General features: G+C 65.4%; 102 protein-coding genes and 1 tRNA gene. 51 read left to right on the top strand and 52 right to left on the bottom strand.

From position 1 onward, the window contains the following. Positions 1 to 30: 30 nt before the first annotated feature. The 7 genes from RBB46_RS18070 to RBB46_RS18040 form a co-directional block, all read right to left on the bottom strand. Entirely contained in the window at positions 31 to 1035 is a 1005-nt protein-coding gene (locus RBB46_RS18070) for a BMP family protein (protein WP_306030414.1), read from the bottom strand. 339 nt (positions 1036 to 1374) lie between these two features. Further along, on the bottom strand, positions 1375 to 2973 hold the full coding sequence (gene murJ / locus RBB46_RS18065) for a murein biosynthesis integral membrane protein MurJ (protein WP_306030413.1): 1599 nt from the start codon (positions 2971 to 2973) through the stop codon (positions 1375 to 1377). 55 nt (positions 2974 to 3028) lie between these two features. Continuing rightward, positions 3029 to 5860 carry a [protein-PII] uridylyltransferase gene (locus RBB46_RS18060; RefSeq protein WP_306030412.1) on the bottom strand — a complete coding sequence of 944 codons (2832 nt, stop codon included), beginning with the start codon at positions 5858 to 5860 and terminating at the stop codon, positions 3029 to 3031. Positions 5861 to 6048: 188 nt separating this feature from the next. Continuing rightward, positions 6049 to 6420: a helix-turn-helix domain-containing protein gene (locus RBB46_RS18055; protein WP_306030411.1), complete on the bottom strand. Its 372-nt coding sequence runs from the start codon at positions 6418 to 6420 to the stop codon at positions 6049 to 6051. Continuing rightward, positions 6417 to 7007: a Smr/MutS family protein gene (locus RBB46_RS18050; protein WP_306030410.1), complete on the bottom strand. Its 591-nt coding sequence runs from the start codon at positions 7005 to 7007 to the stop codon at positions 6417 to 6419. The genes RBB46_RS18055 and RBB46_RS18050 overlap by 4 nt, the downstream gene beginning before the upstream one ends. Beyond that, entirely contained in the window at positions 7004 to 8104 is a 1101-nt protein-coding gene (locus RBB46_RS18045; RefSeq protein ID WP_306030409.1) for a murein transglycosylase A, read from the bottom strand. Before RBB46_RS18045 ends, RBB46_RS18050 begins: the two co-directional genes overlap by 4 nt. Before the next feature lie 85 nt (positions 8105 to 8189). Beyond that, positions 8190 to 8906, bottom strand: a complete 717-nt coding sequence (locus RBB46_RS18040; RefSeq protein ID WP_306030408.1) for a Tim44/TimA family putative adaptor protein — start codon at positions 8904 to 8906, stop codon at positions 8190 to 8192. 325 nt (positions 8907 to 9231) lie between these two features. Between RBB46_RS18040 and RBB46_RS18035 the strand changes: the two genes are divergently transcribed. From RBB46_RS18035 to polA, 3 genes are all read left to right on the top strand, one after another. Beyond that, positions 9232 to 9786 carry an FxsA family protein gene (locus tag RBB46_RS18035; RefSeq protein WP_306030407.1) on the top strand — a complete coding sequence of 185 codons (555 nt, stop codon included), beginning with the start codon at positions 9232 to 9234 and terminating at the stop codon, positions 9784 to 9786. A 160-nt stretch (positions 9787 to 9946) separates the two neighbouring features. Further along, positions 9947 to 11005 (top strand): acyltransferase family protein, encoded by a 1059-nt coding sequence (locus tag RBB46_RS18030; protein WP_306030422.1) that lies wholly within the window; start codon positions 9947 to 9949, stop codon positions 11003 to 11005. A gap of 85 nt (positions 11006 to 11090) precedes the next feature. Then, positions 11091 to 14108 (top strand): DNA polymerase I, encoded by a 3018-nt coding sequence (gene polA / locus RBB46_RS18025; RefSeq protein ID WP_306030406.1) that lies wholly within the window; start codon positions 11091 to 11093, stop codon positions 14106 to 14108. A 30-nt stretch (positions 14109 to 14138) separates the two neighbouring features. On the opposite strand, the gene RBB46_RS18020 is transcribed toward polA, so the two are convergent. Beyond that, the gene (locus RBB46_RS18020; protein WP_306030405.1) at positions 14139 to 14597 is read right to left on the bottom strand and encodes a MarR family winged helix-turn-helix transcriptional regulator; all 459 of its coding nucleotides are present in this window, start codon (positions 14595 to 14597) and stop codon (positions 14139 to 14141) included. 108 nt (positions 14598 to 14705) lie between these two features. Here RBB46_RS18020 and hmgA point away from each other — a divergent pair, with 108 nt between their 5' ends. From hmgA to RBB46_RS17985, 7 genes are all read left to right on the top strand, one after another. After that, on the top strand, positions 14706 to 16019 hold the full coding sequence (hmgA, locus tag RBB46_RS18015; protein WP_306030404.1) for a homogentisate 1,2-dioxygenase: 1314 nt from the start codon (positions 14706 to 14708) through the stop codon (positions 16017 to 16019). A gap of 5 nt (positions 16020 to 16024) precedes the next feature. Further along, the gene (locus RBB46_RS18010; protein ID WP_306030403.1) at positions 16025 to 17035 is read left to right on the top strand and encodes a fumarylacetoacetate hydrolase family protein; all 1011 of its coding nucleotides are present in this window, start codon (positions 16025 to 16027) and stop codon (positions 17033 to 17035) included. Further along, positions 17028 to 17570 (top strand): hypothetical protein, encoded by a 543-nt coding sequence (locus RBB46_RS18005; protein WP_306030402.1) that lies wholly within the window; start codon positions 17028 to 17030, stop codon positions 17568 to 17570. Before RBB46_RS18010 ends, RBB46_RS18005 begins: the two co-directional genes overlap by 8 nt. Before the next feature lie 74 nt (positions 17571 to 17644). After that, positions 17645 to 18604, top strand: a complete 960-nt coding sequence (locus RBB46_RS18000; RefSeq protein WP_306030401.1) for an MBL fold metallo-hydrolase — start codon at positions 17645 to 17647, stop codon at positions 18602 to 18604. Between the two features lie 61 nt (positions 18605 to 18665). Then, on the top strand, positions 18666 to 20294 hold the full coding sequence (locus tag RBB46_RS17995; RefSeq protein WP_306030400.1) for an FAD-dependent oxidoreductase: 1629 nt from the start codon (positions 18666 to 18668) through the stop codon (positions 20292 to 20294). A gap of 34 nt (positions 20295 to 20328) precedes the next feature. Further along, positions 20329 to 20553 carry a DUF2783 domain-containing protein gene (locus RBB46_RS17990; protein WP_306030399.1) on the top strand — a complete coding sequence of 75 codons (225 nt, stop codon included), beginning with the start codon at positions 20329 to 20331 and terminating at the stop codon, positions 20551 to 20553. Between the two features lie 121 nt (positions 20554 to 20674). Continuing rightward, positions 20675 to 21217, top strand: a complete 543-nt coding sequence (locus tag RBB46_RS17985; protein ID WP_306030421.1) for a VOC family protein — start codon at positions 20675 to 20677, stop codon at positions 21215 to 21217. A gap of 81 nt (positions 21218 to 21298) precedes the next feature. Here the strand turns inward: RBB46_RS17985 and RBB46_RS17980 are convergent, their stop codons facing one another. Continuing rightward, the gene (locus RBB46_RS17980) at positions 21299 to 24046 is read right to left on the bottom strand and encodes a M10 family metallopeptidase C-terminal domain-containing protein (RefSeq protein ID WP_306030398.1); all 2748 of its coding nucleotides are present in this window, start codon (positions 24044 to 24046) and stop codon (positions 21299 to 21301) included. 54 nt (positions 24047 to 24100) lie between these two features. Then, positions 24101 to 24589, bottom strand: coding sequence for a hypothetical protein (locus tag RBB46_RS17975; protein ID WP_306030397.1), 489 nt, complete (start codon positions 24587 to 24589; stop codon positions 24101 to 24103). A 335-nt stretch (positions 24590 to 24924) separates the two neighbouring features. Between RBB46_RS17975 and RBB46_RS17970 the strand changes: the two genes are divergently transcribed. Together RBB46_RS17970 and RBB46_RS17965 are read left to right on the top strand one after the other, a co-directional pair. Continuing rightward, complete coding sequence (locus RBB46_RS17970) at positions 24925 to 25299, top strand: DUF6152 family protein (protein WP_306030396.1); 375 nt, start codon at positions 24925 to 24927, stop codon at positions 25297 to 25299. 27 nt (positions 25300 to 25326) lie between these two features. Then, entirely contained in the window at positions 25327 to 25830 is a 504-nt protein-coding gene (locus RBB46_RS17965; protein WP_306030395.1) for a DUF2214 domain-containing protein, read from the top strand. Between the two features lie 40 nt (positions 25831 to 25870). On the opposite strand, the gene RBB46_RS17960 is transcribed toward RBB46_RS17965, so the two are convergent. Together RBB46_RS17960 and RBB46_RS17955 are read right to left on the bottom strand one after the other, a co-directional pair. After that, on the bottom strand, positions 25871 to 26896 hold the full coding sequence (locus RBB46_RS17960; RefSeq protein ID WP_306030393.1) for an amino acid ABC transporter substrate-binding protein: 1026 nt from the start codon (positions 26894 to 26896) through the stop codon (positions 25871 to 25873). A 77-nt stretch (positions 26897 to 26973) separates the two neighbouring features. Continuing rightward, positions 26974 to 27954: a N(4)-(beta-N-acetylglucosaminyl)-L-asparaginase gene (locus tag RBB46_RS17955; RefSeq protein ID WP_306030392.1), complete on the bottom strand. Its 981-nt coding sequence runs from the start codon at positions 27952 to 27954 to the stop codon at positions 26974 to 26976. A gap of 249 nt (positions 27955 to 28203) precedes the next feature. Between RBB46_RS17955 and RBB46_RS17950 the strand changes: the two genes are divergently transcribed. Beyond that, the gene (locus RBB46_RS17950) at positions 28204 to 28905 is read left to right on the top strand and encodes a GntR family transcriptional regulator (RefSeq protein WP_306030391.1); all 702 of its coding nucleotides are present in this window, start codon (positions 28204 to 28206) and stop codon (positions 28903 to 28905) included. 37 nt (positions 28906 to 28942) lie between these two features. On the opposite strand, the gene RBB46_RS17945 is transcribed toward RBB46_RS17950, so the two are convergent. The 3 genes from RBB46_RS17945 to RBB46_RS17935 all read right to left on the bottom strand — a co-directional run bounded on the left by RBB46_RS17945 (position 28943) and on the right by RBB46_RS17935 (position 31257). Beyond that, positions 28943 to 29941 carry an SRPBCC family protein gene (locus RBB46_RS17945; protein WP_306030390.1) on the bottom strand — a complete coding sequence of 333 codons (999 nt, stop codon included), beginning with the start codon at positions 29939 to 29941 and terminating at the stop codon, positions 28943 to 28945. Positions 29942 to 30134: 193 nt separating this feature from the next. Further along, positions 30135 to 30464, bottom strand: a complete 330-nt coding sequence (locus tag RBB46_RS17940) for a multidrug efflux SMR transporter (protein ID WP_306030389.1) — start codon at positions 30462 to 30464, stop codon at positions 30135 to 30137. Between the two features lie 10 nt (positions 30465 to 30474). Next, complete coding sequence (locus RBB46_RS17935; RefSeq protein WP_306030388.1) at positions 30475 to 31257, bottom strand: glutathione S-transferase family protein; 783 nt, start codon at positions 31255 to 31257, stop codon at positions 30475 to 30477. A 131-nt stretch (positions 31258 to 31388) separates the two neighbouring features. Here RBB46_RS17935 and RBB46_RS17930 point away from each other — a divergent pair, with 131 nt between their 5' ends. After that, a complete protein-coding gene (locus tag RBB46_RS17930) occupies positions 31389 to 32303 on the top strand; it encodes a LysR family transcriptional regulator (protein WP_306030386.1) in 915 nt (304 codons plus the stop codon). 104 nt (positions 32304 to 32407) lie between these two features. Here RBB46_RS17930 and RBB46_RS17925 read toward each other — a convergent pair whose 3' ends face one another. Next, positions 32408 to 32830 carry a DUF6194 family protein gene (locus RBB46_RS17925; RefSeq protein ID WP_306030385.1) on the bottom strand — a complete coding sequence of 141 codons (423 nt, stop codon included), beginning with the start codon at positions 32828 to 32830 and terminating at the stop codon, positions 32408 to 32410. Between the two features lie 84 nt (positions 32831 to 32914). Between RBB46_RS17925 and RBB46_RS17920 the strand changes: the two genes are divergently transcribed. Beyond that, positions 32915 to 33433, top strand: coding sequence for a PadR family transcriptional regulator (locus tag RBB46_RS17920; protein WP_306030384.1), 519 nt, complete (start codon positions 32915 to 32917; stop codon positions 33431 to 33433). Positions 33434 to 33590: 157 nt separating this feature from the next. On the opposite strand, the gene RBB46_RS17915 is transcribed toward RBB46_RS17920, so the two are convergent. From RBB46_RS17915 to RBB46_RS17900, 4 genes are all read right to left on the bottom strand, one after another. After that, positions 33591 to 33667, bottom strand: a tRNA-Arg gene (locus RBB46_RS17915). 218 nt (positions 33668 to 33885) lie between these two features. Next, positions 33886 to 35100, bottom strand: a complete 1215-nt coding sequence (trpB, locus tag RBB46_RS17910; protein WP_306030383.1) for a tryptophan synthase subunit beta — start codon at positions 35098 to 35100, stop codon at positions 33886 to 33888. Beyond that, positions 35097 to 35789 (bottom strand): phosphoribosylanthranilate isomerase, encoded by a 693-nt coding sequence (locus RBB46_RS17905; RefSeq protein ID WP_306030382.1) that lies wholly within the window; start codon positions 35787 to 35789, stop codon positions 35097 to 35099. Before RBB46_RS17905 ends, trpB begins: the two co-directional genes overlap by 4 nt. Before the next feature lie 14 nt (positions 35790 to 35803). After that, on the bottom strand, positions 35804 to 38086 hold the full coding sequence (locus tag RBB46_RS17900; RefSeq protein ID WP_306030381.1) for an NADP-dependent malic enzyme: 2283 nt from the start codon (positions 38084 to 38086) through the stop codon (positions 35804 to 35806). 275 nt (positions 38087 to 38361) lie between these two features. On the opposite strand from RBB46_RS17900, the gene mutS reads away from it, so the two are divergent. Then, positions 38362 to 41025 (top strand): DNA mismatch repair protein MutS, encoded by a 2664-nt coding sequence (gene mutS, locus RBB46_RS17895; protein ID WP_306030420.1) that lies wholly within the window; start codon positions 38362 to 38364, stop codon positions 41023 to 41025. A 42-nt stretch (positions 41026 to 41067) separates the two neighbouring features. Here the strand turns inward: mutS and RBB46_RS17890 are convergent, their stop codons facing one another. Continuing rightward, the gene (locus tag RBB46_RS17890) at positions 41068 to 41952 is read right to left on the bottom strand and encodes a bifunctional helix-turn-helix domain-containing protein/methylated-DNA--[protein]-cysteine S-methyltransferase (RefSeq protein ID WP_306030419.1); all 885 of its coding nucleotides are present in this window, start codon (positions 41950 to 41952) and stop codon (positions 41068 to 41070) included. A gap of 221 nt (positions 41953 to 42173) precedes the next feature. Between RBB46_RS17890 and RBB46_RS17885 the strand changes: the two genes are divergently transcribed. Next, positions 42174 to 44258, top strand: a complete 2085-nt coding sequence (locus RBB46_RS17885) for a hypothetical protein (protein WP_306030380.1) — start codon at positions 42174 to 42176, stop codon at positions 44256 to 44258. Positions 44259 to 44292: 34 nt separating this feature from the next. Here the strand turns inward: RBB46_RS17885 and RBB46_RS17880 are convergent, their stop codons facing one another. Further along, the gene (locus RBB46_RS17880; protein WP_306030379.1) at positions 44293 to 44814 is read right to left on the bottom strand and encodes a DUF2244 domain-containing protein; all 522 of its coding nucleotides are present in this window, start codon (positions 44812 to 44814) and stop codon (positions 44293 to 44295) included. Between the two features lie 52 nt (positions 44815 to 44866). Between RBB46_RS17880 and nth the strand changes: the two genes are divergently transcribed. Further along, a complete protein-coding gene (gene nth / locus RBB46_RS17875) occupies positions 44867 to 45610 on the top strand; it encodes an endonuclease III (RefSeq protein ID WP_306030378.1) in 744 nt (247 codons plus the stop codon). Positions 45611 to 45648: 38 nt separating this feature from the next. Here the strand turns inward: nth and irrA are convergent, their stop codons facing one another. After that, positions 45649 to 46059: an iron response transcriptional regulator IrrA gene (irrA, locus tag RBB46_RS17870; protein ID WP_336623176.1), complete on the bottom strand. Its 411-nt coding sequence runs from the start codon at positions 46057 to 46059 to the stop codon at positions 45649 to 45651. Between the two features lie 433 nt (positions 46060 to 46492). Here irrA and fabA point away from each other — a divergent pair, with 433 nt between their 5' ends. From fabA to fabI, 3 genes are all read left to right on the top strand, one after another. After that, entirely contained in the window at positions 46493 to 46993 is a 501-nt protein-coding gene (fabA, locus tag RBB46_RS17865) for a 3-hydroxyacyl-[acyl-carrier-protein] dehydratase FabA (protein WP_306030377.1), read from the top strand. Positions 46994 to 47178: 185 nt separating this feature from the next. Continuing rightward, positions 47179 to 48402 carry a beta-ketoacyl-ACP synthase I gene (gene fabB / locus RBB46_RS17860; protein WP_306030376.1) on the top strand — a complete coding sequence of 408 codons (1224 nt, stop codon included), beginning with the start codon at positions 47179 to 47181 and terminating at the stop codon, positions 48400 to 48402. Between the two features lie 10 nt (positions 48403 to 48412). Continuing rightward, on the top strand, positions 48413 to 49243 hold the full coding sequence (gene fabI / locus RBB46_RS17855; protein WP_306030375.1) for an enoyl-ACP reductase FabI: 831 nt from the start codon (positions 48413 to 48415) through the stop codon (positions 49241 to 49243). Between the two features lie 70 nt (positions 49244 to 49313). Here fabI and RBB46_RS17850 read toward each other — a convergent pair whose 3' ends face one another. After that, positions 49314 to 49748 carry an SH3 domain-containing protein gene (locus RBB46_RS17850; protein WP_306030417.1) on the bottom strand — a complete coding sequence of 145 codons (435 nt, stop codon included), beginning with the start codon at positions 49746 to 49748 and terminating at the stop codon, positions 49314 to 49316. Positions 49749 to 49872: 124 nt separating this feature from the next. Between RBB46_RS17850 and RBB46_RS17845 the strand changes: the two genes are divergently transcribed. Both RBB46_RS17845 and RBB46_RS17840 read left to right on the top strand, forming a co-directional pair. Continuing rightward, the gene (locus RBB46_RS17845) at positions 49873 to 50115 is read left to right on the top strand and encodes a hypothetical protein (RefSeq protein ID WP_306030374.1); all 243 of its coding nucleotides are present in this window, start codon (positions 49873 to 49875) and stop codon (positions 50113 to 50115) included. 112 nt (positions 50116 to 50227) lie between these two features. Continuing rightward, a complete protein-coding gene (locus RBB46_RS17840; RefSeq protein WP_306030373.1) occupies positions 50228 to 51214 on the top strand; it encodes a D-glycerate dehydrogenase in 987 nt (328 codons plus the stop codon). A gap of 22 nt (positions 51215 to 51236) precedes the next feature. Here the strand turns inward: RBB46_RS17840 and dnaQ are convergent, their stop codons facing one another. The 5 genes from dnaQ to RBB46_RS17815 form a co-directional block, all read right to left on the bottom strand. After that, positions 51237 to 51962, bottom strand: a complete 726-nt coding sequence (dnaQ, locus tag RBB46_RS17835; RefSeq protein WP_306030372.1) for a DNA polymerase III subunit epsilon — start codon at positions 51960 to 51962, stop codon at positions 51237 to 51239. A gap of 165 nt (positions 51963 to 52127) precedes the next feature. Further along, complete coding sequence (gene coaE / locus RBB46_RS17830) at positions 52128 to 52715, bottom strand: dephospho-CoA kinase (RefSeq protein WP_306030371.1); 588 nt, start codon at positions 52713 to 52715, stop codon at positions 52128 to 52130. Continuing rightward, positions 52712 to 53551 (bottom strand): shikimate dehydrogenase, encoded by an 840-nt coding sequence (locus RBB46_RS17825; RefSeq protein WP_306030370.1) that lies wholly within the window; start codon positions 53549 to 53551, stop codon positions 52712 to 52714. Before RBB46_RS17825 ends, coaE begins: the two co-directional genes overlap by 4 nt. Next, positions 53548 to 54144, bottom strand: a complete 597-nt coding sequence (locus RBB46_RS17820) for a Maf-like protein (RefSeq protein WP_306030369.1) — start codon at positions 54142 to 54144, stop codon at positions 53548 to 53550. The genes RBB46_RS17825 and RBB46_RS17820 overlap by 4 nt, the downstream gene beginning before the upstream one ends. Before the next feature lie 90 nt (positions 54145 to 54234). Further along, positions 54235 to 55083, bottom strand: a complete 849-nt coding sequence (locus RBB46_RS17815) for a pyruvate, water dikinase regulatory protein (protein WP_306030368.1) — start codon at positions 55081 to 55083, stop codon at positions 54235 to 54237. A 456-nt stretch (positions 55084 to 55539) separates the two neighbouring features. Between RBB46_RS17815 and hemE the strand changes: the two genes are divergently transcribed. The 4 genes from hemE to RBB46_RS17795 all read left to right on the top strand — a co-directional run bounded on the left by hemE (position 55540) and on the right by RBB46_RS17795 (position 59344). Continuing rightward, positions 55540 to 56559, top strand: a complete 1020-nt coding sequence (gene hemE / locus RBB46_RS17810) for a uroporphyrinogen decarboxylase (RefSeq protein WP_306030367.1) — start codon at positions 55540 to 55542, stop codon at positions 56557 to 56559. Positions 56560 to 56566: 7 nt separating this feature from the next. Continuing rightward, positions 56567 to 56992 (top strand): protoporphyrinogen oxidase HemJ, encoded by a 426-nt coding sequence (gene hemJ, locus RBB46_RS17805; RefSeq protein WP_306030366.1) that lies wholly within the window; start codon positions 56567 to 56569, stop codon positions 56990 to 56992. 336 nt (positions 56993 to 57328) lie between these two features. Beyond that, positions 57329 to 58594 carry a transcription termination factor Rho gene (gene rho, locus RBB46_RS17800; RefSeq protein ID WP_306030416.1) on the top strand — a complete coding sequence of 422 codons (1266 nt, stop codon included), beginning with the start codon at positions 57329 to 57331 and terminating at the stop codon, positions 58592 to 58594. A gap of 180 nt (positions 58595 to 58774) precedes the next feature. Next, positions 58775 to 59344 (top strand): GNAT family N-acetyltransferase, encoded by a 570-nt coding sequence (locus tag RBB46_RS17795; protein ID WP_306030365.1) that lies wholly within the window; start codon positions 58775 to 58777, stop codon positions 59342 to 59344. A gap of 54 nt (positions 59345 to 59398) precedes the next feature. Here the strand turns inward: RBB46_RS17795 and RBB46_RS17790 are convergent, their stop codons facing one another. Beyond that, positions 59399 to 61462: a thioredoxin domain-containing protein gene (locus RBB46_RS17790; RefSeq protein WP_306030364.1), complete on the bottom strand. Its 2064-nt coding sequence runs from the start codon at positions 61460 to 61462 to the stop codon at positions 59399 to 59401. Between the two features lie 154 nt (positions 61463 to 61616). Here RBB46_RS17790 and mnmE point away from each other — a divergent pair, with 154 nt between their 5' ends. From mnmE to RBB46_RS17765, 5 genes are all read left to right on the top strand, one after another. Then, complete coding sequence (gene mnmE / locus RBB46_RS17785) at positions 61617 to 62978, top strand: tRNA uridine-5-carboxymethylaminomethyl(34) synthesis GTPase MnmE (protein WP_306030363.1); 1362 nt, start codon at positions 61617 to 61619, stop codon at positions 62976 to 62978. A 429-nt stretch (positions 62979 to 63407) separates the two neighbouring features. Continuing rightward, the gene (gene mnmG / locus RBB46_RS17780; RefSeq protein ID WP_306030415.1) at positions 63408 to 65339 is read left to right on the top strand and encodes a tRNA uridine-5-carboxymethylaminomethyl(34) synthesis enzyme MnmG; all 1932 of its coding nucleotides are present in this window, start codon (positions 63408 to 63410) and stop codon (positions 65337 to 65339) included. Beyond that, entirely contained in the window at positions 65336 to 66013 is a 678-nt protein-coding gene (rsmG, locus tag RBB46_RS17775) for a 16S rRNA (guanine(527)-N(7))-methyltransferase RsmG (protein ID WP_306030362.1), read from the top strand. The genes mnmG and rsmG overlap by 4 nt, the downstream gene beginning before the upstream one ends. Positions 66014 to 66019: 6 nt before the next feature. After that, positions 66020 to 66847 carry a ParA family protein gene (locus RBB46_RS17770; RefSeq protein WP_306030361.1) on the top strand — a complete coding sequence of 276 codons (828 nt, stop codon included), beginning with the start codon at positions 66020 to 66022 and terminating at the stop codon, positions 66845 to 66847. Between the two features lie 120 nt (positions 66848 to 66967). Continuing rightward, positions 66968 to 67864 carry a ParB/RepB/Spo0J family partition protein gene (locus tag RBB46_RS17765; protein WP_306030360.1) on the top strand — a complete coding sequence of 299 codons (897 nt, stop codon included), beginning with the start codon at positions 66968 to 66970 and terminating at the stop codon, positions 67862 to 67864. A 158-nt stretch (positions 67865 to 68022) separates the two neighbouring features. Here RBB46_RS17765 and RBB46_RS17760 read toward each other — a convergent pair whose 3' ends face one another. After that, positions 68023 to 68595, bottom strand: a complete 573-nt coding sequence (locus tag RBB46_RS17760; RefSeq protein ID WP_306030358.1) for a sigma-70 family RNA polymerase sigma factor — start codon at positions 68593 to 68595, stop codon at positions 68023 to 68025. Between the two features lie 422 nt (positions 68596 to 69017). Between RBB46_RS17760 and RBB46_RS17755 the strand changes: the two genes are divergently transcribed. The 3 genes from RBB46_RS17755 (at position 69018) to RBB46_RS17745 (ending at position 71475) form a co-directional block, all read left to right on the top strand. Beyond that, the gene (locus RBB46_RS17755) at positions 69018 to 69524 is read left to right on the top strand and encodes an invasion associated locus B family protein (protein ID WP_336623175.1); all 507 of its coding nucleotides are present in this window, start codon (positions 69018 to 69020) and stop codon (positions 69522 to 69524) included. A 252-nt stretch (positions 69525 to 69776) separates the two neighbouring features. Next, on the top strand, positions 69777 to 71000 hold the full coding sequence (rlmN, locus tag RBB46_RS17750; protein ID WP_306030356.1) for a 23S rRNA (adenine(2503)-C(2))-methyltransferase RlmN: 1224 nt from the start codon (positions 69777 to 69779) through the stop codon (positions 70998 to 71000). Continuing rightward, the gene (locus tag RBB46_RS17745) at positions 70993 to 71475 is read left to right on the top strand and encodes a translation initiation factor IF-3 (protein WP_306030355.1); all 483 of its coding nucleotides are present in this window, start codon (positions 70993 to 70995) and stop codon (positions 71473 to 71475) included. The genes rlmN and RBB46_RS17745 overlap by 8 nt, the downstream gene beginning before the upstream one ends. A 40-nt stretch (positions 71476 to 71515) precedes the next feature. Here the strand turns inward: RBB46_RS17745 and RBB46_RS17740 are convergent, their stop codons facing one another. From RBB46_RS17740 to RBB46_RS17730, 3 genes are all read right to left on the bottom strand, one after another. Beyond that, complete coding sequence (locus tag RBB46_RS17740; RefSeq protein WP_306030354.1) at positions 71516 to 72298, bottom strand: 1-acyl-sn-glycerol-3-phosphate acyltransferase; 783 nt, start codon at positions 72296 to 72298, stop codon at positions 71516 to 71518. A gap of 103 nt (positions 72299 to 72401) precedes the next feature. Then, complete coding sequence (locus RBB46_RS17735) at positions 72402 to 73103, bottom strand: YdcF family protein (protein ID WP_306030353.1); 702 nt, start codon at positions 73101 to 73103, stop codon at positions 72402 to 72404. Positions 73104 to 73329: 226 nt separating this feature from the next. Then, positions 73330 to 74187: a phosphatase PAP2 family protein gene (locus RBB46_RS17730; RefSeq protein ID WP_306030352.1), complete on the bottom strand. Its 858-nt coding sequence runs from the start codon at positions 74185 to 74187 to the stop codon at positions 73330 to 73332. A gap of 110 nt (positions 74188 to 74297) precedes the next feature. On the opposite strand from RBB46_RS17730, the gene RBB46_RS17725 reads away from it, so the two are divergent. From RBB46_RS17725 to RBB46_RS17700, 6 genes are all read left to right on the top strand, one after another. Continuing rightward, positions 74298 to 74912: a 2-hydroxychromene-2-carboxylate isomerase gene (locus RBB46_RS17725; RefSeq protein ID WP_306030351.1), complete on the top strand. Its 615-nt coding sequence runs from the start codon at positions 74298 to 74300 to the stop codon at positions 74910 to 74912. A gap of 55 nt (positions 74913 to 74967) precedes the next feature. Further along, a complete protein-coding gene (locus RBB46_RS17720; RefSeq protein ID WP_306030350.1) occupies positions 74968 to 75612 on the top strand; it encodes a LysE family translocator in 645 nt (214 codons plus the stop codon). 39 nt (positions 75613 to 75651) lie between these two features. After that, complete coding sequence (locus RBB46_RS17715; protein ID WP_306030349.1) at positions 75652 to 76977, top strand: aspartate aminotransferase family protein; 1326 nt, start codon at positions 75652 to 75654, stop codon at positions 76975 to 76977. Between the two features lie 45 nt (positions 76978 to 77022). Next, the gene (locus RBB46_RS17710) at positions 77023 to 77895 is read left to right on the top strand and encodes a hypothetical protein (RefSeq protein ID WP_306030348.1); all 873 of its coding nucleotides are present in this window, start codon (positions 77023 to 77025) and stop codon (positions 77893 to 77895) included. A 59-nt stretch (positions 77896 to 77954) separates the two neighbouring features. Continuing rightward, positions 77955 to 79391 carry a M48 family metalloprotease gene (locus tag RBB46_RS17705; protein ID WP_306030347.1) on the top strand — a complete coding sequence of 479 codons (1437 nt, stop codon included), beginning with the start codon at positions 77955 to 77957 and terminating at the stop codon, positions 79389 to 79391. A gap of 87 nt (positions 79392 to 79478) precedes the next feature. Next, entirely contained in the window at positions 79479 to 79871 is a 393-nt protein-coding gene (locus RBB46_RS17700; protein ID WP_306030346.1) for a GFA family protein, read from the top strand. A 44-nt stretch (positions 79872 to 79915) separates the two neighbouring features. Here the strand turns inward: RBB46_RS17700 and RBB46_RS17695 are convergent, their stop codons facing one another. Both RBB46_RS17695 and RBB46_RS17690 read right to left on the bottom strand, forming a co-directional pair. Beyond that, on the bottom strand, positions 79916 to 80866 hold the full coding sequence (locus tag RBB46_RS17695) for a glycosyltransferase family 2 protein (protein WP_306030345.1): 951 nt from the start codon (positions 80864 to 80866) through the stop codon (positions 79916 to 79918). 49 nt (positions 80867 to 80915) lie between these two features. Beyond that, on the bottom strand, positions 80916 to 81803 hold the full coding sequence (locus RBB46_RS17690) for an alpha-1,2-fucosyltransferase (protein ID WP_306030344.1): 888 nt from the start codon (positions 81801 to 81803) through the stop codon (positions 80916 to 80918). Positions 81804 to 81964: 161 nt separating this feature from the next. Here RBB46_RS17690 and RBB46_RS17685 point away from each other — a divergent pair, with 161 nt between their 5' ends. Then, on the top strand, positions 81965 to 83125 hold the full coding sequence (locus RBB46_RS17685; protein WP_306030343.1) for a YeeE/YedE family protein: 1161 nt from the start codon (positions 81965 to 81967) through the stop codon (positions 83123 to 83125). 36 nt (positions 83126 to 83161) lie between these two features. On the opposite strand, the gene RBB46_RS17680 is transcribed toward RBB46_RS17685, so the two are convergent. Next, positions 83162 to 83857: an SDR family oxidoreductase gene (locus RBB46_RS17680; RefSeq protein ID WP_306030342.1), complete on the bottom strand. Its 696-nt coding sequence runs from the start codon at positions 83855 to 83857 to the stop codon at positions 83162 to 83164. A 185-nt stretch (positions 83858 to 84042) separates the two neighbouring features. Between RBB46_RS17680 and RBB46_RS17675 the strand changes: the two genes are divergently transcribed. Beyond that, positions 84043 to 84462, top strand: a complete 420-nt coding sequence (locus RBB46_RS17675; RefSeq protein WP_306030341.1) for a hypothetical protein — start codon at positions 84043 to 84045, stop codon at positions 84460 to 84462. 38 nt (positions 84463 to 84500) lie between these two features. Here the strand turns inward: RBB46_RS17675 and RBB46_RS17670 are convergent, their stop codons facing one another. Next, on the bottom strand, positions 84501 to 84989 hold the full coding sequence (locus RBB46_RS17670; RefSeq protein WP_306030340.1) for a hypothetical protein: 489 nt from the start codon (positions 84987 to 84989) through the stop codon (positions 84501 to 84503). A 201-nt stretch (positions 84990 to 85190) separates the two neighbouring features. On the opposite strand from RBB46_RS17670, the gene RBB46_RS17665 reads away from it, so the two are divergent. Both RBB46_RS17665 and RBB46_RS17660 read left to right on the top strand, forming a co-directional pair. Beyond that, complete coding sequence (locus RBB46_RS17665) at positions 85191 to 85787, top strand: GNAT family N-acetyltransferase (RefSeq protein ID WP_306030338.1); 597 nt, start codon at positions 85191 to 85193, stop codon at positions 85785 to 85787. Next, positions 85784 to 87043: an MFS transporter gene (locus RBB46_RS17660; protein WP_306030337.1), complete on the top strand. Its 1260-nt coding sequence runs from the start codon at positions 85784 to 85786 to the stop codon at positions 87041 to 87043. The genes RBB46_RS17665 and RBB46_RS17660 overlap by 4 nt, the downstream gene beginning before the upstream one ends. A gap of 47 nt (positions 87044 to 87090) precedes the next feature. Here the strand turns inward: RBB46_RS17660 and ggt are convergent, their stop codons facing one another. The 6 genes from ggt to RBB46_RS17630 form a co-directional block, all read right to left on the bottom strand. Continuing rightward, a complete protein-coding gene (gene ggt / locus RBB46_RS17655; protein ID WP_306030336.1) occupies positions 87091 to 88854 on the bottom strand; it encodes a gamma-glutamyltransferase in 1764 nt (587 codons plus the stop codon). Positions 88855 to 89038: 184 nt separating this feature from the next. Next, positions 89039 to 90073 carry an aspartate-semialdehyde dehydrogenase gene (locus tag RBB46_RS17650; RefSeq protein WP_306030335.1) on the bottom strand — a complete coding sequence of 345 codons (1035 nt, stop codon included), beginning with the start codon at positions 90071 to 90073 and terminating at the stop codon, positions 89039 to 89041. Between the two features lie 333 nt (positions 90074 to 90406). Continuing rightward, positions 90407 to 91492: an esterase-like activity of phytase family protein gene (locus tag RBB46_RS17645; protein WP_306030334.1), complete on the bottom strand. Its 1086-nt coding sequence runs from the start codon at positions 91490 to 91492 to the stop codon at positions 90407 to 90409. A gap of 4 nt (positions 91493 to 91496) precedes the next feature. Continuing rightward, positions 91497 to 93386, bottom strand: coding sequence for a cobaltochelatase subunit CobT (gene cobT, locus RBB46_RS17640; RefSeq protein ID WP_306030333.1), 1890 nt, complete (start codon positions 93384 to 93386; stop codon positions 91497 to 91499). A gap of 10 nt (positions 93387 to 93396) precedes the next feature. Further along, the gene (gene cobS / locus RBB46_RS17635; RefSeq protein ID WP_306030332.1) at positions 93397 to 94383 is read right to left on the bottom strand and encodes a cobaltochelatase subunit CobS; all 987 of its coding nucleotides are present in this window, start codon (positions 94381 to 94383) and stop codon (positions 93397 to 93399) included. A gap of 296 nt (positions 94384 to 94679) precedes the next feature. Next, positions 94680 to 95294, bottom strand: a complete 615-nt coding sequence (locus RBB46_RS17630) for a J domain-containing protein (RefSeq protein WP_306030331.1) — start codon at positions 95292 to 95294, stop codon at positions 94680 to 94682. 134 nt (positions 95295 to 95428) lie between these two features. Here RBB46_RS17630 and RBB46_RS17625 point away from each other — a divergent pair, with 134 nt between their 5' ends. Then, positions 95429 to 95731 carry a BolA family transcriptional regulator gene (locus tag RBB46_RS17625; RefSeq protein ID WP_306030330.1) on the top strand — a complete coding sequence of 101 codons (303 nt, stop codon included), beginning with the start codon at positions 95429 to 95431 and terminating at the stop codon, positions 95729 to 95731. A gap of 34 nt (positions 95732 to 95765) precedes the next feature. On the opposite strand, the gene RBB46_RS17620 is transcribed toward RBB46_RS17625, so the two are convergent. The 3 genes from RBB46_RS17620 to RBB46_RS17610 form a co-directional block, all read right to left on the bottom strand. Next, positions 95766 to 97121, bottom strand: coding sequence for an HlyC/CorC family transporter (locus tag RBB46_RS17620; protein ID WP_306030329.1), 1356 nt, complete (start codon positions 97119 to 97121; stop codon positions 95766 to 95768). 140 nt (positions 97122 to 97261) lie between these two features. After that, positions 97262 to 98431, bottom strand: coding sequence for a 3-dehydroquinate synthase (aroB, locus tag RBB46_RS17615; RefSeq protein ID WP_306030328.1), 1170 nt, complete (start codon positions 98429 to 98431; stop codon positions 97262 to 97264). Then, entirely contained in the window at positions 98428 to 99048 is a 621-nt protein-coding gene (locus RBB46_RS17610) for a shikimate kinase (RefSeq protein WP_306030327.1), read from the bottom strand. Before RBB46_RS17610 ends, aroB begins: the two co-directional genes overlap by 4 nt. A gap of 184 nt (positions 99049 to 99232) precedes the next feature. On the opposite strand from RBB46_RS17610, the gene RBB46_RS17605 reads away from it, so the two are divergent. Both RBB46_RS17605 and xerD read left to right on the top strand, forming a co-directional pair. Beyond that, on the top strand, positions 99233 to 99376 hold the full coding sequence (locus RBB46_RS17605) for a hypothetical protein (protein ID WP_306030326.1): 144 nt from the start codon (positions 99233 to 99235) through the stop codon (positions 99374 to 99376). Between the two features lie 30 nt (positions 99377 to 99406). Continuing rightward, on the top strand, positions 99407 to 100351 hold the full coding sequence (xerD, locus tag RBB46_RS17600) for a site-specific tyrosine recombinase XerD (RefSeq protein WP_306030325.1): 945 nt from the start codon (positions 99407 to 99409) through the stop codon (positions 100349 to 100351). A 16-nt stretch (positions 100352 to 100367) separates the two neighbouring features. Here the strand turns inward: xerD and RBB46_RS17595 are convergent, their stop codons facing one another. Next, entirely contained in the window at positions 100368 to 101420 is a 1053-nt protein-coding gene (locus tag RBB46_RS17595) for a MaoC family dehydratase (RefSeq protein WP_306030324.1), read from the bottom strand. 267 nt (positions 101421 to 101687) lie between these two features. Between RBB46_RS17595 and RBB46_RS17590 the strand changes: the two genes are divergently transcribed. From RBB46_RS17590 to RBB46_RS17580, 3 genes are all read left to right on the top strand, one after another. Then, positions 101688 to 102377 carry a carbonic anhydrase gene (locus RBB46_RS17590; protein WP_306030323.1) on the top strand — a complete coding sequence of 230 codons (690 nt, stop codon included), beginning with the start codon at positions 101688 to 101690 and terminating at the stop codon, positions 102375 to 102377. Between the two features lie 139 nt (positions 102378 to 102516). Further along, positions 102517 to 103503: a sodium-dependent bicarbonate transport family permease gene (locus tag RBB46_RS17585; RefSeq protein WP_306030322.1), complete on the top strand. Its 987-nt coding sequence runs from the start codon at positions 102517 to 102519 to the stop codon at positions 103501 to 103503. A 13-nt stretch (positions 103504 to 103516) separates the two neighbouring features. Further along, positions 103517 to 103828, top strand: a complete 312-nt coding sequence (locus tag RBB46_RS17580; protein WP_306030321.1) for a DUF190 domain-containing protein — start codon at positions 103517 to 103519, stop codon at positions 103826 to 103828. 28 nt (positions 103829 to 103856) lie between these two features. On the opposite strand, the gene RBB46_RS17575 is transcribed toward RBB46_RS17580, so the two are convergent. The 4 genes from RBB46_RS17575 to RBB46_RS17560 form a co-directional block, all read right to left on the bottom strand. Then, on the bottom strand, positions 103857 to 104405 hold the full coding sequence (locus RBB46_RS17575; protein WP_306030320.1) for a methyltransferase domain-containing protein: 549 nt from the start codon (positions 104403 to 104405) through the stop codon (positions 103857 to 103859). Then, complete coding sequence (locus tag RBB46_RS17570) at positions 104402 to 105394, bottom strand: GDP-L-fucose synthase (RefSeq protein ID WP_306030319.1); 993 nt, start codon at positions 105392 to 105394, stop codon at positions 104402 to 104404. Before RBB46_RS17570 ends, RBB46_RS17575 begins: the two co-directional genes overlap by 4 nt. After that, positions 105391 to 106473, bottom strand: coding sequence for a GDP-mannose 4,6-dehydratase (gmd, locus tag RBB46_RS17565; RefSeq protein ID WP_306030318.1), 1083 nt, complete (start codon positions 106471 to 106473; stop codon positions 105391 to 105393). The genes RBB46_RS17570 and gmd overlap by 4 nt, the downstream gene beginning before the upstream one ends. Positions 106474 to 106635: 162 nt before the next feature. Next, positions 106636 to 107505: an RNA polymerase factor sigma-32 gene (locus tag RBB46_RS17560; RefSeq protein WP_306030317.1), complete on the bottom strand. Its 870-nt coding sequence runs from the start codon at positions 107503 to 107505 to the stop codon at positions 106636 to 106638. Positions 107506 to 107825 lie beyond the last annotated feature (320 nt).

The raw sequence follows: 107825 nt of genomic DNA, 5'->3' as shown, positions 1-107825 counted from the left end.
AGACCGGCGCGCGGGGACGTCAACCGGAAATCACATGGTCGACTTGGGCTCGGCGTCGTTGACGTTGACGCGGAAGAGGCCGTCGAGGATTTCCTTCTCCTTCTCGCGCGCAGCCTTGAGCACCTCCGGATCCGCGAGCGTCTCGTCGACGACGAAGCTGCCGCCGCCATAGGACATGAAGGAGAACTGGCCGTAATCGGACGGTTCGAAACTGTCGCTCGCGACCGCCTCGATCACCCGGTCGATGGTCGGCTCCATGTGCCACAGGGCGCTGGCCAGGATGGTGCCGGGATAGTCGCCGGACGTGTCGATGACGTTGCCGATCGCCAGGATGCCCTTCTCCTTGGCCGCGTCGGAGACACCGAAGCGCTCGGCGTAGAGAATGTCGGCGCCCTTGTCGATCATGGCGAAGGCGGATTCCTTGGCCTTGGGCGGGTCGTACCAGGAATTGATGAAGGTCACGAGGAACTTGACGTCCGGGTTGACCGACAGCGCGCCCTCCATGAAGGCGTTCATCAGGCGGTTGACCTCGGGAATGGCGTAGCCGCCGACCATGCCGATGACGTTGGACTTGGTCGCCTTGCCGGCGATCATGCCGGTCAGGTAGCTCGGCTCGTGAATCCAGTTGTCGAAGACGGCGAAATTCGGCTTGGCCGGGCCGAAGGAGGAGCCCATCAGGAAGGCGGTGTCGGGATATTCGGCCGCCACGTTGCGCGCCGCCCGCTCGACCGCGAAAGCCTCGCCGACGACCAGGTCCATGCCGGCTTCCGCGTATTCGCGCATGACGCGCTCATAGTCGGTGTTGGCGACATTTTCCGAATAGGTATAGGTGACGTCGCCCCGCGCCTCGGCCGTCTTGAGCGCCTGGTGAAGGCGGCCGACCCATTGCTGCTCGACCGGAACCGTGTAGATCGCCGCCACTTTCAGAGGCTTGTCCTTGGCCGCAGCCGGCAAACCGCCGGCAACCAGCGCGAGCGACGCGGCAAGGCCGAGAACGGCGCGGCGCGTCCAGGCAAAATGCTCATTGAATGTCATGTGACTCCCCCTGGCAGGTCTGGTACCGCGCTACTCATCTTGCCGCGACGGATTGCTGCCGCCTGTGCGGCAGGCGCGTTGCGGGCGCGAACCGGTTGAACTGCGCATCCCGGCGGTTCGGATCCAGCCGTCCGCCCTCATCGATGCAGGCGAAATTGGACCACAAACCGGGCACGCCCACAATGGAGGCAGGCCGGCCCAGGCGAAGATTTTTGAACAAATGGACAAAGTTTGATCGTCTGGTCAAAAATTAAGCCGACAAAACGAGCAGACAACCGCATCCCGCGATTGCAGGTTCGGCAAGATGCAGCCTGAAGGCCGTCGCCGCTCGCCGAGAGGTCAGTCCTGCGGCGCGTCGGGCGGCAGGGGGACGCGGCGCGCCCGGGAAGCGCGGGCGCGGGCGAGGTAGCCCTTGAGATCGACGGCCCCGGTGACCTGAACGAAAAAGGCGAACAGCGCCATGCCGGCGGCAACCAGCAGTCCGAGAGCGGCGAACCGCAGCAGGATGGAGGCGCCAAGGAGCAGCGGCTCGAGCATGAGCGCGCCGCCGTAAAGACCCGCGCCCATCAGCACGCTGGCGAGCGCCAACAGCGGCAGGCGGCGGCGGGCACCGGCATCGATGCGGAAATGACCGCGCCGCCAGAGGACGATGCCGAGCAGTCCGGTGTTGACCCAGCCGGCAAGCGAGGTGGCGAGCGCGATGCCGACATGACCGAGGAAGGGCGCCAATGCCAGCGCTCCCGCCACGTTGACCAGCATGCCGATGCCCGCGAACCACATCGGCGTTGCCGTGTCCTCACGGGCGAAGAAGCCCGGCGAGAAAACCTTGTTGAGCACGAAGGCCGGCAGGCCGACGGCGAAGGCGACAAGCGCGGCCGTGGTGGCCGCCGTCGCTTCCGCGCCGAACTCGCCGCGCTGGAAGAGCACCGAGACGATCGGCTGCGGCACCACCATCAGCGCCACTGTCGCCGGCAGGGTGAGGGCGAGCGCGAATTCCATCGCCCGGTTGAGCGTGCGGTTGGCCTCGCCGTCCGCGCCGCTTCTCAGCGAGCGGGCGAGGTCCGGCAGCAGCACCACGCCGATGGCGATGCCGACAACACCGAGCGGCAACTGGTAGATGCGGTCGGCATAATAGAGATAGGCGACCGCGCCGGCCTGGGCCGAGGCGATCACCGTACCGACGACGATGTTGATCTGGGTGATGCCGCCGGCAAGGATGCCGGGCACGCCGAGCCGCCACAGGCGGCGCACGCCGGCGGTCAGGCGCGGACGGGGCAGCGAGAGCGAGAAGCCCATGCGGCGCACCGCGACAAGCAACAGGGCGAGCTGCGCCACGCCGGCAACCGCCACGCCGCAGGCAAGCGCGACGCCAAGGGTTGTTCCCGGTTCCAGGCCCGAGACCCAGATGCCGGCAAGCACCGCAATCATCACCAGATTGAGCACCACCGGCGCGAAGGCGGCGGCGGCAAAGCGGCGATAGGTGTTGAGGATGCCGGACAGGAAGGCGACCAGCGACATGCACATGAGGTAGGGAAAGGTGATGCGCGACAACAGGACGGCGAGGTCGAATTTCTCCGGATCGGCGGAAAAGCCCGGCGCCAGCACATAGACGAGGCCGGCCATGCCGACCATGGCAACCGCGCTCAACAGCAGCAGCGCGGACAAGAGGGCGGCCAGGATCTCGCCGGCAAAGCGCCGCGCGCCTGCATCGCCGTTCTCTTCCAGCGCCTTGGCAAAAAGCGGCACGAAGGCGGAGTTGAAGGCACCTTCGGCAAAGAGCCGGCGGAACAGGTTGGGCAGGCGAAAGGCAACCACGAAGGCTTCCGCCACCGGTCCGGCACCGACAAAGGCGGCGATCATCACGTCTCGGCAGAAGCCGAGAACGCGGCTCATCATGGTGGCGCCGCCGACGGTGGCAAAGTTGCGCAGAAGGCTCATGGCGCCATCCAGAAAAGGGGAGAAGGGAGGCACCGGCCGCGGCCGGCGGGCCGGCTCATGCGGCGCCGGCCCGGCGCGGGCGCCGGCGGGCCGGCTCGTCGGCCGGATCGCCCTCGACAGCCTCGCTCAGGCGATCGCGGATCGCCCTCTGACGACCGATATTGCCGATCTTCTGCCCGGTCAGGTCGGTCACGTAGAAGACATCGACGGCCCTCTCTCCGAAGGTGGCGACATGGGCGGAATTGATGTTCAGGTTGAGCGCCGAGATCGCCCGGGTCAGGTCGTAGAGGAGGCCGGGCCGGTCGAGCCCGGAAATCTCGAGGACCGTGTAGCGGTTCGACCAGGAATTGTTGACCAGAACCTCGGCTTCGACGCGGAACGCCTTGACCCGCCCGCGCGAGGCGGCCTTGCGGGCGACGCTGTCGGGCAGCTGTTCCTGACCGCGCAGGGCCTTCTCGATCAACCGGCAGACGCGCTCGCCGCGGCGGATCTCGTCCTCGTCACCCGGCAATTCGCGGGAGATGAAGATCGTGTCGAGGGCAAAGCCGTCCGTCGTCGTGTCGATCTGCGCATCGACAATGTTGGCGCCGGCGACGAAACAGGCGCCGGCGATGGTGGAGAGCAGGCGCGGGTGGTCGGCGGCCAGCACGGTGATCTCCGTCACCTCCTCGAAGGCATGAGTGACGACGCGCGACGAAAAGCCGGTTCCGGCGACATCCGCGGCACGGATCATTTCCGCGTCTGCGATCTTGCGGTCGAGCGGCACACGCAGCCAGTAGGCGGGATAGTGTCGCTCCAGATAGGCCGTGCGAGTGGCCGGATCCCAGGAGACGAGCGCCTCGCCCAGCTCCGTCTTGGCGGCCTCCACCCGCAGATTGTGCGGCAACAGAGAATGGCCGCCGGTCAGCACCGGTTCGCACTCGTAGTAGAGCGTGCGCAGCAGCTGCCCCTTCCAGCCGTTGAAGACATTGGGGCCGACGGCGCGGATATCCGCCACGGTGAGGATCAGGAGAAGCTTCAGCCGCTCCAGGCTCTGCACCTTGCGGGCGAAATCCTCGATCGTCTTGCGGTCGGCAAGGTCGCGCGACTGGGCGATCGTGCTCATCTCGAGATGATGTTCGACCAGCCAGGCGACCGTGTCGGTCTCCGACGCGGTCAGGCCGAAACGCGGACACAGGCGCCGGGCGATGCGCGCGCCGGCAATGGAATGGTCCTCCGGCCGACCCTTGGCGATGTCGTGCAGGAACATGGCGACGAAGAGGACCCGGCGGTTCTGGATCGTCTTGACGATGTCGGTCGACAGCGGATGGTCCTCTCCCGCCTCCCCACGCTCGATCTCGCCGAGCACGCCGACGGAGCGGATCAGGTGCTCGTCGACCGTGTAGTGGTGGTACATGGAGAACTGCATCATCGCCACGACCTTGCCGAAATCCGGCACGAAACGGCCGAGAACCCCGGTCTCGTTCATCTTGCGAAGCACCGTTTCCGGATCGTTTCGCGATGTCAGGACCTGCAGGAACAGCCGGTTCGCCTCCGCATCCTCGCGCAGCGAGGCGGTGATCAGCTTGAGAGACCGGCGCACCAGTTTCAGCATTTCGGGATGCAGCATGACCGCGTCACGGTCGGCGATGACGAAGAGGCGGATCAGATTGACCGGATCCTTCTCGAAAACCGTGTCCGAAGCCGTGTTGAGGCGGCCACGGTCAATGACGAAGTCGGCCGTCCCGGTCGAGACCTTCCGCTTGCGGGCACGCGCCGCGATGCGGTCAATCAGCTTGGAAAGCGGCTGCGGCGCCTTTGCATGCTGTTCCTCGAGCGCCGCGCAGAAGATGCGCGTCAGGTCGCCGACATCCTTGGCGACAAGGAAGTAGTGCTTCATGAAGCGCTCGACATCCTTCATCCCGGGATGCTGGGTGTAGCCAAGCCGGATGGCGATCTCCCGCTGCACGTCGAAGGACAGGCGCTCCTCGGCGCGTCCGGTGAGGAAATGCAGATGGCAACGCACCGCCCAGAGAAAATCCTCTCCCTTGCGAAACCGCTGGATGTCGGCACGGCTGAAGACGCCCGCCTTGACGAGACCGCTGGTCGAACGCACGCGATAGAAGTACTTCGAGATCCAGAACAGCGTGTTGAGGTCGCGCAGCCCTCCCTTGCCTTCCTTGACGTTCGGCTCGACCAGATAGCGCGAAGTGCCCTGCCTGGTGTGACGGGCGTCGCGCTCGGCAAGCTTGGCGGCGATGAATTCCGGCCCGCTGCCGGCCGCCACGCTCTGGTCGAAGCGCTCGATCAGTTCCTCGGTGAGCGCGGCCTCGCCCCAGACGTGGCGCGCCTCGAGAATGGCTGTGCGAATGGTCATGTCGGACCGCGACAGACGCAGGCACTCGTCGATGTTGCGGGTGGCGTGGCCGACCTTGAGGCCCAGATCCCAGAGCATGTAGAGCATGTATTCGACGATCTGCTCGCCCCAGGGCGTCTGCTTGTAGGGAAGCAGGAAGAGAAGGTCGACATCCGATCCCGGCGCCAGCGTGCCGCGGCCGTAGCCGCCCACGGCGACGATCGACATGCGTTCGCCGGCGGACGGGTTCTTCACCCTGTAGACATGATGGATGGCGAAGTCGAAGATGACGCGCAGGATCTCGTCCTGCACGTGGCTGAGACGCTGGGCGCAGAGCATGCCGCCGCCATCGGCGAAGAGCTGCTCCTCGACACGCGTACGCGCCTCCTGCATGACGGACTTCAGCTCGGCAAGCACCTGGCCGCGGGTCGCCAGGTCGGAGCCGTCGCCGTCGCTGCCCGCGGTCAGCGCGGTCAGCCGGTGTCGCAGCGCGTCCGCATCGATCAGGCCGGCGAAAGGATCCGATGGCCGGGATGCGTTCCTCGGGGTCATGATACGCGCGCTGTCCTTCTCGCTTCCCGGCCCATCGCCGGCCCATCGCCGGTACGTCGCCAGTCCGCCGGCGCGGATCGCAGCGGGTCCGCAACCGGTTCTTCAAGCCGCCGCCCGCGGACCCTACGCCCGCCACCCGCTCCGCTCAAGAGGCAGATCGAGCGGAATGCCGCAGCGGCGCCGGCCGGCTAGACGCCGTCGCGGGCCGCCGCCGCACGGACCTGAAGCAAGAGGTGCGCCAGGCTCTCGCGAGACAGTCCGGAAATCTTGACCGCCAGCACATTGGCAAGCTCCGTCGCCTCCGGATCGAGGCCGCCCGTGTCGATCGAGACCTTCGGATCGGAATATTCGGCAAGCCGCTGCAACTCCTCCGCCTCGTCCCAGATGACGTTGAAAAAGGCGATGATGCGCTGGACCATGAACCATGTCGGCCGGCCACGGCGACCGTGTTCGAGGGCCGAAAGATAGGCTGCCGACACCGACAGGGCCTCCGCCATCTGCGACAGGGTCACTCCGCGTTTCTTGCGCAGCTCCCGGATCTTCGCGCCAAAGGGCGTCATGGCGTCCCCCATCTCCCCGCCCTGCGAACCCTTACATAGAGCGCGCCGTCGCCGCCATGTGTCGCATGGGCCTGCTCATAGCCGACAACAAGCGTGCGAAACTCGGGAAATGACAGCCATTGCGGCACGACGCGCCGCAAGATGCCGCGCCCCTCGGCCGCGGGACTGCCACCTGCCCCGCCCTTGCCGGTGATGACAAGCACCAGCGTCGCGCCCTGCGCCTGCGCGCGCGCCAGAAACCCGCGCAGGCGCACATGTGCCTCCGCCTGGGTCAGTCCATGCAGGTCGATCCGCGCGTCGATGGCGCGAATGCCGCGCGCCACCTTGCGGCGCTGGCGCGGCTCCAGGGGGGAAAGCGGCGGCGCAGAGGGCTTGCGCAATGCGGTAACGGTGGGAGGAGGCACGGCCAAAACCGTAGCGGGGCGCGGCGCGTCGCTCTCCTGCGCCTGGCCGGCCTCCGGCAGGGTCTCGGGTTCGGCGGAGGTCCGGCGCGGCCGGACCAGCGGTTCCACATCGGCCGTTACCTGCGCCCACAGGCGCCGCTCGTCGGGAAAGGGCTGGCGCCCCTTGCGCCGGCCGCTGCTCATCGCGGCGCTCCCGTGCCGGCATCGCGCGGCACCAGGATCACCATGTCTGCCCGGTGCTGGACGCCGCCGGCCTGCGCCCCTGCCTGCGGGCCCGAGCCGAAGAAGATGTCGCCGCGCGCCGGCCCGACAATCGCCGAGCCGGTGTCCTCGGCAACCATCAGCCGGCGAAACGGGGTCTCGGACCGGCCATCCCCGGCCGGCAGGTCGGCACTGACGAAGACGGGCGTTCCATAGGCATGAAAGGCCGCGTCGACGGCAAGACTGCGGCCGGCGACGAGCGGCAGGCCGGCGGCCCCGACAGGGCCTTCGTCGGGACCCGCCTCACTCACCTCGCGAAAGAAGATGTAGGACCGATTTCGACGCAGGACGCCGTCGATCTCCTCCGGATTCCGGGCGAGCCAGCCGCGCAGCACGTCCATGGTGACGGTGCCGGGTTCGGCGAGACCGCGCTCGATCATCACCCGGCCGATGGGCGAGTAGAGGTGGCCGGTCTTGCCGGCATAGCCGACCCGCATGACGCCGCCTTCCTTCAGGCGGATGCGGGCCGAACCCTGCACATGAACGTAGAAGGCATCGACCGGATCGGCGAGCCAGACAAGCTCGAGCCCGCGGCCGGACAGCGCGCCGTCCATGATCTCGCCCCGGTCGGGCGGCAGGGCGAGAGCGCCATCCGGGCCGCGCAGGGCAAAGGGCGCACTGGACGGCAGATGTGCAGGGCGGTTGGCGTCGCCCAGCGCGACGAGATTTTCCGGCCGGCGCAGCAACGGCGTTGCGTATAGCGCATCACGGTGCAGGGCACCGGGATATTCCGGCTCGAAATAGCCGGTGACGAAGCCTTCGGTGAGGACGCGGCGCGGCTCGAAGGCGGTCTCGAAGAAACGGCGCGCGGCCTCGCCGGATCCTTCCTTCGCGGCAGCCTCGCCCGCCTGGCAGGCACGCCGGAGCGCCTGTGCGGAAACGCCGAGGCGAACGGCAGGCTCGCCGCCCCGTGAGGCCGCTTCACCCCCGCAATGGCGCAGGAACGCGGCAAGCGCGGCGCGATGATCGTCCTGCGCCCAGCCGGGAAGATCGGAAAAGCTCAGCGGTGGCGACAGCATGGCGTTCCCCGCCGAAGCGAAAGCCCCGCCGGGAAGGCTTGCCGCGAGCACCGCGGCAAGGACTGCTCGGCGCAGGCCACCCAAGTCACTCGACCGATTCGGTCGCGACCAATCGCCAGTTGGGATCGCGCGAGGTGGTGTCGCGCGCGAAGGTCCAGATGTCGGTGACGTCGCTGACCGCATTGGGATCGCCGTCAACAATGGCGCCGTCACGATCGCGGGTCGCGGAGATCAGCTCGGACCGGAACCTGACGGTCACCTGGGCCGTCGAGCCTTTCAGCGCCGCCTCGACGATGTCCGCCTTGTCGATGCCCACGAAGGTGGACTCGATGGTCTCGCCGCGCGACTCCCGGTCGGAAATGGCTGCGACGAAGCCTTCGTAGACATCCTTGGACAACAGGTTCTTGAGCGTCTTGCGGTCGCCGGCGGCGAAGGCGCTGACAATCATCTCATAGGCACCGCGCGCACCCTGCAGGAAGCCCTGCGGGTCGAAGGAGCGGTCCACGGAAAGGATCTGGCGCAAGGCGTCGTTGAGGGCGCTCCCCTCCGGAGCGACCTTGTCGAGCGTCGCGGAACTGGTCGCCGGAGCGGGCCCGGCTTGCGGCGTCCCCTGTCCGGGCAGCGGGATCACATTGTCATCGCCGGGCGTCGCGGGACCGGCACCATTCTCGCGCTCCTGCGAGGAGTACGGATCGAACGGCGGCCGTTCGTGCCCGGTGCGCCGCCCGAGGACGCTGCGCAGGCGCAGGAACACCACGACCGCCAGGACCAGAAATATGATTGTGATGACGTCGTCGAACATATGACTCGTTTCGCATCCGGCCGGTTAAGTAGTGGGCAGTCCGCTCGGACCGCATGGCGATGCCGTGCCACGGCGCGGCTGGCCGATCCGCGTCCACAGCACTGCCACGGAACTGCCCATGGTAGCTTTATGTAAGCCCCCTTGAACCAACATCCAGCCTTGAGCACAAGTGTCCGGCGTGGTTTTCGCCTCCCGATCACACATATTGCTCGCATTCGGGTCAATTGTTTCCTACCTGAAGGGTCGCAACCGCACGGTTTTCGGCTCCTTCAGGGCCGGACCGGCGCGACATGTCAATCGCCAGACCCGGTTCCGAACACACGCCATGCCCCTAGGACTGATCCTCCTCCTCACCCTGATCGGCCTGCCGCTGATCGAGATCGCCGTCTTCGTCGAGGTCGGCTCCGAAATCGGCGCCGTGCCGACGATCCTGCTGACGGTGCTGACAGCGCTCGCCGGCACCGTCATGTTGCGGATGCAGGGCCTGTCGCTGCTGACCCGCATGCGCACCGAGATGGACCGCGGCGAGGTGCCAGGCGAGGACATCGTCCAGGGCGCGCTGATCGTCGTCGCGAGCTTCTTGCTGCTCGTCCCCGGTTTCGTCACGGATGCTGTCGGCATCGCGCTCTTCATTCCGCCGCTGCGCGCCGTGATCGCCCGGGCCGTGGTGCGCAACGCGCGCGTCACCGTGGTCCGTCCCGGCGGACAGGGACCACGGCGCGGCGATGGCGTCGTCGACCTGGACCCGGAGGCCTGGTCCGACGTCGCACCGGGCGAGCGCGGCGGCAATGGCGAGACGCCCTGGAACAATGGCGGCCGCCTGACCGACGGGCGCGGCTCGAACGACGGACCCGGACGCCCCGGAGAGACCGGCCGTTAGGCAACCGCAACGGCGGTGATTTGTTTCACACATTCCCGTGTTCGGGCAGCCGGTTAACACCAATTACACCCTCCGGCTGCATGCTACCGCCTTCCGACGCGGGAAGGGAGCACGGAAGATGGGCACGGCTGGCGCGCAGGCGAGGGATCCCCGGCAGGGCATGACGGCCGACGGCACGGCAACGCCACGGCCGGGGCGGGTCGACTGGGTCGACGCGGCCAAGGGCCTTTGCATCATCTTCGTGGTGATGATGCATTCCACGCTCGGCGTGCAGAACGCAGCCGGTGAAGAGGGATGGCTCGGTCTTGTGGTCGAATTCGCCCGGCCGTTCCGCATGCCCGACTTCTTCATGATCTCCGGCCTCTTCCTGGCACTTGTGATCGACCGGCCGTGGCGGACCTATCTCGATCGCAAGCTGGTCCACTTTGCCTATTTCTACGTGCTCTGGCTGACCATCCAGTTCGCGGTCAAGGCGCCGTCGATGGCTGGCGAGATCGGCTGGGCCGGGGTCGCGGGCCAGTACCTGCTTGCCTATGTGCAGCCGTTCGGCACGCTGTGGTTCATCTACATGCTGCCGGTGATGTTCGTGATCACCAAGTTCCTGCATGATCGCGGCGTGCCGTGGCAGGCGGTGCTTGCCGGCGCTGCGCTGCTGCAGATCCTGCCCGTCTCGACCGGTTCGGTGCTGATCGACGAGTTCTGCTCGCGCTACGTCTATTTCCACGCCGGCTACGTGTTCGCGACGCGCGCCTTCGCCATCGCCGCCTGGGCGCGGGCTCATGCGATGATCGGCGTTCTCGGCCTTGCCGCCTGGGCCGCGGTCAACGGGGTCCTGGTTTTTTCCGGGTTCGCCGACCTGCCGGTCGTCAGCCTGATGCTCGGCACAGCCGGCGCGCTGGCCGTCATCATCGTCTCCGCGCTGCTGACCCGGGCCGGGATCGCCGGGTGGCTGGCCTATTGCGGGACGCATTCGATCGTCATCTATCTGGCTTTTTTCTTCCCGATGGCGGCGACCCGCATCATCCTGCTGAAGACCGGCGTGATCGGCGATGTGGGAACGGTCTCGGCGATCGTCACCGCGGCCGGCGTCATCACCCCGCTGGTGCTGCTCTGGCTGATCACCCGCTTCGATGTCGGCTGGTTCCTGTTCCGGCGGCCCGCCTGGGCACGGCTGGAAGCGGAGACACCGCGCCGACCGGTGCCGCAGGCGGCGGAGTAAGACGAAACCCCAGGAAGCCTACAAAGGGGTCCATAAAGCGGTCCGGAAGCGACAAGCGGGCTTTTCTCGCACGCGCATCGCGGGCATGATCCGCGCCATGTCGAACGATGCTCCCTCCGCCGCCCTCGCCGCCGACGATCATCTCATCCTGGTCGACGGTTCCACCTTCATCTTCCGCGCCTATCACGCGCTGCCACCGCTCACGCGCAAGTCGGACGGGCTGCCGGTCGGCGCCGTGTCGGGCTTCTGCAACATGCTGTGGAAGCTGCTGCAGGAGGGGCTGACGCCGGAAAAGGGCGACGAACCGACCCACATGGCGGTGATCTTCGACCATTCGGCGAAGACGTTCCGAAACGAGATCTATCCCGAATACAAGGCCCAGCGCCCCGAGCCGCCGGAGGACCTGATCCCGCAATTCGGCCTGATCCGCGAGGCTACGCGGGCCTTTTGCGTGCATTGCATCGAGCAGGAAGGCTTCGAGGCCGACGACCTGATCGCCACCTATGCGAGATCAGCTGCGGCGGACGGCGCAAGGGTCACCATCGTGTCCGGCGACAAGGACCTGATGCAGCTGATCGGGCCGCGCGTCGGCATGATCGACACGATGAAGAACAAGGTCTTCGGCGTGGACGAGGTGTTCGAGAAATTCGGCGTCGGTCCGGACAAGGTGATCGAGGTGCAGTCACTGGCCGGCGACAGCGTCGACAACGTTCCCGGCGTGCCGGGCATCGGCCTGAAGACAGCAGCGCTCCTGATCAACGAATTCGGCGACCTGGAGGCCCTGCTTGCCAAGGCCGACACGATCAAGCAGACCAAGCGCCGGGAGAACCTCATCGCCTTCGCCGACCAGGCGCGCGTTTCCAGGAAACTGGTGACGCTGAAGGACGACGTGCCGGTCGAACTGCCGGCGCAGGCGCTGGCCGTCACCGAGCTGGACGGATCGCGGACGCTTGCCTTCCTCAAGGCGATGGAATTCACGACACTGACCCGGCGCATCGCGGAGACGACCGGAACCGATGCGGACACCGTCGAACCGGCGGCGCTCACCATTCGCGGATGGCACGAACCGGACGGCAAGGGCCGGATGATGGCGGGCGCGCCGACGGCAGGCGGTGCAGCAACTGGTGCAAGCGGCGCGACAACAGCCACCCCGGCCTCGTCTCCCGCCACAACGGCAACACCGGCGGGCAGCGGCGGGTGGACGGCGGAGGCCGTTGCAGCCGCAGCAGCGACGACCGCTACAGCCGTGCCAATCGATGCCTCGACCTATGAAACCGTGCGCGATGTCGAGCGGCTGAAGGCCTGGGTGGCGGAGGCTCGGGAAGCCGGCCACGTGGCGGTCGACACGGAGACGACCTCGCTCGATGCGATGCAGGCCGAACTGGTCGGCGTGTCGCTGGCGACCGCCCCCGGCAAGGCCTGCTACATCCCGCTCGCCCATGTGGACGGCGAGGGCGATCTGCTTGGCGGCGGCGATCTCGTCGAGGGGCAGATCCCGCGCGCCGAGGCGATGGCCATCCTGAAGCCACTGCTGGAGGATCCCGGCGTCCTCAAGATCGCGCAGAACCTCAAATACGACTGGCTGGTGCTGAAACGCCACGACATCGAGGTCGCCCCGTTCGACGACACGATGCTGCTGTCCTACACGCTCGACGCCGGCAAGGGCGGCAACGGCATGGACGCGCTTGCCGAGCGCTGGCTCGGCCACACGCCGATCCCCTTCAAGGAGGTGGCCGGGTCCGGCAAGTCGATGATCACCTTCGACAAGGTGCCGATCGACAAGGCCAGTGCCTATGCGGCGGAGGACGCGGATGTGACGCTGCGCCTGTGGCAGGTGCTCAAGCCCCGGCTCGCGGCGGAGCGCAAGGCCACCGTCTACGAGCGGCTGGAACGGCCGATGGTGCCGGTGCTGGCGCGCATGGAAATGCGCGGCATCTCCATCGACCGGCAGATGCTGTCGCGGCTTTCAGGCGACTTCGCGCAGGGCATGGCGGCACTGGAAAGCGAGATCCACGAACTGGCCGGCGAGAGCTTCAACATCGGCTCGCCGAAACAGCTCGGCGACATCCTGTTCGGCAAGATGGGCCTGCCCGGCGGCAAGAAGACCAAGACCGGCGCCTGGTCGACCTCGGTCTCGGTGCTCGACGACCTCGCCGCCGAAGGCCACGACCTGCCGGCGCGGATCGTCGACTGGCGCCAGCTCGCCAAGCTGAAGTCCACTTATTCCGACGCGCTGCCGGGCTATGTGAACCCTGAGACGAAGCGGGTGCACACGTCCTATGCGCTGGCGGCGACGACGACCGGGCGGCTGTCCTCGTCCGAGCCGAACCTGCAGAACATTCCCGTGCGCACCGAGGCGGGCCGCAAGATCCGCAAGGCCTTCATCGCCGAGAAGGGCCACAAGCTGGTGTCGGCCGACTACAGCCAGATCGAGCTCAGGGTGCTGGCCCACATGGCCGATATCGGCCAGCTGAAGCAGGCTTTCGCCGAGGGGCTCGACATTCACGCGATGACCGCGTCCGAAATGTTCGGCGTGCCGATCGAAGGCATGGACCCGATGGTGCGGCGGCGCGCCAAGGCGATCAATTTCGGCATCATCTACGGCATCTCGGCCTTCGGCCTGGCGGCTCAGCTGAGCATTCCGCGCGGCGAGGCGGCCGAATATATCTCCACCTATTTCAAGCGCTTCCCGGGCATTCGCGACTACATGGAAGAGACGAAGAAATTCGTCCATGCCAATGGTTACGTGACGACGATCTTCGGCCGGCACGCCCATTACCCGGAAGTCAACACGTCGAACCCGAACCACCGCGCCTTCTACGAGCGGGCCGCGATCAACGCGCCGATCCAGGGTTCGGCCGCCGACATCCTGCGCCGGGCGATGATCCGCATGGAAGACCGGCTCAACGCCTCGAAGCTTGCCGCGCGTATGCTGCTGCAGGTGCATGACGAGTTGATCTTCGAGGTGCCGGAGGGCGAGATCGATGCAACGATCGCCCTGGTGCGCGAGGTGATGGAAGGCGCGGCGGAACCGGCGGTGCAGCTTACGGTGCCCCTCCATGTGGACGCGCGCGCCGCCGACAACTGGGACGAGGCGCATTGAGGACAGGGTGAACCGGCCCGTTCCGGCAGGTCAGTCCTCCTCGGGCGCCTCGCAGGAGGTGTAGCGCGCCTCCACCGCGGCCAGGCCGGCCTCCAGGGCGGCGGCGGCCACCTCGCCGATCTCCTCGCGCAGGGCCGCCTGGAAATCGCGCGCCATGGCGGCAAGCTCCGCATAGACCGCGGCTCCCGACGCCGTCAGCTCCAGATGTTCGATGCGCCGGTCGGCGGCATCCGCCCGGCGTGACAGCCAGCCGCGCTTTTCCAGCGCCGCCACCGCCCGGCTCACCTTGGTCTTGTGCATGGTCGAACGGCGGCCGATCTCCGTTGCCGTCGTGTGACCGAGCTGGCCGAGAATGGCGAAGGTGCGCCATTCCGGCCGGCTGATGCCGTAGGCCGCCTGGTAGCGCGCGGCGAAACGGCGGCTGACGAGCTCGGAGGCGCGCACCAGCCGGTAGGGCAGGAACTCCTCCAGCGGCAGCGAAGCTTTCATCCGGGACCTCGGTCGATATCGGCTATCGCGAAGATTGACACGTTGATAGTTTCGGACAAAACAGTTACACATGCAACTATCGACTGTCTGGATCAGGAGGGATCGGACGTGACGTTTTCCTACATGCCGGGCTTCGGCAATGATTTCGAGACGGAAGCGCTGCCCGGAGCCCTGCCGCAAGGGCAAAACTCGCCGCAGCGCGCGCCCTACGGGCTCTATGCCGAGCAGCTGTCCGGGTCGCCCTTCACCGCACCGCGAGGCACCAACGAGCGCTCCTGGCTCTACCGTATCCGGCCTTCGGTCAAGCATTCAGGCCGCTTCTCCGGGCTTTCCCTGCCGCATTGGAAGAGCGCGCCGAATATCGGCGACCACACGCTGCCGCTCGGCCAGTTGCGCTGGGACCCGGTGCCGGTGCCGGCCGAGCCCACCAGCTTCCTTGCCGGCATGCGGACGATGACGACCGCTGGCGACGTCCACACCCAGACGGGCATGGCGACACATGTCTATGTCGCCAATGCCGACATGCTCGACGAGTATTTCTTCAATGCCGACGGCGAGTTGCTGATCGTGCCGCAGGACGGCGGCATCCGGGTCGCGACGGAGCTCGGCGTGATGGATGTCGTGCCGAAGGAGATCTGCGTGATCCCGCGCGGCATGATCTTCCGCGTCACCCTGCTCGATGAGACGGCGCGCGGCTATGTCTGCGAGAATTACGGCGCCAAGTTCACCCTGCCGGATCGCGGCCCGATCGGCGCCAACTGCCTTGCCAATCCGCGCGACTTCAAGACGCCGGTCGCCTGGTACGAGGACAAGGAGGGCCCCTGCCGCCTCGTGGTCAAGTGGTGCGGCGGCTTCCACGAAACGCAGCTCGAGGCCTCGCCGCTCGACGTGGTCGCCTGGCACGGCAACTACGCGCCCTACAAATACGACCTGACCACCTATTCCCCGGTTGGCGCGATCCTGTTCGACCATCCCGACCCGTCGATCTTCACGGTCCTGACCGCACCCTCGGGCGAGGAGGGGACGGCCAATATCGACTTCGTCATCTTCCCCGAGCGCTGGATGGTGGCCGAGCACTCGTTCCGCCCGCCCTGGTATCACCGCAACATCATGTCGGAGTTCATGGGCCTGATCTACGGCCGCTACGATGCCAAGGAGGAGGGTTTCGTGCCCGGCGGCATGAGCCTGCACAACATGATGCTGCCGCACGGGCCTGATGCGACCGGTTTCGAGAAGGCCTCGACCAGCGAGCTGAAGCCGGAGAAACTGACCGGCACGATGGCCTTCATGTTCGAGACGCGCTTCCCGCAGCACCTGACCCGCTACGCTGCCGACCTCGATACCCTTCAGGACACTTACCTCGACTGCTGGGCGGAGCTGAAGAAGCGCTTCGACGGCACGATCGACGGCAACTGGGACTAGGTGCAATGAAACTCGCAACACTTCGTGACGGCAGCCGCGACGGCAAGCTCGTCCTCGTCAACCGCGCGCTCACCCGCTGCACCGAGGCCGGTCACATTGCGCCGACCCTGCAGGCGGCACTCGACGACTGGAGCAACGTCCAGCCGAAACTCGCAACACTTGCCGAGAGCCTCGAGCACGACGCGGTGCCGTCCTTGCGCTTCCATGAGCACGATGCGCTGTCGCCGCTGCCGCGCGCCTACCAGTGGGCGGACGGCTCGGCCTACGTCAATCACGTGGAGCTGGTACGCAAGGCGCGCGGCGCCGAGATGCCGGCAAGCTTCTGGACCGACCCGCTGATGTATCAGGGCGGTTCCGACAGCTTTCTCGCCCCGCGCGACCCGATCCGCATGGCGGACGAGGCCTATGGCATCGACATGGAGGGCGAGATCGCCGTCGTCACCGGCGACGTGCCGATGAGGGCGAGCCGCGAGGAAGCGGCGGCCGCGATCCGGCTCGTCATGCTGGTCAACGATGTCTCGCTGCGCGGGTTGATCCCGGCCGAACTCGGCAAGGGTTTCGGCTTCTTCCAGTCGAAACCCTCCTCCGCCTTCTCGCCGGTGACGGTGACGCCGGACGAACTGGGAACCGCCTGGGATGGCGGCAAGCTTCATCTGCCGCTCCATGTCGATCTCAACGGCGCGCCCTTTGGCCGCGCCAATGCCGGCATCGACATGACCTTCGACTTCCCCACACTCATCGCCCATGCGGCGAAGACGCGGCCACTTGGCGCCGGAACGATCATCGGCTCTGGCACGGTCTCCAACAAGCTCGACGGCGGACCGGGCAAGCCGGTCGCCGAGGGCGGGGTCGGCTACTCCTGCATCGCCGAGATCCGCATGATCGAAACGATCGAGACCGGCGCGGCGAAGACGCCCTTCATGCGCTTCGGCGACACGGTGCGGATCGAGATGCTCGATGCGTCCGGGCATTCGATCTTCGGCGCGATCGAGCAGGTGGTCGAAAAGCATGACTAGGCACCAGCCAGGCCCGATCCGTTTCGCGCTGCTGCTGGCCGCAGCGGCCATGACCGGCGTACCGTCCGCTCTTGCCGACCCCGTCGATCCGGTGGCCGAGGTGATGAAGGTGACCGAGGACAACTGGGCCGACGACGGCACGCCCTATGAAGAGATCTTCACCGACGAGCGACTGCCGCGCCTGTTCAGCGCGGATTTCGTCACCCGCTACCGGGCGGCGGCCGCCTCTCCCGGCGATGACGAGAACGCATCGCTGTTTGGCTATGACGTGATCGTCAACGCCCAGGACGGCTGTCCGTTGCAGGGGCTCGCCATCAAACCCGAACGCACCGCCGCCGGACGCACGCTGGTGACGGCACGCTTCGTCTCCACCGCCTGCTTTGGCGACGCACCGGAATTCCGGCAGGTTTCGGAAGTCCGCTTCGAGGTGGTGACGGAAAACGGACGCGATGTCATCGACGACATCCTCACCGGATCGGACGCTGACGGCTACGCCTCGCTGAAGGCCGAACTCGACACGATCGCAGCGCAATAAACGAGAAACGCCGCACCTTCAGGGCGAACGGACGAACCGTTCCCGCAGGGGCGCGACAAGACAGGAGCGAAACCATGGCCAAGGCCTTTGCCTCGCAGGGCGACCTCGCCGAAAAGAAGATCTCCTTCACCGAAGTGGGCCGGGATCTGTGGGCATTCACCGCAGAGGGCGATCCCAACACCGGGGTGATCATCGGCGACGACAGCGTGATGATCGTCGAGGCGCAGGCAACGCCGCGCCTGGCCGGCAAGGTGATCGAGAAAGTGCGCGAGGTCACCGACAAGCCGATCAGCCATCTGGTGCTGACCCATTACCACGCCGTGCGCGTTCTGGGCGCCGCCGCCTACGAGGCACCGACGATCATCATGAGCGACAAGGCCCGCTCGATGATGGCCGAACGCGGTGCGGAGGACCGGGAATCCGAGTTCATGCGCTTCCCGCGCCTGTTCCAGGGCTACGACAATGTCGCCGACATCCCCCCGCTGACCTGGCCGACCACCACCTTCACCGACAGAATGAGCGTCTTTCTGGGCAAGCGCCGGGTGGACCTGATGTTCCTCGGCCGGGCGCATACCGCCGGTGACATCGTCATCCACGTGCCGGACGAGAACGTCATGTTCACCGGCGATATCGTCGAATACCACTCCGCCTGCTATTGCGGCGACGGTCATTTCCGCGATTGGCCGGCAACGCTGGAGCGCATCCGCAGCTTCGACGTCGACGCCATCGCGCCGGGCCGGGGCGATGCGCTCATTGGCAAGGAGATGGTCAACGCGGCGCTCGATGCCACCGCCGATTTCGTCACCTCGACCTTCCGCCCGGTGGCGCAGGTGGCAACGCGCGGCGGATCGCTGAAGGAAGCCTGGGACGCGGCCCGCGCCGCATGCGATCCGAAGTTCTCACCCTACGCGATCTACGAGCACTGCCTGCCGTTCAACGTGGCGCGCGCCTATGACGAGGCGCAGGGCATCGACACGCCGCGCATCTGGACGGCACAACGCGACAAGGACATGTGGGACGCGCTGCAGGGGTGAATTCCAGACCGCCGGGCGGGCAGCAACTTCGCACCCGGCGGCCCGCATTTCGGGAGGCCGCATGACAAAGATCTTCGAGACCCCGCTTTACCCCTACGTCCGCTCGTCCGACCAGGATGCCGGCCGGCCGGTGCGCCATGCCGTCGTCGTGCTCGGCGCCGGGCCGGTGGGGCTTGCCACGGCAATCGACCTGGCGCAGCAGGGTATCTCCGTTCTGGTACTCGACGAGAACGACAAGGTCAGCTGGGGCTCGCGGGCGATCTGCTTTGCCAAGCGCCCGCTGGAGATCCTCGACCGGCTCGGCTGCGGCCAGAAGATGGTCGACAAGGGCGTCGTGTGGAACCTCGGCAAGGTGTTCTTCGACGAGCGCAAGGTCTACGACTTCAACCTCCTTCCCGAGGGCGGGCACAAGCGGCCGGCCTTCATCAACCTGCAGCAATATTACCTGGAGCAGTATCTGGTCGAACGGGCGCTGGAGATCGGCCGCGACACCGGGCTGCTGGAGCTGCGCGGCGGCAACCGGGTAAGCGCCGTCGAGCCGCAGGAGGACGGCGTCAAGCTCACGGTGGAGACGCCGGACGGCCCCTACCGGATCATGGCCGACTGGCTGATTGCCTGCGACGGGGCCGGCTCGCCGACCCGCACCATGATGGGGCTCGACTTCCAGGGCCGGATCTTCGAGGACAATTTCCTCATCGCCGACGTCGTCATGAAGGCGGACTTCCCGACCGAGCGCTGGTTCTGGTTCGACCCGCCGTTCAACAAGGGCCAGTCGGCGCTGCTGCACCGGCAGCCCGACGACGTCTGGCGCATCGACCTGCAACTCGGCTGGGACATCGACCGGGAGGCGGAGAAGAACCCGGCGCGGGTGCGCGAGAAACTGAAGGCGATGCTCGGCGAGGAGGTCGAGTTCGAGCTCGAATGGGTGTCGATCTACACATTCCAGTGTCGGCGCATGGAGAAGTTCCGCCATGGCCGGGTGATCTTCGCCGGCGATGCGGCACACCAGGTCTCCCCCTTCGGCGCGCGCGGCGCCAATTCCGGCTTCCAGGACACGGACAATCTCGCCTGGAAGCTGAAGCTTGTGGTCGACGGCACGGCACCGGAAAGCCTGCTCGACAGCTACGACGAGGAGCGGGTCTTCGCCGCGGACGAGAACATCCTGAACTCATCGCGCTCGACCGACTTCATCACGCCAAAGAGCCATGCCAGCCGCGTCTTTCGTGACGCGGTGCTGGAGCTGGCCGAGCATCACGCCTTCGCGCGGCCGCTGGTCAATTCCGGCCGCCTGTCGCTGCCGGCGACCTATGACGGCTCGCCGCTCAATGGCCCGGACTGCGCGGCAATGCCGGTGCGCACACGGCCGGGCGCCCCGGCGAGCGACGCGCCGGTTGCCGGTGGCTGGCTGCTCGACCGGCTGGGCGACCGCTTCCAGCTGGTGACCATCGACAACGAAGCACCTGCCACGCTGACGATCGACGGCATTCCGGTCGAGCGGGTGGCGCTGTCGGCCGCCAACGACCCGACCGGCGCGCTGGCCGCGCGCTATCTCGGCGAGGCGAAAAGCGCCGTCTACCTGATGCGCCCCGACCAGCATGTGGCGGCCCGCTGGGAGACATTCGACGCCGGCGAGGTGACGAAGGCGCTGCGGATTGCCACCGCACGAAGCGACAACGCCGGGCGGGGATAACGGCTCGAACCGCCGGAACGCAAGGAAACGCAAGATGAGCGAAACCACCCACGAGACGGGCCTGCGGCTTGGCCCCAACCTTCCCGCTCCCGACGGCTTCTATGCCGAGCTGATCGCGCTGCACGAGGGGCTGTCGCGCGAGGACAGCGAAGCGCTGAACGCCCGCCTGGTTCTGGTGCTGGCCAACCATATCGGCGACCGCGAGGTGCTGCGCGCTGCCTTTGCCGCCGCCAGACTGCAAGGCGCGCCAAAGACTTGAGCCTTACCGCGGCAGCCTGCGGCTGAGGGGCCCGTGGCTGCTGCGACCCTGCCGAACGCGGACGGGGCGTTCCGTTTCAACGATGAAAACGGGAGTGCCCGCAATGACTGCCCAACCGGAGCTGAAGATCGAACGGATCCATCACGTCGCCTATCGCTGCAAGGACGCGAAGGAGACGGTGAACTGGTATGTCGACAACCTGAACATGGGGTTCGTGCTGGCCATCGCGGAGGACAGCGTGCCCTCGACCCATGAGCCGGACCCCTACATGCACGTCTTTCTCGACGCCGGCGCGGGCAACGTTCTCGCCTTCTTCGAGCTGCCCACCAAGCCGGAGATGGGCCGGGACCCCAACACGCCGGTCTGGGTCCAGCACATCGCCTTCAAGGTGAAGGACCGCGACACGCTGGTCGCCTACAAGGAGCGGCTGGAGAAGAACGGTATCGAGGTGCTCGGCGTCACCGATCACTCGATCTTCCACTCGATCTATTTCTTCGACCCGAACGGCCATCGCATCGAACTGGCCTGCCCGGACCCGGCCGAGGACGCGATGCTGGAAAAGCTCGACGCGGTGAAATGGGACATGCTGGAGGAGTGGTCGAAGACCAAACGCGCGCCCCAGCACGCGGCCTGGCTGCACGCTAAGGAACTCGGCAAGGCCTGAGAACCGGCCCGCAAAAAGGAAGACGGCGCGGGAAACCCGCGCCGTCTTATGCTGGATGCCTTGGCTTCAAGCGGAACCCGATCAGATATGGGCGAAGTCGCCCGGTCCGAGTTCCAGAACGTTCGGGATTGCGGCGAAGTCGAAGTCGGTGTCCAGCTGACCGTCGAACGGATCCGTGGACGTGTCGTCGGCCTTGGCATCGAAAACAAACGGGTCGTCGGGCTGGTCCGCACCGTCCATGTTGGAATGCGCCATGTCGCTGCCGTCGAAGGCGAACACATCGTCCTCACCGAGTTCCGCCATCTTGACGACCGGCTCCTCGGCCGAGGTCGCCCGGCCTTCATTGAAGCCATACTGGATGTAATGGATGGTGGCCCCAACCAGATTGTTGCTGAACACAGGCAGCAAATCCGAGTTTGAAGCCGCGTTGATATAGGCCAACGGATCGAATGTCGTCGCCCGGCCCTCGTTGAAACCAGCCTGAATAAAGTGAGCTGCGCCGGCTTCCGAGTTGGCACCTAGAGCTGTGATCAAATCCGCGTGCGAAGCGATATAGGCGTAGGCGTCAAAATTGGCGCTTCGGCCTTCGCTGAAGCCGTAGTTGAGATAGTGCTGGATGGCAGCCGTCGTGTTCGTGCCGTACACGGGAATCAGATCGGCGTACGAAGCAACGTATACGAGAGCGCTGAAAGCCGCATCGCTGCGCCCTTCCGCGGCACCGTACTGAATATAGTGAGCGGCGGCGGCGTCACGGTCCTGGCCAAAATCGACCCGCAAATCCGCGTAGGCGCCCAGGTACAGCCTGGCGTCGAATGTTGTGGTACGGCCTTCAGAGAAACCCGAATTGATATAGTGCACCGTGCCGCCAACTTGGTCAGTCCCGAACACGGACCGCAGGTCACTGTGCGAAGCGATGTATTCAAGCGCATTGAAGGTCAGCTGGCGACCTTCCGAATAGCCACTTGCGACGTAGTGGTAGGCGCCGCCGCTTGCGTTTGCACCAAAAACACCAATCAGATCGGTATTCGATGCAATGTAATTCAGCCCGTTAAATGTAACCTGACGCCCGCCAGAATATCCTGTTGATATATAGTGGGAAGCCCCGGCAGTAGAATCAATGCCAATACCGGTAATCAGATCGGTATATGAAGCAATATAGCCCCAAACGTCAAAATTGATCTGCCGGCCTTCCGCGATGCCGTAGTTGGCAAAATGCAGGAACAGCTCATGCTGGTTCGTGCCGAGACCGGTTAGCAGATCCACATGCGATGCGGCATACATGAGGATCGACCAGTCCGAGGCCGAGGCGACGCCCGAGACGGTTCCGTCGTTGAACTGGACGTTCTCGATGTCGAAGAAGACGTCGTTGCCCTGCGAGGTAGCAAAGACGACCGCCTCGGCAAAGCGATAGGTGCCGGTGATCGCCGACTGGGCCGCATGGATGACCGCCGTGTCCGTGCCGCCATTGCCGTAGATGAGGTTGTGAGTGCTGTTGCCGTGAATCGTGTCATTGCCCGATCCGCCGATAGCATTCTCGATGATCGTGCCGCGGGCGATCGACAGGTTGCCGACGAGGCCTCCGACATTGGAGATCGATTCCGGCCGCAGGTCGATCAGCTGGGCGGCCGTCTGGGTGCCGAAATCGAGCGTGTCGAAGCCGCCATTGTCATGGATCGTCAGCGCAATCGCGTTTGTGGACGCCGAGAGCAGTGTGTCGAGATAGCCGCCGGCATTGGAGTTCTCGCCATAGGTCGTGTTGCCGGTGCGGATTGTCGTGGGCGTGCCATAGAGGTTCTGGATCGCGATGATGTCGGCGATCATCGGCGTCACGATATAGGCGCGCGTCGCGGTGATCGAGGTGTTCTCGGTCTGGTCGAAATAGGACATGACCGTGGCCTGCCACGAGTCGTTGGCGTAGTGGGTGTCCAGACCGTAGGTCGCGGAACTGTTGTAGTTGCCGCCATGGCCAAGGCCGAGCGCATGGCCGATCTCGTGGATATAGGTCTGGAAGGAATAGCTGTCGATCGTCGTGCCGCTGTTGGTCAGCCACGACGTCGAGACGTTGACGCGGGATTCGAGGATCGTGTTGCCGCTGGTCGTCGAGCTGTTGGAGGCGCCGGACTGGTTGTCGTCGAAGACGATCTCGCCGCCGCTCGTGACGAAGTTGAAGGTGATGCCGGTGACGTTGGTCCAGGCGAGCAGGGCGTTGGTCGCAAGGAACTGGCCGTCGGCCGTCAACGCTGTGATGTTGACATCGATCGCATTATCGCCGCCGACATTGAAGGAGCGCTGCGAACGGCCCGTGTCGGTCCAGTAGCCGTTGGTCAGATACAGGGCGATCTGGTCGTTGTTATAGGTCGGCAGGGGCGTTTGATTCGTTGCATATAGCTGATAGGTGCCGGAGCCGCTGTCATTATACGAGCCCGCCGCGACATAGAATGTGGTCGTCTCGGCCACCTGCAGCCAGAGCGACGAATTGTAGTTGCCGCCGGACGTATCGATGTCGTCATTATAGGAAATGTAATTGCCCGAAGAATCGTAAAGGCGCAGATAAGGATCGCTGAGAGAAACTCCGTTCATCGAAACTTGAACGGCGGAGCCGCCGGTCACAGTGATCTGCACCCAGTCGCGATCACCGGCAAAGCCCAGACTACCGGAGAACGTGTCGCCCGCGGACATCGAATAGGATGTCGAAGTGTTGGCCGGTGCATCGCCAGTCTCGGTGATTGCCGCCAGATCCCCCTCCGGCCCGACACCCGGTGCGGCACACTCGAAACCGTTGACTTCCTTGGCCGTCTCCGGCCCGACCATCGCGCAAAGCTCGCACATAATCCCGCTCTCCCGTCAAAATCGCCAAGTCGTCACCAAGCCGGCCGCGCCCGTTCAAAGCGGCAATGGCGTCATCTTCACAAGCGTTTCAGCCAGATGCTCGGCATCGCTTTCCGTCACATCCCGGTCATTGACCGAAACCTCGATCTCCGGTCCCACCTGCGGCGCGCCGCCATCCACTCGCCAGACAAGACGCGCCAGCAGGAAGGTCGGCTCGACCCGCAGCCATTCGATATCGACCGCAAGATACGCGCCAGCTTCCGCTTCGTCACCCTTTGCAAGGGCGACGGCCCACCTGCGCTCCAGACCGGCCTTGAGCGCGCGGCATGCGGCGCCTCTCCAGTCTTCATTCCCGGCATTGCAGGAAACGACAATCGGTCGAGCCGAGCGTCCCGCCTGGGTCGTCTGCGATCCTGAAGCTTCTGCCATTGTCCCCGATCCCGCGGCTACCAGTTTTCCGGCCGGCAGAGCCACTGCCAGTGAGGACATCGCCAGTGCCACTGCGAAAGACGACAGGATCACTACAGGGTTGTTCAGGATCACTGCCGGTCTCGCTGCAATTTCCAATCGTCCCGCAACGCGGACTGCCGAAGCCAAATCTTCTGTATCAATGTCTCCACCCTCCCGGGCGGTCACAACAACCTCGTGACAATCCCGGCGCGAACCGCTTCCTGGATCGAGACAATTTCACGCAAATTGTCATTGGCAAGATCAACGTATCGGTCGACGCAGTCAAGGGTTCGGCTGAAAGACCGCCTTCACAGGCTTCCGCCGCGTTGCGGCTTGACCGATGCGAGCCTCCGCCTAGCTTACCGACGACAGGCATCTCGACGCGCCAACCGCTCTCTCCTGCAGGACGAACAAGTGAGGTATCCGTCATGATCCGTTCACGCGCCTTTGCCGGTCTTCTCGGTCTCTTCGTCCTGGCCGCTGTCGGCCTTGAAGCCGGCGCCCATCACGGCTGGCGCTGGACGAGCGGAAAGAACATAGAGCTGACCGGCATCATCCGCGAAGCACGTCTCGGCAATCCGCACGGCGTGCTGAAGGTCGATGCCGAGGGCGAGACGTGGACGGTGGAGGTCGGCCAGCCTTGGCGCAACACCCGCGCCGGGCTGAAGGACGGCGACCTTGCTCCCGGCGTCGAGGCCGCCTTCATAGGCGAACCCTCGGCCGATATTGGCGACCGGTTGATGAAGGCGGAGCGGATCGTCATCGGCGGGAAGACCTATGACCTTTATCCCGGCCGGGATTGACACTTCCCGGCGAGAGGAACGCGTGCGATGGAGACGCTGATCACGTTCCTCGAAACTTTGCCTTTATCGGAATGGATGCGCGTCTCGCGCTGGGGTTACGCGCTGGTCAACACGGCACATGTCGCCGGCCTGGCGCTTCTGGTCGGCTCGATCCTGCCGCTCGACCTGCGTCTCCTGGGCATCTGGCAGCGGCAAGAACCGCTGGCGCCGCTCGCCCGGGTGCTGGTTCCCTGCGCTGCATCCGGATTGGTGCTGGCGTTGTCGTCGGGACTTCTGCTGTTTCTCGCCGGGCCGGCAGACTACGCCGCAGCACCGCTGTTTCTCGCCAAGATGGGACTTGTCACGCTTGGCGTCGTATCGGCGCTGCTTACGCACGCCTTGGCGGCGAGAAACCGGCAAGCGGGTGCGGACGCGGCGGCAGCGCTTGCAGGGCTTTCTCCCCGGCGGCTGAGGCTCGCCGGCGCGGTCTCGCTCGTTGCCTGGAGCGGCGCGCTCGTCTGCGGCCGCCTGCTCGCCTTCACGGGCGAATGATGTTCGGGGCAGGCGGATCGTTCCGCCCGCCCCTGGAGCATCAGCGGATCGGCGGAGCGAACTGGATACCGCCCTGTGACCACAGCGCATTGACGCCGCGCGGAAGCTGCATCGGGCTGCCGGTGCCCAGGTTCCGGTCGAAGGACTCGCCGTAATTGCCGACATGGCGGACAATGCGGGCGACCCAGTCATTGGTCAGGCCGAGATTCTTGCCAAACTCACCCTCGAGCCCGAGAACCCGGCGGATTTCCGGATTGTCGGTGGAGCCGGCAATCTCGTCGACATTGGCGCGGGTGAGGCCGAGCTCCTCCGCGTTGACCATCGCGAAGACCGTCCAGCGGACAATATCGAACCAGACGTCATCGCCCTGGCGGACATAGGGGCCGAGCGGCTCCTTGGAGATAACTCCGGGCAGCAGCATGTGCGTGTCCGGCTCGGCCATCTTGAGGCGGTAGGAGACGAGCTGCGACATGTCCGTCGTCAACGCATCGCAGCGCCCGCTTTCATAAGCCTTCACCGTGTCATCGATGCTCTGGAAGGTGACGAGCTGATAGTCCATTCCGTTGACGCGGAAATAATCGGCAAGGTTCAGCTCGTTCGTGGTGCCCTGCACGGTGCAGATCGAAGCGCCGTTCAGATCCGCGATCGCCTCGACGCCGAGCGAACGGCGCACCTGGAAGCCCTGGCCGTCATAGTAGTTGACGGCGGTGAAATCGAGACCGATCCCGGCATCCCGGCCAAGGGTCCAGGTGGTGGTGCGTGGCAACACGTCGATCTCGCCGGTCTGCAGCGCCACGAGACGGTCCTTGCTCGACAGCGGCACGAAATCCGCCTTTTCCGGATCGTCGAAGATGGCCGCAGCCAACGCCCGGCAGACGTCCACGTCGAGGCCGGTCCATTTGCCCTTGTCGTCGGCCATGCTGAACCCGGCAATGCCGGTGCTGGTGCCGCAGACCAGTCGTCCACGCTCCTTGACGATGTCGAGCGTGCCCTTCGCAAGGGCCGCATTTCCAAGCAGCAGCGTTCCCGCCACCGCGACAGCCAGCCTGATGCCAGTCGATACCATTCCATGTCCTCCGGTTGAGTTTTGTCTTCAGCTTGGGGAAAGGCCGGACGCGTCCTCCCGGCAGTGGAGAGGAAGCGCTAGAGGTTCATCACCTCGTAGCGGCCATGCGCCGTCGGCCTGGGCGTCGGATCCTCGCTGATGGCGACGATCTCCACCGGTTCGGCCCGCGGAGCGGCGTCGCCCTCGCACCAGAGCCAGTAGTGGTTCTCCGGCAGCCCGTTGACGGCGACGACCTTGTGATTTCCCTGGGCGTCGATGGCGTGAATGGTGACGCGCCCGACAAGACCGCCGACCAGCCGGCGCATGTCCTCGACCGCCTCGTAGACGGCCTCCTCCACGGAAAGGCCCATCTTCATGTAGAGGACGACGGCGCGCGAGGTGCCGGCACGAATGCTCATCTCGCCGACGCCGGTACAGGCACAGGCGCCAAAGCGGCTGTCCGCATAGGATCCGGCCCCGATGATCGGGCTGTCGCCGAGACGTCCCGGATATTTCCAGCCCCAACCGGAAGTGCTTGTCGCCGCGGCGATGTCGCGGTTGCGGTCCTGGCCGAGAAACACGGTGGTATCGCGGCCCAACTCCGGGTCGATCGCCTGGCGGCAGAGCTCGCGCATGGGAACGTTCGGCCAGTCGCGGCGATCGGGTTCGTCGACTTCGGTCGCGAACCAGCGCTTCCAGGCATTTTCCGCATGCGGCATCAGCAGGTCGCCGGCCTCTGCACCGATCTCGGCAGCGAAACGGCGCGCGCCTTCGCCGACCAGCAGTTCATGCGGCAACTGCTCCATCACCTGGCGGGCAATGCTGACCGGATGGAGGAAGCCGGTGAGGGCGCCCACGGCGCCGGTCCGGAACGTCGTTCCGTCCATGACCGAGGCATCAAGCTCTACTTCGCCGAGCAGGTTCGGCCAACCGCCGCGTCCGACCGTGCGCACGCTCTCGTCCGCTTCGACCAGGCGCAGGCCCGCCTCGAGCGCGTCGAGCGCCGACCGGCCGTCAGCCAGCATCCCGGCGGACGCGGGAATGCCGCAGCCGCCCTCGTTGTTGGACAGGACGATCATGCTTCCGTTGCTCTCGTGCATTTTTCTGATTTTTGCATATTGTATCCAATTTATGTGAACGCAATGAAGCCGAAGTTTCGCGCTCCGTCAACAGAATTTCCTCGTCACGCGGCTTTCCGCAGTCGTTTCAACCGCTTCGATATAAAAATTGGATACAATATTTTGACGCCGGAAAGACTGCTATTGTCGGCACGAGACAAGCGGGCAGGCCTTGCCCGACGGACACCGGACACGAGACGCGATCTGCCGATGACATCCACCACCCCTTCCGAAACCGGCGCCACCCTGCGTCGCAAGACAACAAGCGCCCAGATCGTCGACCTGCTGCGCGAACGCATCCTGGGCGGCGACTTGCCCGAAGGCACGCAGTTGCGACAGGAAAAGCTGGCGGCCGAACTGGGGGTCAGCCGTGTGCCGGTGCGCGAGGCACTGCACCAGCTGGAGGCCGAAGGGCTGGTGACCCTGGTGTCGCACAAGGGAGCCGTGGTCTCGGGCCTCTCCATCGACGACCTGGAGGAGACCTACGAGATCCGCGCTCAGCTGGAAGCCTGGCTGCTCGAGCAGTCGATGCCGCTTCTCTCCGAGCAGGACTATGCGCGGGCGGAAGCCCTGGTGGCCGAGATGGAAGGCGATCCCCGGGACGAGAGCTGGTCGGAACTGAACTGGCGCTTTCACGCAGCGCTCTACGCGCCGGCGAACCGGCCGCGAACGCTGGAGCTGGTGCACAAGCTCTACCGCAATGCCTATCGGCATTTTCCCTTGCCGATCCGTCTGACCGGCGGCCGCGAGCGGATGAACCGGGAACACCGGATGCTGGTCGATCTGTGCCGGAAAGGCGATGTCGACGGCGCCCGGGAGCACCTGACGACGCATATCCTGCTTGGCGCCCGGACGCTGATTTCCCGGCTTAAAGCATTGCGCCACAAAGAGGCGGCGAAAGACGGAAGCTGAAAAGAAACCTGCGGCACGCGAACCAGGCTTCAGGTCATCATGACCGGTTACCGGCCAGCACCGTCCGTTCGGCCCGGTCGCGGATCACCTGCAGGACGGCGCCATGGAAGTCTCTCAGGAAAACCCATCCCCAGAAATCGCAATAAGCATTCATCGGAGTGGCGATGCGATACTGCGTGGCCAGCGTCAACCGCGTGCGATCGCCGGGAAGCGGCTCCAGCAGATATTGGCCGGTCGCCAGTTTCAGGTAGGAACTGTCGACATCGATATGGGCATCGATTGCGGCCGGAATCGCTTCAGGCCCGAAACGGAAATCCCAGGCCAGATAGCGGTTCTCCTCCCAGGCCGTCACGACCTCCTGAAATCGCACGCCCTGCGTCCAGCGCAGGTGCCGCACGGCGCCAGCGCCACGTCCCTCCAGCCTGGCGTTTTCCGGGCGCGGGACGCCGACGATCCCATGACTGAACGTGAAGGGGAGTTCGGACGCCTCGACATTCCTGATTTCGATCGTGTTGCGCCACACCGTTTTCACCGGCGCGTCAATCTCGATCACAGTCCTGACCTCACTCTGCTTTTCCGGGAACACAAGGGCCTGTTCGACCGGCAGGCCCAGCAGAGGCAGCACCATCACGAGACCCGTGGCCGACGGGCGCCGCAGCCGGCGCAGGACCCACAGGGTCGTGGCCGACCCGACGGCGGAACCGGCACCAAGCATCGGCGTGGCGATCACGATGCAGACCGCCCCCTCGCCCAAGACCACGGCCGAGAGCACGAGCAGGATAACGATCACAAACCAGCCATTGCGGATATGATGCCACTCGGTGGCCGTGGCGCGTGGATCGGCGAAAGCGGACACCACGGCCGCGATGCCCATCGGCAGCAGGAAGAGACCAGTAACGAACGATACCCCGCCCCCGACCGGTGCGCTCCATATCAGGAGATACAACAGGAGGCCGTAGACAATGGCTGGCAGCATCGAGATGCCGAAACGGGTGCGAACCGCAATGGGTCCCGGACCCTTGATGTCGTCCGGCATCAGGAATGGCTCTCCCGCACGTGTTCAACCGCCCATCTCCGTGCAACTGGCGAAAGCCAGACCGCAGAAGCGCTTCTACAGAATTGCGGCCTGCGATTGCAAGGCGGTATGCCGACAGGCGGTTCCGGTCGCACACGCAACCGGAACCGGATCACGCCCGAACAAGGAGCGGCACCGTCCTCCGCTTCTGCGGTTATGCCGGTGCCAACCTGAGCGCCGCAATCCCGGCAAGGACAAGCACAACACCGCCGACACGAGCGGGATTGAGCGTCTCGCCAAACAGCAGGACGCCCATGAACACGGTTCCGGCCGCCCCTATACCAGTCCAGACGGCATAGGCCGTTCCCACCGGCAACGCCTCCAACGCGCGGCCGAGGAGATAGACGAAGAGCCCCAGGAAGACGAGCGAGGCAAGGCTCCAGCCCGGCCGCGTGTAGCCCTCGGCATATTTCATGGAAACCGCCCAGGCGACATCAAGGAGACCGGCAACGACAAGCGCTGTCCAGGCTGCTGTCTGGCTCATGATGCGCGCCTCATGCTGCAAGCGTGAGCATGTGGGCACCGTGCCGCACCAGGAATTCCCGCAGGCGTGCCGGGTAATCCGCATCGACCGCATCGCGCACGCTTTGGCGTGCCGACAACGCCGCCCGCCAGGCACGCACCCGCGGTGTGTGGTCGAAGATGCCGGTCTCCGTTATCCGGTCGAAAACGTCAAAGTAGCGGAAGACCGGCGCAAAGACGGCATCGACCAGGCCAAAGGCCTCGCCGGCGAAATAGGGGCCCTGGCCAAGCGTTTCCTCAACCCGCGCGAACCGGCCGACAAGGGCTTTTCTCTTGGTCTCATACGCGGCCGCGTCCGACGTGGTCTCGAGGGTCCACAGATCGGCGAGAATGGCGGAGCCGAAATCCATCCAGGCCCGGTGTCGGGCGCGTTCCAACGGGTCGTCCGGGTGCAATTTCACGCCGGCCCCCGTCTCCTCGATATACTCGCAAATGACATTGCTCTCGAAGAGGACGGCCTCCGATCCATCCGGTCGGGGCACCCGCAGGAGCGGCACCTTGCCGAGCGGCGAAAGCGCGGCGAACCAGTCCGGCTTGTCATCGAGGTCGATCATCACCCTTTGGAACGGAATGCCCTTCTCAAGCAGGGCAATCGCTGCGCGCTGCACGTAGGGGCAAAGAGGGTGGCTGACCAGCGTCAGTTCGAAGGATGTCTGTTTCCCCCGCGCAAGCCGGCCTGTCGCGGCGCCTGCTTGCGGGTCGGGAACGGAGTCGGGAGCGTCCGTGCCCGAACCGGTCGAGTGACGAGTTCTCATGTCGAATGCCTTTCGCAGAAGGGAAGGGAGTGCGTTCCGGCACGCTACCCCCGGCTTCCCGGCAATAGAATTTGAGTTTTCGCCAATCATGTTTGCATGACTGCAAACGCATATGCCGCTATCAATGCCAGATGGACAACTGGAACGACCTCCGTGTGGTGCTTGCCATCGCCCGGGCAAGAGGACTTGCCGGCGCGGCGCTCGGTCTCGGCATCGATCACTCGACGGTCTTCCGGCGCCTGAACGCACTGGAGGAAAGGTTAGGCGTGCGGCTGTTCGAGCGCCTCGCCGGCGGTTGCTACGAGCCGACACCGGCAGGCGCGCTGATGGTGACAACGGCAGAACGGATGGAAGACGAGGCGCTCGCCCTCGACCGGGCGATCACGGGCCGCGACCACCGACTCACCGGACGCCTGCGCGTCACGTCCTCGGAGACGCTCGCCTACCGGACGCTGACCCGGCATCTCGCCGAATTTCGCGGCGAGCATCCGGGCATCACCGTCGAGCTTGTCATTGAAAACCGTATCCTGTCGCTGTCGCGGCGCGAAGCAGACATCGCCCTGAGACCAATCCGGCCGAGAGAAAGCGACCTGTGGGGCCGCAAGCTCTCGGATGTTGCCTGGACACTCTATGGCTCGCCAACCTATCTCGCCTCCCGTGGCGGGCCTCTTTCCGGCCCTGCCGAACTTGCCCGTCATTCCGTGATCGGTTGGGAGGAAACCGCCAGAGGCATTCTCGCCGCCGACTGGATCGGTGAGACCGCGCCCGAGGCCGCCGTCGTTTTCCGCACGAACAGCCTCATCAGCCAGCTTGTCGCGACACGAGCGGGCATCGGCCTTGCCCTGCTGCCATGCTATCTCGGCGATGGCGATCCGGAACTGGTTCGCGCCCTGGAAACACCCTTGGCCGAAATGTCCGGTGAATTGTGGATTGTCACCCACGAGGACCTGAAGGGCACCGCCAGGGTGCGGGCATTCTTCGATCTCGTCGGCAGCGGCCTTGCGGCGGAACGCGGCAGGTTCGAAGGGCAAGGCGGCGCAGGCTGATGCAACTGCCAGGGCAACAGGCCGGCCGACGCAACGCGCGATATCACGGATGCAGACCTTCGCACGCCACTTCCCAGGAGAATCAACGGCGACTTCGGTAGCCGCTACCAGCTGTTCGGTCGAAGCTCCCGGATCTGGCGGGCCTTGACAAGAAGGTCCTGGCAACTCTCCCAGACCGTCTCCGGGTTGATAACGCTGATCCAGCACATTTTGCCGTAGAGCGGATGCGGGAAAAGCCGGTCGAGCGCCTGATAATCGAAGTCAGCGTCGTCCAGTGCCTTTGGCGTGCCAATGCCAAACAGGTGCTCGAACGTTTCCTTGTCGGCAACCAGATTGAGACGAAACAAGTCCCCGCGATTCAGGTTCGACGCTGAATCGAACGGACTGTCATGCGTGACAATGGTTGCGAAAGGAATTTTCCGCGCCTCTCCGGCGAAAAAGAACAGGTCTGTTGTGCTGTCATCGACGGTGACGGAAGGAAGGGCTGTCTCAAGAAAATTTCTGATGCCGGCGATCGACATGCTCATGTTAAGGTCTCCATTAGCCAAGTTTGGCTACCTGTATTACGCGAATTAGCCAAATTTGGCTAGTCCGCATTTGGAGAGAATTGCATGAACGTGGTGAGATTGTTGGTACTCGGCGCGATGAGGGAAAAAGGCGCATTGCACGGCTACGCAATCCGCCAGGTCCTGGAGGACTGGCAGGTGCAGATGTGGACCCGGCTACATTCCGGATCCGTGTATCACTCGCTCCAGCAGATGGCCAAAGAGGGTCTGATTTCGTCGCAAGGCCACGAGCCCGGTCATCGTGGCCCAGGCAAAGCCCTGTTCTCGCTGACGCCCTCCGGGGAGGAGGAGTTTCTCAATCTGTTGCGCGGGGCGTTGTCCAGTTTTGACCTTGTTGAACTGAGCGCTGGATTGGCGCTTCTTGACTGCTTGCCGGAGGAGGGCAGCGCGCTCTTGGCCGACACTGCCTCCCGCCTCGCTGAGAATGCGGATCGCCTGATGAAGTTGGCGGCGATGGCCCCGCCGGAAACCGGGGCGCCTAGAACCCGCGATCTTTTGGTTCTGTGGAGTGAAAACCTGAGAGCGACCGCCGGAAGCCTGCAGAAAATTCTGGCAAAGCACTAGCGGCGCGACGTCTACCCACGACATTTCCACTTGCATCGCAAAGCAGCCGAAACCGGCCGTTCCGCTTCCCAATCCAAACAGGTCGTGGGACGCCGATCCACGGCGGTGTTGTGGCGTAGATTGAGCGGGAGCAGGATACCGTGGCGGCGATCAGTGGTGGCGCACCCGACAGGATTCGAACCTGTGACCTCTGCCTTCGGAGGGCAGCGCTCTATCCAGCTGAGCTACGGGTGCCTGGGGCGTAAAACGCCCTGAGCGGCCGCGCGTTGCGGCATCTGGCGAACGGATAGCCGATCCGCTGCCACGAGGCAACGGTTTTGTCCCGCCGGCGCTCCCGCATGCCGGTTCCGCGAAGCGGATGGCCTGCAGGGAGAACCATGACGGCCGCGATTCCGGGGCGCGGCAATCGCAGGGCGACCGCCGGATGCCGCCACCGGCCGGGCCGGTCCTTCTCAGAGATCGAAGCCGAGGATCTTGCCGACGGTGAAGACGTCCTTGTCGCCGCGCCCGCACAGGTTCATGACGATGACCTGGTCCTTGCCCATGGTCGGGGCAAGCTTCGTCACATGGGCAAGCGCATGGGCCGGCTCCAGCGCCGGAATGATGCCCTCGACCCGTGTCAGCAGCTTGAAGGCCTCGAGCGCCTCGTCGTCGGTCGCCGGCACATAGGTGACGCGGCCCGTCTCCTTCAGCCAGGAATGCTCCGGGCCGATGCCCGGATAGTCGAGACCGGCCGAGATCGAGTGACCCTCGAGGATCTGGCCGTCGTCGTCCTGAAGAAGATAGGTGCGGTTGCCATGCAGCACGCCCGGCTTGCCGGCGCTGAGCGAGGCGCAGTGCTCCTCGCCCTCCAGTCCGCGACCGCCCGCCTCGACGCCGTAGATGGCAACCTGCGGATCGTCGAGGAAGGGATGGAACAGGCCGATGGCGTTGGAGCCGCCACCGACAGCGGCGACGATCGCGTCCGGCAGGCGGCCTTCCGCCGCCATCACCTGCTCGCGCGTCTCCTTGCCGATCACCGCCTGGAAATCGCGCACCATCTCCGGATAGGGATGGGGGCCGGCGGCCGTGCCGATGAGATAGTAGGTGTCGTCGACGTTGGTGACCCAGTCGCGCAACGCCTCGTTCATCGCGTCCTTGAGCGTGCCGGCACCGGCCGTCACCGGCACGATCTCGGCGCCCAGCAGCTTCATGCGGAAGACGTTGGGCTTCTGCCGCTCGACATCGGTGGCACCCATATAGACGACGCAGGGAAGGCCGAAGCGGGCGCAGACGGTGGCGGTCGCGACGCCATGCTGGCCGGCGCCGGTCTCGGCGATGATACGGGTCTTGCCCATGCGCCTGGCCAGCAGGATCTGGCCGAGGCAGTTGTTGATCTTGTGGCTGCCGGTGTGGTTGAGCTCGTCGCGCTTGAAATAGATCTTCGCACCGCCCAGTTCCTCCGTCAGCCGCTCGGCGAAATAGAGCGGCGAGGGACGGCCGGTATAATGGGTGTTGAGATCGTCGATCTCGGCCTGGTAGGCGGGATCCGCCTTGGCGTCCTTGTAGGCCTGCTCGAGGTCGAGGATCAGCGGCATCAAGGTCTCGGCGACATAGCGGCCGCCGAAAATGCCGAAATGGCCGCGCTCGTCCGGACCGGAGCGGAAAGTGTTGTGCTGGATCGTCATGCGTTCCGTCCCTGTTCGGCGATTGCCTCGCCCGCTGCCGGCGCCGCCCGGCGCGCGGCCGCGACGAAGGCCCTGATGAGTTCCACGTCCTTGACGCCCCGGGCGCTCTCGACGCCAGACGACACGTCGACGTCGCGGACACCGCCGATGCGGATCGCCTCGCCAACGCTCAAGGCGTCAAGCCCACCGGAAAGCATGAGCGGAACGCCAAGGTCAAGGCCCTTGAGGATCCGCCAGTCGAAGCTGACGCCATTGCCGCCGGGAAGTTCCGCCCCTTTCGGCGGACGTGCATCGAAGAGCAGCCGGTCTACATGGGGCACATAGGGCGCTGCCGCCGCAAGGTCACCGGCCGACGACACGCCCAGCGCCTTCATGAGCCCGATGCCGTGGCGCGCCTTCAACCCGGCGCAGCGCCCAGGGCTCTCGTGCCCGTGCAGCTGTAACCAGTCGGGCCGCACGGCCGAAACGATGGCCTCCACCAGCGCATCGTCGGCATCGACCGTCAGCACCACGATCTCCGCCCGGCCCCGCGCGCGCCCGGCAAGCCTCCTTGCCCTGTCCAGCGACACGTTGCGCGGGCTCTTTTCGAAGAAGACGAGGCCGATCATGTCGGCCCCGGCTGCAAGCGCGGCGTCGAGCGTCTCTTCGGTCGACAGACCGCAGATCTTGACGAGCCCACGCGCTTCCATGCTCTCCGCCCTTCTCACGTCACATTGTAGGCGGCGATGGCCGCCATGTTGACGATGTCGCTGTCCTTGGCGCCGATGGGCAGGATCTGCACCGGCTTGTCGAGGCCCACGAGCAGCGGACCGATCACGGTCGAGCCGCCGAGCTCCTGCAACATCTTGGTCGAGATCGAGGCCGAGTGGAACGCCGGCATGACCAGCACGTTGGCCGGTCCCGTCAGGCGGCAGAAGGGATAGGCGGCCATCTTGTCCATGTTGAGCGCGACATCGGCGCCCATCTCACCGTCATATTCGAAATCGACGCGCCGCCGGTCGAGGATCTTCACCGCCTCGATGACCTTTTCCGAACGCTCGCCGCGCGGATGGCCGAAGGTCGAGTAGGCAAGCATGGCAACGCGCGGCTCGTAACCGAGACGGCGGGCGACATGGGCGGCCTCCTCGGCGATGTCGGCCAACTCCTCCGAGGTCGGCATGTCGATGACGGCCGTGTCGGCGACCAGCACGGTGCGGCCGCGGCACAGGGCAAGCGACACGCCGATGACCCGGTGGCCGGGCTTGGCGTCGACGACGCTGCGCACCGTGTCGAGGGCGACGGAATAGTTGCGGGTCAAGCCGGTGACCATGGCATCGGCATCGCCGCGCGCCACCATGATCGCACCCCAGTAGTTGCGATCGTTGTTGACGAGGCGCTGGCAGTCGCGCAGCAGGTAGCCGCGCCGCTGCAGCCTTGCATAAAGATACTCGGCATAGTCGGCATTGCGGGTGGAGAGCCTGGCATTGAGCACCGAGATGCCGCCGCGCTCCAGGTCGACGCCGGCGGCAACCGCGACCTCGCGCACCTCGTCCTCGCGGCCGATCAGGATCGCCTCGCCGAGGCCTTGCGCGACGAAGCTCGCCGCCGCGCGGATCACCGGCTCCTCCTCGCCTTCGGCGAAGACGACGCGCTTGGGTTGCTGGCGCACCTTGGAGAAGATCCGCTGCAACGTGCCGGCAACCGGATCGCGGCGGGCGGAGAGCTGGTGGCGATAGGCCTCCATGTCGACGATCGGCCGGCGGGCGACGCCCGTATCCATCGCGGCCTGGGCGACCGCCGGGGGGATCGCCGAGATCAGGCGCGGATCGAAGGGCACCGGAATGATGTATTCGGGGCCGAATTTCGGCCGGTTGCCCCGGTAAGCGGCGGCAACCTCGTCGGGCACCTCCTCGCGGGCAAGCTCGGCAAGCGCCCAGGCGCAGGCGACCTTCATCTCGTCATTGATGGTGGTGGCCTGCACGTCGAGCGCGCCGCGGAAGATATAGGGGAAACCGAGGACGTTGTTGACCTGGTTGGGATAGTCGGAGCGCCCCGTGGCGACGATGGCATCGTCGCGCACCGCATGCGCCTCCTCGGGGGTGACCTCCGGGTCCGGGTTGGCCATGGCGAAGATGATCGGGTTCGGCGCCATCACCCGCAGCATGTCCTCGGTCAGCGCGCCCTTGACGGACACGCCGAGGAAGACGTCGGCGCCCTTCATCGCTTCGTAGAGGCTGCGCGCATCCGTCTCCACCGCATGGGCGGATTTCCACTGGTTCATGCCCTCGGTGCGACCCTTGTAGATGACGCCCTTGGTGTCGCAGAGGATGACATTTTCGTGTGGAACGCCCATCGCCTTGATCAGCTCGATACAGGCAATGCCGGCCGCGCCGGCGCCATTGCAGACGATGCGTGTCGTCGCCAGCTCGCGGTCCGTCAGGTACAGCGCGTTGATCAGGCCGGCAGCAGCGATGATCGCAGTGCCATGCTGGTCGTCGTGGAAGACGGGAATGTCCATCAGTTCGCGCAGGCGCTGCTCGATGATGAAGCAGTCCGGCGCCTTGATGTCCTCGAGGTTGATGCCGCCAAAGGAAGGGCCGAGATAACGGACGGAATTGACGAAGGCGTCGACGTCCTCGGTATCGATCTCCAGGTCGATGGAATCGACGTCGGCAAAGCGCTTGAACAGCACCGCCTTGCCCTCCATCACCGGCTTGGAGGCAAGCGCGCCGAGATTGCCAAGGCCAAGGATCGCCGTGCCGTTGGTGATCACCGCAACGAGATTGCCCCGCGTCGTGTAGTCGAAGGCCCGCGAGGGGTCCTCGGCGATGGCACGCACGGGAACGGCGACGCCCGGTGAGTAGGCGAGCGACAGGTCGCGCTGGGTGGCCATCGGCTTGGTCGGCGTTATCTCCAGCTTGCCGGGCCGACCCTGCTGGTGGAACTGCAGAGCCTCCTGATCGGTAAAGCTGACGCTGCTCCCGCCCGATTTGTCCGTTGTCGGCATTCCACCCCTCCACATCGACCTTGCCGCCGGATCGGCGGACGCAGACCTTATCCCCGGAAAATACCCCGCTCAACCCGCACGAGGGGGCACATCCGGTGAAAGCTCCTATTCCTTCTGCTAAACCACCGATGCTGCCTGCCAAGGGGAAGCGGTCCCGTCATTTTCGGGTTTTCCGCAAGGGCCGGCCGAACTAGGGTCCAGATTGCATGGCCGACGATATCCAGACCCAAGACACAAGCAGCGCGCCGAAGACGCCTGCGCCGGACCTCGCCGGCATGACGCCGATGATGGCGCAGTATATCGAGATCAAGACGGCCAATCCCGACTGCCTGCTGTTCTACCGCATGGGCGACTTCTACGAACTGTTCTTCCAGGACGCGGAGGAGGCCTCGCGGGCGCTGGGCATCACGCTGACCAAGCGTGGCAAGCATCTGGGCGAGGACATCCCCATGTGCGGCGTGCCGGTGCATGCGGCCGACGACTACCTGCAGAAGCTGATCTCCCTCGGCTTCCGCGTCGCAGTCTGCGAACAGACCGAGGATCCGGCCGAGGCCAAGAAGCGCGGCTCAAAGTCGGTGGTGCGGCGCGAGGTGGTGCGCCTCGTCACGCCGGGTACGCTGACCGAGGACCGGCTACTCGAGGCAAGCCGCAACAACTATCTCCTGACGCTGGCGCGGACGCGCACCGGCTCGCTCGAGGGCGACGCCACCTACGGGCTCGCCTGGGCCGATATCTCCACCGGCACCTTCCGGATCGCAACCAGCGACGCGCGCGGGCTGTCCGGCGATCTCGCCCGCATCGACCCGCGTGAGGTGGTCGTCGCCGACACCCTGCTCGAGGACACGGACCTGCGCCGGGTGATCGAGGAATGCGGCGCGGCGCTTTCGCCTGTGCCACGCAGCCTGTTCGACAGCGCCACCGCCCCGGAGCGGCTTGCCCGCTACTACGGTGTCGCAACGCCGGAGGCATTCGGCAGCTTCTCCCGGCTCGAGCTGACGGCGGCGGCAGCGGCGATTGCCTATGTGGAGCGCACGCAATATGGCGAGCGGCCGCCGCTCGATCCGCCCGCGGCGGAAGGCGCGAGCGCGCGCATGCTGATCGATCCGGCGACGCGCGCCAATCTCGAACTGATGCGCACCCTGTCCGGCGAGCGCGCCGGTTCGCTTCTGTCCGTCATCGACCGCACGGTTTCGGGACCCGGTTCGCGCCTGCTCGCGGCACGGCTCGGCGGGCCGCTTACCGATATCGGCGCAATCCGCCTGCGCCAGGACGCCGTCGAGCGGCTTGCCCGGGACACCTATCTGCGCGAGCGGCTGCGCGAGAAGCTGAAGTCGGTGCCGGACATGGCCCGCGCCCTGTCCCGCATCGCCATGCAGCGCGGGGGACCGCGTGACCTCATCGCGCTCGCCGGCGGACTTGCCGCGGCCGGCGAGATCGCGGCGCTGTTCTCCGGACCGGAGGCGGAAGGGTCGGAACTCGGCGGGGCGCTGGCGGGGATCGCCGCCGCGCCGGCTGAGTTTGCCCGCGAGCTTGCACTTGCCCTTGTCGACGAGCCGCCACTGCTCGCCCGGGACGGCGGATTTGTCGCCGAAGGCTATCTTGCCGATCTCGACGAATTGCGCCGGCTGCGCGACGACAGCCGCAAGGTGATCGCGCAACTGCAGGGCGGACTCATCGAGGAGCTCGCGATCCGGGCCCTGAAGATCAAGCACAACAACGTGCTCGGCTGGTTCATCGAGGTTCCGGCGACCCATGCCGACAAGCTGACCGCCGATCCGGCACGCTTCATCCACCGCCAGACCATGGCCGGCGCCATGCGCTTCACCACCACCGAACTGGCCGATCTGGAAAGCCGCATCGCCAATGCCGCCGGACGCTCGCTGGCGCTGGAGACCGAGGTTTTCCAGCGCTTGTGCGCCGATGCCGTGGCGGCCGGCCAAACCATCAAGGGGGTCGCCGACGGACTTGCGGTGCTCGATGTCGCCGCCGGTCTCGCCCATCTGGCGGAGGAGGAGAACCATTGCCGGCCTCTCGTCGACGACAGCCTTTCGTTCGCCATTGACGGCGGCCGCCATCCGGTGGTCGAAGCCGCCTTGAAACGGGAAGGCGGGGGCTTCGTCGCCAACGATGCCGATCTGGGTCCGGACGAGGGGGACGAAGGCGGCCGGATCTGGTTGATCACCGGCCCCAACATGGCCGGCAAGTCGACCTTCCTGCGCCAGAACGCGCTGATCGCCATCCTTGCCCAGACCGGCGCCTTCGTACCTGCTGTCTCCGCCCATATCGGCGTGGTCGACCGGCTGTTCTCGCGCGTGGGTGCGGCGGACGATCTTGCCCGGGGGCGTTCGACCTTCATGGTGGAAATGGTAGAGACGGCGGCGATCCTCAATCAGGCGGGGCCGCGCTCGCTGGTGATCCTCGACGAGATCGGTCGCGGCACCTCGACCTTCGACGGGCTCTCCATCGCCTGGGCGGCAATCGAGCACCTGCACGAGGTCAACCGCTCGCGCGCGCTCTTCGCCACCCACTATCACGAGCTGACCGCGCTGTCGGCCCGGCTTGACCGTCTGGCCAACGCCACCGTCAAGGTGAAGGAGTGGCAGGGCGACGTCGTGTTCCTGCATGAAATCGTGGCCGGGGCCGCCGACCGCTCATACGGCATCCAGGTGGCGAAGCTTGCCGGGTTGCCGGGCGCCGTGATCGAGCGGGCTCGCGCGGTTCTGGCGCAGTTGGAAGAACAGGACCGCAGGGCGCCAGGAGAACAGCTCATCGACGACCTGCCCCTGTTCGCTGCGCTTGCAGCACCGGCGCGCACCGCAGCGGCCATGGCGCCCGATCCTGCTCTCGAGGCGCTCGACGCGCTGGATCCGGACGACCTGACGCCGCGCGAGGCGCTTGAGGCGCTCTATGCGCTCAAGCGGCAGCGCGCCGGAAACTGAGCCGGCAACGGACGATCCCCGGGGGCGGTCAGGAAACCAGCCTCAGAGGTTTTCCAGAACGGGACCGGCGAGCCCCGCCTCCCAGCCGAGGATGGCGCGCTTGCGGGTCAGGCCCCAATGATAGCCGCAAAGCTTTCCGTTGCTGCCGAGCACGCGATGGCAGGGCACCACGAAGGACACCGGATTGCGGCCGACCGCACGGCCCACGGCACGCGCCGCGCGCGGCTTGCCGAGGCGTTCGGCAATGGCCTGGTAGGTGGTGGCGCGGCCAAGCGGAATGCGCAGCAGCGTCTCCCAAACCCGGATCTCGAAATCGGTGCCGATGAGAACGACCCGCAGCGGCGTGTCGGCCGCCCAGGCATCGGGGCTGAAGATCCGCTCGGCCAGCGGCGCGGTGCGCGCAATGTCTTCCGCATAGGTTGCCCGCGGCCAGCGCTCCATCATGTCGTCGAGCGCGGCGCGCTCCTCGCCCGGGTCGGCGAAGGCAAGGCCGGCAAGGCCGTGTTCGGTCGCCATCACCAGCGCCATTCCGAAGGGCGAGGGATGGAAGCCCCATGAGATGACCGCTCCCTCGCCCCTGGCACGGTAGATGCCGGGCGTCATCGCCTCGTGGGTGACGAAGAGATCATGGAGCCGGGCCGGACCGGACAGGCCGACCTCGTAGCTCGTATCCAGCACGGTCGCCGACTGGCGCAACAGGGCCCGGGCGTGGTCGAGCGTGATCGCCTGCAGGAACTGCTTCGGCGTGATCCCGGCCCAGCGCGAAAAGACACGCTGCAGCTGGATCGGCTCCAGTCCCAGATCCCCGGCCAACGCCTCGAGGTTCGGCTGGTCGCGCCAACCCTCCGTGATCGTCTGCAACGTGCGACGCACGGTCTCGTAGTCGCGGGCGGCCTCACGCGGCGAAAGTTCGGCACGCGGGGCCATCGTCGATGCGGCGATATCCTGCATAACGGTCATCGCGGCGGTCTCCTCTTGCAGTCGTTGCAAACATGTCGACACAGCCTAGAGCCGCGCCGGGCGGCGCACCACCCGATTTGCGACATGCCGGCAGGCCCCCGCACCGTCTTGCTTCGGCCAAAAACCCGGGCCACTGTGCATCCTGAAGGCACATCAACAGGTTGCATGCGCGCAAGATGGATACCGACATGAAAAACCGCTCCCTGCCGGCCGGCCCGACACGATCCGCGGCCATTTCCGGGAGCTCCACATTCACAACTGCCCTGAGGCTCATGGTCACCGCCACGGTGCTGGCCTTGTCCGGGGGAGCGGCCAGCGCCGATATCCGCATCGTCTCGCTGAAAAGCGACAATCCCGCGATCGCCATCACGTCGGCGACAAGCGAGGGGACCGCGCTCAAATCCGTCGGCAAGTCGGACACGAGCCTGTTCGTGGAGGCCGGCGCGGCAGACAAGGATTTCGCCTGTCAGCAGACACTCGACATCACGCTGTCGAACGGCCGGTCGCTGTCTCGCGCCTACGATCTTTGCGCGGCGAACTACACGCTGACCGTCGAGACGGCTGCCGCGACCCGCCCGGCACCCCCGAAGGCCGCGCCCGCGGAGACCGTCTCCTCTGCTCCCGCGCAAGCGAAAAAAACCAGCTCCGGCCGGATCGAACGCAAGCTGGTGATGATCCAGACCGACGACGACACCGCGATCCGCGAGGTCTTCATCGATGACAGGCCGGCGCAGGTGCGCCGCCGCTCCCAGGCGCGCGTCTTCGTCGAGGTCGAGGGCAACGCCAAGAACGAAGGACAGATCGACTGCCGTCGGCCGATGCGGCTCGTGCTAGCGGACGGCCGCATCCTGCAGGACACCGTCGATATTTGCGGGGACTGGAAGGTGACGATGAGCACCAAGGCCGCGGCAAAGCAACAGGCGGGAAGCGGCGTGCGCCGGGCGGTGCCCTCCACCGCCGGCCCCGCCGCCCCGCCGCTCGCCGGCGGCGTCCGCAGACCGACGACATCGGGCGCGGACGGATCGGACACCTCCGGCAACCTGCGCGGCAGCCGCGACGAGACCGCCCGTACCGATCCGGCCACCCGGACAGAGGAACGAACCGACGAAGGGAGGGAAGCGCGAGCGGAGACGGCCGAAGATGCCCAGGACGAGGTTGCCGCCAACGGCGGTTCCTCCGCTCCGCATGACGCGCTCGCGCTGCCGCTGTTCGACAATCGCGAATGGTATGTTGCTTCGGGCCAGGGCGACAGTTTGAGCCTTGTCTACGGCATCCGCGAAACCGACGACCGCGGCTTCCTGGCGACCTGCAGCAGGGGGTCCAACCAGATTGACGCGACCTTCGTGCCAGGCGATTTGCGCCTTGCCGAGAATGCGCCGGTGGACGTCGCGCTTTCCGCCCGCGACATCACCCGCCGCTACACGGGGCGCGGGTCATCGGCCAACAATGAAAGCGGCCAGTCGATGCCGGTGGTACGGCTCGCCGCCGACGATCCGATCTGGTCGGGTCTGGCGCGCGGCGAAACGCTGACGGTGGCGCTTCAGGGAAGCTGGCGCTACCGGGTGTCATTGTCCGGCAGCGCCGGCCCGGTGCGCGCATTCCAGCAGGCCTGCGCCACCCCGGCACCCGCTATCGCCGACAATCCCGACCTGACACGCGGGCTGCCGGTTGCCGGCGCGGATCCGCAGGGGCCGACCTGCGCCGATGAAGGCTTCATCACCTCGGTGCCCAGCGATCTGCCCGCCACCATCATCTTCGAGAACCGCCGGCAGCGCCCGGTCGTCGTGCACTGGATCAATTTCGACGGTTTGCGCGAGACCTATGCAAGGGTTCCGCCGGGAAGCCGGATGGTGCAGCAGACGCTGGCCGGCCATCCCTGGCTGGTTTCGACCCCTTCGGGGCGCTGCCTCGGCATGTATCTGCCGCGCGGACGCAGCCGCACGGTCACCATCGCACCGGGACGGGGCGGTGACGCGCCGATCGCCGGCAGACCGATTGCGCCCCCGCCTCCCGCGCCCTTCGTCCCGGGCGGCGACCTAGTCGAACTGTCATACGACTGCGACAGCGGTGCCTACCTGTCCGTCACCATCGACAACGACCGGCAGGTGGCGATCGTGCGCGAGCAAGGCCTCTCGCCGGTCACGCTCGCGGACCGGTCCCGCGGCGGTGTCGATCTTTACTATGCCGATCGCGGATATGTGCTCAGCGGTTCGGGAAATCGCGTCAACTGGCAGCGTCCGGGTTCTCCGCCGCAGTACTGCCGGGTCTTCTAGGCCGGGGCGGAAGAACGCGAAGGGTTCTGACGGATCACTCGGCGGGGGCGCCGACAGGCGGCCCCCCCGACTGCGCGAGCGCAAGCGCCGCACGCAGGGCTCCGGCAAAGCTGGTGCGGTCTTCCGGGTTGAGGAAGCCGCCGATCTCGACGGCCCGGTCACGAGCCGTCAGCGTGATGCGGGTGACCCCCTCGTCCTCTTCCTCGCGCAAATGCAGCCGGGCCCAGAACGGGTTGCAGGTGAAGGACTGCTCGCGGCCGGAGGCGAGCACCTTGCGGATGCGCACTTCGGTGCGCGATACCCGCACCTCCTCGAAGGCGCGCGCCGCCTTGTAGTTCCAGCGAAACGCCAGGAAGACCAGCAGCACATCAAGCCCGAGAAAGCCGAAGACCGGCCACGCTCCAAGCGACAGGAACACAAGGCCCGTCGACAGGCAGATGCCGCAGACAAACAGCATCAGAACCCGAAAGCCGACAGGCCCGAGCGAGCGGTAGGGGGTCAGAAGCGCGGCGAAGAACGGCGCGTCCCCGTGGGCATGGGCCCTAACGGTCTCCATCGGCTCGGTTTTCGGATTGCCGGATGTCATGGGCCAAGATTATAGAGGGAGAATGAGCGAGAACCAGTCGAAACCGGGCGATAAGCGCAAACCCGCCGCCAGCGGCGCGAAGACCGCCGGCACGACGCGCCGGGCGGCGCGACCGCGCTACACCAGGGCCGAGCTTCAAGCCATCTTCGCCCGGTTCCACGCCGCCAATCCCGAGCCGAAGGGCGAGCTCCATTACGTGAACCCGTACACGTTGCTCGTCGCGGTAGCGCTTTCAGCGCAGGCCACGGATGTCGGCGTCAACAAGGCGACCCGACCGCTCTTCGAGATTGCCGACACGCCGGAGAAAATGGTGGCGCTGGGCGAGGAGCGGCTGCGAGACGCGATCAAGACGATCGGCCTCTACCGGAACAAGGCGAAAAATGTCATCGCCCTGTCGGAGATCCTGCTCGCCCGCTTCGGCGGCGAGGTACCGCAGGACCGCGAGGCTCTGGAAACATTGCCGGGCGTCGGACGCAAGACCGCAAACGTGGTGCTGAACATCGCCTTCGGCATGCCGACCATCGCCGTCGACACTCATCTTTTCCGTCTTGGCAACCGCATCGGACTTGCTCCAGGCAAGACGCCACTGGCCGTCGAGCAGGCGCTGGAAAAGGCAGTACCGCCGGAATTCCTGCTCCACGCCCATCACTGGCTGATCCTGCATGGCCGCTACATCTGCAAGGCACGCCGGCCAGAATGCGAGAAATGCCTGATCGCGGACCTGTGCAAGAGCCCGGAGAACACGCGGCGCGCGGACGCGGCCTGATTTTCAGGGAAACGGGACGAGGCCCGGGACGAAGGAAGTCAGTCCTTGCGACGGAGCCGGATCACCACATCCACACGCACGATTTCCATGCCTTCGGGCGCTTCCGGCAGACGCGTCATCGAAACGCCCGAGCCGGGAACATCGATGACGCGGTTGTCGCCCTCGATAAAGAAATGGTGGTGGTCGTCGGTGTTGGTATCGAAATAGGTCTTGGTGCCCTCGACGGCAACCTCGCGCAGCAGACCCGCCTCGGTAAACTGGTGCAGCGTGTTGTACACGGTCGCCAGAGACACCGGCACATCTGCGGCCTCGGCCTCCTCGTGCAGAAGCTCGGCCGAGATGTGGCGGTTCCCGCGCGAGTACAGCAATTCGGCCAACGCAACGCGCTGACGGGTCGGGCGCAAACCGGCCGTTCTCAGCATGTCCTGAACTTCGCGCTGTCGCTGCATCTCTCTCACGTTCGCCTGCTCACCTTGGCTCTTTGAAACTGTACCACCAACCCAGAGATGGCGGCTCCCGTGCCACCGGTCAATGCCGGCCGCAAACTTCGGCGGCAACACGGCGGCCGGATCATCTTCTTCGCAGTTTTCTGCCATGAACCGCGCCCTTCATGCAAGTCCTGCGGCCCTGTCGGGCAAATGTCGAAATACGACCCACTGCAGCGCACCATGAGTATTATGGTGTGAAAGCCTGCGACAAAACGCGGCGAAGCACGCGAATGCAGCGCGAAAACGCATGATTGCAACGACTTCTCGGGCTTTCGGAGCGGAAGGTGCTATGTTAGTAAGCGCGGCAGAACCAGACTCCGAACCGGCACACGGCCGCATGAAGCCATGGCCGGTAGACGGGGCATCTTGAAAAACCTGCGGGAATGGGAAGAACGTGCGGCAATCCAGCTACTCCTACGAAGAATTGCTCGCCTGCGGACGCGGCGAGCTGTTTGGCCCCGGAAACGCGCAGTTGCCGCTTCCTCCCATGCTCATGTTCGACCGGATCACCGAGATCTCGGAAGATGGCGGCGAGCACGGCTCGGGCTGTATCCGCGCCGAGTTCGACATTCGTTCGGACCTCTGGTTTTTTGCCTGTCATTTCCAGGGCGACCCGGTGATGCCCGGCTGCCTCGGCCTCGACGCCCTGTGGCAGATGACCGGTTTCTTCCTCGGCTGGCTCGGCGAGCCGGGACGCGGCCGCGCCATTTCCACCGGCGAAATCAAGTTCTCGAAGATGGTCACGCCCGACGTGAAGCTGGTGGAGTACGGCGTCGACATCCGCAAGCTGCGGCGCGGACGTCTCGTCCTCGGCGTTGCCGACGGATGGCTGAAGGCGGATGGCGAGAAGATCTATCAGGCGAAAGACCTGAAGGTCGGCCTGTTCCAGGCCTGACCGCGGGTGCCACAGAGCTGAACGGGCCGGCGCGCGATCGCCACGATTGATCGCCGGAGCGTTGGCGCCTATGTGGTTGGGACACCGTCCTGCAGCCTGCAGGGTAACGCGGCCCCCGGGGCGCGAGAGATCTTGAGACCGGAACGACGCCTTGAGCGTCGAGCGAACCTATACGGGAGACCGCGATGAGGCGGGTGGTAATCACCGGACTGGGCATCATTTCGTCGATCGGAAACTCGGCGCAGGAAGTCCTTGCGAGCCTGCGCGAGGGAAAGTCCGGCATTTCCGCGGCCCCCGACTATGTGGAACACGGTTTCCGCAGTCAGGTGCACGGCATGCCGGATATCGACCTGACGGCCGAGATCGACAAGCGCCAGCTTCGCTTCATGGGCGACGGCGCGGCCTACAACTATCTCGCCATGCAGCAGGCGATCGCCGACAGCGGACTTGAAGATGGCGACGTCTCAAACCCGCGCACCGGCATTGTCATGGGTTCCGGCGGTCCTTCGACCAAGAACATCTTCCAGGCGCACAAGACTGTGATCGAGAAGGGATCTCCGAAGCGGATGGGACCGTTCATGGTCACCCGCGGCATGAGCTCGACAAATTCGGCCTGCCTGGCGACCCCCTTCAAGATCAAGGGCATCAACTACTCCATCACCTCGGCCTGCTCGACTTCGGCCCACTGCATCGGCGCCGGCACCGAGCAGATCCAGTGGGGCAAGCAGGACGTGGTCTTCGCCGGCGGCGGCGAAGAGCTGGACTGGACGCTGTCCTGCCTGTTCGACGCGATGGGCGCGATGTCGTCCAAATACAACGACACGCCGACCACGGCCTCGCGCGCCTATGACGTGTCCCGCGACGGTTTCGTCATCGCCGGAGGCGGCGGCGTGGTGGTGCTCGAGGAACTCGAGCACGCCAAGGCGCGCGGCGCCAAGATCTACGCCGAAGTGACCGGTTACGCGGCCAATTCCGACGGCTACGACATGGTCGCGCCGTCGGGCGAGGGCGGCGAACGCTGCATGCGCCTTGCGATCGAGACGCTCGGCGACCGCAAGGTCAATTATGTCAACACCCACGGCACCTCGACGCCGGTCGGCGATGTCGGCGAGATCCAGGCGATCCGCCGGGTTTTCGGCGACGACCAGCCCGTCGCATCCTCGACCAAGTCGCTCACCGGCCACAGCCTCGGGGCGACCGGCGTGCACGAGGCGATCTACTGCCTCCTGATGCTGCAGAACGATTTCATTACCGCATCCGCGAACATCACCGAACTCGATCCGGCGCTCAGCCCGGACGAGATCGCGATGCAACGGATCGACAATGCCGGTCTCGACACGGTGCTATCCAACAGTTTCGGTTTCGGGGGCACCAACGCCTCCCTCGCGCTGTCGCGCTATCACGGCTGAGGGGGCCAGAATGTCGGGATTGATGAAAGGCAAGCGCGGCCTTGTCATGGGCGTCGCGAACAACCATTCGATCGCCTGGGGCATCGCCAAGGCGCTGGCGGACCAGGGCGCGGACCTGGCGTTCACCTACCAGGGCGACGCCTTCGGCCGCCGGGTCAAGCCGCTGGCCGACAGCGTCGGGGCAAAGCTGCTGATCCCGTGCGATGTCGAGGATGTGGCGAGCGTGGACACGGTTTTCGAGACGCTGAAAGCCGAGTGGGGTTCGATCGACTTTCTCGTGCATGCCATCGCCTTTTCCGACAAGTCGGAACTGCGCGGCCGCTATGCCGACACGACCCGCGAGAACTTCACCCGGACGATGCTGATTTCCTGTTTCTCGTTCACGGAAATCGCCAAGCGGGCCGCGGACCTGATGACGGATGGCGGCGCCATGGTGACGCTGACCTATGGCGGCTCCAACCGGGTGATGCCGAACTACAACGTCATGGGCGTGGCCAAGGCGGCGCTTGAATCCTCCGTGCGCTACCTGGCGATGGATTTCGGTTCGCAGAATGTCCGCGTCAATGCCATCTCGGCCGGCCCGGTGCGCACGCTCGCCGGCTCGGGCGTCTCGGACGCTCGGGTGATGTTCAACTACCAGAAGCAGCATTCGCCGCTCGGGCGCACGGTGACGATCGATGAAGTGGGCGGTTCCGCCCTTTATCTTCTTTCCGACCTGTCTTCCGGTGTCACCGGCGAGGTACATTTCGTCGACAGCGGCTACAGCACGGTATCGATGCCGCGCCTCGATGCACTCAAGGCGCAGGAAGCGCAGGCGCGGCAGGTTCACGAGGACGTCTGAAGTCCGGGCCGGGCCGGATAGCCGGCGTCGTTGCAAGAAGAAAAGAAGCCGGCCCATCGGGCCGGCTTTTTCATTCGACCGTTTCGTCGGGATAGACGCCAAACAGCCGCGTCTGGTCGATCCAGCCTGAAAATCCGCTGCCACTCACCCGGCACCAGCCCTCGCGGCAGGATCCGACATTGACCAGCACGTTGGGCGCAAGCTCGGCGGACAGCCTTGCATCCGAGCGCGCATCGGCACGCAGGGGCGTCGTTCCGGTCGTTTCCCAGGGTGTCACCAGGGCGGTCCGACGGCCGCTCAGAAGCGAATGGAAGACCCAGCCTTCCTCGCCCTGCCAGTCGCGAATGCGCCGCCAGTTCTCGAATTCCTGGACAATCTCAACGGGAAGGCCCGAGCGCAGATAGGTCCAGCCGATCCGGTGCTCCAGGGTCGGACCAACACGCACGTTGACGCGATCCGACTTGAGGCTGACGAAACGGGGAACGGGGAAACCGCTCGGCCCCATCGTGACACTCTGGGCGAGGACAGAGGAACCGGCTGCAAGCCATGCACCGCCAAGCACAACGGCAATCAGGCACAGGCTGCGGACAAGCCTGCCGCCAAGGCCTGTGTTTCGCGGTGCCGTGCGCATGGTCATTCCAGTCATTTCCCCTTCTCAAGGATATCGTCGCCTGCGTGCATCGCTGCCGGCACTGCACACCGAAGCCACTTCGGCGACATCAGGCAACCCGCGGGCGCGTTGCAGCGGCGCCGGTCTTGCCGCCCGTCCGGAAACGCTGCAAGCGAAACCCTGCGAATCGCTCTTTTTCAAGGCAATTCGCGGGCCGGCGCCGGATTGCGGGAAATCAATCGGCTCCGATCCCTTGTTTTGAACCGACCATCTGGTAAGGAGAACGGGAGCGTCGAACCGGCTTTTCGGAGACGATGCAGTTTGGGACAAGCAGGGTTAATGAGCCCTCAACAGAGCGCGAAAAGGCGAGGAGCATGCCCAGGAAAAAGCCGCTGGTCGTCGTGACACGCAAGCTGCCGGACGTTGTCGAAACCCGGATGCGCGAGCTGTTCGAAACCCGTCTCAACGAAGCCGACCGGCCGTTAAGCCAGGCGGAGCTGGTGGAGGCAGTGAGGACGGCGGATGTCGTCGTCCCGACCGTGACCGACCGGATCGATTCCGCCGTGCTCTCGCAGGCTGGCCCCAATCTCAAGCTGATCGCCAATTTCGGCAATGGCGTCGACAATATCGACGTCATCACGGCCAACAACCGCGGCATCACCGTCACCAACACGCCGGGTGTCCTGACCGAGGACACCGCGGACATGACAATGGCGCTGATCCTCGGCGTGCCGCGGCGCATGGCCGAAGGCATCAAGGTGCTCGAGCATGGCGAGTGGGGCGGCTGGTCGCCCACCTGGATGCTCGGCCACCGGATCTGGGGCAAGCGTCTCGGCATCATCGGCATGGGCCGGATCGGCCAGGCGGTGGCGCGCCGGGCCAAGGCTTTCGGCATGTCGATCCATTACCACAACCGGAGACGGGTGGCGGAAACGCTCGAGGAAACGCTTGAGGCGACCTACTGGGACAGTCTCGACCAGATGCTTGCCCGCATGGATGTGGTTTCGGTTCACTGCCCGCACACACCTGCGACCTACCATCTTCTTTCGGCACGCCGGCTCAAGCTGATGAAGCCGAACGCCTATATCGTCAACACCGCGCGCGGCGAGGTGATCGACGAGGCGGCGCTGATCCGGCAACTCGATGCCGGGCATCTGGCCGGCGCCGGTCTCGACGTGTTCGAGCACGAGCCGGCGGTCAATCCCAAACTCGTCGCCTCCGACAAGGTCGTGCTTCTGCCGCATATGGGCTCGGCAACGGTCGAGGGCCGCATCGACATGGGCGAGAAGGTCATCATCAACATCAAGACCTTCATGGACGGGCACCGTCCGCCGGACCGGGTTCTGCCGTCAATGCTGTGATAGCGGCGCGTCCGTCGCGCTGTCAGTCCCCTGCTGGCGAGGCGAAACGCGCCCACACCGCGTTCTCGCCCATCCCGGCGATGAATTCGCCATGGGCGGCGCGCTCCGTCTCCGTCAGCCTTTGCGGCAGGGGGACCGGCCTCGGACGGGCCGGCTCACGTTGCATGGTCTCGTGGTCGTTCGCCTGTCGGGATTGCCCCTCCTCGGGCTCAACCGACAGCGCAAGCCCGGCCTGCTTGCCCCCGATCAGCTCGATATAGACCTCGGCGAGGATCTCGGAATCGAGCAGCGCGCCGTGCTTGGTGCGGCGCGAATTGTCGATGCCGTATCTGTTGCACAAGGCATCCAGCGAGGCCGGCGAGCCGGGATGCTTGCGCCTGGCGATCGCCAGCGTATCGAGCACCTGGGCCGGGGAAATCGGCTCCCGCCCGATCCTCCCCAACTCCATGTTGATGAACCCCATGTCAAACGAGGCATTGTGGATCACCAGCACCGCGTCCCCGACAAAGTCGAGGAACTCCTGTGCGACCTCGGCGAATTTCGGCTTGTCGGCAAGGAAGTCCGCCGAAAGCCCGTGGACGTTGTACGCCTCGATCGGCACGTCCCGCTCGGGGTTGAGATAGACGTGATAGGTTCGGCCGGTCGGCACGTGATTGACGAGTTCGACTCCGCCGATCTCCACAAGCCGGTCGCCGTTTCTGGGGTCGAGCCCCGTGGTTTCGGTGTCGAAGGCAATCTCGCGCGGCATCAGGGCTTCATCCCGTTTGGCAACCGGAACGGTCGCGGGCGGCCAAGTGTCCGGGAAGGACGCGCATGGCCACAAGACGCTCGGTAGCTATGCAGAGGAAATGCACTTCTTTTCCCCAGCAAAGACGTACTGTTGTTCACATGGCGCGGCATCGGCGGGAGCATGTCAGGCGAGAGCGGAAACCGCCCGCAGCACCGACGCCACCATGCGCCGGGCAGGCTCCAGTCCATGCCCGGTGTCGATCAGGAAATGGGCCCGCCGGCGCTTTTCCGCATCCGGCATCTGCTTGGCGAGCAGGGCGTCGAGGCGTTCCGCGTCCATACCCGGGCGGGCGAGCACGCGCTGGCGCTGAATCGCGGGATCCGCAGTCACGACGACCGCTGCCCTGACCCGCTCTTCGCCGCCTGTCTCGAAGAGGAGGGGAATGTCGAGCACAGCGATCCGGGCAGCGCTTTGGCGCGCCTCCTGAAGGAAGGCGGCCTCGCTGTTTCGAACCAACGGATGGACGATCTCCTCCAGGCGGCGCATGGCCTCCGGCCGGCCGATCACCTGCGCGCCGAGTTTCCTGCGATCAACGACGCCATCGTCCGTACTGCCTGGAAAAGCCGCTTCGATCAGGGGGGCGGCCTCTCCCCGATACAGTGCGTGAACAGCGGCGTCCGCGTCATAAACGGCCGCACCTGCGTTGGCGAACATCCTCGCGGTGGTTGACTTGCCCATGCCGATCGAACCGGTGAGACCAAGAAGGATCACGGCGCCCTTCCCAGATCGGCAAGAACAAGAGCCCGCAATTCCTCGGTGACCCTGGGCCGCACCCCGAACCAGCGCTCGAAGGCCGGCACGGCCTGATGCATCAGCATGCCGAGCCCATCGGCCACCGGATTGCCACGGGCGCGGGCGCGGGCAAGAAGCGGCGTTTCCAGCGGCACGTAGACCAGATCGGTGACAATGGCGCTTTCCGGCAGGTTCCGCAGATCGATCTCGAGCGGCGGCTGACCGCTCATGCCAAGGGATGTGGTGTTGACCAGCATGCCGGTTTTCCCCACGAGTTCCTCAAGATCTTCCCAATGACGGGCAACCGAGTCAGTTCCGAAACGAACTTGCAGATCTGCGGCCTTTTGATAGGTGCGGTTGACGATTACCACGGTTTTCACACCGCGGGAGAGCAACGCCCAGATGACGGCACGCGCCGCGCCCCCGGCACCCAGGACCACGGCATGCGAAAGACCGTTGTCCCAGCCCGGCAGTGTCTGGTCGAGATTTCCAAGGAAACCGAGACCGTCCGTGTTCGCGCCGATCAGACGGCCGGCATCATCGAGCCAAAGCGTATTGGCCGCACCCATGGCGCGGGCCGCATCGTCGAGCTCGTCGCAGGCTGCCGCCGCCACCTCCTTGTTGGGAACCGTCACGTTGCAGCCGACAAGGCCGCTTTCCCTGAAGTCGCCGTAGAAGGCCTGCGCCGCATCGGGGGGCACTGCAATCTTCTCGTAGCTTCCCTCGATCCCGTGCTCGGCCAGCCAGTGGCCGTGGATCAACGGCGAGCGGGAATGGGCAACCGGAAACCCTGTGATGGCGGCACGTCTTTTCATGTTTCCAGCACTCCCTGGCGGCGAAGCTCCTCCAGGAGCGGCAAGAGCGGCAGGCCAAGAACCGTGAAATAGTCGCCGTCAATGGCATCGAACAACTGCACGCCGCGGCCCTCGAGCTGATAGGCTCCGACGCTTGCAAGCGCATCATCCCCGACCACGGCAAGATAGCGGCCGACAAACTCGGGACCGAAAGCGCGCATCTTCATCCGCACGGTGCGAACGGTCCGCCAGATCGTCTCGCCGTCGCGGGCGATCGCCGCGGCGGAATGCAGCGCGTGGGTCTTTCCGGACATCGCCAGAAGCTGTCGCCGTGCCGCTTCCATGTCGTCCGGCTTGGTCAGCCGGGCACCGCCGAACTCCAGCACCTGGTCGGCGCCAACAACGAGTGCTCCCGGGTTGCGCGCGCTGGTTTCCTGCGCCTTCGCCTCGCCCAGGACCTGGGCGATGTCCTCGGGCGAAAAGCCGCTCTCCAGAAGCGGTGCCTCCACGGCACGTTCATCGACCTGTGCGGGATCAATGCGAAACGTCAGTCCCGCATTTCGCAGGAGCTCGGCCCGGATGCGGCTTCCGCTGGCAAGAACAAGATCGGTCATGGAATGTCCGGCAGGTCTGTTGAAGGATGAGATGGCGATAGCAGGGGTTCGCGCCAATGGCCAGTGGCGGCAGGCGAAGTTCGCCCCTCGTCAGGCGCTGCTGTCGGCCAGCTCGCTCTTGTGGGTACGGTACAGCGTCATGATCTCGGCGGCGGTTTCCTCGATGGAACGACGGGTGACGTCGATCAGCGGCCAGCCGTTTTCCGCGCAGATCTTTCGCGTAACGGAGATCTCGCGCGCAATCACACGGCGATCGACATAGGTCTCGTTGGCGAAGTTCGCTGCACTCAGCGACAGGATGCGGTTCTGGCGGACCTGCTGGATGCGCTCCACGGAAGCGATGACCGCGACGATCAGCGCCTTTCGCGATTCCTGAAGCTGCCGGGGAAGCGGGATATCCGGCACGATCGGGATGTTGGCCGCCTTGATACCCCGGTTGGCAAGATAGATGCAGGTCGGCGTCTTCGAGGTCCGGCTGACGCCAAGCAGCACGACATCCGCCTCGTCGAGGTCGTCCGGGATCTGCCCGTCGTCATGCAGCATGGTGAAATTCAGGGCGTCAATTCTTCGGAAATAGTCCGCATCGAGCGCATGCTGGCCGCCAACGCGGCCAGTCAGCCGCACATTCAGGTAGGACTGGAAGACGGAAAAGACCGGAGAGAGGATGTTGACGCAAGGAACACCGGCGGCGCGGCCCGCCTGTTCCAGGCGACTGGCCAGCTCGGCGTCCACAAGCGTGTAAAGCACAATGCCCGGCGCATGCTCGATCTCGTCGATGACGTGGTCGAGCTGACGGGTCGAACGCACCAGAGGATAGACATGCTCGATCGCCTGCACATCCTCGTACTGGGCGGTGGCAGCACGCGCCACGGTCATCAGGGTTTCGCCCGTGGAGTCCGAAACCATATGCAGGTGGAAGAAGTTACGGGCTTTTCCCAAGCTGTTATCCCCGCCGCGCGCTCGCCATGTTGATATCAAGGGCAAACCAGGGCCTTTTGCCCCGCTCGCTCCGACACCATGCCCGAAGCGCGAAAACAATCAACATCGCTGGCCGTCGCGCGAAACGGATCGGGAAGCGTCCGGCATTGCGGGGACAATGTGGTTGTTCGGTGACGATCCCCAGATTGTCCAACTCCGCCTTAAAGGTTAACAGATGGTTAAAAAATCTGTAAATACCTGATCAGGCTTCGTAATTCAGGTTATCACCGTAGCCGGGAAATCTCTTGTGCCCGATACCCCCTCGACACGGTGGAAGGGAATAGGTCATGTGGAGCAGTGTCGACAACCGATAATCCCGGTTGTCCAACGACAAACAAAAACAACAGAATCCTCATTTCAGGATTCTTTTCTTTTTTAAAGGGGGTCTTTGTGACTCAAACGGCTTCGAGACGGGTCATGCGCGTTCTTGCTGGAGAACGGCTCTGGCCGCCCCCTGTCTGGATGATGAGACAGGCCGGTCGGTATCTCCCTGAGTACCGCGCCACCCGTTCAAAAAAGGTTAATTTCCTGGAGTTCTGTTACGATACGGATCTTGCAACGGAAGTGACCCTTCAGCCCATTCGTCGCTATGGCTTCGATGCGGCGATCCTGTTCTCCGACATTTTCGTGGTTCCTGACGCTCTCGGATATCCGGTTCGCTTTGAGGAAGGCCGCGGTCCGGTGCTCGACCCGCTGTCCCGCGAACTCGTGGCGCGGCTCGACCATGAGCGCGCGGTCTCCCATCTCGACCCTGTTATCGCAACCGTATCCCGATTGCGGGCGGAGCTTCCGGAGGAAACGACGCTGCTGGGCTTCTGCGGAGCTCCGTGGACGGTGGCGTGCTATTCGGTGGCGGGGCACACCACGCAGGATCAGACGGCCGCCCGTATCGGCGCCTATCGCGATCCCGAGCTGATGCAGTCGTTCATCGACCAGCTTGTTCCCGCGTCGATCGACTATCTCGTGCGGCAGCTTCAGGCTGGTGCCGATGCCGTCCAGATCTTCGACACCTGGGCCGGGGTGCTTGACGACGCCGGGTTCGCGCGCTGGTCGATCGCTCCGACGAAAGCGATTGTCGAGGGGGTGCGGGCCGCGGTCCCGGGGGCGCGGATCATCGGCTTTCCCAAGGCCTCGGCCGCGCGCCTGGAGGATTTCATTGCCGGCACGGGTGTGGATGCGGTTGGCCTTGACTGGACGGTTCCAGCAGCGCTGGCACGCCAGGTACAGGCACGGGTGCCTGTCCAGGGTAATCTTGATCCGATGCGGCTTGTGGCTGGCGGTCAGGCGCTTCTGGATGGCGTCGACCAGGTCCTGGAAACGCTGGGTGACGGCCCCCTGGTCTTCAACCTGGGGCACGGCGTCACGCCGGAGGCGGATCCGGACAATGTCGCGCGCATGATCGAGCGGGTACGACAGGCGAAAGACCCGAGAGGCTGAGGACGCGATGCTTTATCTCTGGCTGAAGGCGTTTCACATTATCTCGGTCATCGCCTGGATGGCCGGGATGTTCTACCTGCCGCGTCTTTTCGTCTATCACGCGGAGACGCCGACCGGCACGCCTCAGAGCGAGACGTTCAAGGTGATGGAACGGCGCCTACTCAAGGCGATCATAACACCGGCGATGATTGCCACATGGGTGTTCGGCCTCTGGGTGGCCTATGAGGGCGGCTTCTTCAGCAGTGGTTGGCTTCATGCAAAACTGGCGGTGGTTCTTGCAATGAGCGGGCTGCATGGCTACCTCGCGAAATGCGTGCGTGTTTTTGCCGCGGATGCCAACACGCGGACTTCGCGGCACTACCGGATCGTCAACGAAATACCGACCGCATTCATGGTGATTATTGTCATTCTAGTGGTCTTGAAGCCGTTCTAGGCGCGTCATTCATGACTGACCCTGCGTCCGGGCCTTGAATATGTACAAGTCCGGATGCGGGTATTGTTGCAGCGGCATGAAGAATGACGCTTGCTCTTGCGAACTTAAAAATGTAAATTCGCTCAACCTCACATCCTGCGGGCATGGTGTCATTACCCGTATCGGTCAGGAAGCCCGGCAGGCGCGACCGCGACGGATACTCAAGGCGCCAGGCCGGATTGCAAGATCCGGCTTCCGATCAGCAGACAATCCCTTTTCTTTCCTTTGATCCGGTTGCCTCAAGCAAACTGCGGGATCGTCTACATCCACCCTCTAGCAGAAGATTACCCCTTGCCCATGCGGGAAATGAAACTCTCAGATCTCAAGATCAAGTCGCCGACCGAACTGCTCGCTTTCGCCGAGGAACATGAGGTCGAGAATGCCAGCACCATGCGCAAGCAGGAGCTGATGTTCGCCATACTCAAACAGCTTGCCGCGCAGGACGTGGACATCATCGGCGAGGGTGTCGTCGAGGTTCTGCAGGACGGTTTCGGCTTCCTGCGTTCGCCCGATGCCAACTATCTTCCGGGGCCGGACGACATCTACATCTCGCCCTCCCAGATCCGCCGGTTCTCCCTGCGCACCGGCGACACGGTCGAAGGCGAGATCCGCAGTCCCAAGGAAGGCGAGCGGTATTTCGCGCTCCTCAAGGTCAACAAGATCAATTTCGAGGATCCCGAGAAGGCGCGCCACAAGGTTCATTTCGACAACCTGACACCGCTCTACCCTGATGAGCGGCTGAAAATGGAAGTCGAGAATCCGACGGTCAAGGATCTGTCGTCGCGGGTCATCGACCTGGTTGCTCCGTTGGGCAAGGGTCAGCGCGGGCTGATCACGGCGCCGCCGCGAACCGGCAAGACGGTATTCCTGCAGAATATCGCCAAGGCGATCACCACCAATCACCCAGAATGCTATCTCATCGTTCTGCTGATCGACGAGCGCCCGGAAGAGGTGACCGACATGCAGCGCACGGTGAACGGCGAGGTGGTTTCCTCGACCTTCGACGAGCCGGCAGTGCGCCACGTACAGGTCGCGGAGATGGTCATCGAGAAGGCCAAGCGTCTCGTCGAGCATGGGCGTGATGTCGTCATCCTGCTGGATTCGATCACGCGTTTGGGTCGTGCCTACAACACGGTCGTGCCGTCTTCCGGCAAGGTCCTGACCGGTGGTGTCGACGCCAATGCCCTGCAGCGGCCCAAGCGCTTCTTCGGTGCAGCCCGAAACATCGAGGAAGGCGGGTCGCTGACCATCATCGCGACGGCCCTGATCGATACCGGCAGCCGCATGGACGAGGTCATTTTCGAGGAGTTCAAGGGTACTGGTAACTCCGAGATCATTCTCGATCGCAAGATTTCCGACAAGCGCGTGTTCCCGGCCATCGACATCCAGCGGTCCGGCACCCGCAAGGAAGAGCTGCTTGTCGAGCCGGTGCAGCTCAAGAAGATGTTCGTCCTGCGTCGAATCCTCAATCCGATGGGCACGGTCGATGCCATCGAGTTCCTGCTCGACAAGCTGCGGCAAACCAAATCCAACGACGAGTTCTTCGACAGCATGAACACCTGATAGCCCGGGAGAGGGTTCCGGCAGATCCGCCGGGACTGATGTCGGGACTTTATAGATTCACGTGAAACACCCGCGCCGGAAAATGGCGTGGGTGTTTTGCGTTCGACGTGTCTGACGTGTTTCACGTGAATCAGGTCGATTCGGATCTGCAACGACCAGCGCTGCAGGAGAGGGATTGAGATGGATGTAGAGCTGGAGACGGAACGGTTGGTGCTGCGCCCGTGGCGGGAGAGCGACCTTGCGCCATTCGCAGCGCTTTGTGCCGATGCGGAGGTGATGCGCTATTTCCCTGCGCCGCTGACCCGTGAAGAGAGCAAGGCCCTGATCGCGCAGGCGATGCAGAAGACCGAGGAAGACGGCTTCTGCTTTCAGCCGGTGGAGGAAAAGGCGACCGGTCGGTTTCTCGGCTTCGTCGGATTGAGCAGGCCCGCCGCGCCTTTGCCCTTCGCGCCGTGCGTTGAAGTCGGTTGGCGGCTGGCACAAACTGCCTGGGGGCAGGGGTTTGCGAGCGAGGCTGCAAGGGCATGGCTTCGATTCGGCTACGAAACCCTCGACCTGGAGGAGATCGTCTCCTTCACCGCCTCGCAGAACCTCCCGTCTCAGGCAGTGATGCGGCGGATCGGGATGAGCCGGGACATGGCCGCGGACTTTGAACATCCGCTGCTGGTGGACGGACATCCGCTCCGCCCACATGTGCTTTACAGGCTCTCGCGGCCTGCCTGGGAAGGTATGCATGACTCCCGGATGTAGTGCTGTGTGTGACTGACCAGGATGACAGAAGCGTTCTGACCCCGTCGAAACGGCCTAGATGCGGCCTGACGAACGCAGTGCGTCGAGTGCCGGATCTATATCCGCAGGATCGGTGATCGGGGCGGAGCATGTGCCTTCCCGGCAAAGATAGAGCGTTGGCTTGCCGTCTTTCGCGGCCTTGCCGTGCAGGGGATGGCCCGCGGCCAGCTCTTGTCCGGGCACGCCAAGGAGACGCAACAAGGCAGGATCGCCCCGGCCTGACAACGTTTTGTCGAGCTCTGCCGCTGCTGCACCGTCGGGGCTGACAATAACAGCGAGAACCGCGTTCTCGCGGGTGTCGATTGCCGAGAGCAGGCCGGCAGTACCGAAGGCATTGACGGGGATCTCGCCGGCGAAGGCACCCAGGATTGCGTCGCACCGAACGCGATAGCGATCGTCGCCGGTCAGATGCCAGAGCCGTGCAAGTGCTTCTGCCGCGATGGCGTTCGCGTTCGGCACTGCCTCGTCGAGAGGCGAGTAGGGGCGAAGGATCAGGTCATCGGCTGCGACGGAACTGAGGTAGTAGCCGCCTCCTTCGTGCAGGAAATCCCGCTCAAGGGCGTCCGCAAGGTGTTCCGCATCTCGCAGGTAGGCGAGGCTTTCCGACGCCTCGGAAGCCGTTTCCGCAAGACTGAGGGCCGCTCGCATCATGCAGGCATGATCGCTGGCGAAGCCGGGTCTCGTCAGACGTCCGTCGCGCCAGGCATGGGCAAGTGCGCCGCGGCCGTCGTGCATCGTCTGCATGACGAAGGTGTATGCGGCCACTGCATGACCTCGCCAGGATTCACGTGAAACACCATGCAGCTTGCTGAGATGAGCTGCCTGGGCAAGGGCGGCTATGGCATGGCCGTTCCAGTCGGCCAGGATCTTGTCGTCCCTGCCCGGCCGCACGCGTGTCTCGCGCGCGGCAAGAAGCCTTGCGCGCAAGGGAGCAAGCTTCTCCTCGTCGGCCGGGTCGGGTCCGCTGGCAAGGCGGTTGGGGATGCTGGCGCCCTCGAAGTTTCCGGTCGATGTGATGTCATAGGCGTGGATGAAGGTGGCGCAGTCCTCGGGACCCAGAACGGCGGCCACCTCGTCAGGCGTCCAGACGTAGAACTTTCCTTCGACACCTTCGCTGTCGGCATCCAGGCTGGCGGCAAACGCCTCGCTGTTCAGCATCTCCCTGATCATCCAGCCCACCGTATCGTCGAGTCGCCTCCGAAACATACCGCCAAGCGCGGTATCGAGATGATCGAGGGAGATTGCCCGGGAGAGATGGGCGACGTACTGGGCGTTGTCGTAGAGCATTTTTTCGAAATGCGGGACCAGCCAACGTTCGTCGACGGAGTAGCGGGCAAGGCCGCCGCCGACATGGTCGTAGATCCCACCATTGCTCATCCGCTCCAGCGTGTGGATGCAGCGGGCGAGCATGTCGGTCTGGCCGGATCGCAGCGCCGCCCGCCAGACAAGGTCCATCACCGGGGCTTGCGGGAATTTCGGTGCACCGCGAATGCCGCCGTTCTCGGAATCCAGCAGGCCTGCCAGTCGCTCGCCTGCCAGGACTGCCAGGCCCGGATGAAGGATTTCGCCGCTGCGGGGCCCCTGGGCGAGGTGATGCATCAGGTTCTTGCGATTGGTATCGATTCGGCTGCGGTCCGAATGATAGGTGGCGGAGATGGCTTCCAGCACGTCGACGAAACCGGGCCGTCCCCAACGGGCGGTCTTGGGAAAGTAGGTTCCGCCCCAGAAAGGCTCTGCCTCGCTGGTCAGGAACATGGTCAGCGGCCAGCCGCCCTGTTCGCCGAGGGCATGAAGGGCACTCATGTAGATCTGGTCGATATCCGGCCGCTCTTCGCGATCGACCTTGATGTTGACGAAGAGCCGGTTCATGACCTCGGCGACCTCTTCGTCCTCAAAGCTCTCATGCGCCATGACGTGGCACCAGTGGCAGGCCGCATAGCCGACGGACAGAAGGATGGGCTTGCCTGTTTCCCGCGCTTCGGCGAGTGCTTCGCTTCCCCAGACGCGCCAGGCGACAGGGTTGTCCTTGTGCTGGAGGAGGTAGGGGCTGGTGGCGTCGCCAAGGCGGTTGTCGGTCATGGGCCCGTCCGGGTATGAGGGGTCGGTGGCGGTCGCGCCTGTGGCCAGGGACCGGGACCGTTGCTGTGGTGCGCGGGTATCTGCCTTCGAAGGTAAGGCAGGTGCGAGGCCACGCCAAGGGCAGGCGGCTTACGCGTCTGCCGTCCGGCCCCCAATGCGGAGCGAGGTTTTCGTGGACACGATCTTTGCGGCTTCCAGTGGTGCTCCTCCGGCAGGGGTGGCGGTTGTCCGCCTGTCCGGGCCAGCCAGCCGATTCGTGCTCGAAACGATGACCGGCAGTCTCCCTGCACCAAGGCAGGCTGTGCTTCGCCATTTGCGCAGGCCCGAAGACGGGAGCCTCCTCGATCGCGCCCTGGTGCTGTGGTTTCCGGGCCCTGCCAGCTTCACCGGCGAAGATGTGGCCGAGCTCCACTGTCATGGCGGCCGTGCTGTCGTTGCCGCCGTCCTCGCCGTGTTGGCGGATCTGACTGGGTGCCGGCCGGCCCTTGCAGGGGAGTTCACGCGGAGGGCGTTCGACAACGGGCGCCTCGACCTTCTCGAGGTGGAAGGCCTTGCCGACCTGATTGCGGCGGAAACGGAGGCGCAACGCCGTCTTGCCGTCTCGCAGGCGGGCGGTGCGTTGACAGCGCTCTACGATGGCTGGCGCGGCCGCCTGTTGCATATCCGCGCGATGATCGAGGCGGAGCTCGACTTTGCCGACGAGGAAGACGTGCCGGACGAGAATTCCGCGATTGTATGGGAAGACGCGGAGAGGCTGCGTCTCGACATCAGGGCGCATCTTGAGCGCTCCCATGCGGCGGAGAGACTTCGCGCCGGCCTGCAGGTGGTCCTTCTGGGTCGACCCAATGCGGGCAAGTCGAGCCTGCTGAATGCCATCGCCCGGCGCGATGTGGCGATCGTGACGGAAGAGGCGGGAACCACCCGGGACGTGATCGAGGTGCATCTCGACCTGCAGGGCTTGCCTTTGACCCTTGTCGATACGGCGGGGCTGCGCGAGACAACCGGCATTGTCGAGCGCGAGGGTATCCGGAGGGCCTTGGAGCGGGCAGGCGCGGCCGACCTCGTCCTCTGGCTTTCCGATCCTGAGGATCCTGACACGGGGTTCTTCGATTCGCTTCCGCAACCATCTGCGCCCATTTGGAGGGTTCTGACGAAGTCGGATCTGGTGGGGTCGAAGCGCGCAACCCTGCCGGTGTCGCAAACGGGGATGCCTGTCTTCGGCGTTTCGGCCAAAACCGGCGATGGCATGGACATCCTGCTCGCGCAGCTGACGGAGTTCGCCCGGGCATTGGTTGGAGGCTTCGACGACCCGGTTGCCACGCGTGAACGGCATCGGTGGCATCTGGTCCGAGCCCTGGAAGCGGTGGAGGCGTCGCTTGCCGCATCGTCCCTGCCGCTAGAACTGCGGGCCGAGGAGCTGCGACGCGCGGCGGATGAACTGGGCCACATCGCCGGACGTATCGGGGTCGAAGATCTTCTGGACGTGATTTTCGGCGAATTTTGTATCGGAAAGTAAACGAGCGTTTCACGTGAAACACCGGAATTCCGAGGTCGATTCAAAACCGAAATGAAGACTCATCCGTAACAATCGCCGAAGCGATGCCCTGTCGCTCTGTCATCGCCCTCAACATGAAGGTTCTCGCGGGGCGCGTTTTCTATCTTGGTAGCGGGAAGGGGGTGGGCCGTTGAGGCGAACGGCCGCTTGACACGCGCGAAGCGCTTTGACCGGGCGGCGCCATTTCGCTATCACCGGATCTGGATTTATCCACAAGAGCCCAGTTGATCGATAGGTGCCGGCCCAATCCCTCCTTGGCCGAGGCGGGCCAGTTATCCTGCCGAGGTGGCGGCCTGGCCAAGGGGGACCTGTTCGGGTCTCCGCACAGCTCGGGCGGGTTTTGGGCATCTTGAAGATACGGGCCAGATGGCAAGAGAAGTGACGGTGGCAATGTCTGACGGGATCTCGGGCGTGAGCGGGTACGACGTGGTGGTGATCGGTGGCGGCCATGCGGGGTGCGAGGCCGCCGCGGCCTCCGCACGGCTTGGTGCACGCACAGCGCTTGTGACACATCGCTTCGACACGATCGGGGTCATGTCCTGCAACCCCGCCATCGGGGGCCTGGGCAAGGGACATCTCGTCCGCGAGGTCGACGCACTCGACGGATTGATGGGCCGCGTTGCGGACTGTGCGGGCATTCAGTTTCGCCTCCTGAACCGGCGCAAGGGGCCGGCCGTTCGCGGGCCGCGCGCCCAGGCGGACCGACGTCTCTACAGGGAGGCGATGCAGGACGCGATCCGGGAGACGGCGAACCTGACGGTGGTGGAAGGCGAGGCGGCTGAGCTTCGTGTGGTGGACAAGCGCATCACCGGCATCGTGCTGGCTGATGGACGGGAGATTGCCTGCCGATCGGTCGTGCTTACCACGGGCACCTTCCTGCGCGGCGTCATTCATATCGGCGACCGGAAGATACCCGCCGGCCGTGCCGATGAAGCCCCGGCGGAGCGGCTGTCGGCTTCGCTGCTTGCCCACGGGTTCGACCTTGGCCGCCTGAAGACGGGTACGCCGGCACGTCTGGATGGCCGGACGGTTCACTGGGCACGGCTGGAGGAGCAGGTCGGCGATTCGGATCCGGAACCATTTTCAACGCTGACCGGCGCGATCACCACACCGCAGGTCTCCTGCCACATCACGCGCACAACGCTCGAGACGCATGCCATCATCCGGGAGAACCTGCATCGCTCCGCCATGTATTCCGGCGGGATCGTTGGCCGAGGCCCGCGCTATTGCCCGTCCATCGAGGACAAGGTCGTCCGGTTTGGCGATCGCGACAGCCATCAGGTGTTCCTGGAGCCGGAAGGGCTGGACGATCCGACGGTCTATCCCAACGGCATCTCCACATCCCTGCCGGAAGACGTGCAACTGGCTTTCCTCAGAAGCATTCCCGGGTTGGAGGAAGTTGATGTTCTGCGACCGGGTTACGCAATCGAGTACGACCATATCGATCCTCGCGAACTCGAACGTACGCTGGAGACGCGCCGGGTGGGCGGGCTCTATCTCGCGGGCCAGATCAACGGGACCACGGGATACGAGGAAGCCGCGGCGCAAGGCCTTGTTGCGGGGCTGAATGCGGCGCTGCAGGCGGGTGGCAAAGAAGCGGTCGTCTTCGGTCGCGACTCCGGCTATCTCGGAGTGATGATCGATGACCTCGTGACTTGCGGCATCAGCGAGCCGTACCGGATGTTCACCTCGCGCGCCGAATACCGTCTGTCCTTGCGCGCAGACAATGCCGATCAGCGGTTGACGCCGCACGGTATCGCGCTTGGCTGCGTGTCGTCCGAGCGGCAGGCCGCGTTTACCCGCAAGTGCGCGGAAATCGAGAAGACGACCTGTGTGCTGAAGGCGCTTTCGCTGACACCGGAGGAGGGCCGCCGGGCCGGCCTTCCGATCAACCAGGACGGGGTTCGCCGTTCGGCCTATGACCTTCTTTCCTATCCCGATATCGATCTCGCCAGGCTGGAGACCGTCTGGCCGGCAGAGATCGGCCAGCTCGACCCGAAGGTCGCCGGGCAGGTGGCGATCGACGCGTTGTATGCCGTCTATCTGAAGCGGCAGGTTTCCGATATCGAGGCGCTCCGACGGGACGAGGCGCTGGCGCTGCCATTCGGTCTCGACTATGCGCAGGTCAAGGGCCTGTCCAACGAGGCGCGGCAGAAGCTCGAGGAGGCTCGGCCGGAGACGCTCGGCCAGGCGGCTCGCGTCGAGGGCGTGACACCGGCGGCGCTGACGCTTCTGCTGTCTCATGTCCGCAAGGGATCTGCCCGCGCGGGTGAGGGCGAAACACGCCGTGGCGGCGGGATTTCCGGCGAGGCCGTCGCATGAGCCGTCCAGCCGGGGCCACGGTCTTTGACGGACCGGACCTGCTTCACGAAATCTGCCCGGTTTCACGTGAAACAGTCGAACGCCTGAGCATCTATGTGAATTTGCTGCTGCGCTGGCAGAAGGCACAGAACCTCGTCGCCCCATCGACTCTGGGAGAAGTCTGGCGCCGGCATGTTGCCGACAGCCTGCAGATCCTGCATCTGGCACCGGAAGCCCGTGTTTGGGCGGATCTGGGCAGCGGCGCCGGGTTTCCCGGTCTTGTCACCGCGATTGTCCTGTCGGGGCGAGGTGAGCCCGGTGCCCGTGTCCATCTGGTGGAGAGCAATCAGCGGAAGGTGGCGTTCCTGCGCGCTGTCATCCGGGAGACAGGCTGTCCGGCGGAGGTGCATGCCGAGCGGATCGAGGATGTCTCGGCCGGTCTGAGCGACCAGGTGCAAGCCGTTTCGGCCCGGGCGCTTGCCGATCTGTCGCAGCTTTGCGCCTATGTCGAACCGTTCTCTGCCGCCGGAGCACCGGCGATTTTCCACAAAGGAAAAAATTTCCGCGACGAGGTGACGCAAGCGTCTCACGCTTGGGACTTCGATCTGGTACAAACAGAAAGCCTCATCGATCCCGACAGCCGGCTCCTGACGCTCAGGCATATCCGGCCCCGCGGCGCGACAGGGAAAGGTTAGATCCGGATGAGCATGCTGCCTCAAACTCCCCGCGTCCTGGCGCTGGCAAACCAGAAGGGCGGCGTCGGCAAGACGACGACCGCCATCAATCTTGGAACGGCACTGGCCGCCATCGGCGAGCGGGTTCTGGTCGTCGATCTCGACCCGCAGGGCAATGCCTCGACGGGCCTCGGCATCGATCGGCGCAACCGCGACATTTCCACCTACGATGTCCTGACCGGAGATTGTTCGCTCGCCGAAACGATCCAGGACACGGCGGTGCCGCGCTTGTGGGTTGCGCCGTCGACGATGGATCTGCTGGGTGTCGAACTGGAGATCGCGAGCCGTCAGGACCGGGCGCACCGGTTGCGCAAGGCGATCTCCGAGCTGGCGGAAGAAGGCCGGCATTCGGGAATGCCGGACTTCAGCTATGTGCTGATCGACTGCCCGCCATCGCTCAACCTTTTGACCATCAATGCACTTTCGGCGTCCCACTCGATTCTCGTGCCGCTGCAATGCGAGTTCTTCGCGCTCGAGGGCCTGAGCCAGTTGCTCAGCACGGTTGAGCAGGTGAAGGCGGCGCTTAATCCCGAACTGTCGATCCATGGCATCGTTCTGACCATGTATGACAGCCGAAACAATCTCTCGGCACAGGTTGTTGCGGATGTGCGCGAAACGATGGGCGATGCGGTCTACGATACGATCATTCCGCGCAACGTGCGGGTGTCGGAAGCCCCGTCCTACGGCAAGCCGGCGCTGCTCTACGATCTGAAGTGTTCCGGTAGTCAGGCTTATCTCCGTCTGGCTTCGGAGATCATCCAGAGGGAGCGCTCGCTGCGCGGGGTCGCCGCGTAGGTTTTCTCTCTGGCGAGGGATTCGGCGGCGCAACGATTTGCGCATACGGGTTGACCGCGCGGATCGAGGGGCGGCGAGGCCGCCCCGCGCGGCGGGATGCGACAACGGGTAGAGTGAAACATGGCGGAAGACGACGGCGGAAAGAAGAAGCGGCTTGGACGTGGCCTTGCGGCGCTAATCGGCGAGGTCGGCACCGAGCCGCCCGCGGATCCGCGGCCGCCGCGCGACACGCGGCGGGTGCCGATCGAGTTCCTGACGGCGAACCCGCGCAATCCGCGCAAGAGCTTCACTGAGGCCGATCTCGACGATCTCACCAATTCCGTTCGCGAGAAGGGGATCGTGCAACCGCTGCTGGTTCGGCCGGTGGCCGACCGCGACAACGCCTATGAGATCATCGCCGGAGAACGCCGCTGGCGGGCCGCGCAGCGTGCGGGCCTGCACATGGTTCCCGTGGTGGTGCGCGATGTCACCGATCAGGAGGCGCTGGAACTCGCGATCATCGAGAATGTTCAGCGTGCCGATCTCAATCCGATCGAGGAGGGGCTTGGCTACGATCAGCTTGTCCAGGAGTTCTCGTACAGCCAGAGCGAACTGGCCAAGGTGATCGGCAAGAGCCGCAGCCATGTCGCCAACACGCTGCGTCTCCTGAAGCTGCCGAATTCGGTGAAGGATTATCTCGCGGAAGGGCTGCTGACCGCCGGCCACGCCCGCGCCCTGATCACGGCCGAGGACCCGGCCGCGCTTGCCGAGCTGATCGTCGAGAAGGGCCTCAATGTGCGCGAGGCGGAGCGCCTTGCCCAGGATCCGGAGGCGTTGACGCGAAAGCTTCCGAGCAAGGCCGAGAAGCAGGCAAAGGACGCCGATACCAAGGCGCTCGAGAAGCGGCTGACCGACACGCTCGGCCTGAGGATCGCCATCGCCCACAAGCAGGAAAAGGGCGCGGGCGAGCTGAAGATCAAGTATGCCTCGCTGGAGCAGCTCGAAGAGATCTGCCGCTTGCTGGGGGTTCCCGGCTGATCCGCTAAAGGTGCGTTTGACCTGCGAGATGGATTCGGGTCCGGTTCGATCCGGCTGCCCGGCGGCTGCAACCCGACTGCGACAATTCGCGCCGGTGTGGCGGGTCCGAAGTTCGCTCAAGGCCCGCCCCGGGCGAGACGATTTTCAGACCAGGGCGATCAGTCGATATCGATTGATTCGTCCGCTTCCAGGACGCGTCTCAGCCTGGCAAAGGCAAGGCGGATGCGCGACTTGACGGTGCCGAGCGGCAGACCTGTTTCCTCCGCGATCTGGCTGTGCGACAGACCGGCGAAGAAGGCGCGGCGGATCAGGTCCGCCTGTTCCTCGGGCAGGCTCGCCATCGCCTTGCGGACGCGATCCTCGCGCAATCGCGCATCAAGTTCGTCATCCTGGTCCTCGGGCGCGGCGGGGCGAAGGCTTGGGTCCTCCTGGTCGATCAGCCCGGAGCGGTCGCGTCGCAGGGCGTCGATGCGGCGGTTGCGGGCGATGCGAAAGAGCCAGGTCGAGGCGGTGGCACGCTGCGGATCGAACAGATGGGCCTTGCGCCACAGGGTGATCATCACTTCCTGCGTCAGTTCCTCCGCCAAGGAGGGTTCCGATCCAAGCCGGACCAGATAGGCCTTCAGGCGCGGGGCAAAATGATCGAACAGCTCGGCGAACGCCATCCGGTCGCCGGCTTCGGCGACCCTGGCGATCAACGGGGAGAAACGGTCCTTCGACGACACGCTCAATTGGCCTCGATCGTTGTCCTGCGGCTGGGCGCGGATTGTGCCCGGTCCTGAATGTCGCCCGAAACTGTAAATCAGACCAGCATGTTGTTGGGTCGATTCACCGTGTGTCCCGTCGGAATACCGGATGCAGGGCGCGGCGTCGACAGGGGACGTCCAGCCTTGGCATCGTCCGGTCCGGCTGCTTGCGCCGGGCCATGCCCGGCCCGCTGAACGGCATGGCCGATGCCCGTCACACTCTCGCCCGATTTGTACCGCCAGCGTGCCGGATCAGGTGATCACAAGGGTTTCCACCGTGCAGGCGCATGCTTTTGCGGAAATCAACCCTTTCGTAACTTGCTGGGCGATAACCTTAAGGCAAGGTGACCAACGCCCGGCAAATTCGACCCAAATCCGAATGGTTAGCAGTAGTGGTTTAGGAGATGATGCAAGCAAGAACGCTTATCCCGGCTCTTCTGGCACTCGTCCTCACGGGCGTGTCGGCTCACGCCCAGACACCGACGCTTGTCGGTCAACACAATGATTGGGCGACCTATTCCTATGGAGGTTCCAAGGGAAAGGTCTGTTATGCCCTTTCAAAACCCACGAAACTCGCGCCGAGCGATCGCAATCACGGAGATGTCTACTTCTTCATCTCCAACCGGCCCGGCGAGAATGTGAACAATGAGCCCAGCGTCATCGTTGGCTATGCGTTCAAGGAACAGTCGTCCGTTTCCGTCGATGTCGACGGCCAGAAATTCACCATGTTCACCAAGAACGACGGTGCCTGGATGGCCAATCCGACCGAGGAGCGCCAGCTTGTGGCGGCCATGAGGGCCGGCCGGGGCATGGTGGTGACCGGTGTCTCCGCAAGGGGAACGCAAACCACTTATGACTACTCGCTGTCCGGTGTGACGGCCGCGATCGCGGCGGCCGACAAGGCCTGCCAGTAATCCGGTCCGGTGCGCGAGCGCCGGAACGGTCTGGTCTCGTTTCCACCTGGAGGCGGAGCTCCCCTTCCCGGGATGCATGGGCTTTGGGGGTCACAAGACCGCCGGCTTGATGTATAAGATCGACAAACCCAAAAGGCGGCGGCCGATCGGCCCCGCCTTTTGGCATTGGTGCAGGGACATGTCCTGCAGACGGTCCTGCCGGATCCCGACAAGCGGACCGACTGGACAGCGTCCCGTTTCCTGGATTGAGACATGAGCGAGATCGAGACCATCGCAACCGGGACCACCGCGCCCGCGACACCCCTCGCCGCCGCGCCGGCGGACAAGCCGACCCTGGTCGGCATGGACCGCGCCGAGCTCGCCGAGGCACTTGCGGGCATCGGTGTTCCCGAGCGCCAGCAGCGCATGCGCGTTGCCCAGCTCTGGCACTGGCTCTATGTGCGCGGGGCTTCAGATTTCTCGGAAATGACAAATATCGCCAAGGACTTGCGAACAGTCCTGGCAGGTGCGTTCACGATCCACCGCCCGGAAATGGTCTCCGAACAGATTTCCAGTGACGGCACGCGCAAGTGGCTGTTCCGCTTCCCGCCGCGCGGCGCCGGCCGGCCAGTGGAGATCGAGACCGTCTACATTCCCGAGGAAGGACGGGGCACCCTTTGTGTCTCTTCCCAGGTCGGCTGCACGCTGACTTGCACCTTTTGTCATACGGGCACGCAGCGCCTTGTGCGCAACCTGACGGCGGAAGAGATCCTGTCCCAGATCCTGGTCGCCCGCGACCGGCTTGGCGACTTTCCCAAGGGCGAGACGCCCGAGGGCGCCGCAGTGCCGAGCGAAGGGCGCCTTGTCACGAACATCGTGATGATGGGCATGGGCGAGCCGCTCTATAATTTCGACAATGTAAAAAAGGCACTCCTCATCGCTTCGGATGGCGATGGCTTGTCGCTGTCGAAGCGGCGCATCACCCTGTCGACCTCCGGTGTGGTGCCCATGATCGAGCGCACCGGCGCGGAGATCTCCTGCATGCTGGCGATTTCCCTGCATGCGGTGCGTGACGACTTGCGTGACGAGCTCGTGCCGATCAACAAGAAGTGGAACATCACGGCGCTGCTGGATGCCTGCCGCGCCTATCCCGGTCTCAACAATGCCCGGCGTATCACCTTCGAATACGTGATGCTCAAGGGGGTCAACGACAGCCTGGCCGATGCCCGGGAACTTGTGCGGCTGCTGAAGGGCATCCCGGCGAAGATCAACCTGATCCCGTTCAATCCCTGGCCCGGTTCGCCTTACGAGTGCTCCGACTGGGAGCAGATCGAGGCCTTTGCCGAGGTGGTCAACCGCGCCGGCTATGCATCGCCGATCCGCACGCCGCGCGGCCGCGATATCTTCGCGGCCTGCGGTCAGTTGAAGTCTGAGTCCGAAAAGATGCGGGCCCGGGAGCGTATCGCGCTGGAGACGGCCGCCCCCGCGCATGGATGAGCGGCCGGACATGCTGGTCGATGGCGGTCGCCTGCTAGGTCAGGCGATCCGGGTCGTGCTTGCGCTTGTCCTTGCCTTTCTCTCCGCAGCTTTTTTTCTGGCTTTCGGATTTCTTCGCATGATCGAGCCGGGGGCCGATCCGGTCGCGGTTGGCATGACCGTAGGCTGGTCGCTTGTCGGCGCCAGCATCATCGGCGGCTTCGCGTTCATCCCCTCGCTGGTGGCGATCGCAATCTCGGAGACATTCGCCTTGCGCGGGATGGTCTATCACATCCTTGCCGGCGGCCTTGTCGGGGCGGGTACGTGGACCCTTGCAGAGACCGGTTCTCCGGATGTCGCGCAAGGGCTTCCCGCTGGAACGCTTGTCGTGCTGGCAGCGGGGTTTGTCGCGGGGTTCGTCTACTGGCTGCTCGCCGGCCGGCAGGCCGGCTGCTGGCGGGTGGCACGCAAGGGTGACCCGGGATCCGCCGGCTGACTTTCCTGACAGACTGCCTGGATGGCCCAGGATCCTGATCCTAGAGGGTCATGCCTCGAGCGCTCCAGCGTTGCCGGGCCCGCTGCACTGCCGGGGCCCTGGGGTGGGCGGCGGCGGCCTCGCGCAAAAGCCCGTCCGATGCGGTCTCGATCTCGGCAACGAGCCTGTTGTGGAACACGTCGATGTCGAGACCCGGCTGGATTGGCGGCAGGAATTCGACGATCACGGTGCCTGGCTGCAGGATCCATCCCCGCCGCGGCCAGTAGACGCCGGCATTGAGCGCCACGGGCAGGACGGGAGCCGCGAGCGAGCGGTAGAGATGCGAGACGCCGTATTTGTAGTTCGGCGCTTCGCCGGCACCTTTTCGCGTACCTTCCGGAAATATCAGGATCTGCCGGCCTTCGGTGACGGCCTGGCGGGCCTTTTCCGTCATTGCGGCAAGCGCCAGCGACCGTTTGCCGCGGTCAACCGGGATCTGCCGGAACTTGGCGGTGTACCAGCCGAAGATCGGGATGTAGCGCAATTCGCGCTTGAGCACGTAGGTTGGCGAGGTGAACAGCGGCAGAAGGGCGAATGTCTCCCAGACCGACTGGTGCTTGGCCGCGACGATGCAGCCTCCCTTGGGGATGTTGTCGAGGCCGCGATACTCGACGCGCACGCCGACGATCCAGCGCAGCAGGAACAGATTGACCCGGGCCCAGAACGGCACCAGCGGCCAACCGAGACGACGGGGCAGTATGAACACAGGCAGCCCGCCGATCATCAAGACCAGCGTCGACAGGTAGAAGAGGCCCTGGAAAAGCAGCGAACGGACTAGGAGCATCGGTCTCGAGCCGGATGGATGTTGGCATTGTGGCCCGGAGCTTCCGGGTCGGGTGAGAAGGCGTGCATCGGACGAAACCCGACGCGTCGGGTCGCGCGACTGCTCAGGGCTGCGGTTCGCCCATCATCGCGATGCGAAGCCAGGCAAGCATATACTTGATATGCTCCCGGGCCAGAAGCAGGGTCGTTCGGGGGTCGGTATACCACCTGTCGAACTCCAGGTCCGCCGTCTGCACCGGCACTGGCACGAGGGCGATCCCGTCCATCACGGAATGCAGCTCGAGCAGCGCGCGGGGCATGTGATAGGCGCTGGTCACGACAAGCAGCCGGTCGAAGCCGTTGCGGCGGGCCCATTTCGCCGTTTCCGAGGCGTTCTGCAATGTGTTGCTGGCATTGCGGTCGAGATCGACGCAGCAGTCGAAGAGCGTCAGGTCGCTTGCCGTACTGCTGACGATCTGCTGCGGGGTCGTTTCGGGATGTACACCGGAAATCAGCAGGCGCTGTCCGCGGCCCGAGCCGAGGAGTTCGAGCGCATGCTTCACACGCTCGCTGCCGCCCGTGAGAACGACGATCGCGTCGGCGCTTGCCGTGTCATTGGTTTCCAGCCCGGTCACGGATGTGGCGAAGCGCAGGAAGCTTCCGGCGTAGAAGCCGATCCCGGCAACCGCGGCTAGCAGCCCGATGACCAGCAGGACGCTGCCCATCGGGCGGCGCGCCGGCCTGGCTGGCGTGTCCTTGGAACGTTCCCGCGACCCGTCGGTGGTCATGACCGGTTCCGTTGCATGCTGGTCGTCTTGCGCGCTCATCGCTCCCGTCGGTCTCGTCGCGCCCGCCAGCGGCGCAGGTCGAAAAGACGGGAGCACCCGGGTGATTCGGTTCCAGTATCCCGCCAACAGCATCTAACGCCCAAGCGGCAGTGGTTTTCCACCCCGGACATGGCCTTGCGGCCGAGAAAGCCGCCCGCGTGCCCTTTGTTGGCAGGACTTCGCGGCGGGATCATGGTTCGCTCGCGCCTGATCTGGCGCATCTTCCTCAGCGCATGGTCTCGAGGAAGCGGTGCAGGACCCGGCTGCCGGCCTCGCATGAAGCGGCAACGGCATGGCGCAGACCGGCGCCTTTTCGCAGGAAGGCGGTACGCCAGGCCGGTGCCTGGCGCTCCACCAGGTCCGTGCAGTAGAGGAGACGATGAACGGCGAGGATGACAAGCAGGGTCAAACCCCAGGCCATCAGCGTGTCCGACAGGAAATGCCCGCCAAATGCGACCCGGTTGGCGGAAAGAGCGAAGATCAGAGGCAGCACCGCGACGAGCACAGCCTTGCGCCAGGCCACGGGTGCGATGAAGGCAAGCGACACCAGCCAGAAGCTCGACGACGCCTCGCCGGAGACGAAGGAACAGTTCGTGTCGCAGTGATCGGTGATGCGCCAGACGGACACATAGGGCGCGTCGCCCCCGAAAACGTCGACGGCGTTCGGTCGCGGCCGTCCCCAATTGTTCTTGAACAGCGCGTTGACCACCAGGCCGGGGCCGATCGCCAGTGTCGACAGGAGGAAGAGTGGCGTACGCAGCCGCAAACCGTCCGGGATGCGGCCGGTCAGGAAGGCGAACAGCAGCACCGCCACGCAGCTGCCCGCGATCAGCTTCACCAGAAAGGGTCCGAGTTCACGCAACCGCATGAAAAACGGCTGCGATGCCAGCGGAAAGCCCTCGCCTGCGCGGTGAAACAGGCTCGTCGCGGCAAGGTCGATACCCGGAAAAACGGTAAAAAAGACGGATATCACCGCGAGATAGGCAAGGCATGCGATCGCCAGCGGACCATTCTCGGCACGGCGCAGTCGCCGTATGAACCGCGAACCTGTCTCGCCGCTTGCGGGATCTTTGTGGTGGGTCACGTCTTGCTGCTGGCTCCTGGTTTCTGCAGGTTTCGGGTTATAACCGTGTCCCCCGCCCCTTCCAAGGGCAGCTCCTGCCGGCCAGATGACGCAACATCCAGGAGACAGCCGTGAGCCACCCGGTTCTGCAGTTCTGGTACGAATTCGCCTCGACCTACAGCTATCTCTCCGCGATGCGGATCGAAACATTGGCGCAGGAGCGCGGGGTGGACGTCGTCTGGCGTCCGTTCCTGCTTGGGCCGATCTTCGCGAAAGCCGGCTGGCACACGTCGCCGTTCAGCCTGTACCCGGCCAAGGGCCATTATATGTGGCGCGACATCGAGCGGCTTGCACGGGCGCAGGGCCTGCCTTTTGCTCGGCCCGACCCCTTTCCCCAGAACGGCCTGCTTGCCGCGCGCGTGGCGGGCGTGCTTGCCGGTTCGGGCGGTGCGGTCGCGGCGTTCTCCCGCGAGGTATACCTGGCGCAGTTCGATGATGGCCAGCGTATCGATGACGAGGCCGTCCTTGCCCGGATCCTGCGCGAATGCGGTGCGGAGCCCGAAAAGGTTCTGGCAGAGGCAAGGACGGAGAAGGCCAAGAGCCGGACAAGGAACTCTGTCGACGAGGCGCAAGCGCTTGGGATCTTTGGCGCGCCGAGTTTCACCTGTGCCGATGGCGAGCTTTTCTGGGGCAATGATCGCCTGGAGAGCGCCGTCGACCACGCGCTGGCAACCGTGGTATCATGAGCCCCCGCTGCGTACCGGATGCGATCTGCCCGACATTGCCGAGAGCCTTCCCGCCATGATCTTTCTTCCCGATATTGCGACGCTTGCCGCCTTCACACTTGCCTGCCTTGTCCTGGTCCTGACGCCCGGGCCGGACATGACGCTGTTTGTCGGCCGCTCGTTGTCGCAGGGCCGGGCCGCCGGCATGGCCTCGATGGCCGGTGCCGCCGCCGGCAACGTGATCCACACGATGCTGGCGGCCTTCGGTCTTTCGGCGCTGATTGCGGCCTCGGCGGAGGCCTTCTTCGTGGTGAAGATCGTCGGCGCCCTTTATCTTCTCTGGCTTGCCTTCCAGAGCCTGCGGCACGGCTCGGCCTTGAGTGTTTCGCCGGAACGCGGCGCGGTTCAAAAACCGCTGTCACGGGTTTTCGCGGCCGGTCTTCTGGTCAACTTGCTCAACCCGAAGATCATTCTGTTCTTCCTGACCTTCCTGCCGCAGTTCGTCACTGCGGGCGACCCGGATGCGGCTGGCAAGCTGGTCTTTCTGGGTCTCTACATGGTCGCTTTCTCGCTGCCCTTCTGTGCCGCGATGGTGCTGATGGCGGAGGGCTTTGCGCGGTCGCTGCGCCGGTCACCACGTATCATGCGGATGATCGACTGGCTTTTCGCCGGCATCATCGGCGGGTTCGCGGTCAAGATCCTGTTTGCCAGCCGCGCCTGACGCCCTGCCCGCTCCGCATCTCATCCTGGTGAAATCATCATGTCCCACATCTTTCCCCGCCACACCGCCATGCGACCTCCGCGCGCGGTCGCCGGCGACGGTTGCTACATCATCGACGAGACGGGCAAACGCTACCTCGATGCCTCCGGCGGGGCGGCTGTCTCCTGCCTCGGCCATTCCGACAGGGCCGTCACCGATGCGGTGAAGGCGCAGCTCGATGCGATCGCCTTTGCCCATACCGGGTTCTTCACGAGCGGACCGGCGGAAGATCTTGCCGATCTGCTGATCGCCCATGCGCCGAAGGGCCTGGAGCGGGTTTATCTCGTGTCCGGGGGGTCGGAGGCGACGGAAGCGGCGATCAAGCTCGCCCGCCAGTTCCATATAGAAAACGGCGAGCCGGCGCGCGCGCGCATCATCGCACGCCGCCAGAGCTATCACGGCAACACGCTCGGCGCGCTGTCGGCCGGCGGCAACATGTGGCGGCGCGAACCCTTCGCCCCGCTTCTGGTCGACATGTCGCATATCGCCCCCTGCTACGCTTATCGCGACCAGGACGAGGACGAGAGCGAGGAAGAATACGGCCGCCGCGTTGCCGACGAACTGGAGACGGAGATCCTGGCGCAGGGACCGGAGACGGTTGCTGCCTTCATCGCCGAGCCGGTCGTCGGCGCGACGCTCGGAGCGGTTCCCGCCGTCAAAGGCTATTTCGCCCGCATCCGCGAGATCTGCGACCGGTACGGTGTGCTGCTCATCCTGGACGAGGTGATGTGCGGCATGGGTCGCACCGGTCATCTCTTCGCCTGCGAGGCGGACGGTGTCGCGCCGGATATCCTGTGCATCGCCAAGGGACTGGGCGCAGGCTACCAGCCGATCGGGGCGATGCTCGTCAGTGGCCGTATTTATTCGGCGATCGAGACCGGCTCCGGTTTTTTCCAGCATGGTCACACCTATATCGGCCACCCGGCCGCCGCCGCCGCCGGTCTCGCTGTCGTGACCGCGCTGACCGGACGGGGTCTGGTCGATCGTTCGAAGACCATGGGCGAGGTGCTGAAATCCGCGCTTGTCGAGCGTTTCGGCCAGCATCCGCATGTCGGCGACATTCGCGGGCGTGGCCTGTTCCTCGGGCTCGAGCTGGTGGAGGACCGGGAAACGAAAGCGCCCTTCTCGCCGGAGCGCCGGCTTCATGCGCTGTTCAAGAAGGCGGCGTTCCAGCGTGGCCTCGTCTGCTATCCGATGGGTGGTACGATCGACGGGCGCTCTGGCGACCATGTCCTGCTGGCCCCGCCCTTCATCATCTCGGACGACCAGGTGGCGGAAATCGTCGACAAGCTCTCGGGCGCGCTCGACGATGTGCTTGCCGCCTGAGGTCGGGCGACATCTTCCCGCCACCATTTTCGTAATGATGGCGGTTTGCCGCGTTTCCCGACCTTCCGCCCGGACATGATGCCGCACCGGTTCGATGACGAGTCCTCCCCGTTCCCCGACGCGTTCGCGCGCGCCGGCGCACTGCGCGTTGTCGTCGCGATGGCATTCCTGATCGGCGCCGTTCCGCACGCGGCTGTCGCCGAGACGCAAGGGGCCCTGCCCTCAGGCTGCGATGTCGGTACATTGCCGGGGCGGCAACTCGAGACGCCGCTTGCGGTGGAGGCGGACGATCCGGCGACGGTGCGCGCCGGCGATGGCCGGCTTTACCGGCAGGCGGATCTGGTGGCGGGCGAGGCGATGGCGGCACCGGCCCTGCCCGTGGAACTTCGGTTCACCGGCCTTGCACGCGGCCCGGATCGTTGGCGCCGTCACGAAGGACATCTGGTCGACGCCGCGGGGCACTGGCTGGCCCGGGACTTGGTTGGGCGCGGCGCCGCCATCGTCTCGCCGCGCCTTGCCAATACGGAGTGCCTGCGTGACCTTTTCGTGCTGGAGGCGCGGGCGCGAGCACGCCGGATCGGCCTGTGGGCGCGCGAGCGGGTGTGGTCCGCCCATCGGCCGCAGGCGCTGACCGCGCGCGCCGGCCGCTTCACTCTGGTTTCTGGGCGGGTCCTGTCGATCGGGGAAACCCGTTCCACGCTCTATCTCAATTTCGGTCATCGCTGGAGCCGCGACTTCACGGTGACGGTGCCGACCGATCAAAAGGCGGCATTCTCGGCCGCCGGGCTTGACGTGGCCTCCCTGGACGGGGCAGCTATTCGCGTGCGGGGGGTCGTCGAGTTGTCGGGCGGGCCGAGCATGAAGCTCTTCCACCCCGCGCAGATCGAGCGGCTCGACAAGGATGGCACGCGCCGGTGAGCAGACTTCCGTCAACGGTCCGGATTGCAGGGCAAGGCATGATTTGGAGGAGGCGCGGCATGCGGGCGCTTGCCGCCACGATGGCGCTTGTCCTCCTGTCCGCCTGCCAGTTTTCCGGCTCCTCGCCAATCGAGATCGGAACGCCGGCGCCCGGCAGCCTGAGGCCGGGGCTTTCGTCCGATCTTGGCGCGCGGGAGCATCCGCGTGTCGTTGCGACCTATGGCGGCGTTTACGAGGATCGCGGCGCGGAGCGTGCCGTTGCGCAGGTGGTCGGCCGGCTCGTCGAGGCCTCGGACGATCCCTCGCAGACCTATCGCATCACCATCCTGAACTCGCCGGCCGTGAATGCCTTCGCCCTTCCCGGCGGTTATCTCTACGTGACGCGCGGCCTTCTGGCGCTGGCGACCGATACATCCGAAGTTGCCGCCGTCCTGGCGCATGAGATGGCGCATGTCACGGCAAGCCACGCGATCAAGCGCCAACAGCGCGCCGAAGCGACGGAGCTTGCCGGACGGGTGCTTGGCAATGTGGTGCGGGACCCCGACCAGGCGCGCGCGGCGATCATTTCCTCGCAGCTCTCCTTTGCCCGCTTCTCGCAGATCCAGGAGCTGGAGGCCGATGCGGTCGGTGTGCGCACGCTGTCGCGCGCACGCTACGACCCGTTCGCCGCCGCCCGTTTTCTCAATACGATGGGCCAGTTCGCGGCCTATCAGAGTGCGCAAGGGGCGGCCAAGGGCGCGCCGGACTTCCTGTCGTCGCATCCCACCACGCCCGAACGGGTCCAGACGGCCGTGCGCGCCGCGCGCCAGGCCGGCGCACCGGGCCTTGGCGAGCGCGACCGGGACGCGTATCTCACCAAGATCGATGGCATGCTCTATGGCGACGATCCGCTGGAAGGCTATATCCGTGGCCGGTCGTTCCTGCACAAGGCGCTGGGCATCAGTTTCACCGCGCCTCCGGGCTTCGTGCTTGAGAACTCGCCCGAGGCCGTGCTTGCCAGCAATCCCAACGGCACCGCTCTGCGCTTCGACGGGGCGGACCTGACCGACTTCGCGTCTCTGCGTGCCTACATGACCAGCGGCTGGATCAACGGTCTGATCGCGGACAGCGTCCGCGAGGAAACGGTCAACGGCCTCGCCGCCGTCACCGCCTCGGCCTTTACCGATGGCTGGTCGTTCCGCATCGCTGTCGTGCGCATCGGGCGCACGGGCTATCGCTTCATTTTCGCCTCGCGCGCCGGTGGCGCCGAGTTCACTCGCGACTATGAGGCGACGGTGCAGAGTTTCCGGCAGCTGACGCCGACGGAGATCGCGCGGCTGCGGCCGTTGCGCATCAAGGTGATCCGCGCCGATGAGGGCGACACGCCCGAACGGCTTGCCGTGGGTATGAGCGGCGTCGAGCCGGCCCGCCGGCTGGAGCTCTTTTCGATCCTCAATCAGACCCCGTCGGGCCAGGTCATTCCGGCCGGCACGCCGTTGAAGCTGGTGGTGGATTAGCGCCCCCGACACTCTCGCCACCGTGACACCCCGTTTGTCGCAGGATGCAGGGGCGGCGGCCCGAACCTTTCAGAAGGAGGCTGGAAAATGGACCAGACCACGGGCGGATGCCTTTGTGGCCAGTTGAGGCTCGTCGCCTCGGGCCGACCTTACCGGGTCGGTGTGTGTCATTGTCTCGACTGTCGCAAGCATCACGGCGCCCCCTTTCACGCCTCCGCGATCTTTCCCCGGGATGCGGTCGAGATCCACGGCGAGACAAAGGACTACCGGGGGCGCTTCTTCTGTCCGGACTGTGGCTCGACGGTCTTTGGCCGCAGCGGCGATGAGGTCGAGGTGAACCTTGGGGCACTGGACGCGCCGGACCAGTTCGCGCCAACGTATGAGTTGTGGACCGTGCGCCGTGAAGCCTGGCTGCCGCCGTTTCCGCTTGAGCGGCGCTACGAGCACGACCGTCCGGACAACAGCCGCAACGAGGACTAGGTGCAGGACGACGTTCGGTTGGGGGTGCGAGTCGGCGCTTGCGCCTATCCCCCGTCGACCTTGCGATAGGGCTGCTGCTGATAGCCGGTCAGATAGGCGAGCGAACCAAGACCGGAGGCGAGCTGCTTGGCCGCCTTGAATGCCTGGCGGCGGCCGCGTTCCGGTGAAACCACGAAAATAGCGCTCATCGGCAGCTGTACGAAGAGGCCGCCTGCAATACGGCCGATCCCTTTCAGGAAGCTGCGCAGGGCGGCTTTTGGCTTGCCGGCGCGCTTCTCGTGCAAGCGCGAGATGTTGCCGGCGACGCGGAAGGTGCGGTTGAGCTGCCAGGCAAACCTTGTGCGGTTGACCGGTACCAGCTCTTCGACGATGGCCTCGGCGATCCAGACGATGCGCCCGCCCGCGTCGTGTACGCGGGTGAAGAAATCCGTGTCGCTGCCACCGGTAAAGCGCATCGATCCGTCGAAATGCAGGCCGAACCCGCCTGCGTCGGGATCGCGGAAGACCTTCGTGTCGACCAGTGTGTTGTGACCTTCCGCCTTGGCGAGCACGGTGCCTGTCGGCCGCTTGTTGACCTGCTTCGGCACCATCCAGGTCGGTGTTTCCGGCGGATATGTGTAGATGACGCGGCCATAGTGAACCTCGGCCGGGTACTGCCGCGTGGCCTCGATCATGGTGGTGAGCCAGCCCGGATGGGCGATCTCGTCATCGTCGATATACAGAACCCGGTCGAAACCCTCTGCGGCGGCAAAGGTGCCGCAGCGGTCGCGGGCGAAGGGGATGCCGAGTTCCGGCTCGAGTACGTAGTGGATGGTCCAGCCGGTTTGCGCCGCGACGTCCAGGGCGATCGGGCGCGAAACGTCCATGTCGTGGTTCTCGACAACCACGATCTCGGCCGAAATCCCGTCCGGAACAGCCTGCGCGCACACCGATGCGAGGCAGGTCCGCAGCAGCTTCGGCCGTTCCCTTGTGCAGATCGCGATGCAAAGTCTCATGGGCGTGCGGGTCCGGGATGTCTTGCGCTGGCACCGCAGTAGCGGTTTCTCACAGGAGAATCCAGCCGGTGGGGAAGAGTTCGTCGACATAGGTGCGGCGCAACTCGTCGCGCGCGAACCACTGGCGCGGAGCGATCACGTGCCGCTCCGGATTGCGACCGAGCCACGCGCCCCACCAGCTGAAGCTTGAATTGGCGGTCACGTGATGGGCGCAGCGGCTCATCAGGAAGAGATCCTGCTCGCGGCTCTGGCCCGTGACCAGTGTCCGGTTCGGCCAGTCCGCCGTCAGTTCGGCTGCCGCCGCGATATCGTCGGAAAAGACCAGCCAGTTCGCATCCGGAACGAGTTGCCGCATCAGCGCGGCAGCGCGCCGGTAATGCTCCGCCCCGAGCATGCCGTGGATCGAGGTCGTGCGCGCGTTGCTGGCATAGTCGCCGCGCCGGACATGCAGGGAGACACTTGCGGGCGTCTCGGCCAGCGCCAGACGCTGCGGATCGATGGTCGCCGCCACATGGTCGAGCGAGAACAGCGCGCGGGTTTCCTGGCGGCAGTCAGCGAAGAACTGTTCCGACTGGAAGTAGCCGGCAAGATAGGTCCCCGCTTCGAGCGTCGAAAACGCGTCGGCGTGACAGAAATCCTTCTGGAACCAGACCGGCCCCGGCCACAGGCGATGGCGCTTCTTGCCCCGGGTCCTGCCCTTCTCCCCGGCAAGGCCGAGCAGGCGCGCGCGCAGGCTATTGGTGTCGGGGCGCCAGATTTCCGGTTCCACGCCGAAAATGTCGAGGCCAAGGGCGGCGTGATCGAAGTTCATTTCCAGAGGGTCGATCAGCAGCCTCGCGCCGAGCCGCCGTGCCAGTGCATGGCCTGCGGCATACTGGAACATCTGGTTGCCGAGCCCGCCCCAGATGCGCATGCATACGGGTGCAGTGTCCCGCATCCTGCCGGTTTCTGCCTGCTGTGTCTCCACGCGGCGATAGCCCCCAAAGGTTTCAGACCTTCGTTCTTGTTAGTCGGCATCGGGCGCTCGAACAAGCATGCGCTTGATCCGTTGGCCCCGCTTGAGCGAGATCAAGGCGTCGTTGCTGCGGATTTGCATTCATGATTGTGAATGTTTCGACCTTGTCGCACGGAACCGTGCGGCCCGCGGAGGATGCGATGGACCTGACCCGCGTGCTGGATATGCTGGGCGATGCCGAAACCTCGGCGCTTGGCGGGCTGGTCATTGGCGTCGCTTTCGGAGCTTTTGCCGAGCGCAGCCGCTTCTGCCTGCGCGCGGCGGCGGTCGAGTTCGCACGCGGCGAGATCGGCGGCAAGGTGGCGATCTGGCTGGTCGCCTTCTCCTCGGCCGTACTTTTCACGCAGCTTCTGGTCGGCAGCGGTCATCTCGACGTCGCCGAAGCGCGTCAGTTCGCTGCCCGCGGCTCCCTGTCCGGCGCCGTTGTCGGCGGGGCGCTGTTCGGCATCGGCATGGTGCTGGCGCGTGGATGCGCCAGCCGGCTGCTGGTGCTTTCGGCGAGCGGCAACCTGCGTGCCCTGCTCGCCGGGTTGATCTTTGCGGTGGCGGCGGAGGCGACGATCCATGGCATCCTGTCGCCGCTGCGTGACTGGGTCGCCGGTTTGTGGACGATCGGCGGTCGGGAGCAGCTGGATCTTCTCCAGCTTGCCGGCCTGCCGCAGCAGGCGGGTCTCGCGATTGGTGCAGCATTCATCGTCGGCGCGGTTTTTTTCGCCATTCGGGCGCGGCTTTCGCCACGCGGTTGGCTGGGTGCGGCCGGCGTCGGTGCGACCGTGACTGCCGGTTGGTGGTTCACCTACCAGCTTGCCGGACAGGCCTTCATCCCGATGAGCGTGAAGAGCTTGACCTTTACCGGGCCGTCCGCCGACACGCTCATGCTGGTGTTGGCCCCGCCGGGTCGGGCATTCGATTTTGACATCGGGCTGGTACCCGGCGTTTTTGCCGGGGCGGCGCTGGCCGCGCTCGTTGCCGGCGAATGGCGGCTTCAGGGCTTTCACGACGGTCATTCGATGCGTCGGTACATTTTCGGCGCGGTGCTGATGGGGTTCGGCGGCATGCTGGCCGGCGGCTGCGCCGTCGGAGCGGGCGTCACGGGGGGCTCGATCTTCGCCGTCACTGCCTGGGCGACGCTCTTTGCCATGTGGGCGGCGGCCGGGGTCACGGATCTTCTTGTCGACCGGCCCGCGGACGGGCGCAAGGCGGAGGGCGGGGGGCGGGCGCCGGCCACGCCCCTTGCCCCGTGACCGTGTAGGCCAAGGCCCCTGCCTACCCCTTTCTCCCTACCAGGCGTGCTCGCGCCCGTCCCATGTGAGGAAGCGCCCGCTGTCGTCAAGGGTCAGGCTTGTGGCGACGGCGAAGATGCCCTTGGCGCTTTCCACCGGCTCGATCTCGGCCTCCGGGCCGCCCATGCTGGTGCGCACCCAGCCGGGATGCATGGCCACGACGCAGATGCCCTCCCCTGCCAGGTCGACGGCAAGGCCCTGCATTGCCTTGTTCACCGCCGCCTTGGAGCTGCGATAGGCATAGGAGCCGCCCTTGGGGCGGGCGAGCGAGCCCATCTGGCTGGAGATGGTGACAATGCGCGGGTTGGAGGCCTGGCGCAGCTTCGCGCGGAACGCCAGGGCCATGCGCATCGGCGCCAGCGTGTTGACCTGCAACTCCGTCTCCCACGCCTCGAAGTCGAGATCGTCCAGTGTCTGGCGCGGGTTGAGGATGCCGGCATTGTTGAGGAGCAGGTCGATCGGTGCGCTGCCCGTGGCAGAGGCAAGATCGGCGACCGATCCTGCGTCGGTGACGTCAAGCGCGTGGATGGCGAGGCGACCGGCGTGATCGCCTGCGAGTTCTTGCAAGGCAGCAGCTTCGTCCGGCCGGCGGCAGCAGGCGTGGACGAACCGGTTTCCGTCGGCCGTGAAGAGACGGGCGAGTTCCAGTCCGATGCCGCGGTTGGCGCCGGTGAGAACAAGGGTCTGGAGCATGCGGAGGGTGTCCTTTTCGGATGGGACGCCCATATCCGCTTGCGCGGCCCGCGCGGTCAACCCGCCGGATGGCGTGCGCGGCCAGGGTCATGACTTTGGGCGCGCGGGCAGCTACAAGGCGGACAGGCCCGCCCCTTGCCAGGCTTCGGGACCGGCCCCACAGACCCCAAACCGGATTGCCTGCCATGACGACAGAACAGATCACGCCGTTTCTCGGCAAGTGGATACTCGATCTCGACGAGAGCGAGTTCGACCAGAGCGATCTCCCGCGCGCTGCGACCTGCACGATCGAGGAGGAATTCGGCCTCGTGACGATCCGCATGTCGATCATCTCCGCCGAGGGCGAGGAGATTGGTGGCGAGATTACCGGCGTGCCGGGCAGGGCCGGGCAGCGCCTTTCGGAAAGCGGGCTGGCCGATCGGCTGCTGTTGTTCTTCGAGGATGAGCGGACGCTGACATCGGAGGCGCGCCGCGGCGAACTGACCCTGATGAGCGCCCGGCGGCGGCTGTCGGAGGACGGACACAGCATGGAGGTGGAACAGACCGTCGCGGTGCCCGGGCAAGGGCCTGTGGTCAACACGGGAATGTATCGCCGGGCGCAGTAGCGCGTGCCGGCTCCGGTCTTCTGGCCGAAGCCGTCAGGTCAGATCAGCTCGGGCCAGCGCATCAGCACCAGAACGCCGGCCCATGCGACAAGCGAGACGATGCCGGCGGTGCGAAAGCGCGAGATGGTGCCGCGTGAATCCACCTGGTCGAGCAGCCGCCAGGCCGGCACCAGGCGCAGGAGCAGCGCGTTGACGCCGGCAAGCAGGATTAATGCGCCTTTCGCCTGGAAGGCGGGGTCGGCCGCGATGGCAAAGGGGCGTTGCGACATCAGCGCGATGCCGCTTGTAAGCGCCAGGACAAGGCCGAGAAGTGCGGTCTGGCCGAGCACGCGGGCGAGATCGGCAAGCAGGGTGCTGCGCCAGAAGCCGATCAGCCGGAGATTCAGCGGCAGGAGCGCTCCGACAAGCACAAGGCTGCCGACAAGGTGGCAGGTGGCAGCAATCTCGCGCGCCTGCGCGGAGGTTGCCATCGTCCGCGCCAGCTGCGAGTGGCCCAGATAGTCGAGGAGCGGGGTGAAATCCGGCATGGGGCGGACCCGGTTCTTGGGAGCTGTCTCCCCGTTGCATAGCCTGATTCTCGTACAGGTGGGGGATCGGGGTGGTTTCCCGTTCTCAGGGACGATTTTTTCTTGCAACCTGTGGCGGCATCATTACCTCTCGGGCAAGCTCCGATCTATTGAAATCGCCGTTGCCGGGTTCTCCCGGCGGCCCTTGCCCGGATCCGTCAGATGGACATTCTTCCCTATGTGCGCCCCGGAGACGAGCTTGCCGCGACGCGGATCTATGCAGCCGCGCTGTTTCAGAAGCTCCGCCCGTTTTTCGGCACCATAGAAGCTGCAGCTTCTTTCTTGGCGCCCCACATGCGCCGCGACAGGGGGGTATCGGCCATCCTCGGCGGGCGCGTTGTCGGCATTGCCGGCTATCGGCTGGACGGGACCGGGCTGTTCGAACCGAAATGGCGCCACTTCCGCCAACGGTTCGGTTTCTTCGGCACGTCGATCCGCGTGGCGGGGCTTGCCTTTCTCGACAAGACCGATGCCGACGGCGTGTTGTCGATGGACGGCATTGCGGTGTCGGAGGAGGCGCGCGGCAAGGGGGCCGGCACGGCGTTGCTGGGCGCGGTCGTCGACGTTGCCCGGCGAACCGGCCAGCATGCCGTCCGGCTGGATGTGATCGACACCAATCCCCGTGCCCGCGCGCTTTACGAGCGCAACGGCTTCGTGCCGGAAAAGCGCCGCGAGCTGGGCTTTCTCAAGCCGATCTTCGGCTTCTCATCGGCCACGACCATGTGCCGTCAGGTGGATGCCGGATCGGGGCCTGCATGAGCACAACGACCGGCGGGAACAGGTCGTCTGACGAGGCTGTGGCCGTGGACCTCGCCGGAGTGACCTCCCCGGTCCCGGAACGCCCTTCGACCCCGGATGTGGCCGATCATGTCGAGGGTGCGCCGCGCGAGCTCGATCGCCTCGCCATGGCCGTCGTGCTGGCGATGGTTGCGGTTTTCGGCCTTGCCCAGGGGCTGACCTATCCGCTGCTCTCCTTCATCCTCGAACGGCAGGGCACGCCTGCATGGCTGATCGGCACCAACGCGGCGATGATGGCGCTGGGCCTGATCCTGTCCGCGCCGCTGGTGCCGCAGCTTGCCCTGCGTTTCGGGGCCGCGAGGCTTGCCATCGCTTCGGCATTGCTGCTGGCTGTGCTGTTTGCCCTGATCGGCACCGTGCAGTCGCTATGGCTATGGTTTCCGGCCCGTTTCCTGCTCGGTGCAGGCATCAACGGTCTTTACATCGCCAGCGAGACCTGGGTGAACCAGCTCGCGCCCGACCGCATCCGCGGCCGCTTGCTGGGGCTCTATGCAACGGCGCTGGCCGGCGGTTTCGCACTTGGTCCGGCAACGCTGGCCGTCACCGGTACGCAGACGTTGACCCCCTTCTTCCTGTGCATCGGCGTGACACTTGTCTGCGCCATGCTGATCGCCGCCATCCGCCACCGCCTGCCGACATTCGCTGCCGGTGAGACCGGTTCGATCCGGGTCGTGGCGCCGCTCATTCCATTCCTGCTGGCGGTGACGGCGATCGCCGCCGCCTTCGACCAGGCGATCCTGACGCTGTTTCCCGTCTACGGGCTTGGGCACGGCCTGAGCGAGGCGGCGATCGCGACGGCCCTTGCCGTCCTCATCGTCGGCAACATCCTCTTCCAGGTGCCAATCGGCACGCTCGCCGACCGTTGGGGTCCGCGCCAGGTGATGGTTGTCCTTTGCCTGTTGACCATTTCCGGCGCGGCCTTGCTGCCGATGCTCATCGACACGCGCTGGCCGCTCTGGGCGATGCTGTTCATCTGGGGGTCGTCAGCCTATGGCGTCTACACGATCGCGCTGATGGAACTGGGCCGCCGCTTTTCCGGTGCCATGCTGATCGCCGGCAATGCCGGATTTGCGGCGATGTGGGGTGTTGGCGGGTTTCTCGGTCCGGCGCTCTCGGGTCTTGCGATCGACATGATCGGAGCCTTTGGCCTGCCGTTGCTGCTGGGTTCCGTCTATGTCGTGTTGCTCGTCCTGACGCTTGCGCGCCGCTCCGCCTGACCCCGTTGCGAGGGAGCCAGGCGGCCGGGGCGGGCACCGGGCATCCGTCAATGGCCGGCGGCAAGCGATCCCTGGCGGCGCGGATCGGAGGCACCGGCGAGTCCGCCCTCCACCGTCATGATCGACTGGGTCGATCCCATCGTCGCCTTTTCCGCGATCTCGTGACCATATCCGCGCAGGATCGCCAGCGTGTCGGGCGAAAACCCTTCCTCGGTGCGGATCTCGTCGGGCAGCCACTGATGGTGCATGCGCGGGGCGCTTGTCGCCTCCGCCACGTTCATTCCGTGATCGACCACGTTGAGAATGACCTGCAGCACCGTGGTGATGATGCGGCTGCCGCCCGGGGAGCCGGTGGCCAGCACCAGTTTTCCGTCGCGGAACATCAGTGTCGGGCTCATCGAGGAGAGAGGGCGCTTGCGCGGGGCGACGGCATTCGCGTCGCCGCCGATCAACCCGTAGGCGTTGGGCACGCCCGGCTTGGCGGAGAAATCGTCGAGCTCGTTGTTGAGCAGCACGCCTGTGTCGCCAGCCATCATGCCGACGCCATAGGAGAAATTCAGCGTATAGGTGTTGGAGACGGCATTGCCTTCATCATCGACCACCGAATAGTGGGTGGTCTCCTCGCTCTCGTAGGGGGCCGGCTTGCCAGGTGCGATCTTCTCCGAGGGCGCGGCGCGCTGTGGGTCGAAATCGGCCATGCGCGCTGCCGCGTAGGCTTTCGAGGTCAGGCCCTTGACCGGGATGTCGATGAAGTCCGGATCGCCGAGAAATTCGGAGCGATCCGCATAGGCGCGTTTCATCGCCTCGGCCATCACATGCAAGGTCGCCGCCGAGCCCGCCCCCGAGGTGGTCAGGTCGAAGGGCTCCAGCATATTGAGGATTTCGACGATATGCACCCCGCCCGAAGACGGCGGTGGCATCGACGTCACCTCGTAGCCCCTGTAGGTGCCGGTCACGGGCGTTCGCCACTTCGCCTCGTAGGCGGCAAGGTCCTCCGCGGTCATGCCGCCGCCGGCCGCCTGTACCCGAGCGGCGATCTTCCGCGCGACCTCGCCCTTGTAGAAACCGTCCGGTCCTTCATCGGCGATCCGCCGAAGCGTGGCGGCAAGCTGTGGTTGGCGCAGGGTATCGCCCGGCTCGTGGAAACTGCCGTCGGCCTTGTAGAAGGTTGCGCGCGCATCGGGATCCTTCGACAAGCGCTCGAAAGACTGCTTGAGCGAACCTGCAAGATCGTCGGATACCGGGAAGCCCTCTTCCGCCAGGCGGATCGCCGGTGCGATCAGCTCGGCAAAGGTGAGTGTCTTGCTGCCGAAGCGCTGATGGGCAAGATGCAGGCCGGCCACCGTGCCCGGCACGCCGATGCCAAGGCCCGAGTAGCGCGACTTCTCAGGATCTGCATTGCCGTCCGTGTCGAGAAACATGTCGCGTTCGGCCGCGGCCGGCGCCAACTCCCGGTAGTCGAGAGCGAGGGTCTCGCCGCTTTCGGCCATATGCACAAGCATGAAGCCGCCGCCACCGAGATTGCCGGCGCGCGGCAGCGTCACGGCGAGGGCGAAGCCGACGGCGACCGCCGCATCGACCGCATTGCCGCCGGCAGCGAGGATGTCGCGTCCGACGGTCGTTGCCAGCGCTTCCTGGCTGGCGACCATGCCGCTGCGCGCAAGGACCGGGTGAAAGCGGTCGGAGCCGGACAGGATCGGCGCGGGAGCCGCATCCTGCGCGCCCGCAGGAAGCGAAGCCGGGCCGATCGCAACGCATGTTGCCAGCGCAATGCCGGCCAACTTGCTGGTTCCACTGGTGAATGCCCGCATTTCCTGCTCTCCGGATCGGGTAAGGGGAACCCCAGTCTGTCGCCAAAAGCGGCCGGCCGCTACCCTTGGCAGTTCCCCGGTTGGCAGTTCCTTGGCGGCAAGCGGCCCGTAAAACGCAAGACGCGGCCGTTTCCGGCCGCGTCGCAAGATTTCGGTGTCGGCTCGCGGCAGGTGCCGCAGCAGATCAGGCGGCGGCCTTCTTCGGCGTGATCAGGCCGCGATTGACCAGAACTTCCGCGATCTGCACCGCGTTCAGCGCCGCGCCCTTGCGCAGGTTGTCGGCAACGACCCACATGTTGAGGCCGTTCTCGATGGTCGCGTCCTCGCGGATGCGGCTGACATAGGTCGCATCCTCGCCGGCGCTCTCGTAAGGCGTGACGTAACCGCCGTCCTCGTGCTTGTCGACGACCAGAACGCCTGGCGCCTCGCGCAGGATGTCGCGGGCCTCCTCGGCCGAGATCGGGTTCTCGAACTCGATGTTGACGCTTTCCGAGTGGCCGATGAAGACCGGTACGCGCACGGCGGTGCAGGTGACCTTGATCTTCGGGTCGAGCATCTTCTTGGTCTCGGCCAGGACCTTCCACTCTTCCTTCGTGTAGCCATCCTCCATGAACGCATCGATATGCGGGATGACGTTGAAGGCGATCCGCTTGGTGAACTTTTCCGGTGTGATCGGGTCGTTGACGAAAACGGCGCGGGTCTGGTTGAACAACTCGTCCATGGCCTCCTTGCCGCCGCCGGAAACCGACTGGTAGGTCGACACCACGACACGCTTGATCCTCGCCACATCATGCAGGGGCTTCAGCGCCACGACGAGCTGGGCGGTCGAGCAGTTCGGGTTGGCGATGATGTTCTTCCGGGTGAATCCGACGATGGCGTCCGCATTCACTTCCGGAACGATCAGCGGCACATCCGCGTCGTAGCGCCAGGCGGAGGAGTTGTCGATGACGACGCAGCCCTTGGCGGCGATCTTCGGCGCCCACTCGCGCGCCACGTCACCACCAGCGGACATCAGGCAGATGTCGACATCGGAGAAGTCGTAATGGTCGATCGCCTGGCAGGTCAGCGTGCGGTCGCCGAAGGAGACGTCGATGCCCTGCGAGCGCCGCGAGGCGACAGCGACCACCTCGCGTGCCGGGAAGCCCCGCTCGTCGAGAATGTCGAGCATCTCGCGGCCGACATTACCGGTCGCTCCGACAATCGCAATCTTGTATGCCATTGGTTTCATTCCTCTCTGGCCGCTCCCCGCAAGCCCGGGCCGCGTTGTGCGCGAAGCCTCAGGCTCTTCCGGTCCCCCATCCAACCCGGGGGAGCGCGGGTCGAGAGGGCCGTCAGGCGGTCGTTTTGCGGGTCGTTGTCGTCGTGCCGGCGCGCATGCCTTCGTTCGCGGCTTTCGTCGCGGTGAACGGGGCAACAAGGGCGAAACGCGGCTTCGACATGGGATCCTTCAAGGGTCCTAAACGGCTGTCCATCACAGCGGACGAAGACTAGATGCCGCCACGCGCGTGCAATGTCAACATGGCGATGGTGCCAAGCGGTCCGAAACCCGACGTCACGGCCGGTCGGCGCTGGCGGGGGGCCCGCTGTCGTCGAGACGGAAGCGCAGCAGGAGCGTGCGCTGCAGGATCGAGCGGTTGTCGTCGGAGATCAGCGTGACGATGGTTTCGCCCGCCGCGTTCACATGCACCGAGACGCCTTCCATGTTGTCGATCTGCTCGGAAAAGCCGGCCTCCATCAGCACATGGCCGGTCACAAGCGCGTTGGGGCGGATTTCCGAGGCCGGTAGCAGGCGCAATCGCATGCCGATGCCGTGGCGCAGGGTGAAGCGCCGCTCCAGCAGCAGAAGATCGCCATCAGGCAGGAAGCTTGCGTCGGTGGCGTCGTAGGAATCCTGGCGGACCACGGTGAAGGTGCCGGGCGTGGCGCCGCCGATCAGGAAGCCCGGCAGATCGGAATTGAAGCCGGGGCCGCGTTCGGCGATGACAAGAAGGCTGCCCTGCAGCGGGCCGGAATTGGCGAAGGCGACGGCTTCCATCGCCTTGTTGTGGCGAAGCTGCTTGATGCCGGCAGGCAGATCGAGCGCGGTGCCCGCCGTTGTCGGGTCGAGTGGCCAGGCAAAGGCGTAGATGTTGTGATCGCGCTCAGTGGCGACGAAAAGCGTCCCCGCGCCGCTGCCGGCGTCGTCGAGGCGCAGGGCAAGCGCTTCCGCGTCGCCGCGGCCGCGATCGAGCAGGGCCCGTCCGCCCGGACCGAGCACGGGCGCGACCGTTGCGCCCGTCACGGCGAGAGGGCGCCCGTCGGGCGCGCTTTCGATCTCCGCCGTCAGCCACAGGCCGTTGTCGGCGACGGCCACCATGCGGGCGCCGTCCGGGCTGACGACCAGTCCGGAGAGCCCGCCCATGTGCCGGTTGCCGGCAAGCAGCTCCAGTCCGCCTAAGAAGGTGAGGCCGCCGAAACGGATCTGTTCGGGGCGGCCGATGCGGAAATGCTCGATCAGCTTGCTGCGGATGGTAACCGACTGGATCGGGATGTCGGCGCGGACGGGTGCGGGCAGCGTCGCGGCAAGCACGGCGGCCACGGCAAGGGCGCCGGCGGCGAGATGCCGGCGCCAGGCCGCCAGGGGAAGCGGACGGGACATCGCCTTAGCGGGTCGCCCGGCGGCGACCGCGTCGGTTTGCGGGCATCGCCGTATGGTCGTCGAACAGGTCGGCAAGCTGGTCGGTCATCGCGCCGGCCAGTTCCTCGGCGTCGACGATGGTGACCGCGCGGCTGTAGTAGCGGGTCACGTCATGACCGATGCCGATGGCGATCAGTTCGACCGGCGAGCGGGTCTCGATCTCCTCGATGATGTAGCGCAGGTGCCGTTCCAGATAGTTGCCCGGGTTGACCGACAGGGTGCAGTCGTCGACCGGCGCGCCATCGGAGATCATCATCAGGATCTTCCGCTGTTCGGGGCGTCCGAGCAGGCGCTTGTGGGCCCAGTCGAGCGCCTCGCCGTCGATGTTCTCCTTCAGCAGCCCCTCGCGCATCATCAGGCCGAGATTGCGGCGCGCCCGGCGCCAGGGCGCGTCGGCGGACTTGTAGATGATGTGGCGCAGGTCGTTGAGCCGCCCCGGCTGGGCCGGCTTGCCGGCGGCGAGCCATGCCTCGCGCGACTGCCCGCCCTTCCAGGCTCGCGTCGTGAAGCCGAGGATCTCGACCTTGACGCCGCAGCGCTCCAGCGTGCGCGCCAGAATGTCGGCGCAGGTGGCCGCGACGGTGATCGGGCGGCCGCGCATCGAGCCGGAATTGTCGAGCAGCAGCGTCACCACCGTGTCGCGGAAGTTGATGTCGCTTTCCTGCTTGAAGGCGAGCGGCTGCATCGGGTCGGTGACGACGCGCGTCAGCCGGGCCGTGTCGAGCAGGCCTTCCTCCAGATCGAAGGACCAGGACCGGTTCTGCTGCGCCAGCAGCTTGCGCTGCAGGCGGTTGGCAAGGCGTGCGACCGCGCCCTGCAGGTTGACCAGCTGCTTGTCGAGATGGCCGCGCAGCCGGTCGAGTTCGGCCGTGTCGCAGAGCTCTTCCGCCGGCACCATCTCGTCGAAGCGGGTGGAAAACACCTTGTAGTCGGAGGTCGGCGCCTGGTTGGAGAAAGGCAGCTCGCGGCGCTGGCTTTCGCCCGGCTCCTCGGCCTGGTCGGCGCTGTCGTCGTCGGAAAGCTCTTGCAGGTCGCCTTCGAGGCCTTCGCTCTCGCCGGCATCCATTTCCTCGCCGGAGCGCTCCATCTCCTGCGGGGCGCCCTCTTCCTCGCCGGCATCATCCTCGCCCTCGGCCGAGGTTTCGCCGCGTTCGTTGCGGCCCTCGCTGTCGTCGTCGCCGTCGTCCTCTTCGTCGTTCTCCTGGCCGAAATCCTCGTCCATCTCGAGCGAGGAGAGAACGGTGCGGACATGGCGGGCGAAGTCCTGCTGGTCCTCGATCCGGCCGGCGAGATCGTCAAGCGCGCCCCCGGCCTTGTCCTCGATCCATTCGCGCCACTGGGCGATCATCGGCGCGGCGCTTTTCGGTGCAGGCGTGCCGGTCAGCCGTTCGCGCACCATGTAGGCGATCGCCTCCTCGAGCGGGGCGTCCTCGCGGCTGGCCACGTCCGCATAGGCGGCCTTGCGGCAGCGTTCCTCAAGCATGGCGGACAGGTTGTCGGCGACACCGGGCATGCGGTTGGCGCCAACGGCCTCGCAGCGCGCCTGCTCGACGGCGTCGAAGATGGCCCGCGCGGTCTCGCTTTGCGGCACCAGCTTGCGGTGCAGCGCGGGATCGTGGCAGGCCAGCTTCAAGGCCATTGCGTCGGCGATGCCGCGGGTGACCGCGATCTCCCCTTCCGAGAGCCGGCGAGAGGGTTCGGGCAACCGGGCGGTATGGCCGGAGAGCGACGGGCGGTCGGAGGAAAAGAGCACCTCGAGCTCGGGATCGGCGGCGATGGCACGCATCGTGTCGCCGATCGCCCGCTTCAGCGGCTCGCTCGTCGGCTTGCTCTTTTCTGTTGGCGGATTGCGCATTTCGGCCCGATCAGCTCATCACCACGTTGGCGGCGGATTCGGGCAGTTCCTCGCCGAAGCAGCGCTGGTAGAACTCGGCCACCAGCGTGCGCTCCATCTCGTCGCACTTGTTGAGGAAGGTGACGCGGAAGGCAAAGCCCAGGTCCTGGAAGATCTCCGCGTTCTCCGCCCAGGTGATCACCGTACGCGGGCTCATCACCGTCGACAGGTCGCCATTGATGAAGGCGTTGCGGGTCATGTCGGCGAGGCGAACCATGCGCGAAACGGTCTTGCGACCTTCCTCGTTCTGGTACTGCTTGGCCTTGGCCAGCACGATCTCGACCTCGTTGTCGTGCGGCAGGTAGTTCAGCGTGGTGACGATCGACCAGCGGTCCATCTGGCCCTGGTTGATCTGCTGGGTGCCGTGATAGAGGCCGGACGTGTCGCCCAGGCCGACCGTGTTCGTCGTCGAGAACAGACGGAAGGCGGGATGCGGGCGGATCACCCGGTTCTGGTCGAGAAGGGTCAGGCGGCCGGACACCTCGAGCACGCGCTGGATGACGAACATCACGTCCGGGCGGCCGGCATCGTACTCGTCGAAGACCAGCGCGATGTTGTTCTGCAGTGCCCAGGGCAGGATACCGTCCCGGAACTCGGTGATCTGCTGGCCGTCGCGGATGACGATGGCGTCCTTGCCGACCAGGTCGATACGGGAGATGTGGCTGTCCAGGTTGACGCGCACGCAGGGCCAGTTCAGCCGGGCGGCGACCTGCTCGATATGGGTCGACTTGCCGGTGCCGTGATAGCCGGTGACCATGACGCGGCGGTTGTGCGCGAAGCCGGCGAGGATCGCCAGTGTGGTCTGCCGGTCGAAGAGATAGTCGGGATCGAGGTCCGGCGTATGGGGGCTCGGCTCCTTGTAGGCGGGAACCGTCAGGTTGCTGTCGATGCCGAAGGTCTCGCGCACCGACACGGTGGTGTCGGGAAGGTTGTCGGCGGGCAGGGTCGTGTCAGTCATTTGTCCTCCGCTGGCCCGCCGGGCGACGGGGTCCGCGATCGCATGCAGATTACGTCCGCGCTGGCGGACGAGATTTCGAACCAGACCCTATTGCCAGAGCCCGGCCCGGCCAAGTGAAAACGCCTTGTCGCGATCGGCGTCGGCGTAAAACGCGCCGGGAAAGGGTCTCCCCGCGACAGGAGACCGCAGTCACCGGGCGAACCGGTTGCGGTCGGGAAACTCGGGAGACGTCCGATGTCATAACGCATCGGCGCCAAGCTGCAAGCCCGGTTCGGGCGCGGTGGGCTGCAGCCCGTCTAACAGAAGCCGGCTTTCTTCAGCAACGAATAGGCATTGATGATCTCGCGCAGCCGGTCCTCGAGCGAGCGGTCGCCGCCATTGGCGTCGGGATGGAGCCGTTTGACCAGTTCCTTGTAGCGCGTCTTGATCTCGCCATCGCGGGCCTGATGCGGCAGGCCGAGCGTGTCGAACGCCCGTGCCTCGAGCTGCTTCAGCTTGGGCGCGCGCGCGCCGCTGCTCGAGGGTCGTGCCCTGCCCCGCCCGGCGCGGGCCTCCGCGCGGGCGCGGGCCGCCTGCTGCGGATCGGTATCCGACCAGGCCGCACCGTTGGCCGCCTTGGCATTGACTCCCATCTTCCAGGTCGGCCGGTGACCGGTCAGCGCGTCGCGCTGATAGGCGCGGGTCTGGTCGTCGTCCATGCCGGAAAAATAATTGTAGGACTTGTTGTACTCGCGCACGTGGTCGAGGCAGAAGTGATAGTACTGGCCGTCCGCGTGCCGGCCCTTGGGCGCGCGATGGGTTCCCGCCTGGGCGCAGCCCCGCCATTCGCAGGCCTGCTCGCACACGAACTCCTCCTCGGCGCGAGCACGCTTCGGCGATATGCGGATCCGGTCGAAAATGTCCGAAGTCACCGGTCTGGGTCCATTTTCCTTTGGCCGCGGTCGATGACAGCGCGGCAGGCGCCGAGGTGATCCGCATAAATAGGGGGACGTTGCATGGTTCGGCAAGCTCTTGACGGGGGCAAAAAGTCTGTCACATGGAAAGCATGAGCATCAAGCAACAGATTGAGCGGCAGCTGACGGAGGCGTTCTCGCCGGCGAGCCTCGAGGTGATCGACGAATCGGAGCGCCATCGTGGCCATGGCGGATGGCGCGAAGGTGGCGAGACCCACTTCCGTGTCCGCATCGTCGCCGCGGCGCTTTCCGGGATGAGCCGGGTCGCCCGGCACAGGGCGATCAACGACTGTCTGAAGCCGGCTTTCGAGGCCGGCGTCCACGCGCTGGCGATTGAGGCGCGGGCTCCGGACGAGCCCGATCCGCGTGGCGGGGGGCGCGCGTCGGTCGCCTGAAAGGCGCGGCGGGCAACCGCCCGCCTGCGCGAAGTCAGTTGCCCGGCATCACGGTCGGTGCCGGTGGCGGCAATGGCGTCGCCCCGGCGATGATGGCCGATTTCACGGAGCCGGCCACTTCCTTCGACAAGGGCGTGATCTTCAGCCGCGTCACCCGGTTCTTCTCCCGCTTGAGCACCGTGAAGCGATAGCCGTGGAAGGTGAAGGCCTGGCGTTCCTCGGGGATCATCTGTGCCTCGTGGATCACAAGGCCGGCGATCGTCGTCGCCTCGTCATCCGGCAGGCGCCAGTCGACCGCACGGTTGAGATCGCGGATCGGCACGCTGCCGTCGACGATGATCGAGCCGTCGGGCTGCGGGCGCACGCCGGCGAGTTCGACATCATGCTCGTCGGAAATCTCGCCGACGATTTCCTCCAGAATGTCCTCCAGCGTGACGAGGCCCATCACCTCGCCATACTCGTCGATGACCAGGGCGAAATGCGCCTTGCGCTTGAGAAAGGCGTTGAGCTGGTCCTGCAGGCTGGTTGTGTCGGGCACGAACCAGGGCGGCGAGACGAGTTGCTCCAGGTCGAGCCGGCTGGCGTCGCCCCCGGCCCTTGCCAGCGCGCGCAGCAGGTCCTTGGCATGCAGCACGCCGATATAGTTGTCGGTCTGCCCACGCCAGAGCGGCAGCCGCGTATGGGGGCTGTCGAGCGCCTCCTGGATCAGCTTTTCCGGGTCGTCGTCGGCGTTCAGCGTGTTCATCTTGGTGCGGTGAACCATGACATCCGAGACTTCCAGGTCGGCAAGGTCGAGCAGCCCGCCGATGCGGTCGCGCTCCGCCTTGACCAGCCCGCCTTCCAGATGCTGCAGGTCGACCGTGCCGCGCAGTTCCTCGTGCGCCGAGAGCACGTTGCGGTTCTCCGAGACGTCGACGCCGAAGACCCGCAGGATCGCCCGGACGATCACCTCCACACCCATTACCACCGGTGCGAAGAGGATGACGACGATGCGCACGACCGGCGACACGGCGATGGCGAAACGGTCCGGGTTGGAGATCGCCCAGGTCTTCGGCAGGACTTCCGAGAAAATCAGCACCAGTGCGGTCATCACCAGCGTCGCGTAGACCACGCCGGCATCGCCGAACACGTCCAGCAGGACGCTGGTCGCGAGCGCGGAGGCGAGGATGTTGACGAGGTTGTTGCCAAGCAGCAGAGCGCCGATCAGCCGCTCCTTCGCTGAAATCAGGCGGCCGACGACGCCGGCGCGGCGTTCGCCGCCCTTCTCGAGCTGGAGCATCCGGGCGCGGGATGCCGCCGTCAGCGCCGTCTCGGAGCCTGAGAAGAAGCCGGACATGGCCAGCAGCACGAGGATCGCGACGATGGAAAGCCACAGGCTGGCATCAGTCATGTGTCGTCTCGCTTGGTCGGCATTTTCCGGCATGGCGAGGTCGGCCCGCCTTGCGAAAACGCGGTAAATCAGAAAACCGGGCCACCCGGCCAAGTCCTTGCCCAGTCCGTCCGGGAGGACGACGGGCCGCTTCGGGTTCGTCAGGCGCCCCGTGCCAGTTCGTCGGTCAGGAAGCCGTGCAGCCGCGCCGGATCGACGCCACGTTCGACATAGGCCTCGCCGATACCACGCACCAGAACGAAGGTCAGGGCGCCGCGGCTCACCTTCTTATCCTGCGCCATGATATCCAGAAACGTGTCGGCCGGCGGCATTTGTCCGGGGATATCCCCGATATGGGTCGGCAGCCCGACGGCGGCAAGATGCGCCGCCACGCGGGCGCAATCATCGACGCCACAAAGGCCCAGTGTCCTGGAGAAGTCGAAGGCGAGCCGCATGCCGATGGCAACGCCCTCGCCATGCACCAGTCGGGTGCCGTCATAGGCGACGACGGCCTCCAGTGCGTGGCCGAACGTGTGGCCGAGATTGAGCAGGGCCCGCTCGCCGGCCTCGAACTCGTCGGCCGCAACAACGCGCGCCTTGGCCCGGCAGGCGGCGGCAATCGCCTCCTCGCGCTCGGTGCCGCCGGCAAAGATCGCCTGGTGGCTGGCCTCGAGCCAGGCGAAAAAGGGAGCATCGCCAAGCAGGCCGTATTTGACGACTTCCGCGTAGCCGGCGCGGAACTCGCGCGGGCTGAGCGTGTCGAGCACGGAGGTGTCGGCGAGCACCAGCAGGGGCTGGTGGAAGGCGCCGATCAGGTTCTTGCCGTGGCGCACGTTGATGCCGGTCTTGCCGCCGACGGAACTGTCCACCTGGGCGAGCAGGCTTGTCGGTATCTGCAGGAACGGCATGCCGCGCCGCACGCTGGCGGCAACGAAACCTGCGAGGTCGCCGACGACGCCGCCGCCAAGCGCGACAATCGCGTCGCCGCGCTCGAGCCGCGCTTCGAGCACCCGGTCGCAAACGGTCTCGAAGACATCGAAGCGCTTGCTCGCCTCGCCGGGCGGCAGCAGGATCGAGACGAAGCCGATGCCGGCCGCTTCCAGCGAGTCCTGCAGGGTGGAAAGGTGATGGCCGGCGACGGTCTCGTCGGTGACGATGGCGACGCGGGCGCCGGGCAGAACCTGCGCGATGCGTGCGCCGGCGCCCGGCAGCAGGTCGCGACCGATCAGGATGTCGTAGGACCGGGTTCCGAGATCGACGGCGACCCGCTGCGCGGCGATGTCGTCTGTATGCGGGTCTGCAGCCTGTGTCATCGGATCCCTTGCGGTCATGGCGTTTCGGCTCCGGCGGGGGCCTTGGCGGGTTCTGCGGCGACGCCGAGATGTTGCTCCAGCGCCTCGACAATGTCGACGACGACGGCTTCATGCGGCACGTCGCGTGACCAGATGGCGACATCGGCCAGGGCATAGAAGGGCTCGCGGTCGGCCAACAGCTTGCGCAGGACCGCCTCCGGGTCCGGGGCGTTGAGCAGCGGCCGGGTCGGCTTGCGGCGCACCCGGCTCATGATCAGGCCAAGCTCGGCGCGCAGCCAGACGGCGATGCCGGCGGCCCGGATCTCGTCGCGTGTTTCCGCGCTCATGTAGGCCCCCCCGCCGGTGGCGAGCACCTGCGGCCCGCTCTTCAGCAGGCGGGCGATGACACGCTGTTCCCCGGCGCGGAAATAGGGTTCGCCGTGCTGTTCGAAAATCTCCGGGATCGTGAGGTTCGCGGCCGCCTCGATCTCGGTGTCGGCATCGACGAAGGAGAGGTCGAGCGCTTGCGACAACCTGCGTCCGACGCTGGACTTTCCGCAGCCCATGATGCCGACCAGCACGATGGAACGCCCGCCCAGCCGCTCGACAAGCCTGGCGGCTCTCGCCTGCTCGATGATTTTCGGAACCGCGGACATCGGATTGCGCTCTCCCCTCGCATCCCATCGCTTTGCCCTTGTCCGGCCCCGATAGTCAAGCCTTGCCGGGTTGCGGACACGAATTCCCCGGCGTGCACTGGCGCCTGCACGCTTGCATGGGGGCGGCGGCTTGTCCGATAAGGGGAGACCATCGATCAAACCGACAGGGTCGAACGCCGGTCCCATGCCCACCCTTACCCGCCTGCTGCTCGTCCTTCTGACCCTTGCCGGTATCGGAACCGGCACGATCTATGCGCTTGGAACCCTTGTGGAACCGGATCCGCACGAGATCACCGTGCGGCTCAGGATGGACGGGTTCGGGCGCTGAGCGGCAGTTTGGCGGCAGGAGGGCAGGCGAATGGCGGGTGACGGGCTGCTCCTGGAAGGGTTCCTGGAAATGCTGTCGGCCGAACGGGGAGCGGCCGAGAACACGCTCGAAAGCTATCGTCGCGACCTGGAGGATTTTTCGGGGTTCCTGGCCGGCCGAAAGGCGTCACTTGCCGGTGCGGACAAGAATGCGGTCACCGCCTACCTGTCGCATCTGACCGCGCGGGGCTTTGCCGCCAGTTCGCAGGCGCGCCGGCTGTCGGCCCTGCGCCAGTTCTACCGGCACCTGTTCACCGAGGGCCTTCGCGGCGATGACCCGACCCGCACGGTGGCAACGCCCAAGCGCCGCGCTGCACTGCCCAAGGTGCTCGGTATCGAGGAAGTCGACCGGCTGCTTGACGCGGCGCGGGCGGCGACCGCGGCGGAGGCGCCCTCGCCGGCAGCCGCGCTCAGGGCCTTGCGCATGCATGCGCTGCTAGAGGTTCTCTACGCGACGGGCTTGCGTGTCTCGGAACTTGTCTCGCTGCCCCTGTCGGCGGCGCTGCGCGACGAGCGGCTGATCGCGGTGACCGGCAAGGGAAACAAGGAGCGTCTGGTGCCTCTCAGCCAGGCGGCGCGCGCGGCGATGCGCGCCTATGTGGCACGCCGGCGCGGCGAGGGCGTTCATATGCAAAGCCGCTGGCTGTTTCCCTCGCACGGGGAAAGCGGGCATTTCACCCGCCAGGCCTTCGCACGCGACCTGAAGGAGCTTGCCGCATCCGTCGGGCTAGATCCGGGCATGCTGTCGCCGCATGTCCTGCGCCATGCCTTCGCCTCGCATCTCCTGCAGAATGGCGCGGACCTGCGCGTCGTGCAGCAATTGCTCGGCCATGCCGATATCTCGACGACCCAGATCTACACCCATGTGCTGGACGAGCGCCTCGCCGCGCTTGTCGAGAGCCATCATCCGCTGGCCGGTCCAGGATCGAAGGATTGAGGCGGAAACGGCGGTCCTAGCGCGGCATCAGGGTCCAGCAGTCGAAGTCGAGAATGACACTTTCGTCATAGGCACCGTCCGCGTCGAGGAGCGGGAAGTCGTGGCAGGGCCGGTCGCGCGTCGCGATCATGCGCAGGCGAACGGCGCCGACATCCTGGCGGCCGGAGATCGACGCGGTTTCCAGCACCTGCGACCAGGCGAAGACCGTATCGCCGGCGAAGAGCGGCGCCACATGCCGTCCGGCGTTGATCCCGGCGACATGAAAGGCGTTGCCGAGGCCGTTGAAGGAAAGCGCGCGGGCAATCGAGATGACGTGGCCGCCATAGATCAGGCGGCGGCCGAAGCGACCCTGCCCTTCCGTGAACTGGTTGAAATGCACCTTGGCCGTGTTCTGGTAGAGGCGCGTTGCGATCTGGTGCTCGGCTTCCTCCACCGTCATGCCGTCGACATGGTCGATGCGTTCGCCGACCGCGTAGTCGCCGAAACGGTGCGGCGCGCCGGAAAGGCCGTCGTCCCAGGCTTGCGGGTCGATCAGCGGGCAGGCATCGCCGAGCCCGTCCGGGTCGATCGCCTCGGGAAGGTCCGGCACCACCGGGTCCGGCGCCGGACTGGCGGGATCGCGCTTCTTCACCATCACCCAGCGGACATAGTCGAGCACTTCTGTGCCGTCCTGCTTGTAGCCGGTGGAGCGAACATAGACGACGCCGGTCCTGCCGTTGGAGTTCTCCTTGACGCCGATCACCTCTGAAACGGCCGAAAGGGTGTCGCCGGGATAGACGGGGGACAGGAAGCGTCCGCCCGCGTAGCCGAGATTGGCGACCGCGTTGAGGGAGATGTCCGGCACGGTCTTGCCGAAGACGATATGGAAGACGAGCAGGTCATCGACCGGCGCCTGCGGATAGCGGATCGCGCTGGCGAAGGCGTCGGAGGACTGGACCGCGAAGCGCGAGCCGTAAAGCGCCGTGTAAAGCGCCACGTCGCCGGCCGTCACCGTGCGGGGCGTCGCATGGCGCAGCACCTGGCCGACGTTGAAATCCTCGAAAAAATGTCCCGAACTGGTCTTGCTCACTCCCACGCTCCCCCTGCCGTTCTGTCGCGCTGCCTTCGCGGGTGCAATAAGACAGGTTGGCGACGCAGCACGCAAGCGCGACCTTCCGGCGACGCGATGCCGAATGGTCCTGCACCGCATCACTGCTGGACGTCGCGTCGGCTTGGGCATAGGTTCTGCCGCCAGTCGCATGGGGCCTGCGGATTGACGCAGGCTGCGGTGCTGTCGGCGAACCGGCCGACAGGAGACATGACGAACAGGACATGGCGAACAGGACGGATGACGACAATGGCACCTGACACGGACGGACCGGCTGCGACCGCATTTCCGCGGGAGTTGCTTACCGGGTATCGCGGCTATCTGGAAAACGCGCATCGGGCCAACCGCCCCGACTACGAGCGGCTGGCGCTTTATGGCCAGCAGCCGGAGGTGATGGTTGTCTCGTGCTGCGACAGCCGCGTCACTCCGGAAGGCATCTTCAATGCCGGCCCGGGCGAACTCTTCGTGGTGCGCAATGTCGCCAATCTCGTCCCGCCCTACGCGCCCGACAATGACTACCACTCGACCAGCGCGGCTCTCGAGTTTGCCGTCCAGGCGCTTAAGGTGCGCCACATCGTTGTGATGGGCCACGGCCAGTGCGGCGGCGTGAAGGCTTTCCTCAATCAGGACGCGGCGCCGCTGTCTCCCGGCGATTTCATCGGCAAGTGGATGACGCTGCTGGAACCGGCGGCGGAATTCCGCTGCCTGAAGATCGAGCGGGACGACGATCCGCAGCTGGCGCTGGAATATGCCGGCGTGCGCCAGTCGCTCGTCAACCTGCGCAGTTTTCCGTGCGTCCGCATCCTGGAGGAAAAAGGGCGGCTGTCGCTGCACGGCGCCTGGTTCGACATCGGCTCGGGCGAGTTGCGCCTGCTCGATCCGCGAACCGACCGCTTCCATACCGCATCGACCCTGCCCGATCCTGCATCGGCCCGCTGAGGGACGAGGCAAAAAAAACGCGATGCCGGCATGCGCGCCGGATTGAATTTTCTCGGGCTCTTTCCAGATAGGCGATTTACGTGGTTTTCCGTACCCGGCGCCGTCATTCGGCGACCGGATTCCGGCTCTGGGGGGAGTGATGGGTGATACCCTGGCGATAGCCTTGTCGAACCTTGGTTCGCCGATGGTGCTGTTCTTCGCGCTGGGCGCCGCGGCGGCGCTCGCGCGGTCCGATCTGGCCTTGCCGGAGGCTGTGGCGAAGGCCCTGGCGCTCTATCTGATGCTGGCGATCGGTTTCAAGGGAGGCGTCGGCGTCGCCGCTCACGGCCTTGATTTCGGCCTCGTCGTGACGCTCGCCGCGGGCGCGGTTCTGTCGGCCTTCGTGCCGCTCGTCGCCTTCGTCCTGCTGTCCTGGATGTCGTCCCTGCCGCGCGTCGACCGGGCGGCGGTCGCGGGTCATTACGGCTCGATTTCCATCGTCACCCTGGTGGCGGCGAGCGAGAGCGTGCAGGGTCTGGGTCTTGCCTATGAGGGCTATATCGTCGCCGTCGCGGCGGTGATGGAGACCCCGGCGATCCTTGTCGCACTGTGGCTCGCCTCTCGCGGCGATGGCCGCCGGCCGGCGGAGGCGGATCAGGGAAGCGGCCTTTTCCGCGAGATCGCCCTCAACGGCTCCGTTGTCGTGCTGATCGGCGCCTTCGTCATCGGCATGATCACCGGCGAGAAGGGCCTTGCGGATATCGCGCCCTTCATCGTCGACCCGTTCAAGGGGATCCTGTGCCTGTTCCTGCTCGACATGGGAGTGATCGCCGGACGCGGCCTGCGTGCCGGTTATCGCAGCATGACGCCGGGGGTGATCGGCTTCGGCCTCCTGATGCCGCTTGTCGGCGCGGCGATCGCGACACCGTTTGCCTGGTTGTGCGGCTTGTCGGCCGGCGGCGCGGCGCTGCTGATCACGCTGACCGCATCGGCGTCGTATATCGCGGTTCCGGCAGCGATGCGCATCGCCCTGCCCGAGGCGCGCCCGGCCGTCTACCTGACGCTGTCTCTGGGCATTACCTTCCCGTTCAACCTGACGCTCGGTATCCCGCTCTATGCGGCCATCGGGCAATTGATTGCATCATGAAGGGGTGGCGATCATGAGGACCTACGCGAAGAAGCGGATCGAGATCATTGTCGAGGCGCCGGTGCAGGACCGCCTCACCGCCCTTCTCGACCGGCTGCAGGTCACTGGCTACACGGTGCTGCCGGCACTCGGAGGACGCGGGCGCGGCGGCGAGTGGAGCCGTGAAGGCATGGTCGGCGAGGCCGGACGCATGATCGTCATCGTCTGCATCCTGTCGGCCGAACGCGCCGACGAGGTCATGGACCCGGTTTTCGCCATGGTGGCGCGCCAGGCTGGGATCGTTTCCGTTTCGGACGTCCAGGTGGTGCGGCCGGAGCACTTCTAAGCGCGCCGTCAGTCGGCGCGCCGGGCGCCTATTTAATGCCTTCCAGATTGAGGCTGACAAGCCGGCCGGTGTCCTTGGCCATGTGCGGCAGATAGGCTTGCGAGTAATCGTCGAGGGAACTGTGCTCCGTCTCGCGCCAGTCCCAGCGGCGGGTTGCGGAAAACCCGACCTCGCGCAAGGCGGCGGAGAGGGTTTCCTCGTCGAAGGCGACCTTGTGGTAGTCGTACTGGTCGCGCTGGCCGCCGACGAGCAGACCCATCACATGCGGCAGGCCGAAGTCGTTCGAGGTGTCGAGGTAGAGTTCGGCGGCGGCGCGGAAATCGGGCACCGCGATGCGCAGGACCCCGCCGGGCGCCAGCACCCTGCACCATTCGGCCAGGACGGCCTTGTATTCGTTGCGGCCGAAATGCTCCAGCACGTGGCAGGCATAGATGAGCCGAACGGTGCCGTCCTCGATGAAGGACAGGTCCTCGACCGGGCCGATACGGTCGACGTGGGGGTAGTCGAGGGCGTCGACATGATAGAAGCCGGGAATATGCTTCACGCCGCAGCCGAGATGGAGCTTTTCGATTGTCATGATGGTCTGTCTGCCTTGCCGTCGGCGCCCAGTTCGGCGCGATTGTCGAGATACCAGCGTACGGCCTGGCGGATGCCGTCCTCCAGCGAGATGCGCGGACTCCAGCCAAGCGCCGCGAGGTGGCCCGAATCCATCAGCTTGCGCGGGGTTCCGTCCGGTTTCGAGGTGTTGAAGCGCAGCATGCCGGCAAAACCGGTCTCGCGGGCGACAAGCCGCGCCAGGTTGCCGATCGAGATCTCCTGGCCCGACCCGACATTGATCGGCGCGTCGCCGTCATAGGTATCGAGCAGGAAGACGATCGCGTCGGCAAGGTCGTCGACATGCATGAATTCGCGCAAGGGCGTGCCGCTGCCCCAGATCTCGACGTCCGGGCTCGCCGCTTCGGCCGCCTCGACGAACTTGCGGATCAGCGCCGGCAGGACGTGGCTCGTCGCCAGGTCGAAATTGTCGTTGGGGCCGTAGAGATTGGTCGGCATCGCCGACACGTAGGACAGGCCGTGCTGCTGACGATAGGCCTGGCACAGGTAGACACCGGCGATCTTGGCGATGGCGTACCACTGGTTGGTCGGTTCCAGCGGCGCGGTCATCAGCGCGTCTTCGCGGATCGGCTGCTCGGCGAATTTCGGGTAGATGCAGGACGAACCGAGGAACACCAGACGCGGGACGCCCGCTGCCGCTGCCGCGCCAATGACATTGGTCTGGATCTGCAGGTTGTCCTGGAGGAAGTCGACCGGTTGTTCGGCATTGGCCAGAATGCCGCCGACGCGGGCGGCAGCGAGGATCACCGCGTCGATCCGTTCGGCCGCAAAGAACGCGGATACGGCGGCCTGGTTGGTCAGGTCGAGTTCGCCGCGCGTGCGGGTGACGATCTCCACCGGTTCCGTTTCAAGCCGTCTGCAGATGGCCGAGCCAACCATGCCGCGATGTCCGGCAACGAAGACGCGTCGCCGGGTGGGGTTGCCGGTGTTCATGTCGGTCTGCCCGCTCATTCCTCGCGCCCGTAGGCGCGGCGCGCATGGCGCTCGACACTGAGAAGCTCGAGATCGGCATCGACCATCTCGTCGACCAGGTCTTCGAAGCCGGTCATGTGGCTCCAGCCCAGCCTTTCGCGCGCCTTGGTCGGATCGCCGAGCAGCAGGTCGACCTCGGTCGGGCGGAAATAGGCAGGGTCTATCGCCACCAGCAGGTCGCCGGTCTTGCGGTCGCGCCCGGTCTCCTCGACCCCCTCGCCCGACCAGACGATCTCGCGGCCGAGCCGGCCGAAGGCGCGCTCGACGAATTCGCGAACGCTGCGTGTCTCGCCAGTGGCAAGAACATAGTCGTCCGGTTCCGGTTGCTGCAGCATCCGCCACATGCCTTCGGCGTAGTCACGGGCATGGCCCCAGTCGCGGCGCGCGTCGATATTGCCGAGATAGAGCGATTTCTGCAGGCCCAGTTCGATCGCCGCGACGGCGCGGGTAATCTTGCGGGTGACGAAGGTCTCGCCGCGCAGCGGGCTTTCATGATTGAACAGGATGCCGTTGCTGGCGTGCATCCCGTAGGCCTCACGATAGTTCACCGTGATCCAGTAGCCGTAGAGCTTCGCGGCCGCGTAGGGCGAGCGCGGATAGAAGGGCGTCGTCTCGCTTTGCGGGGTCTCTCGGACCTTGCCGTAGAGCTCCGATGTCGAGGCCTGGTAGAAGCGGCAGGTCTTTTCCATGCCGAGGATGCGTATCGCCTCGAGCAGGCGCAACACACCGATGCCGTCGGCATTGGCGGTGTATTCGGGTGTCTCGAAGCTCACCATGACATGGCTCTGGGCGGCGAGATTGTAGATCTCGTCGGGACGGATCTCTGCCACAAGGCGGATCAGCGAGGAGCTGTCGGTGAGATCGCCATAATGCAGGACGAAACGGCCGTTGCCCTCGTGCCGGTCATGGATGAGCGGATCGATCCGGCCGGTGTTGAAGGAGGAGGAACGACGTTTGAGCCCGTGCACCTCGTAGCCCTTGTCGAGCAGCAGGCGGGCCAGGTAGGCGCCATCCTGTCCGGTCACGCCGGTGATGAGCGCGCGGCGGGGTGCAGTCATGTCTCGTCCCTGTAAAGAACCGGCCCGGATCGGCCGCGTGATCGTTCCTCCTACTGCACACGGCCCGGCAGGGCAACCGGTGAGGCATCACCTCGCCGCTCGTCCTGCCACGCCTGCTCCCGCCGGGACCCTGTCGGGAAGCGCGACGACCCCGCCGGGAGGCTAGCCGCAATAGGCGAACTTGTCCGGCTGCACCTTGAGCAGCGCGTCGCGCAGCTTCTCCAGCGCGCGGCTTTCGATCTGCCTTACACGCTCCTTTGAAATGCCGAGCTTCTGGCCGAGCGCCTCAAGCGTTTCGCCGTCTTCGCTCAGCCGCCGCTCGCGGACGATGCGCAATTCGCGCTCGCTGAGCACGCCAAGCGCTGTCTCCAGCCAGCGGGAACGGCGCTCGGTGTCGATGGCGCCGCCGACCATCTCCTCGGGCAGCGGGTCGCCGGACACCAGGAAATCCTGCCTGTCCGCGCTGGCGCCGTCGGATTCCATGACCGGCGCGTTCAACGAGGTGTCCGGGCCGGACAGGCGCGCGCTCATCATCGCGACGTCGTTGACCTTTACCCCCATCGTCGTCGCGATCTTCTCGACCAGCTCGCTTTCGGTGATGCGGGTCGTGCCGCTCGACAGTTTGGCGCGCAACCTGCGCAGGTTGAAGAACAGCGCCTTTTGGGTCGAGGACGTTCCGCCCCGGACGATCGACCAGTTACGCAGGATGTAGTCCTGGATCGAGGCGCGGATCCACCAGGTCGCATAGGTGGAGAAACGCACCTCGCGCTCCGGCTCGAAGCGGGCCGCCGCCTCAAGCAGGCCGATATGGCCTTCCTGAATGAGATCGCTCATCGAGAGGCCGAAATTGCGGTACTTGGCGGCGACCGCGATGACGAGCCGCATATGCGCAAGGCTCAGGCGCTCGAGCGCTGCCTCGTCGCCCTTGTCGCGCCAGTCGAGGGCAAGCTGGTGCTCCTCCTCGCGGCTGAGATAGGGGGCATTCATGGCCGCCCGTACGATCTGACGCCGGTTTCCGGAAAGGTAGCTCACGGTGTAGACCTCCGCGCCTTGGGATCCGGGCATCGCCGTTGCGGCGCCGGAGCCGAACCTTCAAGCGTGCCCGGCCAAGCTGGGCCGGTCTCCGCTTCCATTCGTCATCTGATACGATGCCGGCGGCGCTTCGGTTCATTTCCGCCAGCCTGCCGCCTTGGGGAGGATATGGGGCTCCGGTCGCGGCAGCGTCCAGATAGCCAGCATGACTCGCAAGCCTGATCAGAACCAATACAAGTTTGCGTCAGTCGCGATAAGTTTACCTGATCAAGGCTCTGACTGCCAACCGGCTGCGGAAATGAAAAGGCCCGGCGCGTGTT

Origin of the sequence: Stappia sp. MMSF_3263 (assembly GCF_030733745.1) — a bacterium.
Classification (GTDB): domain Bacteria; phylum Pseudomonadota; class Alphaproteobacteria; order Rhizobiales; family Stappiaceae; genus Stappia.
Note: the sequence above shows the minus strand (reverse complement) of the source record. Positions and strands in the feature narration are given on the sequence as shown.

Bases quoted from the DNA above. Each gene is read 5' to 3' on its own strand.
- RBB46_RS18070 (WP_306030414.1), bottom strand. From the start codon at position 1,035: ATGACATTCAATGAGCATTTTGCCTGGACGCGCCGCGCCGTTCTCGGC.
- murJ (WP_306030413.1), bottom strand. From the start codon at position 2,973: ATGAGCCTTCTGCGCAACTTTGCCACCGTCGGCGGCGCCACCATGATG.
- RBB46_RS18060 (WP_306030412.1), bottom strand. From the start codon at position 5,860: ATGACCCCGAGGAACGCATCCCGGCCATCGGATCCTTTCGCCGGCCTG.
- RBB46_RS18055 (WP_306030411.1), bottom strand. From the start codon at position 6,420: ATGACGCCCTTTGGCGCGAAGATCCGGGAGCTGCGCAAGAAACGCGGA.
- RBB46_RS18050 (WP_306030410.1), bottom strand. From the start codon at position 7,007: ATGAGCAGCGGCCGGCGCAAGGGGCGCCAGCCCTTTCCCGACGAGCGG.
- RBB46_RS18045 (WP_306030409.1), bottom strand. From the start codon at position 8,104: ATGCTGTCGCCACCGCTGAGCTTTTCCGATCTTCCCGGCTGGGCGCAG.
- RBB46_RS18040 (WP_306030408.1), bottom strand. From the start codon at position 8,906: ATGTTCGACGACGTCATCACAATCATATTTCTGGTCCTGGCGGTCGTG.
- RBB46_RS18035 (WP_306030407.1), top strand. From the start codon at position 9,232: ATGCCCCTAGGACTGATCCTCCTCCTCACCCTGATCGGCCTGCCGCTG.
- RBB46_RS18030 (WP_306030422.1), top strand. From the start codon at position 9,947: ATGACGGCCGACGGCACGGCAACGCCACGGCCGGGGCGGGTCGACTGG.
- polA (WP_306030406.1), top strand. From the start codon at position 11,091: ATGATCCGCGCCATGTCGAACGATGCTCCCTCCGCCGCCCTCGCCGCC.
- RBB46_RS18020 (WP_306030405.1), bottom strand. From the start codon at position 14,597: ATGAAAGCTTCGCTGCCGCTGGAGGAGTTCCTGCCCTACCGGCTGGTG.
- RBB46_RS18010 (WP_306030403.1), top strand. From the start codon at position 16,025: ATGAAACTCGCAACACTTCGTGACGGCAGCCGCGACGGCAAGCTCGTC.
- RBB46_RS18005 (WP_306030402.1), top strand. From the start codon at position 17,028: ATGACTAGGCACCAGCCAGGCCCGATCCGTTTCGCGCTGCTGCTGGCC.
- RBB46_RS18000 (WP_306030401.1), top strand. From the start codon at position 17,645: ATGGCCAAGGCCTTTGCCTCGCAGGGCGACCTCGCCGAAAAGAAGATC.
- RBB46_RS17995 (WP_306030400.1), top strand. From the start codon at position 18,666: ATGACAAAGATCTTCGAGACCCCGCTTTACCCCTACGTCCGCTCGTCC.
- RBB46_RS17990 (WP_306030399.1), top strand. From the start codon at position 20,329: ATGAGCGAAACCACCCACGAGACGGGCCTGCGGCTTGGCCCCAACCTT.
- RBB46_RS17980 (WP_306030398.1), bottom strand. From the start codon at position 24,046: ATGTGCGAGCTTTGCGCGATGGTCGGGCCGGAGACGGCCAAGGAAGTC.
- RBB46_RS17970 (WP_306030396.1), top strand. From the start codon at position 24,925: ATGATCCGTTCACGCGCCTTTGCCGGTCTTCTCGGTCTCTTCGTCCTG.
- RBB46_RS17965 (WP_306030395.1), top strand. From the start codon at position 25,327: ATGGAGACGCTGATCACGTTCCTCGAAACTTTGCCTTTATCGGAATGG.
- RBB46_RS17960 (WP_306030393.1), bottom strand. From the start codon at position 26,896: ATGGTATCGACTGGCATCAGGCTGGCTGTCGCGGTGGCGGGAACGCTG.
- RBB46_RS17955 (WP_306030392.1), bottom strand. From the start codon at position 27,954: ATGATCGTCCTGTCCAACAACGAGGGCGGCTGCGGCATTCCCGCGTCC.
- RBB46_RS17950 (WP_306030391.1), top strand. From the start codon at position 28,204: ATGACATCCACCACCCCTTCCGAAACCGGCGCCACCCTGCGTCGCAAG.
- RBB46_RS17945 (WP_306030390.1), bottom strand. From the start codon at position 29,941: ATGCCGGACGACATCAAGGGTCCGGGACCCATTGCGGTTCGCACCCGT.
- RBB46_RS17940 (WP_306030389.1), bottom strand. From the start codon at position 30,464: ATGAGCCAGACAGCAGCCTGGACAGCGCTTGTCGTTGCCGGTCTCCTT.
- RBB46_RS17935 (WP_306030388.1), bottom strand. From the start codon at position 31,257: ATGAGAACTCGTCACTCGACCGGTTCGGGCACGGACGCTCCCGACTCC.
- RBB46_RS17930 (WP_306030386.1), top strand. From the start codon at position 31,389: ATGGACAACTGGAACGACCTCCGTGTGGTGCTTGCCATCGCCCGGGCA.
- RBB46_RS17925 (WP_306030385.1), bottom strand. From the start codon at position 32,830: ATGAGCATGTCGATCGCCGGCATCAGAAATTTTCTTGAGACAGCCCTT.
- RBB46_RS17920 (WP_306030384.1), top strand. From the start codon at position 32,915: ATGAACGTGGTGAGATTGTTGGTACTCGGCGCGATGAGGGAAAAAGGC.
- trpB (WP_306030383.1), bottom strand. From the start codon at position 35,100: ATGACGATCCAGCACAACACTTTCCGCTCCGGTCCGGACGAGCGCGGC.
- RBB46_RS17905 (WP_306030382.1), bottom strand. From the start codon at position 35,789: ATGGAAGCGCGTGGGCTCGTCAAGATCTGCGGTCTGTCGACCGAAGAG.
- RBB46_RS17900 (WP_306030381.1), bottom strand. From the start codon at position 38,086: ATGCCGACAACGGACAAATCGGGCGGGAGCAGCGTCAGCTTTACCGAT.
- mutS (WP_306030420.1), top strand. From the start codon at position 38,362: ATGACGCCGATGATGGCGCAGTATATCGAGATCAAGACGGCCAATCCC.
- RBB46_RS17890 (WP_306030419.1), bottom strand. From the start codon at position 41,952: ATGGCCCCGCGTGCCGAACTTTCGCCGCGTGAGGCCGCCCGCGACTAC.
- RBB46_RS17885 (WP_306030380.1), top strand. From the start codon at position 42,174: ATGAAAAACCGCTCCCTGCCGGCCGGCCCGACACGATCCGCGGCCATT.
- RBB46_RS17880 (WP_306030379.1), bottom strand. From the start codon at position 44,814: ATGGAGACCGTTAGGGCCCATGCCCACGGGGACGCGCCGTTCTTCGCC.
- nth (WP_306030378.1), top strand. From the start codon at position 44,867: ATGAGCGAGAACCAGTCGAAACCGGGCGATAAGCGCAAACCCGCCGCC.
- irrA (WP_336623176.1), bottom strand. From the start codon at position 46,059: ATGCAGCGACAGCGCGAAGTTCAGGACATGCTGAGAACGGCCGGTTTG.
- fabB (WP_306030376.1), top strand. From the start codon at position 47,179: ATGAGGCGGGTGGTAATCACCGGACTGGGCATCATTTCGTCGATCGGA.
- fabI (WP_306030375.1), top strand. From the start codon at position 48,413: ATGTCGGGATTGATGAAAGGCAAGCGCGGCCTTGTCATGGGCGTCGCG.
- RBB46_RS17850 (WP_306030417.1), bottom strand. From the start codon at position 49,748: ATGGGGCCGAGCGGTTTCCCCGTTCCCCGTTTCGTCAGCCTCAAGTCG.
- RBB46_RS17845 (WP_306030374.1), top strand. From the start codon at position 49,873: ATGGTCATTCCAGTCATTTCCCCTTCTCAAGGATATCGTCGCCTGCGT.
- RBB46_RS17840 (WP_306030373.1), top strand. From the start codon at position 50,228: ATGCCCAGGAAAAAGCCGCTGGTCGTCGTGACACGCAAGCTGCCGGAC.
- dnaQ (WP_306030372.1), bottom strand. From the start codon at position 51,962: ATGCCGCGCGAGATTGCCTTCGACACCGAAACCACGGGGCTCGACCCC.
- RBB46_RS17825 (WP_306030370.1), bottom strand. From the start codon at position 53,551: ATGAAAAGACGTGCCGCCATCACAGGGTTTCCGGTTGCCCATTCCCGC.
- RBB46_RS17820 (WP_306030369.1), bottom strand. From the start codon at position 54,144: ATGACCGATCTTGTTCTTGCCAGCGGAAGCCGCATCCGGGCCGAGCTC.
- hemE (WP_306030367.1), top strand. From the start codon at position 55,540: ATGCGCGTTCTTGCTGGAGAACGGCTCTGGCCGCCCCCTGTCTGGATG.
- hemJ (WP_306030366.1), top strand. From the start codon at position 56,567: ATGCTTTATCTCTGGCTGAAGGCGTTTCACATTATCTCGGTCATCGCC.
- rho (WP_306030416.1), top strand. From the start codon at position 57,329: ATGCGGGAAATGAAACTCTCAGATCTCAAGATCAAGTCGCCGACCGAA.
- RBB46_RS17795 (WP_306030365.1), top strand. From the start codon at position 58,775: ATGGATGTAGAGCTGGAGACGGAACGGTTGGTGCTGCGCCCGTGGCGG.
- RBB46_RS17790 (WP_306030364.1), bottom strand. From the start codon at position 61,462: ATGACCGACAACCGCCTTGGCGACGCCACCAGCCCCTACCTCCTCCAG.
- mnmE (WP_306030363.1), top strand. From the start codon at position 61,617: ATGCGGAGCGAGGTTTTCGTGGACACGATCTTTGCGGCTTCCAGTGGT.
- mnmG (WP_306030415.1), top strand. From the start codon at position 63,408: ATGTCTGACGGGATCTCGGGCGTGAGCGGGTACGACGTGGTGGTGATC.
- rsmG (WP_306030362.1), top strand. From the start codon at position 65,336: ATGAGCCGTCCAGCCGGGGCCACGGTCTTTGACGGACCGGACCTGCTT.
- RBB46_RS17770 (WP_306030361.1), top strand. From the start codon at position 66,020: ATGAGCATGCTGCCTCAAACTCCCCGCGTCCTGGCGCTGGCAAACCAG.
- RBB46_RS17765 (WP_306030360.1), top strand. From the start codon at position 66,968: ATGGCGGAAGACGACGGCGGAAAGAAGAAGCGGCTTGGACGTGGCCTT.
- RBB46_RS17755 (WP_336623175.1), top strand. From the start codon at position 69,018: ATGCAAGCAAGAACGCTTATCCCGGCTCTTCTGGCACTCGTCCTCACG.
- rlmN (WP_306030356.1), top strand. From the start codon at position 69,777: ATGAGCGAGATCGAGACCATCGCAACCGGGACCACCGCGCCCGCGACA.
- RBB46_RS17745 (WP_306030355.1), top strand. From the start codon at position 70,993: ATGGATGAGCGGCCGGACATGCTGGTCGATGGCGGTCGCCTGCTAGGT.
- RBB46_RS17740 (WP_306030354.1), bottom strand. From the start codon at position 72,298: ATGCTCCTAGTCCGTTCGCTGCTTTTCCAGGGCCTCTTCTACCTGTCG.
- RBB46_RS17735 (WP_306030353.1), bottom strand. From the start codon at position 73,103: ATGAGCGCGCAAGACGACCAGCATGCAACGGAACCGGTCATGACCACC.
- RBB46_RS17720 (WP_306030350.1), top strand. From the start codon at position 74,968: ATGATCTTTCTTCCCGATATTGCGACGCTTGCCGCCTTCACACTTGCC.
- RBB46_RS17715 (WP_306030349.1), top strand. From the start codon at position 75,652: ATGTCCCACATCTTTCCCCGCCACACCGCCATGCGACCTCCGCGCGCG.
- RBB46_RS17705 (WP_306030347.1), top strand. From the start codon at position 77,955: ATGCGGGCGCTTGCCGCCACGATGGCGCTTGTCCTCCTGTCCGCCTGC.
- RBB46_RS17700 (WP_306030346.1), top strand. From the start codon at position 79,479: ATGGACCAGACCACGGGCGGATGCCTTTGTGGCCAGTTGAGGCTCGTC.
- RBB46_RS17695 (WP_306030345.1), bottom strand. From the start codon at position 80,866: ATGAGACTTTGCATCGCGATCTGCACAAGGGAACGGCCGAAGCTGCTG.
- RBB46_RS17690 (WP_306030344.1), bottom strand. From the start codon at position 81,803: ATGCGGGACACTGCACCCGTATGCATGCGCATCTGGGGCGGGCTCGGC.
- RBB46_RS17685 (WP_306030343.1), top strand. From the start codon at position 81,965: ATGATTGTGAATGTTTCGACCTTGTCGCACGGAACCGTGCGGCCCGCG.
- RBB46_RS17680 (WP_306030342.1), bottom strand. From the start codon at position 83,857: ATGCTCCAGACCCTTGTTCTCACCGGCGCCAACCGCGGCATCGGACTG.
- RBB46_RS17675 (WP_306030341.1), top strand. From the start codon at position 84,043: ATGACGACAGAACAGATCACGCCGTTTCTCGGCAAGTGGATACTCGAT.
- RBB46_RS17670 (WP_306030340.1), bottom strand. From the start codon at position 84,989: ATGCCGGATTTCACCCCGCTCCTCGACTATCTGGGCCACTCGCAGCTG.
- RBB46_RS17665 (WP_306030338.1), top strand. From the start codon at position 85,191: ATGGACATTCTTCCCTATGTGCGCCCCGGAGACGAGCTTGCCGCGACG.
- RBB46_RS17660 (WP_306030337.1), top strand. From the start codon at position 85,784: ATGAGCACAACGACCGGCGGGAACAGGTCGTCTGACGAGGCTGTGGCC.
- ggt (WP_306030336.1), bottom strand. From the start codon at position 88,854: ATGCGGGCATTCACCAGTGGAACCAGCAAGTTGGCCGGCATTGCGCTG.
- RBB46_RS17650 (WP_306030335.1), bottom strand. From the start codon at position 90,073: ATGGCATACAAGATTGCGATTGTCGGAGCGACCGGTAATGTCGGCCGC.
- RBB46_RS17645 (WP_306030334.1), bottom strand. From the start codon at position 91,492: ATGTCCCGTCCGCTTCCCCTGGCGGCCTGGCGCCGGCATCTCGCCGCC.
- cobT (WP_306030333.1), bottom strand. From the start codon at position 93,386: ATGCGCAATCCGCCAACAGAAAAGAGCAAGCCGACGAGCGAGCCGCTG.
- cobS (WP_306030332.1), bottom strand. From the start codon at position 94,383: ATGACTGACACGACCCTGCCCGCCGACAACCTTCCCGACACCACCGTG.
- RBB46_RS17625 (WP_306030330.1), top strand. From the start codon at position 95,429: ATGAGCATCAAGCAACAGATTGAGCGGCAGCTGACGGAGGCGTTCTCG.
- RBB46_RS17620 (WP_306030329.1), bottom strand. From the start codon at position 97,121: ATGACTGATGCCAGCCTGTGGCTTTCCATCGTCGCGATCCTCGTGCTG.
- aroB (WP_306030328.1), bottom strand. From the start codon at position 98,431: ATGACCGCAAGGGATCCGATGACACAGGCTGCAGACCCGCATACAGAC.
- RBB46_RS17610 (WP_306030327.1), bottom strand. From the start codon at position 99,048: ATGTCCGCGGTTCCGAAAATCATCGAGCAGGCGAGAGCCGCCAGGCTT.
- RBB46_RS17605 (WP_306030326.1), top strand. From the start codon at position 99,233: ATGCCCACCCTTACCCGCCTGCTGCTCGTCCTTCTGACCCTTGCCGGT.
- xerD (WP_306030325.1), top strand. From the start codon at position 99,407: ATGGCGGGTGACGGGCTGCTCCTGGAAGGGTTCCTGGAAATGCTGTCG.
- RBB46_RS17590 (WP_306030323.1), top strand. From the start codon at position 101,688: ATGGCACCTGACACGGACGGACCGGCTGCGACCGCATTTCCGCGGGAG.
- RBB46_RS17585 (WP_306030322.1), top strand. From the start codon at position 102,517: ATGGGTGATACCCTGGCGATAGCCTTGTCGAACCTTGGTTCGCCGATG.
- RBB46_RS17580 (WP_306030321.1), top strand. From the start codon at position 103,517: ATGAGGACCTACGCGAAGAAGCGGATCGAGATCATTGTCGAGGCGCCG.
- RBB46_RS17575 (WP_306030320.1), bottom strand. From the start codon at position 104,405: ATGACAATCGAAAAGCTCCATCTCGGCTGCGGCGTGAAGCATATTCCC.
- RBB46_RS17570 (WP_306030319.1), bottom strand. From the start codon at position 105,394: ATGAGCGGGCAGACCGACATGAACACCGGCAACCCCACCCGGCGACGC.
- gmd (WP_306030318.1), bottom strand. From the start codon at position 106,473: ATGACTGCACCCCGCCGCGCGCTCATCACCGGCGTGACCGGACAGGAT.